Below are 115,343 nucleotides of genomic sequence, written 5' to 3'. Positions count from 1 at the left end.
TTGCTGCCAGTCCAGCCACCAGAAGTTGACGCCTTCCTTGCGCAGCGGGTCGAGCACCAGCTTGAACAGGTTGCTCATGTAGTGCTTGTCGGCCGACTCGAAGGCGATCGGCTTGCCGCCTTTCACGCCCATGGCCTTGGCAAAGGCGCTGTATTGGGCTTCGCGCTTGGACATGCCCGAGGCCGGGTGCAGGTTCAAGGTGGTTTTCAGGTCCTGGCCGTGCAGCCACGTGAGGAACCGGCCCGGGTCGGGGAACAGGCTGCGGTTCCACGTGTATCCGGTCCAGCCGACCAGCTGGCCGAAGGCATCCTGCTTGGCGTACTTGGGGTCCCAGCTAAGACCATCGGTACGGTGCCAGTCCATGTCGATGACCAGTACGTCCAGCGGAATGTGGTAGCGCTCGAAATTGCCGACCAGCTGGCGCAGCTCGCTGTCTGAGTAGTTCCAGTAGCGCGACCACCAGTAGCCGAAGGCAAAGCGTGGCGGCATCGGCTCGCGGCCGGCCACCTTGGCGTAATCGCCCAGCGCCTTCTTGTATTCATGGCCGTAGCCGAAGAAGTAAAGATCCTGGCAGTTGGCGCAGGCGCGTTTCTTGACCCAGCGCCAGGCGCTGTGGTCGAAAAGGAAGCTGTGCGAATCATCGATCAGATGCCAGCCGCCGCGCGAAATCAGACCCTGCCCAAGATCCATGTGCTTGCCGGTCCCAAGCTGCACGTCGCCCTTGAATCGGTCCAGCGTGCGTGCGGTGCCCTTGAGGTTGTCATCCTCGGCCAGGCCCGGGTGCCAGTCGAACGACGGTTTCAGATCCTTGGAGTGGATCTGGAGATTGCCGGCATCGAAACGCCCACTGCCCAGCTTGTAGGCAAGACTCAGCTCGGCGGTGTCGATGTGCAGCGTGCCGTTTTGCGTGGACGTGCTGAACTTGGGCACCGGCTGCTTGCGGTCGACAAACACCTGCGAGGGCGCGTTGACGAAATGGCTGTCGGGCGACCATTCCATGCGGATCAGGCGCGGCGTCAGCACGGTAAAGCGCACATGGCCGCGCTGGATCACGGCGCCGGCGTTGGCGGTGCCGTGCATGGCCGGCGCATCGGCCAGGGCCGTGGCCGGCAGCGCGGCCGGGGCGACCAGCAGCACAGCCGCCAGCCATCGGTGCAGGGTATGTCGAATCACGGTATCCCCTCATGGACATGCAGATAGGAAAAGCCCGCAGGCTCGGCTCACTGTAAACGTTTGCGCCCGGATGACGAAGCGGCGGAAGCTTGAAGCGCCACCGTACGCCGGCGCATGCTCGGGTACACCTCAAGGCGTACCGTGCGTTGATTAGTGGTAGTGGGTGATCAAAGGGACCGATGGCAGGACAAGGAAAGGAGTGGTGTGCTTATGAAGACGGTGCGCAAGTGCAAAAGCCAGGCGCGACGCTCGGGCCTGCAGCGACGGTTCGTGGTCGCCGCGCTGGCGTTGACGCTTGGCCTCAGCGGCGTGGCCAGCGCTTCCAGTGGCAGCTTCGATGCGCAGACCTTTCGTGTCGGCTCCCATGTGCTGAGCGTGGGCGACAGCGTGGCACGCGTGGTGCGCCTGCTCGGCAAGCCGGTCTACAAGGAGCCGATCGAAAACCGCTTCGGTGCGCGGCGTGGCGAGGAATGGCAGTACAGCCTGGGCAATCATGCGCTGACCCTGATCATCGCCAACGGCAAGGTGGTGGCCATGCGCGACCAGTTCGAGGTGCAATGAGCGAACGGCAGCGCACGTGGCCGGACGTGGCCAGATGGGGCGTTTAAACCCTGGCGCCGAGCGCGGCATCCAAGCGTGCGTTGGCCATCCGGCCTCAAGATCGACCCAGGGAGACCCATCATGTTGCGTTCCGCTCTTTGTGCCGCCGCCGTCGCGCTGTTGGCGCTGGCTGGCTTGCGCCCGGCCGCCGCCCACAGCATCAGCTTTCATTCCGGTCAGGCCTGCGACTACCGCATTACCATGGTCGAGCAGCTCAATCGGCTGCACGCGCAGGCGCTCAATCGCATCGATGAAACGCTGGGCCGCGGCCAGTGGCATCGCGACGCCATGGACGGGCTGATCAAGGACACCCTGGGCCAGGCCATTCCGGCGCTGGTCGGCTCGATCACTTCGCAGGCGGTCACGGCCGCGCTCAGCGGCGATCAGGCCGAAGTGGCGCGCCTGAAGGCCCGTGCCGATTCGCTCAAGTCCAGCATTGACCAGCAAGTGGACCAGCGTTCGGACGAACTGGGCCGCCGCGCCCAGGCCATGTGTCCGCATATGGACCATCTGATGGCGCTGCAGCAGGCTTGGCAGTTCCGCGTCGACGGCCAGCAGCGCCTTGAGCTGTTGCAGCCGGCCGATGACGATGACCAGCACAGCGGCAGCCACGACCGGCACGCCGCGCCGTAAGCCCATCTACACGTTCGGCTTACATCGTACGGGGGCGCTGGTGCTAGGCTGGTTGCCCCCGCAACCACCCAACACGTTTGACGATGCTCGCAACCCTTGCCCAGGCCGCGCGAACGGCCGCTCCGCATGCCGCCACCGCCGCGAAACGTCCATTGACTTGGCAGGATTGGCAGGACTGGCCGCATGTACTGATCCACTACGGTATCCGTCTGGGCATTGCACTGCTGCTGCTGCTGATTGGCATCTGGCTGGCCGCGCGAGTCGCCAATGTCGGCCGGCACGCCATGGAGCGCGCCAAGTTGGATGCGACCCTGGTCAGCTTCCTGCGCAACCTGACCTACGGCGTGCTGCTGGCGGTGGTCATCGTGGCCGCCCTGCAATATGCCGGCGTGCCTTCGGCCTCGCTGATCGCTGCGATGGGCGCGGCCGGTTTGGCCATCGGCCTGGCGCTGCAAGGCTCGCTTTCCAATCTGGCCTGGGGCGTGTGGTTGATCGTGTTCCGCCCGTTCCGCGTCGGTGATTTCGTGCAGGTGGGCGGCCAGTTGGGCAGCGTCGAGCGTGTCGACCTGATGCAGACCTGGCTGATCACGCCGGACAATCGCCAGGCCATCGTGCCCAATGCCAAGGTTGGCGGTAACGAGGTGATCAACTTCAACCGCCGCGGCACGCGCCGCTTCGAGCATGTCATTGGCATCGGTTACAGCGACGATATCGGCAAGGCAATGGGCATTATCCGCGACCTTTTCACCGCCGATGAGCGCATCCTCACCGATCCCAAGCCGGGCGTGTGGCTGACTGAACTGGCCGATTCCAGCGTCAACCTGACCGTGCGCGCCTGGACCCGCGTGCCCGATCTGTGGGAAACGCAGACCGCCTTTTTGCGCGCGGTGAAGGAGCGCTTTGACGCCGAAGGCATCAATATTCCGTTCCCGCAGCGCGAGATGAGCGTGCGCTACGTGAACGCGCCACCGGCAGCCATGCCGCCGGCCAATCAGTGACAGAGGATGGCCCGGCCATGACCTTCGACCGATGTGGTGGTTGGGAATGGCAGGGATTACAAAGGTCTATACATCGATAAAACGTGCCGGAACGATCCGGTTCGGATTATGATGGTTCTTTGCCCGCCGTCTGTCGGCGCCGTGCGACGCAGCCCATGACGGGCGCGCGCAGTGCATCCACATTCTTGCAGGAGGACCCATGGCCGAAGCAAAAGAAGCCCGCGTACCGGATATCGGCAACTTTGATGGTGTGCCCGTTATCGAGGTGCTGATCAAGGCCGGTGACACGGTGCAGAAGGACCAGGGTCTGGTCACACTGGAGTCGGACAAGGCCACCATGGAAGTGCCGGCCGCGTTTGCCGGTACCGTGAAGGAAGTGAAGGTGTCCGAGGGTGACGAGGTGGCCGAAGGCCATGTCATCGCCCTGATCGAGCCGTCCGAAGATGGCGATGCCGGCGCTGATGAGGCTGACGCCTCCAGCGACAGCGCCAAGGACAGCGGCGACAAGGCCTCCGACGCCAAGGCAGACAGCCGCCAGGACGAGGAAAAGTCCAAGTCCAAGGACGACGCCGAGGCTTCGCAAAAGGATGATGGCGCCAGCCAGGCCAAGAGCGAGCCGCCGTCCAAGTCCGCTGAGGGCGGCAAGAGCCAAGGCGACAGCGATGCCGGCCAGCCGCGCACGCCGCCGGTGCCGTTCGATGCCTCGGTGGTGATGCCCGAGAACGCGCCTTACGCCAGCCCGGCCGTGCGTGCCTTCGCCCGCGAGCTGGGCGTCGATGTGGCGCAGGTGAAGGGTTCGGGCCGCAAGGGCCGCATCCAGCGCGAAGACGTCTCGGCTTTCGTCAAGCAGGCCATGTCCGCCGGTGGCGCGAGTGCCGCTGCGGCCGCCGGTGGTGGCAACGGTCTGAACCTGCTGCCGTGGCCGAAGGTCGATTTCGCCAAGTTCGGCGAGATCGAGGAAAAGCCGCTCTCGCGCATCAAGAAGATTTCCGGTGCCAACCTGGCCCGCAACTGGGCGATGATTCCGCACGTCACCCAGAATGACGAGGCCGACATCACCGAGCTGGAGTCCTTCCGCAAGCGCCTGGGCGAGGAAAACAAGGACCTCAAGGTCACGCCGCTGGTGTTCCAGATCAAGGCCGTGGTCGCCGCGCTGAAGGCCTTCCCGCAGTTCAATGCCTCGCTGGATGCCTCCGGTGAGAAGCTGGTGCTGAAGAAGTACTTCCACATCGGCATTGCGGTGGATACGCCCGATGGCCTGGTGGTGCCGGTGATCCGCGACGCCGACAAGAAGGGGCTGCTGGACCTGGCCCGCGAGCTGGGTGAAATTTCCAAGAAGGCGCGCGACAAGAAGCTGGGCCCGGCCGACATGAGCGGCGGCTGCTTCTCCATCAGCTCGCTGGGCGGCATTGGCGGTACCGGTTTCACGCCGATCGTCAACGCGCCGGAAGTGGCCATCCTGGGTGTTTCGCGCGCGGCCATGAAGCCGGTGTGGAACGGCAAGGAATTTGCCCCGCGTCTGATGCTGCCGCTGTCGCTGTCCTACGATCACCGCGTGATCGATGGCGCCGACGCCGCGCGCTTTGCCGCGTTCCTGGCCAAGTCGCTCGGCGACATCCGCCGCCTGCTGCTGTAACGCCCGGCCATGGCGTACGCCCCGGCCGAATCGTCGATGATGCTGGGCGCAGCCGCTGCGCCCAGCGCCATCGAGCAGGGCGTGCGTCACTTCAATGGCTGGATGAATCTCACGTTGATCGATGCCGGCGGCATCAAGCTGACGCTGGGCTCGCTGCTGGCGGCGATCATCGTGCTGGTGCTGTTCCTGGTGTTCTCGGCCGCATTGCGCTGGGGACTGCGCCGGTATGTGAGCCGACACGAGGAACACATCAACCGCGCTGCGGCCTACACCATCGAGCAACTGGTGCATTACCTGTTGTTGATCGTCGGTATTCTGGCCGCGCTGGGCACCACCGGCATTCCCATCGCCAAGTTTGCGGTGTTTGCCGGTGCGCTGGGTGTGGGCCTGGGCTTTGGCCTGCAGGCCATTTTCAACAACTTCGTCTCCGGGTTGATCCTGCTGTTCGAGCGCAGCCTGAAGGTGGGCGACTTTGTCGAGCTGGCCTCGGGCGTGCATGGCCATGTGCGTGACATACGCATTCGCGCCACGCGCATCAGCACCAACGACAACATCGACATCCTGGTGCCCAATTCCGAGTTCGTGAACGGGCGCGTGGTCAACTGGACGCTGCGGGAAGTGTCGCGCCGGTTGAAGGTGTCCTTCGGCGTGGCCTACGGCACCGAGAAGGAGCTGGTGAAAAAGGCGGCGTTGGAAGCGGCTCACGAAGTGCCGTTCACGCTGACCCAGGAAGGCCCACGCAAGCCGCAGGTGTGGTTGACCGGCTTTGGCGACTCCTCGCTGGATTTCCAGCTGGTGGTCTGGTTGAACGCCGAAGCCACGCGCCGGCCGGGCGCGGTGACGGCGGCCTACTACTGGGCGCTGCACACGGCGCTGGAAAAATACGGCATCGAGATTCCGTTCCCGCAGCGCGATCTGCACGTGAAAAGCTGGAACCGTCCCGAGGATGCCCAAGCACCGTCGCCTGCCGCGCCGTCGTCGTCGGCAGCGCGCCCAGGCGACATGCACGAGAACGACGCCGCGCGCGATGTGGTGCGCGACATCGCCGAGGAATCGGCACAGCAACCCATTTCCGATAACGACGCGAGCCCCAAGTCGTAACGCTCGCCGCAACACAAAGGATCGTCATCCATGGCCAAGACCATCGAAATCAAGGTTCCCGACATCGGCGGTTTCGACAACGTGCCCGTCATCGAGGTGCTGGTGAGCGCCGGCGACTCGGTGGACAAGGAGCAGAGCCTGATCACCCTGGAATCGGACAAGGCCACCATGGAGGTGCCCAGTTCCGAAGCCGGCACCATCAAGGAGCTGAAGGTCAAGGAAGGTGACGAGGTCTCCGAAGGCAGCGTCATCGCCATTCTGGAAGTGGGCGGCGAAGGCGGCGGCGACAGCGACAGCGATAGCGCCGACAAGGGCAGCGACGACAACGCCAAGGCTAAGGCCAGCGCCGACGACAGCCAGGCGCCGGCCAAGAACGAGGGCGACGGTGCCAAGCCGGCCAAGGGTGCCAACGATGCGTCCAAGTCCAGCGACGGGGCGCCGGCCAAGAGCGCGCCCAAGGGCGCCGACGACACCGGTCGCAAGGCCGATATCGAGTGCGAAGTCGTCGTGCTGGGCTCCGGCCCTGGTGGCTACACCGCCGCCTTCCGCGCCGCCGATCTGGACCTGGATACGGTGCTGGTCGAGCGCTACGCCTCGCTCGGCGGTGTGTGCCTCAACGTCGGCTGCATTCCGTCCAAGGCATTGCTGCATGCGGCCGCCGTGATCGACGAGGCCAAGTCCATGGCCGACCACGGCATCAGCTTCGGCGAGCCCAAGCTGGACCTGGACAAGCTGCGCTCGTTCAAGGACAAGGTGGTTGGCAAGCTCACCGGTGGTCTGGCCGGCATGGCCAAGCAGCGCAAGGTACGCACCGTCACCGGTACCGGTCGCTTCGTCTCGCCGCACGAGATGGAAGTGGAGACCGACGATGGCACCAAGCTGATCCGCTTCAAGAAGGCCATCATCGCCGCCGGCAGCCAGTCGGTGAAGCTGCCGATGTTCCCCTGGGACGACGACCGCATCATGGACTCCACGCGCGCCCTGGAACTCAAGGACGTGCCGAAGAAGATGCTGGTCGTTGGTGGCGGCATCATCGGCCTGGAAATGGCCACCGTGTACGCCGCGCTGGGCAGCGAGGTGACCGTGGTCGAGCTGATGGACCAGCTGATGCCGGGTGCCGACAAGGACCTGGTCAAGCCACTGCAGCAGCGCATCGCCAAGCGCTACAAGGGTATTCACACGCAGACCAAGGTGGTCGAAGCCAAGGCGCAGAAAAACGGCATCAAGGTCACCTTCGAGGGTGATTCGCAGCCGGAAACGTCCATCTACGATCGCGTGCTGGTGTCCATCGGCCGCAGCCCGAACGGCAACAAGATCGGTGCCGACAAGGCCGGCGTCGAGGTGACCGAGCGCGGCTTCATCGCCGTCGATCGCCAGATGCGCACCAATGTCGAGCACATCTTCGCCATCGGTGATCTGGTCGGTCAGCCGATGCTGGCGCACAAGGCCACGCACGAGGCCAAGGTCGCGGCCGAGGTTTGCGCCGGCATGAAGACCCAGTTCAACGCCCGCGTCATCCCGTCGGTGGCCTACACCGATCCGGAGGTGGCATGGGTCGGCGTCACCGAGCGCGAGGCCAAGGAAAAGGGCCTGAAGATCGGCGTTGGCAAGTTCCCGTGGGCCGCCTCCGGGCGCGCCATCGGCATCGATCGCACCGAGGGCTTCACCAAGCTGATCTTCGATGAGGAAACCCATCGTATCGTCGGTGCCGGCATTGTCGGCGTGCACGCCGGTGACCTGATCAGCGAACTGGCCCTGGCCATCGAGATGGGTTGCGAGGCCGGCGACATCGGCCTGACCGTGCACCCGCACCCGACCCTGGGCGAATCGGTGGGCATGGCCGCCGAGGTCTACGAAGGCACCATCACCGACCTCTACATCCCAAAGAAAAACAAGTGATGTAAGTGATTAAAAAGGCCGGAGCCAAGTGCTCCGGCCTTTTGCCATGGAAAGGCCGCTGGCAGGCCGCTGCTGCAGAGAGGGAACAGACATGCATCGCACGTTATCGATTTTCGCCATCGCCACCGTCGGTCTGCTGGCTGTCGGCAGCGCGGGCGCCAAGGACGTTCACGGCTCGAGCTCGGACGACGCCATCACGCAGCAATGTCCGGCCGCCGCCCAGTGGATCGGTGCCTACAAGCAGCGGATGCGGCAGGAGGTCAAGGCGGCCCGATCCATCAAGCCGTCCGATCCGGCTTTGACCAAGGAGTTGGCGCGACGCACCGCGCATGACCAGCACGCACGCAACGCCGAAATCAAAGCGACCTCATCTGCCGCACGCAAGGCGGCCATAGAGCAGATGCTGGCGGTCGACGCCGCCAACCTGGCCTGGTTCAAGCCGCAGGTGCAGGCGCATGGCTTCCCCACCGCTGCGCAGGTCGGCGTGGACGGCATCCAGAACGCCTGGCTGCTGACCCAGCACGCCGATCGCGACCCGGCTTTCCAGGCCAAGGTTCTGTTGCAACTGAAGGGTGATCTGGCCACCGAGCCTTACATGCGCTCCGATTACGCCATGCTTGCCGATCGTTTGCGTCTGGCACAGGGCGAAAAGCAGCTCTATGGCAGCCAGTTCGACATGAAGCACGGGGTGACCACGATGCGACCACTGGCCGATCCGGCTCATCTGGATCAGCGCCGAGCGGCCATGAATCTGATGCCCATCGCGGACTACCGCTGCGTGCTCCACGCCTATTACGCCGCACCGGCAGCGCCGGCTTCAAGTCTGGCCGCTTCCCACACCCGCCGCTAGCCACTAGCCTTGCCCGATGGGTGAGCACACGCTTTTCAATGTCATCGATCTGGCCGGCACCTTTGCCTTTGCCATCAGTGGTGCGCTGGCGGCCCGGCGTGAGGACTTCGACGCCTTCGGCGTGCTGGCCATCGCCTTTGTCACCGCGTGTGGCGGCGGCATCGTGCGCGATCTGTGCATTGGCGCGATTCCGCCGGCAGGGCTTTCTGATTGGCGTTACCTATTTACGGCCGCGGTGGCGGCGGTGCTGGTGATGGTCGCCTATCGGCAGGTGGAGCGACTGACTTATCCGGTGCGTCTGTTCGATGCCATGGGCCTGGGGCTGTTCGCCGTATACGGCGCGCACAAGGCGTTGGTGATGGGGCACAACGCCGAAGTGGCGGTGCTGGTCGGCACGCTGACGGCCGTCGGCGGCGGCGTGGCGCGCGATGTGTTGCTCAATCGCACTGTGGTCATCATGCAGCACGAGATCTATGCCTCGGCCGCCGTGCTTGGCGCGGGGTTAGCGGTGCTGGGCGAGTATCTGGGCTGGGCGCCGGAATGGTCGACCTGGCTGCCGATCGCCGCATGTTTTGGCCTGCGTTACCTGGCACTGCGCCTGCACTGGAACTTGCCCAAGGTGATGGGCGAGCGCGAGCCATAAGCGGCGGAGCGCGTTGGGCTGCATGCTAGAGTCGGACGCGTGATCAGGCGCATGCTGAGGCGCCGCTTGTGGAGTGATCAGTGTCCAAGATGCGATCGATGTCCTGCTGCGTGCTGGGTTGGTGGGCGGCGTGGCCGGCCCTGGCTGCTGCGCCATCTCCGCCATCGTGGCAGCCATACGTGGTGGCGCCGTCGTCGCGACATGTACGGCCGGTGCGGGTGCTCAGTGTTTCCGGCGACGTCACCCATGCTGATGCCCTGCTCGATGGCCATGGTGTGGCCGTGTTCAAGCGCCCGCCGCCGCAGGCTGAATCCCGCTGGCCTCAAGGTACGCGCATCCAGCTGCCAGGACTCAAAGACGCCCGTGGCGCAGAACATCTGATCGACGGTGCGCTTGCCAGCGTCTGGCAGGCGCCCGCTCGTATCGCGGGGTCGACGCCGGCCATCGACCTGGACACGCCCACCGCGCAAACGCTGCATGGCATGACCGTGCGCGCCGCATCGGGTCACGTGCTGGCCGACTTTTCCGTGGACGCCCGCCAGGACGGGGCATGGAAACGGGTGGCGTCGGTCCATGGCAACAAGCAATTGCAGGTGGCGGTAACGTTTCCCCGCGCCGTGACGGCGCGTCGCTGGCGTATCGATGTGCCCGTGGCCAAGAACGCTGATTCGGCGCGCATCAAGCTGGCCGAAATCTGGCCGGGTGCGTTGCACGATGCGCCGCCGCCCAGTGTGGTGCTGGACTTTGGCAAGGTGGTGGTGGGCTATCCACGGCTTCACTTTGCCGCCGGCAGCACGCCCGGCACGGGTTTGCGGCTGGCCTTCTCGGAAACGCGCCAATACCTTGGCGAGCGCTCGGACTTCACGCGCTCGGACAACGGCGATGCCATCGTGCCCGGTACCGATCAGGTGGTGGCAACCACTCAACCGCGCGTATGGGTGGATCGACATGGCTGCACGCACGAGCGCAAGGTGTGCGACGACGGCCTGCATGGCTTTCGCTATCTGCGTATCAGCCTGGACGCGCTGCCCGCCGATGCGCCTTATGCCAAGCCATCGGGAGTGGTTCGACTGCGCGATGTATCACTGGATTTCACCGCCTATCTGGGCCGCCCGGACACCTATGCGGGTTGGTTTGAAAGTTCGGACAAGGCGCTCAACCGCTACTGGTTCGATGCCTCGTATACCAATGAGCTGATTACCGACACCTTCCGTGCTGATGATGTCGAGCCGCGCCAGGCCAATAGCGCCTTTCTGGATGGCAAGCGTGTTTTGCATGATGGCGCCAAGCGTGATCGCGATCCCTATGTGGGCGATGTCGCGGTGTCGGCGCGCACGGCCTATCTGACCCATGGCGCCGCGCTGGGCGATGCCGCGCGGAACGTGCTGTTGGATCTGGCCAAGCATCAACGCGTCGATGGCTGGATCGCGCCGGCCTCGATCCGTCACTACACCTTGCCGTTGTTCGAGTACCCGTTGTGGTGGGTGGTCGCCGACTGGGACAACCTGCGCTACACCGGCGACCTTGCCTTTACCCGCGCGATCTATCCGCATCTGTTGCGGCTGCTTGACGGTTGGTACCCGAAGGTGGCCGACGCGCACGGCCTGCTGCATAAGGGGCTGGATGGCACGTCCGGCTATGGCGATTACGCCTTCCTGCCGCGCACCGGAGAGGTCAGCTACTACAACGCGTTGTACGTGCTGGCCCTGCACGATGCGGTGGCCATGGCGCATGCGCTTGGCCACGACAACGATGCCACGCGCTGGACGGCCCGCGCGCGCCATGTGGCACGTGCGATGAATGCGCGACTGTGGGATGCCAAGGCCGGTGCGTATCTGGATAGTCGTCAGGGGCCGGTGCGCCACGCGCAGGATGGCAACGGATTGGCGGTGGTGGCCGGTGTCGCCAGCCGGTCCCGTGCACGACAAGCGCTGGGTTATCTCGGCACGCATACGGCCTTGCCTTACGGTCATGCCTTCATGGACAACAATACGTTGCTGCCCGATGGCGGCAAGCGTGTCTATGCGTTTACCTCGTACCCTGAAATCCAGGCGCGCTTTCAGGTCGGGATGACAGCGTCGGCCTTGCGCGAAATCCATGCGCTGTATGGCTGGATGGCCCATCACGATCCGGGCACCACCGACTGGGAGGGCATCGGCGCGGGCGGCAGCATGTATGAGGGCGGCTACACCTCGGCCGCGCACGGCTGGTCCACCGGTGTGGTGCCGCTACTGAGCAACGATGTGCTGGGCGTGACGCCGACAGGACCGGGCTTCGCGCGCTGGACCTTGCATCCGCATCCCGGTGATCTCAAATGGGCGCGGGGCAAGGTACCCACGCCGCATGGCCCGATCGCTGTGCATTGGGTGCAAAAAAATGCACGCCTGGAACTTGGCGTCACGGTGCCGAAGGGCACCGTCGCACGCGTGGTGCTGCCGGCAGCGAAAGGCAGCCATGTGGTGATGGACGGCCATACGGCCGAAGCCAGGTGGCGTGGTCATGCTGCGGGTGACAGGGGCGCTTGGGTGCTTGACCGGGTGGTACCCGGAAAACATCGATTTCGCGTCACGGCGCGATAGCCGCGGTGCGCCTCTGGGCGCGCGATAAAAGACGGCATGCGATCAGGGATCTTGATCGCACCGCACCGCCCGTTAGCCGTTGCGAGGTGTTCGCCCGTCATCCCGGCGAAAGCCGGGATCCAGCGTGGTTGTTTTACGACAAGCTCAGTCCACTGGATTGCAGCGTTCGCTGGAATGACGGGTGTGGGTTGGCTTGCCACGACACGAGCGTCCATGGGCATTGGGCCGGGCCGCGTTGCAATCGCCGCGTAGTGGGTCGCCAAACAGTGCGTCTCAGGCGGCCTGCTGGCGTTTCATCCAGTTGATCTGGCCGCCGGCCAGCAGCATGTCGACCTGGCGCGGCGAAAGCTGGTGACGCAGTTCCAGCGCCCCCTGCTTGCCCTTGATCTTTGCTTTCACGTGCGCGCCCTTGCGCAGCGCTTCGTGCAGGCCATCCAGCACCAGTACCGCATCCGGCTCCAGCTTGTCGTAATCGTCGGCGTTGGCGAAGGTCAGTGGAAGTACACCGAAGTTGACCAAGTTCTGCCAGTGGATGCGCGCATAGTCCTTGGCCACTACCGCGCGCAGGCCCAGGTAGCGTGGTGCCAGCGCCGCGTGCTCGCGCGAGGAACCCTGACCGTAGTTCTCGCCGCCGACAATGGCGTGATCGCCGGTCTTCTTGGCACGCTTGACGTAGCCCTCGTCGACCACGTCGTAGACGAACTCGGCAATCTTCGGAATGTTGCTTCGAAACGGCAGCACGCGCGCGCCGGCGGGCATGATCTCGTCGGTGGAGATGTCGTCACCCACCTTAAGAATGATCGGCAGCTCCAGCGCGTCGGGCAGGGCTTCGAAGTCCGGTAGCGAGGCGATGTTCGGCCCTTTCACCAGGCCGATGTTGCGTGCCTCGCCGAGCGGCAGCGGCGCCTCCAGGTTGCGGGTATCGACGATGGGCTGGTCCGGTTCGGCCACGGCCGGGCAGGGAAAGTCGAGCGTGCGCGGGTCGGTGATCACGCCGCTCAGCGCAGAGGCGGTGGCCGTTTCCGGGCTGCACAGGAACACCGCATCTTCCTTGGTGCCGGAGCGGCCGGGGAAGTTGCGCGGTGTGGTGCGCAGGCTGTTGCGGCCACTGGCCGGGGCCTGGCCCATGCCGATGCAGCCATTGCAGCCGGCCTGGTGCAGGCGCGCGCCGGCTTCGATCAGCGCGCTGATGTGGCCATCGCGGATCAACGTGGCCAGGATGCCGCGCGAACTGGGGTTGATGTCGAACGAGACTTGCGCGCTGACACCGCGGTCCTTCACCATCTGCGCGGCCATCGCGTAATCGCGGTAGCCGGGGTTGGCCGAGGAGCCGATATAGGCCTGGTACAACGGCTGGCCGGCGATCTGGCTGACCGGCACCACGTTGCCGGGGCTGGACGGTTTGGCGATCAGCGGTTCGATGGCCGCGAGGTCGATGGTTTCATGCACGTCGTAGTCGGCGCCTTCGTCGGCCAGCAGCTCGCTCCAGTCATCGCCGCGGCCGTGTGCGCTCAGGAAGCGGCGAGTGGCCTCGTCGGACGGAAACACCGTGCAGGTGGCGCCCAGCTCCGCGCCCATGTTGGCGATGACGTGACGGTCCATGGCGCTGAGAGTTTTCAGGCCCGGGCCGTAGTACTCGATGATGCGGCCGACGCCGCCATCGACATCATGCCGGCGCAGCATTTCCAGAATCACGTCCTTGGCCGAGCACCACTGCGGCAATTCGCCGGTGAGCTTCACGCCCCAGATTTTCGGCATCTTGGTATAGAACGGCTCGCCAGCCATGGCCAGCGCTACCTCGATGCCGCCAGCGCCGATCGCCAGCATGCCCATGGAACCGGCCGCCGGCGTATGGCTGTCCGAACCGAGCAGGGTTTTGCCGGGCTTGCCGAAGTGCTGCATGTGCACGGCGTGCGAAACGCCATTGCCGGGGCGCGAGAACCACACGCCGAAGCGCTGGCAGGCGCTCTGCAGAAACAGGTGATCGTCCGGGTTCTTGAAGTCTTCCTGGATCAGGTTGTGGTCCACGTACTGAGCCGAGACTTCCGTTTGCACGCGCTCCAGGCCCATCGCTTCCAGCTCCAGCATCACCAGCGTACCGGTGGCGTCCTGGGTCAGGGTCTGGTCGATCTTCAGCGCGATTTCGCTACCGGGTTCCATCTGGCCGTCAACCAGGTGGGCGTGGATGAGTTTCTGCGCGACGTTCATGGCCATGAACCACCTCCTTGAACTTGGCTTGCGTAGGCAAGGCCGCACCCGCGGTGGTACGGCCGCTTCGCTTGCACCCAAGTGTAGGCGGGGGCGACGTAAGCTGGCCTGACTGGACTGGCGTCAGTGCACCTGCTGCCAGCGCCGGCGCAGACGTTCGGCCAGCGTCGATGCCAGCGCGCAGGTGGCCAGCGCCAGCAGCCAGCGATTGCCGATCGCGGCGGTGACCGGGCTGTGCGCCAGCAGGTGCCATACCCGGGTGTCGATCCCCAGCGTCCAGTCCACCGCCATGCAAAGCAGCGTCAGTCCCAACACGGAGGCTATGCCCAGTTCCAGGGTCGGCAGGCGCGTGTTCTGGCGCGAGCGTCGGGCGCCGACGCGGCTGGCCATCTGCGCGGCGAAGTCCGCACCCAGGCCATCTTCGATCGGCTGGCGCAGCGCCCGCACTACCTGGCGATAGGCCTGGGTATCGCCGTCGTCACATTCGTCCAGCGCCAGCCGTTCGGCGCGCATGGCCGCTTCCTGGCGCTGCCATTCGTGTGGATCGACGGGTGGGGTTTCGGGCCGTTCGGGTGTGCTCATGCGCTCACTCCCAGGGTGGATTCCAGCAGCGCGCGCAACTGGCGGCGACTGCGGAACAGGTGACTCTTGATGGTGCCGGTGGCCAGCCCGGTGATGCGGCTGATTTGGTCGATGCCCAGCTCATCCAGATGATAGAGCGTCAGCACCGTGCGCGGCACGGCGGGTAAGGCTTCGATGGCTCGGTGCAGGGCCTGGCCCGATTGCAGCCGTTCGTAATTGTGGTCGATCAGGGCGGGATCGGGAATCTGCTCCCACGGCGCTTCGTCATCGTCACCCATGGCCACGCCGGGCAGACGCTTTTTCTCCAGGTGGCGCAACGCCAGCGAGTAGGCGATGCGTCCAATCCAGGTTTTCAGTGCCGATTCGCCGCGATACTGATGCAGCTTGCGATGCACGCGCAGGAAGGTTTCCTGGCACAGCTCGCGGGCATCTTCCGGATGGCGCACTATGCGCTCGATGATGTGCCAGCAAAGGCCCTGATGCGCGCGCACCAGCGCCTCGAAGGCGCCGCGGCGGCCTTCGAGCACGGCATCGACCATGGCGCGGTCGTCATTCATGCAGTGGGCATCTTCATACGCACCCATGGATACGGTCGGCGCCGGCGCGGTTGCATCGGCGTCGGCTGCAACCGGCGCGCGGCAGAGCGTATCCATGGAGGCAGATCCCATCATCACGCCAAGGAGCTTGCCATGACCCAGACCCTCGTACCCATTGTGCTGTTTGTGTGCATTGCCTACACCATCAAGGTGGTGGTCGAGGCGCTGTCGCGTCGCCGTCTGCTACAGACCGAGCTTTCCACCGAACTGCTCGAATCACTGGTTCGCAGCGAGGAAACCCAGCGTCGCCACGCGGCCTTGCGCTGGGGCATCGTGTTCACGCTGCTGGCGGTGGCCTTCATCATCATGCAGGTGGCCGGCTGGAACCAGATCAACGCCGGCGTGATTGGCCTGCTGGCCGCCGCGCTGGGCATCGGTCATCTGGTGTTCTACGCGATCGTACGCCGCCTGGAGCATTGATGTGAGGGCGGGCGTTGTTGGCCGTGCGACAAAGGTCGTACTTGCAATTAAATAGCGCGCTATGTAAATTGCGAGCCATGGAAACGACGCCCGCCACCACCGAAGCACTGAACACGCCGCGCCTGGATGCGCAGCTGTGCTTTGCGCTGTATTCGGCATCGTTGGCCATGAACAAGGTGTACCGGCCGTTGCTCAAGCCGCTGGACCTGACCTATCCGCAGTACCTGGTGATGATGGTGTTGTGGGAGCACGGCTCGCTTACCGTGTCGGAAATCGGCCAGCGCCTGTTTCTCGACTCGGCCACGCTGACGCCCTTGCTCAAACGCCTGGAAGCATCCGGCCGTGTGCGCCGGCAGCGTTCACAGGAGGACGAGCGTCAGGTGCAGGTCTCGCTGACCGATGCCGGGCGCGCGCTGGAAGCGAAAGCGGCCGAGGTGCAGCATGGCGTGTTCTGCGCCACGCATTGCTCGGTCGATGAGTTGCGCCATCTCAAGTCGTTGCTGGAACACCTGCGTGGTGATCTGGCCGCGGCCCAGTGATGGCTTTTTTACACGTATATAAGTAGCACGCTATTTAATAGCGTAATTAAACACTCCAACCGAAGGACACACAGCCATGAGTATCGAAAAAGTTTTGTATCGCGCCGAAGCCAAGGCCACCGGTGGCCGCGACGGTCGCGCCGTGACTTCCGATCAGACCCTGGATCTGGCCCTGAGCACGCCGCGCGAGCTGGGCGGCGCCGGTGGTGAGGGCACCAACCCCGAGCAGCTGTTCGCCGCCGGTTACTCGGCATGCTTCATCGGCGCCATGAAGTTTGTCGCCAGCCAGGACAAGAAAGCCTTGCCGGCCGACACCAGCATCACCGGCAAGGTGGGTATCGGCGCCATCCCCACCGGCTTCGGTATTGAGGTGGAGTTGGTGATCCACGTGCCGGGCATGGATCGCGCCGAGGTCGAGGCGCTGGTGCAAAAGGCCCACGTGGTGTGCCCGTACTCCAATGCCACGCGCGGCAATATCGATGTGACGCTGACGGTGGTCTGAGGTTCTAAGCGTGGGTGGGCCGATCGGCTCGCCCACGCAATGACGGCTCGGACCATTGGCTCCAACCGTCGCATCCTGACGCCGTGGCGTTGGGACGAGGTTCGCTGATTTTTTTTAAGCAATTACATAGCGCGCTACTTAATTGCAACCAATCAAATATGCCTAATAGGAGATTCTCATGATCATGCTCAAGCGTTCCCTGCTTGCCGTCGCCTTGATCGCCGCCAGTGCTGGTGCAAGCCATGCCGGTGACGCTCCCGCTCTCAAGCCGGATCGGGTCACCAGCCAGTTTCTGAAGGCGCTCAATGGCAGTGGCGGTGCACCGCTGCAGACGCTGGCGTCGAAGGCTGCTCGCCAGGTGCTGATCAATGCGCAGAAGTCGGTCAAGGTGGACTTGTCCGGCATCACCGTTCAAAACCGCACCATCGAGCAGAATGGCATCCGCGTACCGCTGACCATCGTCAAGCCCGAGCACATGGCGCCTGACGCGCCGGTGTTCATGTTTTTCCACGGTGGTGGCTGGATTCTTGGTGACTTCCAGACGCATGAGCGCATGGTTCGCGATCTGGTGGTCGAGTCCGGCATCCCTGCCGTGTTCGTCAATTACGACCCCTCTCCCGAGTCCCACTATCCGGTCGCCATCAATCAAGCGTACGCTGCCACGCAGTGGGTGGCCGAGCATGGTCGCCAGATCGGCGTGGATGGATCGCGTCTGGCGGTGGTCGGCAACAGCGTGGGCGGCAATATGGCCGCGGTGGTCAGCCTGATGGCGAAAGACCGTCATGGGCCCAAGATCGCCTTTCAGGGGTTGATGTGGCCGGTGACCGACGACAATTTCGACGATCGTTCTTATCTTGACTATTCGGAAGGCCATTTCCTGACCCGCCCGATGATGCAGTGGTTCTGGAACGCCTATACCACCGATCAGGGCGATCGCCGGCAGATTTACGCCTCGCCGTTGAAGGCGTCGCTTCAGCAGCTGAAGGGCCTGCCGCCGGCATTGATTCAGGTGGCGCAGTTTGATGTGCTCACGGACGAAGGGCAGGCCTATGGTCGAAAGCTGGACCTGGCGGGCAACGATGTCGCGGTGGTGCGTTACAACGGCACCATCCATGACTTCGGTTTGCTCAATGCCCTGGCCAACGATGCGCCTACCCGCGCCGCGTTCCGGCAGATGGCCGAGGAGTTGAAGTACCGCTTGGGCAAGTAATGGGCAGTGCGCGCAAGCTGGCTGGGCAGGGTCGTCAGGCATGCCCAGCCAGCGCGTGTCGCCGGCGCCTTAGAACGTGTCGAACAATTGGCCTTGAATGGCCATCTCGCCTTCGTCCATCAGCCCGGCCAGGCCCACCCCGACCAGCCGATAGCGCGTGTGCGCCGGCTCGTTGACGCGCTCACGCAGGGCACCGGCCAGTTCCGCAAGCTCCTGCGCTGAAGAAGGTGGCGTGGCCCGGGTCAGGCTGCGTGTCATGGTCTGGAAATCGGCCGTTTTCAGCTTCAGCACCACGGTGCGAGCAATGCGTCCTTGTTTGGACGTAAGCCCGTTCCAGGCTTTTTCCGCCAGCCTGTGGATATGCGGCGTCAGCGCCTCCAGTGGCAGGTCCTCGGCAAAGGTGTCTTCGGCCGACACCTGCACGCGTTCACGGTGCGGCTCGACCGGGCGTTCATCCACGCCACGCGCCAATTCGTAAATGCGCCGGCCCCAGCGTCCAAAGCGCTGCTCCAGTTCGTCCAGCGACGGGCGTCGCAGCTCGCCCACGGTGCGGATATCCAGCGCTTCCAGCTTGCGCTGCATCACCTTGCCCACACCGGGTACGCGACCCACTGGCAGTTCGCGCAGAAAGTCTTCCACCTGCGAGGGACGCACCACGAAAATGCCATCGGGCTTGCGATGGTCGGAGGCGATCTTGGCCAGAAATTTGTTCGGTGCGACACCGGCCGACGCGGTCAGTTGGGTTTCCTCTCGGATGGCCGCGCGAATTGCTTCTGCGGTCGCGGTGGCCGAGGGCAGGCCGCTGCGCAGTTCGCTGACATCTAGGTAGGCCTCATCCAGCGACAGCGGTTCGATCAACGCGGTGTGGCGCGAGAAGATCTCACGGATCTGCGCCGACACCGCGCGATAGCGGGTGAAATCCGGCGGCACGAAGACCGCTTGCGGACACAAGCGCTCGGCGCGCAGCGCCGGCATCGCCGAGTGGATGCCAAACGGCCGCGCTTCGTAGCTGGCCGCGCACACCACCGAACGCGCGCCGCGCCAGGCCACCACCACCGGCCGCCCGCGCAGGCTGGGGTCATCACGCTGTTCCACCGAGGCGTAGAACGCGTCCATGTCGACATGGATGATCTTGCGGGGCGGGGCGGTCACGGCACTCAAATACGTACAAATGAACGTATCTCCATTCTAGCCGATAAGGCGTCGCCAGCGCGTGCGAAAGGTGGTGGTCAGCGCGGTGAGCATGCTCAAGCAGCCCGCGATCTGGCCGATACATAGGGTGTGAAGATTGCCCGGACGGAGTGCCCGACCATGAACACTTACCACGACATCTCGTCGCGCGAGCGTTTCGAGTACACCCTGCGGCATTTCATCGACACCTTGCAGTTGCTCACCGTGCACCCGGCCGAGCAGGTGCGTTGCAACGGCAACTACAACACCGCCTACGAACTGCTCTGGGATCTGGCCGCCGGGCGCGCCATGATCGACGAGCCGGCATGCTATCTGCCGCCGGACGTGTGCGAGTCCATCGGCCGCCTCACCGGCGACCTGGCGCGCCTGCCGTTCGAGAACCAGGCCGGCCGCCAGGGTGATGCCGAAGAGCGTCTCAGCGCCAACCTCACCGACATGCTGCAGCCGTGTTGGGCGCCCATCCGTGTGCAGGCGCGCGAACTGCTGGACGCACTGACACCGGCCATGCTGATCAACCAGGTGTATTTCGACGCGCATTGAAGCGGTGGCTTTTGCGAGGGCGGGGCATCAGCCATGAAGCATGGTCGGCGCCCCGGGCCTGATTTTGGTACCCCGAACCATGCCAAGTGACCCCATTGGCTCAATGTGGGGACGCGCCCCGTGTTGCCCTAGGACCCGTCGTGACCTGTACCAGGTATACGGCGACGTCTCCTTGTCCGCTGGAAAGCCGCAGCGCCGCCCCATCGGCGACTTCGATGGCCGGATGGTGGTCGCTCGACATCGCGTTGATCAATGTTTGTGTCAGCGCTCGGTGGGGCGACGGTGGTCGCGGTGCCAAAAGCAGACATGCCATCACCACCGCCGCGAGTGCTCCTCCCCATGCCCAGGGCCTGGCCCCTCGCAAATGGCCGGGGCGTTGCTCGTCCAGCCGTTGGCGCAAGCGATCCAGTCCATGGCGAGGGGGTTCCAGGGTTGGCAGCAGATCGTTCAAGTCACCCATGCTGGCGTCCTCCCAATTGGCGGCGTAGGTGATCCATGGCGTGGTGCTTGCGTGAAGCGACCGTGCCTTTCGGAATGCGTAACAGCTCGGCCATCTCGGCGCCGCTCAAGCCGGCAAACTCGGACAGCAGCAGCACTTGCTGTGACAGCATCGGTAGTTGACCGAGCGCACGGCGCAGTTCGTGTGAGGCGTGCTCAGTCTCTGGTGTGCGCTGGTGGTCCAAGTGGTCGGTTTCCTCCATGGGCGCCCAGCGCCAAAGAGCGCTCCAGCGCAGGCGATTGCGCGCCAGATTGAGCGCCGTGGTCCAGACCAGCGCATCCAGGCGTGACGGGTCAATGCGTTCGCGGCGCTTCCAGAGGCGTGCATAGGCTTCATGGATCATGTCCTGACTGTCCTCGGCATGCCAGAGCAGGCGGAAAAGCACGTTATAGAGCGGCTTTTCCAATCGCAGGTAGCTTGCCTCCAATGCGCTCCTTCGCAGTGTCATGCCCTGTCTCAGACACCACTGACAGGGTCGATTCGGATGATCAGCAGTCGCAGCGTGGGGGCTGGGCCCTGACGATCGGCTTCGGCTTTGCTGACTGCAGAGAGACTAAAAGGGCCGGTCTGTTTCAGATAGCCGCTGCGTATACCGGGCGCCTGTGCCAGCACCACATAGTGCCCGGTGCGTAGGTCTACCTGGGTTTCCAGCTGGCTGAGGCCACCGCCGGCGCTGTCTTGGAATTTTATTTTCGCGCTCACCGACTGGCTGTCTTGCGGCTTCAATTGCACCAGGTATTCGTGCTTGCTGCCGGTCTTCGTGTTGGCGAAGTTGCCATCCGGCTGCGCCACCATTGAAACGCTCTCGTCCAGCGCAAAATGCATGGAACCCAGAGAATTGCGTATCGGGCTCAGTGCCTGGGTCAGCGGCTTGAGCGATGCATCATCCTTGCCCTGTCCAGTAAAGCCGTTGACCAGCCAGAAGTGGACCTGCATGGCGGCCGGCTGACGGTCTGACTTTTGCTGGGCCAGGGTATCGAGCGCCTCGCGAATCGAGGTTTGGCTGGCGTGGGGTGCATATACCAGCAGGCGCCCTGGCGCCGGCGATGTTACGCGGTCATGCGGTTCCAGGGTCTGCTCGAGTACGGCGCTGAGGCGTTGTGTCATGGCTGGTGGCACCGAATACATGACCAGGGTGCGCGTGTTGTCGGCATGCGCCGAAGCCTGCGAGTCGGCCGGGTGCTGGCAGGCGGTAAGCAGAACAGTCAGGGCCAGGGCACCACCTAGCGTGCGTAACGTGCGATGCATGAATATTTCCCCATGTCCGCCGGGCAGCGGGCTTCATCAGGGTATACACGCCAGTCGGCAAATGTTTCATGCGCCGGAAAGCGCGTGCGTAGCCCGCGCCGGTACGGGGTGGTGTCGCTTGGTGTACCATTTGCCGGGTACTTGCTCGCCTCGCGCGTTCCGTACGGCCCCTTCGGCCGCTCGCCTCGCTCCCCCTTCTTGCCTTTTCGCCCCGCACTTGGGGTGGCCTTCCCGGGAGCCGACATGCTCGGATATTCGACCCGTCTGATGACCGTGCCCGTGGGTGGGCGCGTGTTTCGTTTGCGCGTGCTGAGCGACAAGCAGCAGTTCTGCGATCCGGATGGTCACTGCGAGCGGCTGGGTATTTCCTCGGCCCAATGGAGCCTTTTTGGCCAGCTGTGGCCTTCCGGGCGGTTGCTGGCCCAAACCATGCATTCGTTCGATATCCAGGGCAAGCGCATTCTGGAACTGGGCTGTGGCATCGGCCTGGCCAGCCTGGTGCTGCACAGCCGTGGTGCTGACGTGGTGGCCTCGGACCTGCATCCGTTGACCGAGCCGTTTCTGGCCTACAACGCCGCACTCAATGAGCTGCCGGCGGTGCATTATCGCCAGCTGCGCTGGGATACGCCGTTGCCGACGCTGGGCCAGTTCGATGTGATCATCGCCAGCGACGTGCTGTACGAAATCGGCCATGCGCAGCTGATTGCCGATGTGGTCAAGCGCCATGCGTTGCCGCACGCGCAGGTGATGCTGACCGATCCGGGCCGAGGCAGCAGCAACCGTTTCAGCCGCATGCTGGCCGCGCAGGGCTTTTCCCTAGCCGAGACGCGCGCGCCGATGGACGATGAGGATGTGGCCCCTTATCGTGGTCGCATGCTGCACTACACACGCCTGGTCCAGGAGAGCGCCGCTTGAGCGATGCCGCCCATTGCGCGCGCTGCGATGCCGTGTGTTGCCGTTTGACGGTGGTGCTGCAGCCGGAAGATGCCATCCCTGAACATCTGACCACGCATCTGGATTCAGGGCTGCATGTGATGGCGCGTGATGACGAGGGCTGGTGTGTGGCCCTGGATGGCGCGCGCATGAACTGCGGCATCTACGAAAGCCGACCGCTGATATGCCGCCGTTTCGTGATGAACGGCCCATACTGCCGGCAGGTGCGTGATGACTACGCCGCTGGCGAGGACCGCAGCATTCCGCTGCGCACCCTGTAAGCCGCCGGCCTGCTCGGTGCGCGTGCCCATCAGGCAGCGCGGCCGGGCAACACCTTACTGATCCAAACCGAGAGACCTCTATTGGCCAAGCCCAACTATTCCTACGAGAAACGTCAACGCGAAATCGCCAAGAAGAAGCAGAAAGAGCAAAAGCAAGCCAAGAAGCGTGCGGCTCGCGAGGAGACGCGCGCCGGGCAGGCGCCGGACGCCGGCCCGCCCGGTGGCCGCGATAGCGATTAGTCGCTGATGTGCCGGTAAGCCGCGGCCCTGATAGGAAGCGGTTTTAAAGGCATAAAAAAAGCCCGGCACAAGGCCGGGCTTTTTTGAAGGCTTTAGGCAAGCCTGATCAGATGACCTGCACCTGATCAGCCTGCAGGCCCTTCTGGCCCTGGGTCACGACGAAGGAGACCTTCTGGCCTTCTTCCAGGCTCTTGAAGCCCTGCGACTGGATGGCGCGGAAATGCACGAACACGTCGTCGCCGCTCTCACGAGCGATGAAGCCAAAGCCCTTGGCGTCGTTGAACCACTTCACGGTACCGGTTTCGGTCTGAGACATTTTTATTGCTCCTTGGAACAAACAGATAAAGAAGCCGCATGGCGGCAGATATGCTGGTTGCAAGGAGGAAGCGGGTACAACGGTGTAGTGGAACTTCAATCTACAGCATCGGGCCACGATTCACGGTGACCCTTGGAACTCAGCAAGGCGAACGTTACGGCTTGTGGTGCAAAACTACAACAGAAATTTTCATAAATTTTTGCTGTACACGGCAAAGTGCATGAATGCACTGCTATTGCGGGCCGCAACGCAGCGCAATCTGAACGCGCAATTTGCCATCGAAAGTGCCTTTTACGTCGTTGGTTGGTGCGTTGTCCCTATGGTGGCTGCCGATAGCGGCGGAGTCGGACGGAGGCCTTGAGGGCGTACAGCCGGCAGGCGGGGTCAGCTGCCAGGCTGCGTTGGCCCCCGTATGCGCGAGGGCCAGCGTGACGCGCTGGCCGTGGGATGTGCGCACTACCTTGACGTCCACCTGGTTGTCGCCGAAGGGAAGCCGTTTAAGGGCCATGTAGGGCCACCCGGCGGGCAGGTGCGGCGCCAGCATGAAGCGATGCGCCGGAGCGTCAGGCCGATAGCCGAACAGCCCGTGCACGCTGGCCAGGATGAATCCGGCCGAGGACCAACTCTGCTCGGGCACCGAGACATCCAGTGGCCGGAAGGTATCGCCCGAGAGCACCTCGTCGATATGGCCCGGTGCGTCGATGTCGGTATCGGCGACCAGCGTTTTCCAGATCTCCAATGCCTTGGCATCGCGCCCGTGATGCCAGAGCGCGGTGGCGAAGCTGGCATTGGCCACCGGCCACACGCTGCCGCTGGCATAGGCGTTGGCGTCGTAGCCGGCATCGTCGGTGGGCAGGCTGCGCAGCCCCCAGGCGCTCAGATAGTCCGGTTTGAGCAGCGCATCGAGCATGCGCAGGCGTTGCGCGTGGCTGAATGCCTCGCTGTCCAGGGCCGCAATCGGCGGTTTGCGCTGTGAAACCGGCTGACCGCCGCGCTGGAACCCCTGGTAGGGAAAGCCGCTGGCTGCATCCCAATAGCGTTGGCCGATGGCCTTTTGCAGCGCCGTTGCGTGTGCCGCCGCGGTGTTGGCCAGCGTCGGGTCGCCATGCGCACGTGCCAGCACCGCGAAGCCGCGCTCGGCATCGAGCATCGACAGCGAGAGGCTGAGCTCATCGTGCATGCTCAGCTGCTCGTTCTGGCCGTGTTTGCCCGGCGGAATGACCGGCAGGCCGGTTTTGGCATCGCGCACCGAGCCCATGTAGTGCCAGGCACCCAGCAGCGAGTGCCAGCTGGTGTCCAGCCATGCCTTGTCGGCGTGGGTGCGCCAGATGTCGGCCGCGTGGCTCAGATAGTCCATCGACGTGTCGACATGCACAAACTGGTAGGGGTAGGCCTTCCAGTCGATCAGGCCGGCACTTTGCGACAGCTCATGCCACATTTGGCCGTTGTGCGGGTCCTGATAGCGACGCAGGAAGGCGTATTCATCGCGCACGCGCTGTGCGTCGCCAACGGCGGAGAGGCCGGCCGCGGCGACCATGCCATCACCACCGAAGAACCAGTCGTATTGGGGGCGGCGCGTGTCGCGCGATGGACCATAGCCGCCGATCAGACCGCAGCCCAGCTGCGGGTTGCACACCCAGGCCTGCTCCAGGGCCACTTCGGCCCAGCGAAACGCGCGGTTGGCGTCGGCATCCGGTGTATCGAGCACCGCCATGGCGGCCAGGCGCGCCTGGTAGGCCTGGCGTGATTGGTTGAGCCAGGTTTGCCAATGTGCACCCAGCGCCTTGTACTGGGCCGGGCCATCATCATGACCGGGCAGGTCCAGACTCATCAGCACCTGGGCCGGATGATGGGCGCTGACCGGCAGCGCCAGCGAGAGCGTGCGGTGGCTGTGCCAGGGCTGGCTGTAGTCGTCCGGCGCGCTGTGGACGCTGGCCTGTGGCGAACCGATAAACGCGCGATAGCGATTGCGCCCTTCGTGCAGCACAAAGGTATGCAGTGAGGCATCCCAGCTGGATGATTGGCCGCCGATGGCGCCGGGCCACATCAGGTTGAGCGATGGCTCGAATGTCACACGCAGCTGCAAGGTGCGCTTGCCCGTGACCTGGTAGCTCATGACGATGCCCGAGCGCTTGCGCGGTACGAACCACTGCTCGGTCAGGGTGAAGTCCTGGCCGCTATAGATGCGCTCGACACTGGCCGGTGTGACTCGGGTTTGCATGGGCAAGTCGTGCAGTGGCAGCCGTGTGCCGTCCTCGCGCAACAGGCTGACGCGGTAGTCGGTCAGCAACTGAAACGGATAAATCCACGCCTCCAGGCCATGCCGCGCGTAGCCCTGAACGATGCCGCGTTGTCCCGGCTGGGCCAGAAACTGACGCGGCCCGGGCGCTTGCTGGGTGAGCGCAGGCACGGTGGGCGCCCCGGCCGATGCCGGCAGGCTGGCCATGGCCAGGAAGGTGCAGAAAGTGGCCGTCAGTGATCGCAACATCGTCAATGTCATTTTGGCTGTATGGATGGCTAAAAAAGTGGCGGACGCTACCCTCTAGTGCGCGCCGCCGTTGCAGAGTCGATGCCTAGTGAAGCACGACGCTAACCGATTGATCGGCACCCAGCGTGGGCAGATCAATGCGTGCCGTGTGCGTGGCGTCATCCCAGGTCCAGTGCGTGAAGGGCGCGCCATCGACCTGTACCGCCTGTGGACGCGTGATGGCATGAATGCGCACACTGAAATCGCGCTGCGCGGGTTGGCCCTGGTAATGGCCTTGCGCGGCGCCGATGGTCAAGGTGTGGGTGCCAGTGTGGTCACTGCGGTAGTCGAGAGCGGTGGTGGCATGCTCGCCCTTGGTGTAAGCCATGCTCTTGCCATCATCCTGATACAGCGTGAAGTGGCCGCTGCCGTCACCATAGGCATTGATGACCATGCGTGAGGTGTGGTTGCCAGGCGGTGTGTGCATATCGCGCTCGGGCACAATGCCGCCGGCGCGCACGTACACCGCAATGGCATCGTCGGCCACGCTCACATGCTGGGTGCGACCACCGTGCAGCGTGGCGCCGGTGAAGTAGTCGATCCATTCACCGGGCGGCAGATAAACATCGCGCGAACGGCCGGCACTGACCATGGGCGCGACCAGCAGGTTGGCGCCGAAGTAATACTCATGCGGGTGCGTATAGGCCGCGTCCAGGGTGGGATGGCTCAAGTACAGCGGGCGCAGCAACGGCATGGCCTGGGTGTGGGCCTGCCATGCATAGCTGTACAGATACGGCATCAGCGCATGGCGCAGGCGGAAATATTTCTTCACCAGCGCCATTCCTTTGGCGCCGTAGTTCCACGGCAGGCGCGTGTTGCCTTCCAGCGGATTTTCATGCGCCGCGTGCAGGCGCAGGATCGGGCTGAAGGTGCCGAACTCGACCCAGCGTGCGTACATCTGGAATGGGATGTTGGCGCCGTGAAAACCGCCGATGTCGTGACTGACGTACGGCACCAGCACATTGCCGGCACGCGCCGTGAAGGCCACCTCGTAGGCCAGCACCGGCCACTGGGAATAGGTGTCGCCGGTGAAGTAGCCCGGATAGCGCTCGCTGCCCCAGCCGCCGTAGCGGCCCAGGATGAAGCCGCGCTCACCGGTGGCCTGGGCGGTGAAGTCATAGAACACCTTGTTGGTCCACAGTTGCGGGTCCAGACCGCGCATGTGGGCCGCGCCGCTGCCACCGTCGACCCACCAGGCATCCACGCCCTGGCGCATCAGAGGCGCGTGCAGGTCGTCCATGAACACCTGGGCCTGGTGCTTGTCGGCCAGGTTGAAGGTGATCGCCTGCGCCGGCTTGATGTCGCGCAAGGCCAGCGGGCCACGCGCAATGCCCGAGCCGCGTGCCCCGGCGCTCACCTTGAGCGCGATTTCCACCGGCTGGCCGGGCTTCACGTAGGGGCGCACGTCGGCATAGGTCAGCGTGCGCGGCCACCAGGTATGGCTGTGGCGTACCGGGTTGCCGTTGATATACAGGCTGTAATCGCCGCCGACATCGCCCAAGTACAGGTAAAGATGCTTGGGTAGGTCGGCGGGCAAAGTGACGCGGCGGCGGTACCAGGCGATGCCGGTATAGTCGGGCAGGCCTTGATGTTCCCAGTCGCTATCGGTGCGCAGGCTGCGCCAGTGGCTGTCGTCGATGCCGGTGTCGAACCAGCCGCGCTGCATGCCCACCTGGTGCGGATCGGTGCGGAATTTCCAGGGACCGGCCAGCGAGATATCCACGCCTGGCTTGGCCGGTGCTGCGCGGCCCAGATCGGCAAGCACTTGCGGGGCGTGGCTGTCGCTGTAGGAGAGGATGCTCTCCGGGCTGTTGGCGTAGCCGGGGTGATCGTTCAACACCAGCTTGATGTCACGCTGGTGCAGCCACTGGATGAATCGATCCGGATGCGGTACCAGCGGGCTCCAGTCGTAGCCGCCCTGCCACCCGTAGTTGTGCCAGGCAAAATCCAGCGTCATCGCATCGACCGGTATGCCGTGCCCGGTGAGGCGTGTGATGTCGCTTTCCAGCTTGTGGCTGTTGTAGTGCTTTTGCTGCGCCTGGCGGGCCATCCAGGTGCCCGGGAAGTACTCGAAGTTGAAATCGGTCAGCCAGTTGCCCAGCACCCAGCGTGGCACCATGGGAATGGCGCCGCACAGCTTGGCGTATTCGGCCAGCACATCGCGGTAGTTGTCGGTATAGGTAAACAGGTACCAGTCCTGCTGGCCCGTATTTTTACGCGGTGAAATCCACTGTGTGTCCGCTTGCCACAGCGGCGTATCGCTGTCGTCGATCAGCGCGTAGCCGCTGCGGCTGAGCAGGCCGGGCTGGGCTTTGTGCAGCAGGATATCGATGCCCGGGATGATGTCGTGCGCGGGGCTGCCGGTGGCAATATCGGGCGCTTGAAGGTTTTGTTTGGCGATGTTGTCCAGCGAATAGGTGACGCCACCCAGGTTGCGGTGGTCGACCTGTCCGGGTTGCCAGGTGTGCGGTGCATCCGGCGCAGGCTTGGCCCAGGCCACTTTCAGGTTCTTGGCATCAAAGGCGCCGGTGCCGCTGTGATAACGCAGCGTCAGCTTGCCGGTGTCGATCACCAGCCAGCCATCCTTGTGCGTGGTTTTCACCGGCACATCAGCCCAGTCGCGCTGGATGACCACGGCCGTGTGCACATCGACAAAGTGGCCGTCCGGCGCGTACTCCATGCGCACCAGCGATGGGGTCAGCAATTCAAAGCGGGCGTGGCCATCGGTGACGGTGGTGGTGGCGTGCGCTGCCGGCAGCAGCGCAGCGCCCAGACAGGCCGCCAGAAGGTGTCGGCGCAGACGCCGGCGGGATGTGCGATGAGTGGGCATGCAAGGTTCCTTGGCCGGTGGGCGGTCAACAGCGGAAAAAGGGGGCCGCGCCCCCACCGGGTCGGGATACCGGCAGGGCGCGGCCGTGTACCGGCGGGCGGGCAGGGGCCCGTGTGCCGGCGCAAGGCAGGACGGTCAGCGTGCGTGTTGCATGCCGTCCCAAAGACAGCACCGTAAGGCCGGGAGAGGGAGTGGGACTTACGGTGCTGCGGGCGCGCATCAGTGCGCGTTCCCGGTGTCGCCGGTGGCTGGCGTGCGTGTCAGCACGACCTTGCCGGCGGCGTTGCGCTGAATGTGGATGGTGATGCGTTGGCCGCCGATGGCGATGCGACGCAGCGTCAGCCCGTTCCAGCCTGGCGGCAGCACGGGCGGGTAGGCCTGCACGATGCCGCCATCTTCGATGCGAAGGCCGCTCAGGCCGTACATCACGCTTTGCACGAAGCCGGCCGAAGTCGCCAGGATGTAGCCGGCGTTGTTGCTGGCCGTTTCGCTGCGCACATTGAATGGCGCCTTGAGATAGCCCTTGAGGTTGGCCTGCAGCCAGTGCCCGGCGGTACGCGCATCGCCCAGTTCGGCGGCGCCGACGGTGAGCATCGCGGTCATCATTTCGTTGGGCGGTACCGGCGAGGCGTGAATGGCTTTCAGCTGCGCGGCAAAATCGTTGCGGCGCACCGTGGGCGACATGGCCAGGTCCAGATTGGGATACATCAGCCAGGCCAGGGTCGCGCCCATCCAGGTGTCCTTGTCGTGGGGCGTGTCCGGGTCGAAGTTGTAGTGACGTTGCTCGGCCTTGGAGAAGGGAATCACCAGATGCTTGGCGATGCGCGACCACTGCGGGTCGGGCGTGGCGCCCACCACGGCCGCCGCCTTCACCGCGATGCGCAGTGCCTTGCGCGCGGCGGCGTTGGTGAAGGTGTCGTTGGGAACGTCGTTGTAGTCCTCGTCGGGCGAGGTGACATGCAGAATCTGGTAGCGCCCGGTGGCTTTGTCCTCGCTGACGCGGCTGGCCCAGAAGCGTGCCACGTTGGCGATCACCGGCCAGCCGACGGTTTTCAGCCAGTGTTTGTCACCGGTGGCCAGGTAGTACTGCCACTGCGCGATGGCGACATCGGCGTCCAGGTGCACTTCGCGCACCATCTGCCAGGCAAAGTGCGGGGTCTGGTCGCTGCCGGTCTGCGGATCGGCCTCCCACGGGTACATGGTGCCGCGATAGCCGTAGCGCTTGGCCAGCGCCTTGGCCGGCCCCATGGTGCGATGGCGGAACATCACAATCGGCTTGGCGCGATCGGGGTGCAGCAAAAGCAGGGCCGGGAACACCCACGAATCGGAATCCCAGAACGCGTGTCCGGCGTAATTGGGCGTCAGCGCACAGGCGCCCATCGGCCAGGCTGTGCCGGTGGTGCTGTTGGCTAGCAGGTAGTAAAGGTCCGAATGCAGTGCCTTCTGCACCTTGGCATCGCCGTCAACGATGATGTCGGTTTGCCACAGCTTGGCCCAGGCCGCGCGATGGGCTTGCAGCAATGCATCAAAGCCGCGCGTGCGTGCCTGGCGGGCCAATGCGAGGTCGGCCTTGGCATCGCCGCCCCAGCCTTTGCGTGACAGGGCGACAAACTTGTCAAAGTGATAGGTGTGGCCTTTTTGCACATGTACGGTCAGGTCCAGCGATAGCCGGTACGGCCCTTTGTGCAGCGATGCCTTCAGTGGCTTCATGCCGGCCGGCAAGGCTACGGTCGCCGCCTGCGCCATGCTCAGTCCGTTTTGTGCCTGGCCGTTGAGCCATAGAGACAATGCGTTTGCGTCGCCGTCATCGTTCACGATGCGCGTGAAGCCTGCGTACCACACCGGTGCGCGGTCGGGTGTCGGCGCCGGCTTGTCGTTGAGGTTCTGGCCACTGGCGATGACCGCGTCGGTCATCTTGGCAAAGCTCATGGTGGCGATGGGAAACCGTGGCTGGTGCTCGCTCCACAGCCGCAACGGAAAGCGCAGCTGCACATCGCCGGTGAACTGCGGCGTCAGGGTCAGGCGGGTCACGCCGATGTGGTGATCGGCCTGGCTAACAAAGCTGGTGACGTGCACCTGCGTGGCGCGGCCGGCGTAATCAAAGCGATAGCGCGTATCGAGCACGGCGGCATGCATGTCCAGCGTCTGCGCGTAGTGCTGGAAGATGCGGCCATTCAACTTCACCTGGTTCAGCCAGCCCTTGCCGGCGTTGTAGTCGACCTCGCTCCAGCCGGGAATGGCCGCCGGGCGCGCGATGTCGCCCTGGGTGTAGTCCATGAAGGCGACCATGTAACCACGCGCCGGGCCGGTGCCGCGCGGGGTGGTCATGGTCGAGAAGTAGCCGTTGGCCAGGTACGAGGGAAAGTAGTGGCCAAGGTCGGAAGCATGCGCGGTGAAGCGGAAGCTCTCAGCCGCTGCTGTCGCAGACGATGCTGGCGCGTTGGCTGCATTGGCGCCGGCACAGGCCAGCAGCAACAGCGCGAACGCGAGTGCGGGGCGTTTCATGGGCACTCCGTAAAGTCATGCACCCTCAACGGACACGCACAGGCGGTCCCCTTTCCAGCGGCGCAAGGCAAAGCGGGCACGGCACCTCCATGTGCTGGGCCTTGGGCCTGTCCGCACCTTGAGCCATACCGGTGCGGACAGGTGTCTGAGCTAGATCAGGAGCGTGAGCGGCAGCATCGACGCAGGCGTTGACGCGTGCCTTTTGTTACCGCTCACGCTCCCCGGCGCCGGTCAGAACTCGTACTTGACCTGGAAGTTGACCTCACGGCCCTCGATGGAACGGGCCAGGATCACGCCACCGCCGCTGGCAAAGCCGAACAGGCGCGAGTTGCCCTCGGTGATGCCGATCTGGTTGGTCAGGTTGGTGCCGCGCAGGGTGTAGGTCCAGTGCGTGCCGACGTTGGCCAGAATGCCGGCGCTGACGTCGTAGTAGTTGCCCAGCGGCTGCTGCTCGATCAGGTCGCCGTAGCGATCGCCGACATGCTCGTAAGTGGCCCAGAACTTGATGTCACCCCAGGCGGCCGGGATGTGATATGCCGGCGTGATGCGGTACTGGAACTTGGGCTGACGCTGCAGCTGCATGCCGGTGATGCTGTCGCAGGCGGTGCCGCCGGACTGGGTCTGGTAGGACACGCAGCCCTTGTAGTTGGTGTAGTGGCCGTCCATGTAATCGCCGGTCAGCGCGATCGAGAAGTTGTCGGTCGGACGGATGGTCGCCTGGAAGTTCACGCCCTTGGTGGCCGAGCCGTAGGTGAAGCTCTGCTGGCCGTTGTCGGTGGTGATGGTGTATGGCACGCCATAGAACAGGCGGCGGTAGGCGGCCACGTCCACGTACAGGTACTTGTTCTGGTACTTGTAGCCCACTTCCATGTTGTGGATCTTCTGAACCGGCGTGGTCGGCAGGCCGCGCAGGTCGTCGAAGGCCGGGAAGTGGATGCCGTCATTGACGCGCGCATAGGCGCTGGAATGGTCGTTGAAGGTGTAGTTGGCACCAATGGTCCAGGACGGTGCGGACTTGGAGTAGTTGAGCTTGGTGGTGTCGCCGGTCAGGTACGAGGCATTGTTGTTGTAGAGCGTGTTGGGGTTGTTGTCCAGGTCACCCGAGGCATTGTTGGTCAGGGTGCCGTTGGCCGATTGGTGCTCGACACGCACGCCGGCGTCGAACAACCAGTTGTCGAGCTTCCACGAATCGGTGACGAAGAACGCGGTGTTGGTGGCGTTCCAGTCCTCATGCAGTGCGAAAGAGGAGCCGCTGGTGAAGCCCTGCGGATCGGTCAGCGCGTAAGTGGTGGCGCCGTCGCTCAGGTTGACCACGATCGGATTCGGGTTGTTCTTGGCCTGCAGCAGCATGTTGTTGCCCAGGAACCAGGTGTCCTTGGCCGAATACACCGCGGTGTAGTTGCCGAAGGTCAGCGTGTTGCCGTCGAACAACTCCTTGCTCAGGTGTACTTCGTTGCTGAACGAGCGGATGTTCTTGTTGACGTACCACAGGCCCTGCGTGGTCACGTTCTCGTTCATGTCGGCCGGCTTGCCGTTGGTATAGGTGGCGCTGGCAGTCAGGTCGGTCGGCAGGCCGTCGGCCGCTTCCTTGCCGGCGATGAAATCGGCCAGCGAGGTCGGGTTCTGACCGGTGGAGAAGAACGAACGGGTGTCCATGTTGCCGCCGGTGAAATTGAACTTGTCGTTCAACGACCAACCGCTGCCGAAGTCCAGGTCCAGGTTGCCGCCAATCATGTGGATGTCGGCACCGCGACCATCGGCCAGGTCCACGCCCACGCCGCCGGGTGTGCAGCCGGCGGTGGCGCACGGTGTGGTGGCGATGGTCTCGTAGCGGTCGGCATTGGAGCCGAAGGTGCCGGTCAGCGGGCTGAAGCCGGGGTAGTTGTCGAACTGGCCCTTGCTCGGATTGAGAATGGGCGTGTCAGTGACGAACTGGTTCTTGTCGTGCAGGGCGCGGGCATAGAACATCACCGAGCCGTTGTCCAGGTCATGCGCCAGCGTGGCGGTGAGCTGGCCGCCCTTGTCGGCGGAGAACTGCGGGTCGCGTACGCCGTCGGACTTGCGCCAGAAGCCGCCGATGCTGCCATACCAGTTATGGCCCAGCGGAAAGCCATAGAAGCCGTCCAGACGCTGCATGCCTTCCGAGCCGACGGTCAGGCCGATGTCTCCGGACGGCACATCGGTGCCCTGCTTGAGGATGAAGTTGGCGGTCAGGCCGGGCTGGCCGTTGCCGTAGAGCACGGCCGGGCCACCCTGCACGGTTTCGACGCGGTCGATGGTGTCATCGAGGCGGAACATCGAGGAGTTGGCCAGGAACGACAGCGTGGAGGCCGGGTAGATCGGCGAGCCGTTCATCTGCACGGTGACGAACGGCGCATCGCCGCCGCCGGGGAAGCCGGCCACTTCGATGTTGGCACCGGTCTGGCCACCGGATGATTCCGGGAACACGCCCGGCGACATCTTCAGCAGGTCGGCGGTGCTGACCGGATTCTTCTCCTTGATCTCGGCATAGCTGGCGGTGGTGATGGAGTAGCTGGCGTCGATCTTGCGAAGACCGAGCGCGGCGGCATTGCCGGTAATCACCACCTGGTTGAGGCTTTGCGGATTGGAAGCACTGGAGCCGGCCTGGGCCTGCTTCTTGGCCGGCGTCTGGGTGGCGGTATCCTGGGCCATCACCGTGCCGGACATCAGCACGGCGGCGATGGCCGCAGCCAGGGTGACGCGGGTAAAGCGCGAAGTGCGGTTCATGTTGTCTCCTCCCCTACGAAAAACGGGTATCTGGGTTGTTCTGCTTGTTATGGGTTCAACTGCAACAGCCGGCCGCGCCGACCTGATCACGCCGCTTTGAGCATGCTCAGGTCGAACGAGGCCAGATCGGGTACCACGGCATCGGCGTCGTGCAGCACCTCCGGCTTGCCAACGCCCAGTGACGCCATGCCGGCGGCACGGATGGCGGCGATCCCTGCCACCGCGTCCTCCACGCCCAGGCAGGCGTCGGGATGCACCCCGAGGCCGGCCGCGGCGGTCAGGAAAATTTCCGGATCGGGTTTGGAGCGGGCGATGCGACCGGCATCGACCACGTAGTCGAACTGCTGGGCGATGCCCAAACGCTCCAGTAGCAGCGGCGCGTTGCGGCTGGCCGAGGCCAGACCCACGCGCAGGCCGGCCTGACGCACCTTCGAGAGCGCATCGGCGGCGCCGGGCAGCAGGTGTTGCGGGCCGAACTGGGCAATGCGTTCGACGTAGTAGCGGTTCTTGCGCTCGGCCAGTTCGGCCTTTTCGTCGCTGCTGAAAGCGCGTGGCGCACGTTCCAGAATGATTTCCAGCGAAGTGGCGCGGTCGACGCCCTTCAGGCGCTCGCCCACCGCGGCATCGAACGGCACGCCGATTTCGCCGGCCAGCCGTTCCCACGCCTGCATGTGGATCGGCGCGGTGTCGGCCAGGACGCCGTCCAGGTCGAAGATCACCGCCTTGAAGTCGGTATCCTGGCGGCGCGCGGCGGCCGGTAGCGGGCGCACGGTGTCGCTGCCGGGGCGCACCTCGATGTGTTCGCCATCGTGATGCAGCCACAGCGGCTGGGCGCCATCGGTGTGGTAGTGCACCTGGCTGGCATCGACACGCACCTTCAGGCGCTGGCCGTGCCAGACGATGCCAAAGTGATAGCCGTTCCAGGCCTTGGGCAGCACGGGGCGCAGATGCAACTGCCCGCTGGCGATGCGCATGCCACCAAAGCCCCAGGCCAGGCCCAGCCAGCTGCCGGCCATGGCGGCCATGTGCGCGCCGTGATCGGCATTGCCGTGGCGATCGTCCAGATCCACGCGCAGCGTGTCCTGGAAGTAGTGCCAGGCCTTGTCCGGGTAGCCCACTTCCGAGGCCATGATGCCGAAGGTCGATGGCGACAGCGTCGAGTCGTGCACGGTGACGCCTTCGTAGTAATCGAAGTTGCGCCGCTTGGCCGCCAGCGACACGGTCTCGCCACGAATCAGCAGCGCCAGCAGCGCGTCGGCCTGCTTGCAGACCTGGTGGCGATACAGCGTCAGCGGGTGACAGTTAAGCAGCAGCGGACGTTTGCCGGCGCCGCCCAGCGGGCCGGGCCAGCGTGGCTTGTCCAGAAAACTGTCGTCCTGCGGAAAGATGCCAAGGCGCGCATCTTCCTCCAGGTACATGGCCTCGGCGGCGGCCTTCCAGGCGGCCAGCTCGGTTTCCTCCAACGCCAGGCGCGTGCGCAGGGCCTGGTAGTCATCCGGACGTTTCTTGCGCATCGCCTCGGCGACGGCAACCGCGTCGCGAAGATGCGCCTGCGCCATGCGATTGGTGTAATGATTGTTGTTGACCAGCGCGGTGTATTCGTCCGGTCCGGTGACTTCGTGGATGCAGAAAGCACCGCCGCGGCGGGCATTGAAGTGGCCCACCTGCATCCACACGCGCGCCATCTCCAGCAGCATTTCGGCGCCGTGGCTGTACATGAAGTCGGTGTCGCCGCTGACATCCACATAAAGGCGGATGGCGTAGGCCACCGCGGCGTTGATGTGATATTGCGCCGAGCCGCTGGGGTAGTACGCCGAGCACTCGTCGCCACTGATGGTGCGCCAGGCGTACAGCGCGCCGGTGGGGTGATTCATTTCGCGGGCGTGGGCGCGGGCGCGGTCCAGCGTGCGGTGGCGGTAGACCAGCATATCGCGCGCCAGCTGCGGTTCGGTCAGCGCCAGCACCGGCAGCGCGAAGACCTCGGCATCCCAGAAATAATGGCCTTCGTAGCCTTCGCCGGTCAGGCCCTTGGCGGCCATCGAGCCATCACCGTGGCGCACGACCGACTGGTAGACGTGGAACAGATTGAAGCGCAGCGACTGCTCGGTCAGCGCATCGCCGTCGATGCCCAGCTCGGCGCGCTGCCAGAACCGGGCAAAGTGCGCCGCTTGCGCCTGGGCCTGCGAGGCGTAGCCGGCCGGCACGGCCTGATCGAGTACGTCGCCGGCCCGTTCCAGCAACTGGCGGGTGTCCCCGGCAAAGCCCGGTTCGCTCCAGGCATAGGCGACAAATTTTTCCAGCGTGACGCTCTGGCCGGGGGCCAGCGTGCCTTCGAAAACCTGACCGGCGCGGTGCTCGCTGTAATGGGTGTCGGCCAGTGTCAGCGTCTCGCCGTGCAGGCGGTGCTGCTGCGCGCAGGCCATGGCCACTTCGCTGTGGCGGGTGCGCTGCAGCATCCAGGCGCGGTCGGCATCGACGCCACGGCCGATGATGTCCAGGCCACCGTGCACGCGCACGCCGATGCGCGGGTCGGCGCCCTGTTCCTTGGCGGTGTGGTCGCCGGCCAGCTGCGAGTCGAGCCGGATCGGGCCGCTGTAGTCCACCGAATGCACGGTGTAGCGAAGGCACATCAGCCCCGGCACCTGCATCGAGACCAGGCGCTCACTGTCGATGCGCAGGGTATGGCCTTGCGGCGAGCGCCACTCAAGCGCGCGCTTCAGGCAGCCATGGCGCATGTCCAGGCGACGCTCGAAATGCAGCCACTCGCCGTGCTCCAGGTCTACCGCGTGCTCGCCCAGGCGCAGGCCGATGCCGGTGCCGTCGACCACCGGCAGGCGTGTGTCGGTGGTGCGCGCAAAGCCCGGAAAGCGTTCGTGATAGTCAATCGCCGAGCGTTCCCACACGCCGCTCAGGAAGCTGCCCTGGGTGGCGCTGGGGTATTCCTCCAGGCCGCCGCGCACACCCAGCGAGCCGTTGGACAATGCGAACAGCGTTTCCTCGAACGCGGGGCGCTGGATGCGTCCCCCGCCGCGGCTGACGTGCCAAGGATCAAGCGGCGTGGTGGTGGAAGGAAGGGGCGATTGATCGGTCACAGCGCAGGTTCCAGACAGGGAAGCCAGACCCGATCACTCGTGGCGGGCAGGCGGGAACCATAGCTATTGGGCATGTATGTCCCCCTTCCTGGCCGCTCGCTGCATCTTCTGAATGGATGTCGTCGGGCGTGGCAAGTGTGTTGATGTGCGGAAGCTAAGCAGCATTGATATCGATGTCAAGATATCGATATCAATTATTCCTTGATGGCATGAATAAAAATTCTGTACAGCGCTGTCATGCGCCACGTCGAGTGGCTGCGTGGACGTTGCCGCCGTGCCTGCGCGACACTAACGGTCCGCACCGATGCGTGACGCTGTGCCTGGGGGCTCGCGCCATGCCCGGTGGTTTTGCGAGAGTGCATCTGCGTGAGCAAGCGAAGCATCCAGCCGTCTGGCGGCAACCTGACCATGGCCGATCTGGCACGCATTGCCGGGGTCTCCAAGATCACCGTCTCGCGCGCGCTCAGCGACAGCCCGCTGGTCAACGAAAAAACCCGCGAGCGCGTGCGCGAGATCGCCCGTCAGCACGGCTACAAGCTCAATGTCAGCGCGCGCAACCTGCGTTTGCGGCGCAGCCAGACCGTGGCGGTCATTGTGGAGATGAAGCCCTCGGCCGATCGCGCCATGTGGCATCCGTATCCATTGATCCTTTTGGGCGGCATCTCGCAGGAACTGACTTCGGCCGGCTACAGCGTGGTGCTGACCACGCGTGGCTCCAAGGCACCGGCGGCGCAGGCGGCCGATGGCATGATCCTGCTCGGCCAGGGCGCGCGCGAGGATGCCGTGCACCAGTTCGACCGTTGGCACATGCCGATGGTGGTGTGGGGCGCGCCGGGCGAGAACGAGGCGCACATCACCGTGGGCAGCGACAACCGGCGCGGTGGCGCCGCCGCGGCCGAGCGTTTCCTGGCCATGAGGCGGCATCGGCCATTGTTTCTGGGCAACCCCGATTACCCGGAGCTGCGTGAGCGCCTGGCCGGTTTCAGTGATGCACTGGGCCGTCATGGCATCGAGCCGCAGGTGTTGGTATTGGGCGCGTTTTCCCCCGATGCCGGCTACGAGGCGGTGCGCAAGCTGTTATCCAAGCGGGTGCGCTTTGACGCCATTTTCGCCGGCAGCGACCTGCTGGCCATGGGCGCGGTGCGGGCGTTGATCGAGGCCGGCCGCCGCGTGCCGGAAGATGTCTCGGTCATCGGCTACGACGACGTGCCGATGGCCGCGCAGTTCATCCCGCCGCTGTCGACGGTCAGTCAGAACTGGCAGGAAGGCGGCGAGCTGCTGGCGCGCAAGGTGTTGGCGCTGATCGAGGGCCAGCCGGCGCAATCGGAAATGCTGCCCAGCACGCTGGTGGTACGCGCCACCTAGTGGGCGCGCTCAGGCGCCGAAGGCCGCACCCTCCAGGTGATCGGCCACTTCGTACAGGCGCACCAGCGGCTCCATGTCCAGCAGGTAGCGATCTTCCTGGTCCGAATACACCGCGCGCTCGGGGTCGGAGCCGGCCCAGTCGCGCATCGCCTGATCCGATTCCCACACCGTGATCAACTGGAACTCGCACTGCTCGCCCTGCTCGCGGCGCAGCAGAAACGCCTGTTTCAGGCCCCGCTGCCGCCGTAGCGGCGGCAGGGCAGCGGTCTGCAGATGCTCGAAATAGGCCTGGGCCTGATCGTTTCGGGTAATGCCGCGCCAGATCCGCGCAATCATGCCGGGTTCCTCGAAAGCCGTTGTGCGTCACTGGCAGCCTAGCACCGTGCGCGGGCTACCGCGCACACCGGCGTCGCACCGCGCAGGCGGCCAGGCCCAGCAGGCACGAGGCCAGCGCCAGCAGCAGCGGCCAGTGGAAGCTGTGCAGGCGTTCGGCCAGCGTGCCGGCCAGCAGTGGCCCGGCAATCTGCCCGGCGCTGAAACCGGCCGTAAGCACCGCGATCAGCCGCGCCGGATCGTGCGGATGCAGGCGCCGCGCCTCGTCCATCACCAGCAGCACCACCGGCATGCTGACGATGCCGCAGCAAAGCGTGCCGAGAATGAAGCCGGTCAGCGTGGGCAGCGCAAGACAAAGCCCGATGCCGATGCCCAGTGACAGGCAGCAAGCGGCCAGCGCCAGGCGGCGGCTGAAGTGCCGCGGCAGCATGGCCACGATGACCACGCCCAGCATCGCCGCGCTGCCGTAGAGCGGCCAGAACCACTCGCGCAGTGCCGGCAGGTGCAGGTCGCGCCCGGCGATCACCGGCAGGAAGGTGGCCGGAATGATGTAGCCAAAGCCCAGCAGGCTGTAGGTGGCCACCAGCGACCAGGCCGGACCCGAAGCGGGCAGGGCTCGCGCGTGGTGGGCGGCATGCGCCTGTGGCGGGCGTGCCAGCACGCGCCAGATCAGCGCGCTGGCCAGCAGCGCCAGCACACCAAAGCCGACCCAGCCCTGGCGCGCGCTCATGCCCAGCGGGCGCAGCAGCGCCACCAGCACACCGCTGAGCGCGATACCGACGCCCGGACCGGCGAAGACAATGGCTTCGCGCCGCGGTGTCGGCTCGCGCATGCGCGACAGGCCAAAGGCAATGCCATGGATCACCAGCGCCGCCGAGGCAATGCCGCCGATCAGACGCAGCGCCAGCCACACGCCAAGATGGCTGGAAAAACCCACCGCCAGCGTCGCCAGCGAGGCCAGCAGCAGACCGCCGCGCAAAGTGCGCCGCGCGTCCAGTTTCCAGATTGAGCAGCCCAGCGCACCGATCAGGTAGCCCAGATTGTTGGTCGAGGCCATCCAGCCGCCGGCGGAAAGGCTCAAGCCCAGATCGTCGTGCATCAGTGGCAGCAGCGGGGTGAAGATGAAACGGCCGATGCCCAGCGCGACCAGCAGCACGGTCATGGCGCTGAAGGCGATGGCAAGATCGTGGCGCATCAGGCAGTTCCAGTGGTGGGGAAGTGGCTCATGCTACGCGCGACAAAATTTCGATTAAAATGAATTTTTCGAAGCCAATCGTTCGATATTTCCGATATGGATCTGCGCGAGCTGGAAACCTTTCGTGCCGTGGTGGAAGCCGGCGGCGTGGCGCGTGCGGCGCAACGGCTGCATCGTGCGCAATCGAGCGTGACCGCGCGCCTGCGTCAGCTGGAAGCCTCGCTGGGCGTGGCACTGTTCCGTCGCGAAGGCCGGCGCCTGGCGCTGACGCCGGCCGGTGACGCCCTGGTCGATTATGCCGGCCGCATGCTCGAGCTGGCTGACGAGACGCGCCAGGCCGTGCGCCGTGACGGCGTTTGCGGTCGCGTGCGCCTTGGCACCATGGAAAGCACCGCTGCCAGCCGCTTGCCGCGACCGCTGGCGTCGTTTCATGGCGCGCACCCGCGCGTGGCCGTGGAACTTCAAACCGCGCCCTCGCGCGATCTGCTCAGCCGCTTGCAAGCCGGCGAGCTGGACCTGATCGTGGCCGGCGACGATGTCGACCGCAGCCAGTTTGTGGCCACGCCGCTGTATCGCGAAACCCTGGTGCTTGTCGCCGCGGCGGGCGCCGAGGCCCATACGTTTCCGCAGGCGCTGGCTGGCGGCACGCTGCTGGTGTTTCGTGGTCAGGGCTGCGCCTATCGCCGGCGCCTGGATGCCTGGCTGGCGCATCGGCGCATCGTGCCGGGGCGCACGCTGGAATATGCCTCGTACCATGCCATCCTCGCCTCGGCGGCGGCTGGCGTCGGTGTCTGTCTGGTGCCGCAGTCGGTGCTGGACATCTACCCGCAGCGCGATGCCTTGAGCGTGCACGCGCTGCCGGCGCGCTTTGCCCGCCTGCCGACGCTGCTGATCCGCCGCCGCGACCAGCACAGGGTGGCCGTGGCGCAGCTGGCCGAACACCTGCGCCGTGATGCGCGTTCGGCCTCGCCGCAGCAGGCCGCCGCATGAAGGTGCTGGTGTTTGGCGGCAGCGGGCAGATCGGACAATTCCTGTTGCCGCGACTGGTGGCGGCCGGCAATGAGGTGCATGCGGTCAGTCGCCAGCCGCGAGAAGGTTCGGGCGTGCAATGGCATCGCGGTGCGCTGCCGGAGGTGGCCCTGCCGGAGTCTTTGGCCTTCGACGCCATCATCTGCGCCGGGCCGCTGACATCGTTCGTCGACTGGCTGGCACGAACAACCTTGCCGGGCACACCGCGCATCGTTGCGATGTCCTCGATGAGCGTGATCAGCAAGCAGGCCTCGCCCGATCCGGCCGAGCGGCGCATGGTCACTGCGATGGCCGAGGCCGAGCGGCAGTTGGCGAGCCTGTGTCAGGCGTGCGATCGCGGCTGGATGCTGCTGCGCTGCACGCTGGTGTATGGCGCCGGGCGCGATGCCAGCCTGACGCCGATCGCGCGCCGGGCGATGCGCTGGCGCGTGTTTCCGCTGCCACAGGGGCGCGGGCAGCGCCAGCCGGTACACGCCGATGATCTGGCGCAGGCCTTGATTGCCGGTGCGCGGCTGGAGCCTGCGCCGGATCGCATCGTGCAGCTGGGCGGCGGCGAGCGCCTGAGCTCGGCGCAGATGTTTGCCCGCGCGCGTCGCGGCTTGCCGTTGTGGACCCTGCCGCTGCCGATTCCACATGGAGCCTTGGGTCTGCTGGCGCGCGCGCTGCCTGGGCGTGCCGCCATGCTTGGACGCCTGGATAGCGATTTGGTGGTCGACAATGCGCTGGCCGAGCAGCTGTTGAAGATCCGGCCGCGCGCCTTTGCGCCGCGCTGGCCCGCCGACGCCGACTAGCGCGAGTACAGCACCAGTGTCAGCAGCAGCGGCACGATGGCGGCTGCCGCGCCCATGCAGGCGTGGCTCAGCGCCAGGCGATGCCGGCTGACCGGCACCAGCCGCCAGATCAACAACGCGCCCAGCAGCAGATCGGCCAGCAGCGCGCCGCGCACCCAGGGCGAGGCCCAGGGGTGATGCGGGTCGATCTGTCCCTTGCCGGCGATGATGACTGCGGCCAAGGCCAGCACGCCGGCACCCAGCGTCCACAGCAGGGCGGCGTAATAGGCGCGGTTGAACAGGATTTGCCCGCCACTGGCCCAGCGCAGCACGCCCCATGCAATCAATGCCGGCAGCACTGCCAGCACGCTGGCGGCGAGCACGAAATACACCGCCGAGGCGCCAAGCGTGAGCCAGGTATGCACGTTGCCTACCAGGCCACGCCGAAGCGACGCAGCGCCTTGCCCATCAGCCAGGCCGGTCCGATCAGCAGATATTGCAGGTCGGTGAAGAACGAGGGCCGCCGGCCTTCAATGGCATGGCCGACAAACTGGCCGACCCACGCGGCGACAAACAAGGCGGCCGCCAGCCACAGCAGGCCGTGCGCGCCCAGGGCCAGATAGGCGAAGTGCGCAATGATGCCCATGACGATGAAGGCCCCGGCCATGCCAAAGGCGATGGGCCGCGAAAGGCGCGTGTAGAACAGGTACGCCAGGAACATGGCGACAAAGGCCCAGAATCCGGCGCGGCCAAAATCGGCCGGAATCGGCGCTGTCCACAAAGCGGCCACCACGCACCAGGTGATCACCGGCACGCACACCCAGTGCAGGGCGCGGTTGGCGGGGTGTTGGTGATCGGCGCTGTAGGCGCCAAACCAGTCGTGGACCGATCGCATGGGCAGGCAAAGGTGTGGACGGAAACTGCCGATCAATTTACGCCGCACGCACGTCCACGCAAAGCTGCGCCGCCGCATCGGACGGCGCAGCGTGCGAAGTGTCGTTCAGTCCAGCTCGATGCCGGCCAGGCGCTTGAGCGCTTCGGCGTACTTGGCCGCGGTACCGGCGATCACTTCGGCCGGCACCTTGGGGCCCGGCGCGGTCTTGTTCCAGTCCAGCGTTTCCAGATAATCGCGCACAAACTGCTTGTCGAAGCTGGGCGGGCTGGTGCCGACCTTGTACTCGTCTTCCGGCCAGAAGCGCGAGGAATCGGGCGTGAGCATCTCGTCCATGACGTAGAGCTTGCCGTCTTCGTCGGTGCCGAACTCCAGCTTGGTGTCGGCGATGATGATGCCGCGATCGGCCGCGTAATCGGCTGCGTAGCGGTAGATCGCCAAGGTCGCTTCGCGCACCTGTTCGGCCAGTTCGCCGCCGACCTTTTCCACCATCTGGTCGAAACCGATGTTCTCGTCGTGGTCGCCGGTGGCGGCCTTGGTCGAGGGCGTGAAGATGGGCTCGGGCAGCTGCTCGGCCTGGCGCAGGTGATCACGCAGCGCGATGCCGCACACCGCGCCGGTGGCCTGGTAGTCCTTCCAGCCCGAGCCGATCAGATAGCCGCGGGCAATGGCCTCCACCGGCACCGGCTTCAGGCGTTTGGTGACCACCGAGCGCTTCTCGTACAGCCTAAGATCCGCACCGGCCGGCAGCACCTCGGACACCGGCGTGCCGGTCAGGTGGTTGGGCACGATGTGCGCGGTCTTGGCGAACCAGAAGTTGGAGATCTGCGTGAGCATCTCGCCCTTGCCGGGAATCGGATCGGGCAAGATGACGTCGAACGCCGACAGGCGATCGGAGGCCACGATCAGCAGACGGCCACCGGGCAGGTCGTACACATCGCGAACCTTGCCGCGATAGCTGGGGGTCAGACCGGGCAGGTCCGATTGGCTGAGACAGGTGGGCACAGGCAAACATTCCGTGGGGGACGATCAGCCCCCATTGTAACGGTTGCGCCGGGCGGCCGCGGCCGTCTACGGCAATTCACCCATGCCCTGATAGAATTTGCTTAGTTCGCTGCCGGTTTTCAGACATCATCCGATGACACGCATTTACCTTGTGGCCGCCGCGCTGCTGGCCTTCAGTGCGCCCGTGTGGGCGACCTTGCCTGCCAAGCCGCCCCAGCTGGGCCTGTGTGCCGCCTGTCATGGCGAGCACGGCCAGGCGCGCGTGCCCGGCGCGCCCAACCTGGCGGCACAGAAGTACGATTACCTGATGCATGCGCTCAAACAGTACAAGAACGGTCAGCGCGACGTACCGGTGATGCGCGCGGCGATCGGCCCGATGAGCCAGGCGCAGCTTGAGGCGCTGGCGCGTTGGTATGCCGCGCAACCGGGCGCCGCGGCTCAGGAGACACCATGATTGGTGCGCTGATTGGCGCCCTGCTGGGCCTGTTTCTTCTGCACAACCCGGTCGGTCTGTTGATCGGCGGCGCCATCGGCTACCTGTTCGATGGCAGCCGGCGCCTGACGCATCGCCAGCATCAGAATTCCGGGCAGTACATCGGCCCGCTGTTCGCTGTGCTGGGCGCGGTGGCCAAGGCCGACGGCCGTGTCTCGGAGGCGGAAATCGCCGTGGCCGAGCGCCTGATGGGGCGCATGGGCCTGAACACTGAGCAGCGCCGTCACGCCATTTCCAGCTTCAACACCGGCAAGCAGAGTGGATTCTCGCCGGAGCAGGCCATCGCGCAACTGCGGCTGTGGTGCGGCGGGCGCCGCGATCATGCCTTCCCGATCCTGGACGTGGTGGTCGAAACGGTGCTGGCCGAGGGCGCTTCGGAGGGCAAGCTTTCACTGCTTCGCCAGTTGGCGCGCGCACTCAACGTCAGCGAAATGGAGCTGATGGCGATGATGGCGATGAAGGGCTACGCCTGGAATCCCGGCGCCGGCGGCCGCAGGTATCAGCCCGGTGGCGGCGGCCAGCGCTACACGCCGCCGATGCGCACGCAAGGGCCGGACCCCTACGCGGTGCTGGGCATTGAGCGCAATGCCGACGAACGCGCCATCAAACGCGCCTATCGCAAGCAGATTTCCGAGCACCATCCGGACCGCTTGGGCGATCTGCCTGAGGACTTGCGCCGTCGCGCCGAGCAGCGCGCCAGCGAGATCAATGCCGCATACGAGCGCATCAAGGCCGAGCGCGGCCTGCGCTGAGCGATTCATCCAACCCCTTTACGCCGCACGCGGAGAGCACCATGGCCAAGCAATCGTCGATTATCGCCCCGTCCATTCTCTCGGCCGATTTCGCCCGCCTGGGCCAGGATACGGCCGACGTGCTGGCCGCCGGCGGCGACTGGGTGCATTTCGACGTGATGGACAACCATTACGTGCCCAATCTGACCATGGGGCCGATGGTGCTCAAGGCGCTGCGCGAGTTCGGTATCGACGCGCCCATCGACGTGCACCTGATGGTCAAGCCGGTCGATCGCATCATCCCCGACTTTGCCAAGGCCGGCGCCAGCCGCATCAGTTTCCATCCGGAAGCCAGCGAGCATGTCGACCGCACCATCCAGATCATCCACGAGCATGGCTGCAAGGCCGGCCTGGTGTTCAATCCGGCCACGCCGCTTAACTGGCTCGATCACCTGATGGATCGCATCGATCTGGTGCTGATCATGTCGGTGAACCCGGGTTTCGGCGGCCAGAGCTTCATTCCCACCGCGCTGGACAAGATTGCCCAGGTGCGCCAGCGCATCGACGCCAGCGGGCGTGACATTCGTCTGGAGGTCGATGGCGGCGTCAAGGCCGACAACATCGGCGACATCGCCGGCGCGGGCGCCGACACCTTCGTTGCCGGTTCCGCCATCTTCGGTGCAGACGATTACGCTGCCGAAATCACACGCATGCGTGCTGCCATCGACAGCTGATGCGCCGCAGCATGGTGCGGTCCGGACGGCCCGTGTGCATGCGTGTGCAAGGCGGGGGCACCAGGGCGGACTTTCTTCGCGCTTTCGCTGTAACTCACCGTGGCGGATGCGTTTTACCACTCCGAAAGTGTGTCGAAGCGGCGGCTGCTGGTTGATCTTCGACTCAGTGGCGAGGGCGCGTGAAGTTGACACAAGTCGTGCGCGCCAGTGCTGCATTGCGCTATGTTTCGGGGGTGGCCGTTGTTGGCGCTTTCCCCATCCCCGGATCGAAGTCCATGTCCCACGCCATCACTTCACGTGTTCCGCGCTATGCCTTTGGCGATGAACTGGCCAGTAGCGTCGTCCACGGTATCGGTATTTTGCTGTCCATCAGCGGCCTGGCCGTATTGGTGGCCTTTGCCGCGCTGTACGGTGATGCGCGCGCGGTGGTCGCCAGCGCCGTGTTCGGCAGCACGCTGATCCTTTGCTACACCGCGTCCACGCTGTATCACGCCATTCCCGGCGAGATGCCCAAGCGCGTGTTGCGCACGCTCGATCACATTGCCATTTTCCTGCTGATAGCCGGCACCTACACGCCGTTCACCCTGCTGGCACTGCCCGGCGTCTGGGGCTGGAGTCTGTTCGGCCTGATCTGGGCGTTGGCCATCGCCGGAAGTGCCGCCGAGCTGGGCTGGCTCAAGCAATACCGCAAGCTGGCGGTGGTGATGTACGTGGCCATGGGCTGGGTGGCGCTGATTGCGCTGGAGCCCTTGAGCCGCCACCTGGAAATGGGTGGACTGGTGCTGCTGCTGGCGGGCGGTGTTACCTACACGCTGGGTGTGCCGTTCTATCTGTGCCGGCGCTTGCCGTTCCACCACACGCTGTGGCATCTGTTTGTGCTCGGCGGCAGCGTGCTGCACTTTTTCGCCGTGCTGCTGTACGTGCTGCCGGACGGCCCTGCCTGACCGCGGAGCGCTCAGAACAGCCAGGCGCCGCCGAAAATGCCCAGCATCACGAACGAGGCGATGATCTTGGTCAGCGTGCCCAGCAACAGGCCAACCCAGGTACTGACGCCGACGTGAGCTGAGCGCAATACGCTGGATCCCGAGCACAGCTCGCCGGCCAGTGCGCCCAGGAACGGGCCGAAGATCAGGCCGGGCAGGCCAAAGAACAGGCCGATCACCGTGCCCAGCGCCGAGCCCCACAGCGCGGCCGGTTGTGCGCCCACGCGCTTGGCGCCGATGACGCCGGCCAGAAAGTCCACCAGCAGTGCCAGCGCGCCAACCACGGCGATGACCGCCAGCCAGCCGCCGCCGACGTGCTGATAGCCATCCACCCACGCCGCCAGCCACAGGCCGCCGAACAGGATCGGAATGCCGGGCAGTGCCGGCAGGATGGCGCCGGCAAGTCCCGCCAGCACCAGCAGCACCGACAACACGTACAGGCCGACGTCCAGCGCGTTCATGCTCAGCCTCCGTCGGCCTCGGCCACGTCCTGCTCATGACCCCCGAAGGCGGGACGGTAGCGATCCTTGAGCAACGGAAGAAGGTCTTGATTGCTGATGTGCACCGACTGCGGGCCGGCGGCATAGGCGGCCACCTGGTGCGGCGGGAAGATGATGGTCAGGCCGCGCGCGGTGCGGCCACGGCCGTCGATGGTGAACACATCAAAATTGGCCGCGTGCGCCCGCGTGCCGCGGTCCAGGCGGCGATCATGGCCGCTGGTGTGGCCGTGCAGGCGCTGGTAGAGCCGGCGGCGCGCGATGGTGGCAATCTGCTTCAGACCCTTTTTCGGATCGGCCAGCAGGTCATCCAGGGTAATCAGCTGATGCTTGCTGGTGTCCTCGGTAAAGCTCACCGTCAGCGGCTTGCCATGTGGGCCACCGAGATAGCGGTCGCCCTGACCGAGCACGCTGACAAAGTCCGGCGTGCGCCCACGCAGCGAGAAATTCAGGCTCAACTCACGCGGATAGTCGCCGGTCAATGGCGGCAGGTCACTCTTTTGCATGTGCTGCACAAACGCGTCGCGGTGTTTTTCACCGTACTCGCGCATGGCCTTGGCCAGGGTGGCATCGTGCCGCGGCAGACGCGGATAGCGTACGGTGACCGCGTAGCGATCGGTGCGCATCTGCTCGACGTGCGGGCCGGCGGGCTTCTTCTTCGCCGCCTTGGCCTGGCTGGGGGCGGCGCTGCTAGCGGCCGCAGCCGGAGTCTTGCCGGCATCGTCGTGTTCGCCTGAGCCACAGGCGCACAACAGCGCGGCGGCAGCGACTACACTGGTGAATCGGACAACACGAGCCAGCATGAACAACCTCCCGGACAACACAAACCCCGTCAGTGTAACGGAGGCGGCCGCGTCGGCGCAGGCTGACGGCGAGCGTTTGCTGAAGGCCGATGAGTTGGGCCGCATCGAATGTTGCCGGCGTGACGGTGTGCTGGTGATCCGCCGGGACATTGCCGCGGCACGCTGGTGGGCGCGCGGCTTTGCCCGCCGCGCCGCACGCCGCGAAAGGCGCGCACTGGAACGTCTGACCGGTCTGGCGGGTGTACCGCAGCTGGTGGCCTGGCGGCGCAACGAGCTGCTGCGAAGCTACCTGCCGGGCCAGCCGATGCAGCAGGCCAAGCCGCGTGACCGGGCCTATTTTCGCGACGCGCATCGCCTGCTTTCGCGCCTGCATCGTCGCGGCGTGCTGCACAACGATCTGGCCAAGGAGCCCAACTGGATGGTGCTGGCCGATGGCTCGCCGGGCCTGGTCGACTTTCAGCTGGCCTGGGTGCCGCGCCGCCGCGGTGCGCTGTTCCGACTGCTGGCACGCGAGGACTTGCGGCACCTGCTCAAGCACAAGCGCACCTATTGCCCGCAATGGCTGACCGCGCGTGAGAAAGCCATTCTGGCCACGCCGGCGGCCCACGCCCGGGTCTGGCGGGCCACCTTCAAGCGCGCCTACAAGCTGATCGCACGGCGCATCTTCGGCTATTGGGACAACGAAGGGCGTGGCCGGGTACGTGATCAGAGTGAGAAGTGAGAAGTGAGAGGCCGCGCCAACGTCGCTATCTGCTCTCTCCCACTCCTCACTCCTGGTTCCTCACTTCCCGCTCTTGAGTCCCTACTGCAATCGCACCGAGGGCCGCACCCAGCGGCTCATGCGGTCGATCAGCCACAGCAGGCCACCCTTCCAGAAGCCGTGCAGGCGGGCCTGGTGGCTGCGGTAGAGCATCACATGGCTGAACTGCGCAATGCGACCGCGAATGAAACCGCCCTTGAAGAAGCCAAAGCGGCCCAGCGTGCCGAAGGCGGTGTAGTCGCCCAGCGAGACCAGCGCGCCGAAGTGGTGATAGGTAAACGGCTTTAACTGACTTTTGCCGGCCAGCCAGTCCGGCAGTTGGCTGGCCAGGTGCTGGGCCTGCTGGTGGGCCGCCTGCGCGGTGGGGCCGAGCGGGCTGTCGCTGTCTTCGGGGAAGAACGCCGCGCAGTCGCCCAGCGCGAAGATGTGTTCGTCGCGCGTGGTCTGCAGGGTGGCGGTCACTTTCAGCCGCTGTTGCTTGTCGGCTACTTCCAGATCGTCCAACTGGCACACTTCATCGGGCGCCTTGACGCCGGCGGCCCAGACTTTCAGTGAGGCCTCGACCGGCGCATCGTCCTTGAGCTCGAAGCCTTGCTCGGTGGCTTTTTGCACCATGGCATCGGTGCGCACTTGAACGCCCAGATCCTGCAACTGGCGTCGCACGCGGCCGGAGACGCTCTCCGGGAACGCCGGCAGGATGCGCGGCCCGGCTTCCAGCAGGCGGATGCGCGTCTGCTGGCGCAGGTGTTCGGCGCCGTAGCCGCCCAGGTTGTCCACCAATTGCACCAGCGAAGCGGCCAGTTCCACGCCGGTGGCGCCACCGCCGACGATGGCCACATCAATGGCTTGGCCTGATTCCAGTGAGCGCAGGATGTGCGTGCGCAGATCGTGATTGAACTGCTCGGCCTCGGCCTGGCTATCGATGTGGTGGCAGTGGTCGGCCACGCCCTCGATGCCAAAGTCGTCGGCGACCGAGCCGATGGCCAGCACCAGCACGTCGTAGTCGAGCTTGCGGGCCGAAAGGATGGTTTGGCCTTGGGCATCTTGCAGCGGCGCCACTTCGATCTGGCGTGCGCTGCGGTCCAGGCGTCGCAGTTTGCCGGGGCAAAAATGAAAGCCGTGATGGGCCGCATGCGCCACGAAGGGCACCCGGCGCAGATAGCCATCGCGCGTGCCAGCAGCGATGGAGTGCAACATCGGCTTCCACAGGTGGCCGGCTTCGCGGTCGACCAGGGTGATGTTGGCCTTGCCCTTGCTGCCCAGGGTGCGACCCAGCCAGGTGGCCAGTTCCATGCCGGCGACGCCGCCGCCGACGATGACGATTCGCTTGCTGTCGTGCTCGTTCATCGGTTGCTCCCGTCGGTGCGTGCACCTTCGGGAGCGTCTGGCCCGCCCGGGCTTACTTCTCCACGAAGGCGCGTTCGATCACATAGTCGCCCGGCTGGCGTGTACGCGGCGAGATGACGAAGCCGCGACCGTCCAGCAGTGCACAGGTGTCTTCCAGCATCGACGGACTGCCGCAGATCATGGCGCGGTCCTCGGCCGGGTCCAGCGGCGGCAGGCCGGTGGTCTCGCCGAATGCGCCGTCGACCAGCGCATCGGTGATGCGGCCCTGGTTGCGAAACGGCTCGCGGGTCACGCTGGGGTAGTAGAGCAACTGCTTTTGCACCATCTCGCCCAGGTACTCGTGCTGCGGCAGTTCGCGCTGGATGTAGTCGGCGTAGGCCAGGTCGTTGACGTGACGCACGCCATGGCAGACCACGATGGTCTCGAAGCGCTCGTACACGTCCGGGTCGCGGATGATGCTCATGAAGGGTGCCAGGCCGGTGCCGGTGCCCAGCAGGTACAGGCGCTTGCCGGGTTTCAGGTCACCCAGCACCAGCGTGCCGGTGGGCTTGCGCGAGACAATGACCTCGTCGCCCACCTTCAGGTGCTGCAGGCGCGAGGTCAACGGGCCATCGGGCACCTTGATGGAGAAGAACTCCAGGTGCTCCTCGTAATGCGCGCTGGCAATGGAATAGGCGCGCATCAGCGGACGGCCGTCCACCGGCAGGCCGATCATGACGAAATGGCCGCTCTCGAAACGGAAGCCCGGATCGCGCGTGGTCTTGAAGCTGAACAGCGAATCGTTCCAGTGGTGCACGTCGATGACGCGCTCCGTGGCCATGGCGACCATAGTGACCTCTGTGGTTGAAGCGAAATTCAAAGCGGCGCCCAAGTTGCCACGACGACCGTTGACGGCCCGTCCAGACGTGACGCGCAGGCGGACTCTGGCGGGCTGCGTGTACCATGGCGCCCATTCGATGACCGATGTGCGCTCTTTAAAGATTCACGATGTCCGCAGCTTCCCACCACAGCACGCCGCAATCGGCGGCCGCCGCATTCGACACGACCCGGAAGGCTGGGGGCGCCGACGGCCCCTGGCGTCTGAGCGTGGCGCCGATGATGGACTGGACCGACCGGCATTGCCGGTACTTCCATCGACTGCTCACGCCGCATGCCCGATTGTACACCGAGATGGTCACCTCCGCGGCGCTGGTGCACGGCAGTCGCCTGCATCTGCTCGAGCACAGTCAGCAGGAGCACCCGGTTGCCTTGCAGCTGGGCGGCAGTGATCCGGCGGAACTGGCACGCGCGGCCCGCTTCGGCGAGCAAGCCGGCTATGACGAGATCAACCTCAATGTCGGTTGCCCGTCCGATCGCGTGCAGTCCGGACGATTTGGCGCCTGCCTGATGCGCGAGCCGGCCTTGGTGGCGCAATGCATGCAGGCGATGGCCGCCGCCGTGGCGGTGCCGGTGACGGTGAAGTGCCGCATCGGTGTGGATGACCAGGACGCCTACGCCGACTTGCAGCACTTCACCGAAACCATGCTTGAAGCCGGTGTGCGCGTTCTCACCGTGCATGCGCGCAAGGCCTGGTTGAAGGGCTTGAGCCCCAAGGAAAACCGAGACATTCCGCCACTCGACTACGAGCGCGTGTACCGTCTGAAGCGTGAATTTCCGGAGCTGGTCATCGCCATCAACGGCGGCATCACCACGGTTGATCAGGTGCGCGAGCATCTGGCCCATGTCGATGGCGTGATGCTGGGCCGCGCCGCCTATCACAACCCGTATCTGCTGGCCGAAATCGAGCAGGCGCTGTGGGGCACGCCGCTGCCTACGCGCGCCGAAGTGCTTGAGCACATGCGTGGTTATGTCGAGGCCGAGCGCGCGCGCGATGTGCACCTTCGCCACATCACCCGGCACTTGTTGGGGCTGTTTCTGGGGCAGCCGGGCGGGCGCCGTTTCCGCCGAGTGTTGTCCGAAGGCGCGCACCTGGCCAATGCCGATTGGTCGCTGCTGGAAGAGGCGCTTTCGCAGACCCGGCCGCGTGCGGCCTGAAAGGGTTTTGACGTTTCCTCCACGGTTTGGTTCAGCAGCAATTAAATGCTCGCTGGCATGATGAATGAATGCTGTTGAGTTCTGAACGATTCCCTCGCCTGCACACTGTCCGCGCCCGAGTTGTGCCGGCCACGGTGATGACATGCCTGCTGCTGGCAGGCATGGCGTTCGCGCATCAGGCTCGTGGCAAGGTAACCAAACCGCACCAGCGCATGACGCTGGAACAGGCTGTGGCCAAGGTGCAGAGCGATACAGGTGGCAAGGTACTTGCCGCCGACACGCAGCGCCGAGGTCGAACCATTGAATATCGCATCAAGGTATTGACGCCCAACGGTCACGTGCGCGTGGTGCCGGTGCGAACCGAGGCCCGATGGGCCAAGAATGACAAGGAGAAACGTTGATGCGCATCCTTTTGGTGGAGGACGAGGCGCCGTTGCGGGAAACCCTGGCTGCCCGCCTGAAGCGTGACGGTTTTGCCGTTGACGCCGCCTCCGATGGCGAGGAAGGCTTGTACCTGGGACGTGAGGTTCCATTCGACCTGGCCATTATCGATCTGGGCCTGCCCAAGATGTCGGGCATGGAACTGGTCAAGGCGTTGCGTGAAGAGGGTCAGCGTTATCCCATCCTCATCCTGACCGCGCGTTCAAGCTGGCAGGACAAGGTCGAGGGCCTCAAGCACGGTGCCGACGACTACATGGTCAAACCGTTCCATGTCGAGGAACTGCTGGCGCGCATCAACGCGCTGGTGCGACGTGCCAGCGGCTGGTCCAAGCCGGTGCTGGCCTGCGGTCCAATCAAGTTGGATACCACCGCGCAGACGGTATCGGTGGACGAGCGGCCGGTCGACCTGACCAGCTACGAGTACAAAGTGCTCGAATACCTGATGCTGCACGCGGGGGAACTGGTCTCCAAGGCCGACCTCACCGAGCACATCTACCAGCAGGATTTCGATCGCGACTCGAACGTGCTCGAGGTGTTCATCGGCCGCTTGCGTCGCAAGCTGGACCCGGAGAGCTCACTCAAGCCCATCGAGACCGTACGTGGGCGTGGCTACCGCTTTGCCATCCCGCGGACCGAGACCGAGGAAGACGAGACGGCCTGATGCAGCCGGCCTCGCCTGTCACACCACGGGGTGCTGGCAGGTCCTGGTGGCCGGAAGGTGCGGTAAGGTGCCTTCCGGCACACGCAAGACGATGTGCCACCTGTGACACCATGTCGCCGCACCGGATTCCGGTCGCGGCGTCATGCCTTGTGCGCTCACCGTTGCACGGAACGTCATGAAAGTCCGTCGTCCCCTGTCTCTTACAGCTCGATCCACGCTGGCCACCATCCTGGTGTTGGTGGCTTTTCTGGGCCTTACCGGGTTCTCGCTGGAGCGTGCCTATCAGGAAAGTGCGCTCAGTGCCTTGCAGGATCGCCTGCAAAGCTATGTCTATGCATACCTGGCCAGCACCGATGTCGGACGTGGCGGTCGTGTGCTTTGGCCGGATTCTTCCCCGCATTCGGATTTTCTGCGGCCCGGTTCGGGCCTGTACGCGATTATCGATTCGGATAATGGCGCGCACTGGGAATCGCCCTCGGCAGTCGGGCGCGACCTGCCGTTCCAGACCCGGCTCGATCCCAACCAGAGTGTGTTTACCGGCCCCATCGATACCAGTGTTGGTCCGGTCTACATCTACAGCCTGGGCGTGGCCTACGATGCGCCGGATGGGCAGTCGGTGCATCTGACTTTCAATGTGGCGCAGACGCAGACCCAGTTCCTGCACCAGTTGCAGGTGTACCGGCGCACGCTGTTCATATGGCTGGCGGCGCTTGGCGTTGTGCTGGTGCTGCTGCAATTGCTGCTGTTGCGCTGGAGCCTGTCGCCACTGCGGCGTGTATCGGTGGACCTGGCCGGCATCGAGCGTGGCGAGCGCGAGCGTCTGGAGGGGCGCTATCCGGTCGAGCTGGTGGGCCTGACGCGCAGTCTCAATGATTTCATCGAAAGCGAGCGCGAGCACATGGCGCGCTATCGCAATACGCTGGCGGATCTGGCGCACAGCCTGAAAACCCCGCTGGCGGTGGTGCGTTCGCGCCTGGACATGGGCGATGCCGATGCTGGCCTGCGCAACGACATCACCGACCAGGTGCGACGCATGGACGAGATCGTCGCCTATCAGCTCTCGCGGGCAGCAACTTCCGGTGGCCCCACCTTCGCCGCGCCGATTCTGGTTGGCGCGCACGCCGAGGACCTGGTGCGCAGCCTGGAGAAGGTGCATGCGGCCAAGGGCGTGCTTTGCGAGTTTGATATTGACGAAGAAGCCAACTTCTACGGCGAGCGTGGCGACTTGCTTGAACTACTGGGCAACCTGTTGGAGAACGCCTTCAAGTGGGCGCGCCATCGCGTGATGCTGCGCGTGCATGTGATCGAGCCCAGCGGGCATGCGCGTCGTGCCGGCATGTTGCTGGCGGTGGAGGACGATGGCCCCGGTATTCCTTCCGAAAAGATAGAGCACGTGCTGCAGCGTGGCGTTCGCGGTGACGAGCGGGTACAGGGGCATGGCATTGGCCTGGCCATCGTGCAGGACATCGTGCGCGCCTATCGCGCCTCGCTGGTGGTGGAGGCGTCCGAGGAGCTGGGCGGTTCGCGCTTCCTGGTGCGTTTCGAGGCCAGTTGATCTCGGGTGGAGGCTGCGACCAGATGGACAACCGGCCTGACGCCGGTGATCCATGGCGTCCATGTGGATTCTCGCGGATCGCTGGCGTAGCCCAAGTATGCGATGGCGTTTACAGCGGGGCGGGGGATGGCCCGTAGTAGCCGTGCAGCAGCTCGGCCACGCCGGGTTCATGCTGGCGCAGCCGGTGCGGCGCGGAAAAGTGCAGTTCGCTGACGACGGCAAAAAATTCCTGCGGATTCTCGGCCGCGTAAGGGTCGATATGCGTGGGCTGTCCGGCGCGCACCAGCGTGGCCAGTCGATCGTAGGCGTGCTGGAAGGTTTCGATCCAGCGCTTGCGCGAGACTTGCCGGGGTAGCAGCGGCACACCGTCGGTGCCACCGTCGAGCATGTCCAGCTTGTGTGCCATTTCATGCACGACCACGTTGTAGCCGTCCCATGGATGGGCCAGATCGTGCTCGATGTCGGCCCAGGAGAGGATCAGCGGCCCACGCTCCCAGGCCTCGCCGATCAGCACGTCGTCCGACTCGGTGATCACGCCGCCGGCCAGATGGCGCTGACGACGCACCTTGAAACGACCAGGGTAGACAATGACGTCACTCCAGCCGCGTAGCGCGCGTTCGCCCAGCATCAATAGCGGCACGCAGGCCTGCACGGCGATAAGCATGCGCTGGTGGTCATTGATATCGAAACTGCCCGCGCCATGTAGGTGCTTGTGGGCCAGAAAATATCCGGCAATGGTGCGCAGGCGCTCGCGGTGAGGCGCGCTCATGGCGTGTGCCAACGGTACCTGCGCACAAGCCTGCTGCCAGGTGGCAGGATCAATGCGTTGCGGATGCCTGCCGCGAAGGCGATCGAGCCAGCTCATCGTCTGGCGCAGCGCTCAGGTGCAGTGGCAGGGTGACGGCCGAGGCAGCGAGCCAAGTGCTTACTGGATGGAGCCGGGAAGAAACGATTGCCAGCCAAGCCTGGACGAGGACGAGTGGCCGCCGCCGCCATGATTGTTGCTGTTGTCGGGCACTGAGCTGCGGTCGTTGCTGGTCGCACTGGCTTCGGAGCTATCGGTACCGCTGTTGCTGCTGGTACTGACGGGGCGATCGCTCAGGCTGTCCGAGCGCGAGCTGCCCAGCATGGCGCCGGAACTGACACTGCTGTTGTCGGTGCCATTGCCGCTCAGGGTGGTGGTCCCGGTGCTGCTGGTAACGCCGGAAAGCAGGCTGTCCGCTGCCGAGGCCCACTGCTGGCCCAGCACGGAATCGGCCGCACGGGCCCCCGGAATCACGCCGAGAAAGGCCACGCATGCCACGGAAATTGTCAGCGTTTTCAAGGCTGTCCACCCCTCTCAGCGGAACCTCAATGGTTGATACTGGCACAAGGCGCGTGGCGTTTCCACTTTTTCTACACAAACGCAAGTGCATATGCCGCGATTGCGGGCAACAGTTACACTTTGCCAATGCGCAGTCTTTTTTTGATGGATCGGCCCGCCAGAAAGGCGCCGTGCAGCGGTCCAACATGGCCCGATGACGGTGGCCAATAATGCATCCTCGCGATCTGCTTGAAGCGCTGGCCGAAGGCCAGGCGCACTCGGGAGCGGCGCTGGCCGATCATCTGCACGTCACGCGCGCCGCGGTCTGGAAGCAGATCGAGGCGCTGCGCCAGCGCGGCCTTCCGGTCGATGCCCAGGCCGGCGCCGGTTATCGCCTGCCGTGGCCGGTGCAGCTGCTGGATCAGCACGCCTTGCGCGAGCGGTTGGCAGATCTGTCGCTGGGTGCGCTGGAGGTGCATTGGGAACTTGATTCCACCTCCAGCGAGTTGCAGCGGCGTGACGATGTGGCCGACCTTTCCTTTGTACTGGCCGAAATGCAGAGCGCCGGGCGGGGCCGTCGCGGTCGGCACTGGCTATCGCCGCCAGCGCTGAATATCTATGTGTCGTGCCTGAAGCGTTTCGACCTGGGGTTCGCGCAGCTTTCCGGGCTGTCGCTTGCGGTGGGCGTGGCGCTGATGCGCACGCTTTCGGCGCTGGGCATCGCGGGAGTCGGCCTGAAGTGGCCCAACGATGTGCTGGCCGGCCCGGCCAAGCTGGCTGGGGTGCTGGTGGAGCTGTCCGGCGAGTTTCAGGGGCCGTGCGAGGCGGTAATCGGCATCGGTCTGAATGTGCGCCTGCCCGAGGCGTTGCGCGCGCAGGCCGGGCAGCCGGTGACCGATCTGGCCACTTTGTGCGGTGGTCAGGCGCCGGATCGAAATCAGGTGGCGGCCACGTTGATTCGCACGCTGGCCGAAACGCTGCGCCAGTTCGAGCGCGAGGGCTTTGCCGCCTTCATCGATGCCTACAACGCCGCCGATGTGCTGCGCGGGCGCGAGCTGACCTTGAGCGGTCCGCAACACCAGTTCCATGGCACCGGTGCCGGCGTGGATGCGCGCGGCGCGCTGCGGGTTCTGACGGCCGATGGCGAGTTGGCCGTGGACAGTGGCGAAGTATCGGTGCGCATGGCATGAGGTTGCTGGTCGATCTGGGCAATACGCGCTTGAAGTGGGCCTTCGACGACGGTTCGGGCGCGCTGGATGTGGCCGCGGCGGCCTGGTCGCAGGCCGACTATTTGCGTCCACTGCAGGAAGCCTTGCGCCAGGCGCCGGCGCTGTCGGCGGTGTGGTTGGCGTCGGTGGTGGACCACGAGCGCGAGGTGCAAGTGGCCTCCGCCGTGCAGGCTGCCGCTGTCCTGCACTGGGTGCGCACGCCGGCGCAGGGCGCGGGCGTGATCAATGCCTACGCACAGCCGCAGCGGCTAGGTGTCGATCGTTTCCTGGGAATGGTCGCGGCGCGTGCCGCTCACGCCGCGCCTTGCGTGCTGGTCGGATGTGGCACCGCGCTGACGCTGGATGCACTGTCCGGCGAGGGGCTGCATCTGGGTGGCTTGATTGCGCCGGGGCCGCGGCTGATGCAGCAATCGGTGCTGGGCGCCACGGCGCAGGTCCGACCCGCTGACGAGGGTGCCGTGGTCGATGCCGCCGACAACACCGCCGATGGCCTGGTCTCCGGCTGCTGGCATGCGGCGGCGGCCTTGGTGGAACGCTTTTATCTGCGCATGCAGCCGCGCCTGGGCGAGCAGGCCCGCTTGTGGCTGGGCGGCGGTGACGCGCAGGCGCTTGCGGCACTGATCGAACGCCCCGTGCAGTTGCATCACCATGCCGTGCTGCACGGTCTTCGCGCCTGGGCCGATGCGCAGGGATGAGCATGGCTGGCGCCGGTCGCCGCGCCCGTTACAATCGGGCGCGGGTGAGCGCGCCGCAGGGCGCGCCGGGGTGAGGTGATGCTGGTCCGTCTGCTGTTTCTGCTGCTGATTGCCTTGAACGTGGGGGTGGCCGCGTGGCTCACCTTTGGTCCCACGCAGCATCATCAGGTGCCCGCCACCGCGCCCGGTGTTCCGGAGCTGCAGTTGCTTTCCGAAGCACCGCCCGAGCCGGCCGATCAGGCCCCGGCGCCGCCGGTCAGCGTCGACAATCCCGCGGCCGATACATCGGTGGCCACTTCGGTGGCGAAGGCGACTGCGAGTTCGCCATCAACGGCTGCACCGGCCGCGCCCGGCACTCCCGCGCCGACCGCGTCGGCGCCGCAATGTCTGCGCATCGGCCCGTTCGATACCCAGGCCGATACCCGGCAGTTGCTGAGCGAGCTGAGCGGCGTGCAGCGTTCGCGCACGCAGCAGAGCCAGGCCGATCAGTTCACCGGCTGGTGGGTGTACCTGCCCGCGTTTCCCTCGCGTGAGCAGGCGCTGGTCGAGGCGCGACAGCTGGCGGCCAAGGGCGTGCACGATTACTACGTGGTGACCGCCGGTGATCGCCTGAATACGGTGTCGCTGGGGTTGTTCCACGACAAGGACAATGCCATCCACCGTCGTGATCGCATCATCGCACTGGGCTTCAAGCCGCTGATGAAGGCGCGCACCGAAACCCTGCCGCAGTTCTGGCTGGATGTGGTCTTCAAGCCCGGCGCCACGCTTGATTGGAAGGCCCACGTCGGTGATCCGGATGTGCAGGCCAAACCGCTACCCTGTTTCTAGACGCTGCCAAGGCCTCGCCGGCCTGCTAGAATCACGCCCCTCGCCGCTTTAGCTCAGCTGGTAGAGCAACCGCCTTGTAAGCGGTAGGTCGTCCGTTCGAATCGGACAAGCGGCACCATTCTCCTTGAACTGGCAGTGCGCCGGCGGTTACGCCGATGATGCGACGCCTTGGCCGTTCAACGCACGTGCGTAGTGCCGCGGTGACTTCCCGGTAGCACGTTTGAAGGCGTGGCTGAACGCGCTTTCCGAGCCGTAACCCAGTTGCTGCGCCAGTTGCGCCACGCTGGCGTTTTCTTCATCCAGGGCGCGCGCGGCCAGTTGCATCCGCCACGCCGTGAGATAGGCCAGCGGCGTCTGACCGGCCACCTCGCGGAACAGGGCCGCAAACCGGGTGCGTGACATGGCGCAACGCTGCGCCAGTTCCTGCAGTCGCCATGGATGCTGTGGTGCTTCATGCATGCCGCGAAGCGCGGGTGCCAAACGTGCATCGGTGGCGGCACGCAACCAGCCGGCCGGCAGCGTGCCACCCGCCGCCAAGTGCGCGCGCAGGACCTGCACAAACAGCAGATGGGCCAATTGCGAGCGCGCCAATCCGGCGCCGGGCAGGGCTTCGTGCTCATGCACCAATTGATCGAGCACCCAGCTCAGCGCGGTTGCCTGTGGCAAGTTGGTGCGGCTTTGCACATGGATGTACGGCGGCAGGGCTTCGCTCAGCAGGTGCCCATATGTTGATGCCAGACGCACATGTCCGCCCAGGAACATCTGCTCCTGTTCGGTTTTGCTGCCGACGTGGACGATGGCGCCGGGGCGTCCGGCGAATGCTTCGCGCGCGGGCGTCGGGTGCTCGGTGGCATGGTTGCCGACGATGAAACCTCGCGGCGCGGCCAGCAAAACCACGTCGCCGCTGGCCAGGTGCAGGGGTTGCGGATCGTCGTCGAAATGAAAGCAGCAGCTGCCGCGGATGGCGACGAAGAACTTCACCTTGTCAGGTGCCGGAAAGCGCATCGCCCACTGGCCGCCGGTGCTGAATCCGCCGGACACCACCGATTCAATCTGCGCCAGGCGCAAGAGGTGCGAGAGTGGGTCATCGTGCATATTGGTACGAATTCTCATGAATGGCGGATTCACACGCATTCATCGTACCGCGTTTGCATCTTAGGCTGGCCACTTCCCAACCCAGGAGTGAGCCATGAAGACGACACAAACGCCCATTCACAGCGGCTTTGGCGCGGCAAGCACGGCGCGTGAGGTGCTGGCCGGCGTGGATTTGCACGGCAAGCATGCCATCGTGACCGGCGGTTACTCGGGCATTGGTGTGGAGACGGTGCGAGCCTTGACCCGGGCCGGTGCCCGCGTGGTGGTGCCGGCGCGCGATCTGGACAAGGCGCGGCGCAACCTGCATGGCATCGATGTCGATATCGTGCCCATGGATCTGGCCGATCCGGCGTCCATCGATGCCTTCGCCGAGCAGTATCTGTCCCGCGATGTACCGCTGCACATCCTTATCAACAGTGCCGGCATCATGGCCTGCCCACTTACCCGAGATGCACGCGGCTACGAGCTGCAATTTGCCACCAACCATCTGGGGCACTTCCAGCTGACGGCGAGACTTTGGCCGGCGCTCAAGCGGGCAGGCGAAAGTGGCGGTGCCCGCGTGGTGGCGCTGTCGTCATTGGGGCATCGCTATGCGGCAGTGGATCTGGATGACCCTCATTTCAATCAGCGCGCTTACGACCCTTGGCTGGCCTACGGTCAGTCCAAGACGGCCAACGCCTTGTTTGCCGTAGGACTGGATGCCCGTGGCAGGGCGCACGGCGTGCGCGCGTTCTCGGTGCATCCGGGCGGCATCATCACCGATCTTGCGCGCTACATGAGCGAGGATGAACTCAAGAAAATCGGCGCTCTGGATGAAAACGGTCAACCGGTGACCGACCTCGATCGTGGCTACAAGAATGTGCAGCAGGGCGCAGCCACCAGTGTCTGGGCTGCCACCAGTCCGCAGCTGCAGGGCAAGGGCGGTGTGTACTGCGAGAACTGCGATATCGCCCAGCTGGTGGGTGATCTGCATGAGATCGAGCGCGGCGACGCCAATCGCTCGGTGGGGGTTTGTCGCTGGGCCACCGATGCAAAGGCTGCAGAGGGGCTTTGGGTCTTGAGTGAGGCCCAGACCGGCGCCGATCTGTAGCGCGCGTTGTCATCTGCGTGACCGCGACGGGTCGGCTACAATGGCCGACCCGCCGGGGCGACGGTGGCATGCTTGTCTGTCTCGGGACGGCAGGAGGCCGTTCGGCCGTGAAGGCCGCTTATCGATCACCGGGCCGCGCCGATGTGCGGCCTTTTTCAAGTTGCGGAGGGCGTGATGATCAAGCGCGCGATGTGGACGATGGCGCTGTTGCTGGGCGCCGGTGCGGTGCCCGTCTGGGCCGCTCAGGGGCCGATGCGGCCGGCACGACTGGTGCAGCTGCAAAAGGCGCATCAGGCGCCGCTGCTGGTCGATGTGCGCACGCCGCACGAATACCGTGAAGGGCATATCGCCGGCGCGCTGAATGTGCCGGTCAGTCAGGTGGCGGCGCGCTACGGTGCGCTGCACGCCCGCCGCGATCAGCCGATCATCGTTTATTGTCACAGCGGTCGACGTGCGGCGCGCGCCAAGGCCACGCTTGATCGCCTTGGCTTCACCCATGTGCGCCTTCTCAAGGGCAGCATGATGGGCTGGCGTGCGCGGCAGCTGCCCGTGGTGCACGAGTCCGCGCACTGAGGTAGATCCGTTTCGGGCCTTGCCGGTGTGCTGCGTGTGCGCCGCGCCGGCGTTCGGCCTTTGATTTTTGCAACGTGTTTTCGAACAAAGCTAGGTGTTTCATGCGACAGCATCCCCCGATTTCCCTGATTGGCGTTCCCACCGATATCGGCGCCGGCCATCGCGGCGCGTCGATGGGCCCGGAAGCGCTGCGCGTGGCCGGTATCGACAAGGCCCTGCGCGGGCGTGGCATGGAGGTGGTCGATCGCGGCAACCTGACCGGTCCGCTCAATCCGTGGCTGCCGCCGGAAGAAGGCTATCGCCACCTGGATGGCGTGGTGGCCTGGAACAAGGCACTGATGGATGCCACCTATGCCGAGCTTTCGCAGGGGCATTTCCCGATCATGCTCGGTGGTGACCATTGCCTGGCGATCGGCTCGATCACCGCCGTGGCGCGCCACTGCCGCGAGCAGGGCAAGAAGCTGCGCGTGCTGTGGCTGGACGCGCATGCCGACTTCAACACCAACCAGCTGACGCCCTCGGGCAATGTGCACGGCATGCCGGTGGCCTGCCTGTGTGGCTTTGGTCCCGAGCCGTTGACCCACCTGGGTTCGCACGTGCCGGCGATCGAGCCGACCTCGGTGCGCCAGATCGGTATCCGCTCGGTGGACGATGGCGAGAAGAAGTTCGTCCACGAGCAGGGACTGGGCATCTACGACATGCGCTACATCGACGAGCACGGCATGAAGAAGGCCGTCGAGGCGGCGCTGGCCGACATGGACGAGGACACGCACCTGCATGTCAGCTTCGATGTGGATTTTCTCGACCCGACCATCGCGCCGGGCGTGGGCACCACCGTGCGCGGTGGCCCCAATTATCGCGAGGCGCAGCTGTGCATGGAGCTGATCTGCGACTCGGGCCGCATGGCCTCGCTGGATATCGTCGAGCTCAATCCGGCCTACGACAAGCGCAACCGCACCGCACGTCTGGCCGTGGATCTGGTCGAAAGCCTGTTCGGCAAGTCCACGCTGGTGCGCTGAGGCGAGCCCACGCGACACCGCGCCGCGCAGGCTCGTTCCGGCGGGCCGCGCGGCGATGGCGTAAACTCACCGTTTTGATCACGCCACGCCACGCATGAACACGCGAGTCCTTACCGGTATCACCACCACCGGCACCCCGCATCTTGGCAACTACGTCGGCGCCATTCGCCCGGCGGTGCACGAGAGTACGCAGGAGGGCGTGGACGCGTTCTTCTTCATGGCCGACTACCATGCGCTGATCAAGTGCGATGATCCGGCCCGTGTGCAGCGCTCGCGCCTGGAGATCGCCGCCACCTGGCTGGCCGCCGGCCTGGACCCTGCGCGCACCACCTTCTATCAGCAGTCGGATATTCCGGAAATTCCGGAGCTTACCTGGCTTTTGACCTGCGTCACCGCCAAGGGCCTGCTCAATCGCGCGCATGCCTACAAGGCGGCGGTGGACAAGAACACCGAGTCCGGTGAAGACGCCGATGCCGGCATCACCGCCGGGCTTTACATGTACCCGGTGCTGATGGCTGCGGACATTCTGGCCTTCAACGCCAACAAGGTACCGGTGGGCCGCGATCAGGTGCAGCACATCGAAATGGCGCGCGACATCGCGCAGCGCTTCAATCATCTTTACGATGGTGATTTCTTCACCCTGCCCGAAGCCCATGTCGAGGCCCACGTGGCCACGCTGCCGGGTCTGGACGGGCGCAAGATGTCCAAGAGCTACGACAACACCATCCCGCTGTTCGAGGGTGGCCCCAAGCGCATGCGCGAGGCCATTTCGCGCATCGTCACCGACTCGCGCGAGCCGGGCGAGCCGAAGCAGGCCGAGGGCACGGCGCTGTTTACCATCTACCAGGCGTTTGCCTCGGCCGATGAAGGCGCGGCCTTTGCCGATGCGCTCAAGGGCGGCATGGCCTGGGGTGAGGCCAAGAAGCAGCTGTTCGAGCGCCTGGAGCGCGATGTGGCGCCAATGCGCGAGCATTACGACGCGCTGATGGCGCGTCCGGACGAGATCGCCGACGTGCTGCGTGATGGTGCCAAGAAGGCGCGCGCCCAGGCCACGCCGCTGCTGGAACGTCTGCGCGAGGCGGTGGGCCTGGGCCAGGCCAAGCCGGCGCCGGTGAAGAAAGCGAAGAAGAAGGCGGCCAAGCGTGCGCGCTTTGTCAGCTTCCGCGAGGCCGATGGCAAATTTCACTTCCGCTTTGTCGATGCCGATGGCGCCGAGCTGGCGCTGTCGCGTGGCTTTGATGATCCGAAGGCCGCCGGCATGGCCACGCGCGCGTTGATGGGTGCCGAGGCCATCGTGCAGGCACGCGACAAGGTGTTTGTGCTCAGTGTCGGCGACGATGTGCTGGCCGAAAGCCCCGCCTATGCCGATCCGGCCGCACGCGACGATGCCATGGCGCGGGCGCGCCAAGCGCTGGCATCGCTGGCCGACGCCGACTGATGCGCTTCCTCGGGCTGTTTCTGATGGCCCCCTGTCTGATCATCATGGCGGTGCTGTACGGGCTGTTTCCCCGTCATCTGCCCAAGCACGCGCGGCGCCGCTTGTTCGATAGCGCTGTGATCGTGTTGTCGCTGGCAGCCGCCGTGGTGTGTGATATGTGGGGTTACCAGAGCAGCGCGCACGCCGTGGCGGGCATGGCCGGTTCGCGTCCGGGCGACATGTGGCCGCAGGTGATGTCGGCGCTGTACGCCTATGCCGGTTTTACCGTGGTGCTGTTGTCTGCCGTGCCGCTGCGCGCGCGGCTTTGGCCCAAGCCGCGCTGACCGCCTTCGCGCACGTTCAGTCCCGGCGATTGACGTGTGCGCCATGCAGGCCGTCGGCTCGGTGCACGATGCAAAAGCGATGGCCGGTCGGCGCCTGCATCACTCACCAGCGCCCTTGCACCTGCTGGATGCGTGTCGCGCCGAGCGCTTCCAGGCGCGCCGCTTCGGCTTCCAGATCATCGGTTTCAAGATCCAGGTGCACGCGGCTGTCGTGGTCGACCCGTTGCAGCGGTACGCGCAGCGCGTCCGGTGGCGTGTCGAGCACCGCATAGCGCGTATCGGCATTGCCAGCGTTGGTTATGCCATGGCCCAACGCACGACTCCGGCGTGCGGCGGCCTGTTCAAGGTCGGCGCCGTGGCAATCGATCACCAGGTGACACTGGCGGCTGTGGTGCATGCGGCATTCCGTGGGAAAGCGAGACGTGTCTCGAGTATGGCGACTACCGCTGAAGCGGCCGACAATGCCAAAAAAAGGGCGCCCCGCAGGGCGCCCTTTTTTCATATTGCATGAGCTGACGGTGCCGATCAGTTGGGCTGCGACATGTCGTCGATCAGCGCCTTCAGGAAGCGCGCGGCCTCGCCGCCGGTGGCGGCGCGGTGATCGAAGGTCAGCGACAGCGGCATGCGGCGATGGGTTTCGACGCCACCCATCACCGCGACCACATCGTGGCTCAGCTTGCCGGCACCGATGATGGCGACCGTCGGCGGCACCACCACCGGCGTGGCGTAGCGGCCGGCGAACATGCCGAAGTTGGACAGGCTGATGGTGTAGCCGGACAGCTCCGAGGACGGGATCGAGCGGTCCTCGACCTGCGTGCGCAGGCGCTTGATGGCCGAACGCACGCCGGCGCCGTCGAGCATGTCGGCATTGCGCAGCGCCGGCACGAACAGGCCGTCCTCGGTGTCCACGGCAATGCCGATGTCCACGTGCGGATGCATGGTGCGGGTCAGGTTGTCGCCGTCGAACCAGGCGTTGAGCGCCGGCACCGCCTTGCAGGCGGCACAGATCGCGCGCACCAGTCGGGCGGTGATGTCCTGCTTGCCGATCCAGGCATGCAGGTCGGCGTCGTCGACGATGGTGGTCGGCACCACGTTGGCATGCGCATCGGCCATCACGCGTGCCATGTTGCGACGCACGCCCTTGAGCTGCTCGGGCTGACCCAGCACGGCGTCGCTGGCCGGCGGGCGCGTGCGCATCGGCTTGCCCGACTGCGAGGTGGTGCTGCGCTGCGGCGCGGCAGCCGGCGCCGCAGCGGCGCTCTGCTGCGACACGGCCGAGGCGCGGGCCGGCGCGGCACCCAGCGGGGCGCTGCCGTCGGCGGCGGCCTGCTTGACGTCTTTCAGCGTGATCACGCCCTCGGCGCCGCTGGCGCGTACCTTGGACAGATCCACCTTGAGCTTGCGGGCCAGCGCGCGCACGGCCGGCACGGCTTTCACGCCACCGGCGCTGGAGACCTGCTCCACATGCACGGTGTCGCCAGCGGACATGGCGCCGACCACGGTGCCGGCATCCTCGCGATCGCCTTCGCCGGACTCGATCTCGCCGCCCTCATCAGAAGCGGTGACGATCTTTTTCGGCTCGTCCTTTTTCTTTTTCGGGCCGTGGTGGTGGCCGGTATCCTGCGAATCGGCGCGCTGCTTGGCATTGGGATCGGGCTCGAAGTCGGCCAGTGGCGAACCGGTTTCGATGACGTCGCCTTCAGCGCCGTGCAGCTTGACCACCTTGCCGGTATAGGGCGAGGGCACGTCGACCACGGCCTTGGCCGTCTCCATCGACGCCAGCGGCGCGTCGAGCTTGATGTCGTCGCCTTCCTTCACGTGCCACTCGACGATGGTGGCGTCGGGCAGGCCCTCGCCAAGGTCGGGCAGGTTGAATGTCTTGATATCAGCCATGGCTTTTATCCGGGAATGGAGAATGGGTAACGGGGAGCCGCAGCGGGGCGCGTCGGCCCGCGGCGGCTCCCGGCAAGGAACTCAGCTTACCGCCAGCGTCTTGTGCACGGCGGCGCTGATGCGCTCGACGCTGGGCAGGTACTTCATTTCCTGGCGGAACAGCGGAATGTGCGTGTCGTAACCGGTGACGCGCTGCACCGGCGCCAGCAGGTCGTACAGGCATTCCTCGGCCAGACGCGCAGCGATTTCGGCACCGAAGCCGGCGGTCTTGGGTGCCTCGTGCACGATCACGCAGCGGCCGGTCTTGGACACCGACTCGGCGATGGTGTCAAAGTCCAGCGGCGTCAGGGTGGCCACGTCGATGACTTCGGCGCTGATGCCTTCCTCGGCCAGTGCGTCGGCCGTTTCCAGACACTCCTTCACCTGCGCGCCCCAGGTCACCAGGGTCACGTCGGTGCCATCGCGCAGCACGAAGCACACGTCCAGCGGCAGCGCTTCGCCGTCGTCGGGCACTTCTTCCTTGTACTGGCGATAGATGCGCTTGGGCTCGAAGAACATCACCGGGTCCGGATCGCGGATCGCGGCCAGCAGCAGGCCGTAGGCGCGTGCCGGCGAGGACGGCATGACCACGCGCAGGCCCGGGATGTTGGTGAACAGGTGTTCGTTGGCTTCCGAGTGATGCTCGGGCGCGCGGATGCCGCCGCCCCAGGGCGCGCGGAACACCGCCGGCACCGTCAGGCGGCCGCGGGTGCGGTTGCGCAGGCGGGCGGCGTGGCAGGCAATCTGCTCCATCATCGGGTAGATGAAGCCTTCGAACTGGGCCTCGGCCACCGGCTTCATGCCCTGCGCGGCCATGCCTACGGTGACGCCGGCGATGGTGGTTTCGTCCAGCGGCGTGTCGAGCACGCGCAGTTCGCCGAACTTCTTCTGCAGGCCCTGCGTGGCGCGGAACACGCCGCCGTTGACGCCCACGTCCTCGCCCAGCACGACGACGCTTTGGTCGTGCTGCATCTCGTACGCCAGCGCCTGGGTCACTGCTTCAATAAGGGTGATCTGTGCCATGTGTTGCTACTCCTGGAACCTTACTGGCGGTCGAGTTCGATGGCCTGCTCGCGCTGGCGCGCCAGGTCTTCGGGCATCTCGGCGAAGGTGTAGTCGAAGATCGCCGAGGTCGGTTGCGCCTTGTTTTCCAGATAGGCGTTGACCTCGTTGTCCATCCACTCGTCGCACTCGGCCTTCCAGGCTTCTTCCTTTTCCTCGTTCCACACGCCCTTGGCTTCCAGCCAGGCACGCAGGCGCACCACCGGGTCCTTGGTCCAGGCGTCCTTGACCTCGTCCTCGCCGCGGTAGCGGCGCGCGTCGTCGGCGGTGGTGTGATCGCCCAGGCGATAGGTGACCGCCTCGATCACGCTGGGGCCTTCGCCGTTGCGGGCGCGCTCCAGGGCATCACCCATGGCCTTGCGCACGGCGATGATGTCGTTGCCGTCGACCTGGATGGTCGGGATGCCGGCGGCGATACCCTTCTGCGCCAGCGTTTCGGCGCCGGTCTGGATATGGCGCGGCACGGAGATCGCCCACTGGTTGTTGACGATCACCGCCACCAGCGGCAGCTTCTGCGCGCCGGCGATGTTGATGGCGCCGTAGAAATCGCCCTTGGAGGAGCCGCCGTCGCCGATGGTGCACACGGCCACGCGCTTTTCCTCGCGGATCTTGAAGGCCAGCGCCGAGCCGGCCGCGTGCAGGCACTGCGTGGCAATCGGCACCGACCACGGAAAATCGTGACGTGCCGGCTCGTTCTGGTAATCGTTGCCGCGCTCGTCGCCGCCCCAGTAGGTGTAGACCTCGCGCGGTTGCACGCCGCGATACAGCTGTGCGCCGTATTCGCGGTAGCTCGGCGCCAGCACGTCCTCGGCGGCCATCGCCGAACCGATGCCGACGTGAGCCGCTTCATGACCCAGGCACGAGGCGTAGGTGCCCAGCTTGCCGGTGCGCTGCAGCGCCACCGACTTGGCATCGAATACGCGCGTGGACACCATCAGCTTGTACAGCTCGACCATGTGCTCGGTGTCTTCGGCGAAGGCCGGCAGGTCGTCACGCACCTGTTTGCCCTCGGGATCGAGGTACTGCAGGTATTGGATTTCGAAAGTGGCGGCGATGGACACGAGATCCTCCCGAAGGTGAGGTGGAGAAAGATGGAAGCCGTCGCTGGCGTGGGCCGCATACCAGACCATGGCCGCGCGGCATCCGTTCCCCGTCCAGGGAGCGAAGCTGCGCAGGCCGTGCCTGAGATGCAGGCGCCGCAAAGCGCCTATTGTCTCACGCCGGGCGGCATCCGGGGCCGCGAGCGGCTGAATACGTGCAGCGCAGGCCCTTCCAGCGGGGCCGACACGCCGCGATGTCCGCGGATGGGCCGCCCTTGATAACAACAGGGCATATGGCAAGGCAAGGTACAGCGCAGCAAAGCCTTGCGGCCGGAATGGCCCTCGCAGTTGCTATGCTTGGCGCCTTTCCACGCGCGTTTTTGCCAAGTGCCATGAGTGAATCGAACCAGCGTGAACTGGAGCAGGGCATCGAGCGCGACCTCGAAGGCCGCCTCACCTATGCCGGTTATCTGCGCCTGGACCTGTTGCTGAATGCGCAGCGCCCGTTGTCCGAGCCGGCCTATCACGATGAGATGCTGTTCATCGTGCAGCATCAGGTTTCCGAGCTGTGGCTGAAGCTGATCCTGCACGAGCTGGATGCGGCGATGGCGCATATCGATGCCGATGCCATGGACGCGGCCTTGAAGATCCTGGCGCGGGTCAAGCAGATCCAGCGTCAGCTGTTTGAGCAGTGGGCGGTGCTGGAGACGCTGACGCCGCACGAATATCTGCAGTTTCGCGATCGGCTGGGGCCGTCCTCGGGTTTCCAGTCGGCGCAGTACCGTCAGGTGGAATTTGCGCTGGGCAACAAGAGCGCGCAAATGCTGGAGGTGTTCGCGCACGATCCACAAGCCCATGCAGCGCTGGCGGCACGCCTGGACGCGCCGGGCCTGTATGACCGCGCGCTGGCCTGGCTGGCGCGACGCGGCCATGCGGTGCCGGCCTCGCGCCTTGAGCGCGACTGGCGCCAGGCCTACTGTGCCGACGAGGCGCTGCTGCCGGTGTTCAAGGCCATCTACGAGGATCCGGCCACCTACTGGCAGGAGTACCACCTGTGCGAAACGCTGGTGGATATCGAGGAGCACTTCCAGCTGTGGCGTTTTCGCCACATGAAGACGGTCGAGCGCATCATCGGCCATCGTCGTGGCACCGGTGGCTCGTCCGGCGTGGGTTTTCTCAAGCAGGCGCTGGAGCTGCGTTTCTTCCCGGAATTGCTGGACGTGCGCACCGAATTGGGTCGTTGATCGAGCGCGCCGGGATTGACGCCCCCGGCGCGGGCAGGTACATCTGCACGTTCTTTTCGTAAGTTCATGCGAATGACGCAAGCTTCTGCGTCGCATGGATCAGGGGACGTTCTTACCGCATGACCAGCCACGATCAGGCGCCCGCCGCGCCGCAGTTTCCGCAGACCATGGGCCATCCACGACCGTTGTGGATGCTGTTCATGACCGAATTCTGGGAGCGCTTTGCCTTCTACGGCATGCGCTGGGCGCTGACGCTGTACATCGTGGCGCAGTTCTGGAACGGCGATGAGGCCGGCCAAGCCTCGGCCAGCCGTACCTACGGCGCCTATCTGGCGCTGGTTTATGCCACCGCGGTATTTGGCGGCTACGTCGCCGACAAGATCATCGGCTATCAGCGCTCGATCCTGCTGGGTGCGGTGGTGATGGCGGCGGGGCTTTTCGCGATCATGCTGCCGTACCACTCGGTGTTCGTCTTCGGGCTGTCGATGGTCATCGTCGGCAACGGCCTGTTCAAGCCCAACATTTCCTCGATGGTGGGCCAGCTCTATGCCACCGGCGATTCGCGCCGCGACCGTGGCTTCACGCTTTTCTATATGGGCATCAACGCCGGCGCGCTGATTGCGCCGATCCTGACCAGCATACTGGCCGACAAGGTGTTTGGCAGCGACAGCCACCACAACTACCACGTGGTGTTCGCCGCCTCGGGCATCGGCATGCTGATCAGCCTGGTGTGGTTCTGGATCGGCCGGCGCATGCTGGGCGATATCGGTCGGCCGCTCAGCGCCGAGATGGCCGATCCCAAGCGCCTGCTTTACGTCATCATCGGTGTGGCGGTGGCCGTGCCGCTGGTCTATCTGTTGATGGACGGCGCCGGCGCGGTGGTGATCCAATGGCTGCTGATGGCGCTTTTCCTGGGCGTGGCGGTGATGCTGGTGGTCGAGGCGGTGCGCAACGGCCGCGTGCAGATCCACCGCGTGATCGCCATGCTGATCATCTTCGCCTTCAATGTGCTGTTCTGGATGTTCTTCGAGCAGGCGGGCAGCTCATTCAACTTCCTGGCGCAGAACATCGTCGATCGCAACCTGGGCGGCTGGCAGTTCCCGGTGGGCTGGTTCCAGTCGGTGAACCCGGTGGCCATTGTCGCGCTGGCGCCGCTGATTGCCGCGGCCTGGGCGTGGCTGGACGGGCGCGGCGCCGAGCCGTCGATTCCGCGCAAGTTCGGCCTGGGCCTGATCGGCAACGCGCTGGGCTTTGCCGTGCTGATGTTTGCGCTGTCTTCGCTGGTCGATGCCAGCGGCATGATTCCGCTGTGGACGCTGGTGCTGTGTTACGTGCTGCAGACCGCCGGCGAGCTTTGCCTGTCACCGATCGGGCTTTCCATGGTCACCAAGCTGGCGCCGATGCGCCTGGTCGGCCTGGCCATGGGCGGCTGGTTCCTGTCCACGGCCATTGGCAACAACCTGGCGGGCCTGTTCGCCGGCCACGTCAGCGGCGAGGGCGGGCTGACGGTGGCCTCGGCACTGTCCGGCTACACCATGGGTTTCTGGATTCTGGCCGGCGGCGGCGTGCTGTTGTTCTTGCTGGCACCGCTGATCAATCGCCTGATGCACGGCATCAAGTAAGTCCGGCGAGGGTTTTGCGTCCGACGCGGGTGCGTGAGCGGATGGTGGTGTGGGGACTATCGACCCGCCCGACCGCGTCGGACGCGATTTATCAGGCTTGCGGTGGTGTCGCGCTCTCGATCAGCGCAGGTGCGCATTATTCCTCGTCGGGATAGCGGCTGATCAGCCGAAGCTCGGCCAGAAAGCGCGAAATCACCTGACGCAGGCTCATCGGGCGTTCGCCGCGGGCGCGGTTTTCGGCGCCGACGGCGTACAGGTATTTCCAGTGCTCGAGCAGGCCGGCGTAGGTCTCGGCAATGCTGGTGCGCGGGTCCCAGATATGGGTGGGTTCGCCACCGGCACCGTTGTACTCGACGATGGAAAATTCTTCGCCGCGCTTGAGCGCTTCCAGCGTGGTGTAGCGCACGTCGAAGCGACCGATGAAGAAGCCGGGGACTTCCTGCGCGATGGTATCGAAGGCTTTTTCCATGGCCGGGGTGATGTGCTGGCTGCCGTTCTCGAAGGCCGCGCCACGCACATGGTTGCCCACGGTGACCAGGCGAAAGCGCTCGCCCGGCGCCAGCACGTCATCCAGATGCTCGCGATTTCGCTTGAAGTAGACCTTGGCAAAGGCGCGTGCGCGGTCATCTTGCACAATCAGTTCGCGCAGGGTCGAGCGGCCGTCGCCGACCATTTCCGGAAAGTGCTTGATGGTCAGCGCCAGAATCTTGCCGTGTGCCTGCGAGGGCATGCGCAGATAGAACACCGCCACTTCGCCCGGTCCGGCCGCATAGCGCTGCATCAGCAGCTTGATGCCCGCCGGGAAGCGCGCCAGATGCTTGGCCAGCTCGGCCTCGTTGTGCACCAGCTTGACGCCGAAGCCGCGTCGGCCGATATCGGGCTTGACGATAAACGGGAAACTGAGCCCCACCTCGACCATGGCTTGCCGGGCCCGTGCCATTGCATCGGCGCCGGCCTCGATGGCCACGTAGGCCGGCAGATGGCGCCGTCCCAGCGGGCCCATCAGCTCGAAGAGTTCCGCCTTGGACTCGTTGGAAAGCCCGCTGCCGTCGATGCCTGGATTGGCGATGGTGGGCAGGGTCAGGCCGCGGTAGCGCACCATCAGGTACAGGCAGTAGGGAATATGCAGCGCGTAGATGACAAACTGGGGCGCCCTCTCCATGATGGAGACGGTCCGCGGGGCGGACGTGGTTCCCGGGCGCCGGGCAAACCGGCCGATCATGCGAGGATGCTCCCGTGCAGACGGCCAGCCAAGCCGGTCGTCGAGTCGATGTGCGGCCGTTGCCGGCACGTTGGAATGGTATGGCGGTAGCGAGGTAAGACGTGTTCGAGCATGTGGCTGGGTCGTTGGGTGAGGGGGTGGCGTCAGGCCTGCCCGATCTGTTGCACTGGTTGCGTTCGGTGCCATCGCAGGCGCCCTGGCTGATGGCGCTGGCCATCATTGCCGGAACGCTGATCCACGAGGACATGACCACGGTGGTGACCGGCATGCTGGTGGCTGATGGCGTGGTGGCCACTGCCGTGGCGCTGCCGGCGCTGTATGTGGGTATTGTGGTGGGTGATGCCGGGCTTTACGGGTTGGGACGGCTGATCGCGCTCAATCGCATTTCGCAGCGCGTGCGCCACGCCAAGCGTTTCGCCGCGCTGAAAGTATGGCTGGACGAGCGCCTGGTGGCCGGCGTGTTCGTGGTGCGCTTCATGCCCGGCTTGCGCCTGCCGGCGTATACCACCTATGGATTCTTCGCCATGCCGTTGCGTCGCTTCATGGGCGCGGTGGTGGTGGCGGCGGCGATCTGGACCACGGGCCTTTTCTATCTGTCGCTCAAATTCGCCGACGTGACCCAGCACTGGCTTGGCCTGCTGCGCTGGCCGGTGCTGATCGTGGCCGCCTGGGCGCCATTGCTGCTGGTGCGCCACCTGGTCAAGCGCCGGCTGCCGGACACCGAGGCGCCCGCGGCCGATGCGGAGGTTCAGGGCAGCGAAGCCGAGCCGGGCCAGCGGCCCGACATTCACTGACCGGCCACCTTGACCGATGGCGGCGCCAGCGCCGCAAGCGCGTCACGCACCGTGCTGACAATGTAGTCCAGGTGGCGCTGCTGCAGCGTGGACGAAAGGCGCATGTCGCAGACGTTCTGCAGCGAGCGCCGCGTCTGCGGCAGCTCGGGAATGGCCTTGCCCAGGTAACGCCAGTTGTAGAACGCGCGGGCATTGTTGGGGTCGGCAAATCCCGACAGCGGCAACCCGGCGTCGCGCGCCTGGGCGATGAAAGCCTGCATCTGCTCGGTGCTCAGCTGCGGCACGCGAAACTGCAGCGAATCGGGGATGCGCGTCTCGGCCGCATAAGCCCTTGGCAGTTCCAGGCCCAGTGCGGACAGATGCTGTTCCAGATAGGCGTACATCTGCCGGTATCGATGCCCGCGCTCATCAAGCAGGGCCAGTTGTGGCCGCGCCACGGCAGCGGTCAGGTTGTTCATGCGCACGTTGTGCGCCGGCAGCTGTCCGGCGTAGCGCTCGAACAGCGCACTGTCGGCATTGAAGTGCTTGCGATAGTTGGTTTCGTAGGCGCCGGACAGGTAGATCGCCTTGACGATGATCTGCTCATCGTCGGTGGTCAGCATGCCGCCTTCGCCGGCGTTGATGATCTTGTTGGACTGGAACGAGAAGCAGCCGACCCGGCCAAACGTGCCCACGGCCTGATCGTGCCAGCGCGCGCCCAGCGCATGCGCGGCGTCTTCCACCACTTTCACGCCACGGGCCTGACACAGGCGCATGATGGTGTCCATCTCGCAAATGTGGCCGCGCATGTGTGACAGCAGCAGCACCGGCGTGTCGTCGCCGATCTTGCGCTCCAGATCTTCCAGGTCAATGCGGTAGTCGTCGGTGCATTCGACGAACACCGGCTCGGCGCCGAGCACGACGATGGCGCTGGGTACGGCAGTGAAGGTGAAGCCCGGCACCAATACGCGGGTGCCTGCCTCGACACCGCAGGCCAGCAGGGCCAGTTCGATGGCCTGGGTGCACGAGCTCACGCCCAGCGCGTGCCGGACGCCCAGGTAGTCGGCGAAGTCGCGCTCCAGCAGGGCGACTTCACAGTCCTCGGGGCGCTTGCCGCCATAGCGGAACAGCTTGCCCGAGCGCATGATGTCCATGGCGCGTTGCATGCCCGCCTCGGGCACCGGTTCAAGTCGCGTGAAATCGTCGGCCGAGATGCCCTCGTTGGCGGCATCGATATTGGTGATGGTCATGGCGTTCCTGGGACGTGTGCGCTCGGTCTGCGAGAATCTGCAGCCCATGGATGCCCCAAGCTTAATGCGTGAGGCATTAGCCTGTCCTTAGCCCGATCGCAAGGATCGGTGCGACTGGGGGCTGTTTACGGCCGCGGGGACAGGGCCGCGGGGTCCGGATAGCCGATGTCATGTGTCGCTCGCAGCTGACGCGGGCGCTTCGTCGCTGGATGATGGGTCAGGGCGGCGCTCAAGGGTGCCCTGTTCCAGCGTGCAAAGGATGCGTTCCAGCCACTGGCGCTCGTCGTGGTCGAGCCGTTCCAGCAGTTGCGCCTCGTGGGCACGGGCGATCGGGGCCACCGCGTCATGCACCTTCCAGCCCTCCTCGCTGAGACGCAGCACCGAGCGGCGGCGGTCATTGTGATGGGTGGCCCGGTCCACACGGCCGGCTTCGACCAGTCGCGACAGCGCGCGGCTGACGGCGACCTTGTCCATCGCGGTGCGCTCGGCCACCTGCTTGGCCGACAGCGCCTCGTAGCGGCCCAGTACGGCCATCACGCGCCACTCGGTCATCGACAGCTCGAAGCGCTGCTGATAGTCGCGGGCGATGGCGCCGCTGACGGTGTTCGACAGGATCGACAACCGGTACGGCAGGAAATGCTCCAGTGCCAGCGGGGCGTGCTCGGCGGCAGCGGGTGCCGGTGATCCGGCGGGGCGTGATGCGGGTCGGGGCATGCTGCGGTGCCTCTTGCAAATGGTTACATATGAAACTATAACGGTCGTCCTCGCCGCGCAAGCGGTGGCTCATTGCACGCACTATCCGGAGGAAAACCCCATGAATGCACAGCCTAATCTTGGCATGCAGGTGACCACGTTCGAAAACCCGATGGGCGTGGATGGCTTTGAATTCGTCGAATTTGCCGCACCCGATCCCAAGCTGTTGCACGACCTGTTCCCGCGCTTGGGGTTTACCGCGGTGGCCCGGCACAAGACCAAGCAGGTGACACTGTATCGCCAGGGCGACTGCAACTTCCTGGTCAATGAGCAGCCCGATTCCTTCGCCGCCGATTTCGCCAAGGCGCACGGTCCCTGTGCCAGCGGTTTTGCGATCCGCTTCAACAAGGGCGCCGATCAGGTGCTGGCCACGGCCAAGTCCAACGGTGCGGAGGAAATCGACCACAAGGCCGATACCCGTGCCATCGATGTGCCGGTGATCAAGGGCATCGGCGACTGCATGCTGTACCTGGTGGACACCTATGGCGACAAGGGCGAAGTGTACGAGGACCAGTTCGAGTGGATCGAGGGCGTGGACCGTCATCCGAAGGGCTTCGGTCTGACCTTCATCGATCACCTGACCCACAACCTGTTCTTCGGCAACATGGCCAAGTGGGCCGACTACTACGAGCGCCTGTTCAACTTCCGCGAGATCAAGTACTTCGACATCAAGGGTGCCAAGACGGGCCTGAAGTCCAAGGCCATGACCGCGCCGGACGGCATCGTGCGCATCCCGCTGAACGAGTCCAACGATCCCAAGAGCCAGATCAACGAGTATCTGGACGAGTACAAGGGCGAGGGCATCCAGCATATCGCCTGCTTCACCGACAACATCTATGAGACGGTCGAGGCCATGCGCGCGTCCGGCATGGAATTCCTGGATACGCCGGACACCTATTTCGAGGTGGTCGACCAGCGCATCCCGGGCCACGGTGAGGATGTGCCGCGTCTGGCCAGGAACAAGATCCTGATCGACGCCGACATGGACACCAAGAAGAAGCTGCTGCTGCAGATCTTCACGCAGAACTGCATTGGTCCGATCTTCTTCGAGATCATCCAGCGCAAGGGCAACGAGGGTTTCGGCGAGGGCAACTTCCAGGCCCTGTTCGAGTCCATCGAGCGCGACCAGATGAAGCGCGGCTTCCTTTAAGCGGACCTCAGTGGAGCCGGGCCGGTGGCGTCACCTGCCACCGGCCCGCGGTAGGTTTCACAGCGCGTGATGCATGCCGCTGAAGATGGCCGAGCCGATACCCAGGACGAACACCATCAGCACGAGCGCGAAGCTGATCACGATGAGGATGCCCTGGATGACAAAGTACGTGCGCAGCTTGCCCAGCGCCATGCGCATCGAGGCTTCGTCGCCGGACATCTGTGCCCGTTCGAGTGCACCGCCGCTCTGCCAAAGCAGTACGCCCATCCAGATGGGCAGCCAGGCCACCAACAGTCCAAGGCCGAACGTGCTCAGCACGCTCAAAGCGGCGCCGACGATGGTGATAATGCCCAGAAACTTGATCCATCCCTTGCCGCTGGCCAAGGGCGTGACGAGGTCGCGCACGAGTGCGCTCCGATCTTCGGTCATGTGGTGCTCTCCATGAGATTTGATTGATGCTGGATTCCCCAATTCAGCATCGCCGGAAAGACTATGCTGGCCAGCCAGGCGGCGCAACGAAGAGGTATGGAGGATTGGCATGAACGAGACGTCCATCAGATACCAGAGCGGCTTCGGCAACGAATTTGCCACCGAGGCCGTGGCCGGCACGCTGCCGGTGGGTCAGAACTCGCCGCAGCGCGTGGCGCACGGGCTCTACGCCGAGCAGCTTTCCGGCACCGCATTCACCGCGCCACGCAGCGAGAACCGTCGCAGCTGGCTGTATCGCATCCGCCCGGCGGCGGTGCACGGCATGTTCGAGGCCTATGCGCAGCCGCGTCTGAGCGGCGAGTTCGCGCACGGCCCCGTGTCGCCCGATCAACTGCGCTGGGATCCGCTGCCGATGCCCGAGGCGCCGACCGATTTCGTCGACGGTCTTTACAGCATGGGCGGCAATGGCAGCGCCGATGAGCAGTCCGGTGTCGGCATACACATGTACGCCGCCAACCGTTCCATGGACGGGCGTTATTTCTATGACGCCGATGGCGAGTTGTTGATCGTGCCGCAGTCGGGCCGGCTGCGCCTGCATACCGAGCTGGGTGTGCTGGAGCTCGAGCCGGAGGAAATTGCCGTCATGCCGCGTGGCGTGCGTTTTCGCGTCGAGCTGCCCGATGGCCAGGCGCGTGGCTACGTGGCCGAGAACTTTGGCGCGCAGCTGCGCCTGCCCGATCTTGGTCCCATCGGCGCCAACAGCCTGGCGCTGCCGCGCGATTTCCTCAGCCCAGTGGCGGCCTACGAGGACATCGAAGGTGATTTTGAGCTGATCGCGCGTTTTGGCGGGCATCTGTGGCGCGCCGCCATCGATCATTCGCCGCTGGATGTGGTCGCCTGGCACGGCAATTACGCGCCGTACAAATACGACCTGCGCCGCTTCAACACCATCGGTTCGATCAGTGTGGATCATCCCGATCCTTCCATTTTCACCGTGCTGACCTCGCCCAGCGACACGCCGGGCACGGCGAACATGGATTTTGTGATCTTCCCACCGCGCTGGCTGGTGGCCGAGCATACTTTCCGCCCGCCGTATTTCCACCGCAACGTGGCCAGCGAGTTCATGGGATTGATTGTGGGCGAATACGATGCCAAGGAGGCGCGCAGCGGCGGCTTCGTGCCCGGTGGCGCCAGCCTGCACAACTGCATGAGCGGCCACGGCCCGGACGCGGCCACCTTCGAGAAGGCCTCGGCCGCCGAGCTGTCGAAGGCCGATCACCTGACCGGTACCATGGCTTTCATGTTCGAGACCCGCCGGGTGATCCGGCCTTGCGCCCAGGCGCTTGGCGCCGCGCATCGCCAGACCGGCTACACCGAATGCTGGGCCGATCTGAAAAAGCATTTCCAGGCGCCGTGAGCGCCGCGACTGCTGTGAGCGGTCGTTCCATTCACGCCGGCGCGCCTGATCAGGGCGCGCCCCAAGCACAAGCCCCAAGGAGCTGTGACGCATGAAACTGGGTTCCCTCAAGCAAGGCGGCCGTGACGGTACGCTGATCGTGGTCAGCCGTGATCTGGCCCGCGCCGTGAAAGCCACCGACATCGCGCCGACGCTGCAGGCGGCGCTGGATGACTGGGCCAACGTGGCGCCGCGCCTCAATGCACTGTTCGAGGACCTGCAGGCCAGCCGCGCCGCTGGTGCCTTCGCGCTGGATGTGGAAGTGCTGGCCGCGCCGCTGCCGCGTGCCTACGAATTTGTCGACGGCTCGGCCTACCTGCCGCACGTCGAGCGCGTGCGCAAGGCGCGTGGTGCCGAGGTGCCGGAAACCTTCTACTCCGATCCGCTGATGTACCAGGCCACCAGTGCTGGCTTCCTGGGGCCGCGCGACACCGTCATCGTGCCCAGCGAGGACTACGGTATCGACCTGGAAGCGGAGGTGGTGGTGGTCACCGATGATGTGCCGATGGCCGTGGACGCCCGTCAGGCCGCCGAACACATCCAGCTGATCGGTCTGGTCAACGATGTCAGCCTGCGTGGTCTGATCCCGGGCGAGCTGGCCAAGGGCTTCGGTTTCCTGCAGTCCAAGCCGCGCTCGGCGCTGTCGCCGGTGTTCGTGACCCCGGACGAACTGGATGGGCACTGGAAGAACGCCAAACTGAATCTGCCGATGCGGACCTGGATCAATGGCCAGTGGTTCGGCGAGGCCGAATGTGGCGTGGACATGCAGTTCAGCTTCGCACAGCTGGTGGCTCATGCCGCCAAGACGCGTCCGCTGACGGCCGGCACCATTGTCGGTTCCGGCACCATCGCCAACCAGGACACCTCCAAGGGCGCCTCTTGCCTGGCCGAGCAGCGCACCGTGGAAAAGCTGCGCGACGGCGAGCCGGCGACGCCTTTCCTGAAGTTTGGTGACCGCGTGCGTATCGAGATCACCGACCAGGACGGGCGCAGCATTTTCGGCGCCATCGAACAGTCCATCGCCGGCGCGTCGTAGATCGAAAGCAGGCATGCTGCTCCGGCTCTTCATTCGGGTGCTCGTCGAGGACCGTTAGTGGACGCGACGAGCCCGCATGGACGGCTCTCGAGGCGCGCAGGCCTGGGTGACAAGGCAGTTTCGGCCCGTACCCAGCAGTCGAATACGTGCGCATCGACCGAGGCTGGTGGCGGGCTGGATGGGTCTTGATTGGAATCAAGGCGGATCGTCAGCCTGGTGGCCACACTGGCTGCATGACGAGCGTGCTGTTCGATTCGGCGCTGATGGCCCGCTATGGTACAAGCGGGCCGCGCTACATTAGCTATCCGACGACACTTCATTTCCACGCTGGCTTCAGTGAAGTCGATCTGCGTACGGCGGTGAGTGCCTCAAACGAGGAGCTCATCCCACGGGACCTGTCGCTGTATGTGCACGTCCCGTATTGCTTCAATCGGTGGTTCCAGTGTCGTTGTCGGCAGGCCGTGGGCACCAAGGGCGGCCACGAGGCAGATCGCTATCTCGCGTATCTGGCTCGCGAGGTGGCGTTGACGGCGTCGCTGTTCGACCGTGATCGGAAGGTGGTGCAGTTGCGCTTCGGCGGCGGCACGCCGAATTTTCTCGACACCGAGCGGATGCGTGCCCTGATGCGCACGTTGGACGACGGCTTCAGTCTGAGTCGTGGCCCGGAGCGTGAGTTTGCTGTCGAAATCGATCCGGAATTCGCCAGTGTCGAGCAGGTGGCCGCGCTGGCCGAATTGGGCCTCAATCGCATGTCGCTGGGCATCCAGGATTTCGATCCGCGGATGCGGGAGGCGGTCAATCGTGTGCATAGCGTGGAGCGAGTGCGCGAACTGATGCAGACGGGACGCAGCCATGGGGTCGACTCGATCAGCGTCGATGTGATTTACGGCCTGCCACATCAGAGCGTGGATGGCTTTTCTCGCACTCTGGAACAGGTCGTCGAACTGGCGCCTGACCGTATCGCGGCCTATAGCCATACGCATTCGCCGCAATCGCTCCAGGCCCGGTGGCACGTGCCCACAGCGAAACTGCCGGACGCGCCCATCAAGTCGGCCATGTTCGGCCGCATGCTGGAGATGTTCACCGCCGCAGGCTACGTCTATCTCGGCATGGAACAGTTTGTCCGCGCTGAAGACGAGCTTGCCCGCGCCCAGCGCGCCGGAACCTTGCAGCGCAATGTCCAGGGCTACTCTACGCATGGCGATGGCGACATCGTTGGATTGGGTGTGAGCGCCATCGGTCGCATCGGCGACAGCTACAGCCAGAACCTGGGCGACCTGCCAGGTTATTACGCTGCGCTGGATGCCGGACACCTGCCGGTGGCTAGGGGGTTTCAGCTGAGCGATGACGACCTGATTCGCCGCGAGCTGATCGGCCAGCTGGTATGTCATGGCCGGGTGAACAAGAGCGAATTTTCCGATCGTCACCGGCTGTTGTTCGATGTGTATTTCGCTGCCGACCTGCGGCGCTTGGCGCCACTTGTCGAGGACGATCTGGTGCGCATGGATGGTCAGGTTCTTGAAGTCACCCCGCGCGGGCGCCTGTTGGTCCGCCACGTCGCGATGTGTTTCGATGCCTACCTGCATGATGGTCCGTCGCGCACCGGTTCCTCGCGCGCCAGCTGACTCGGACCGCGCTGGAGTCTGTTCCCGCGAATCGGCATACTTGATGCCGACTTGATTTGCGACCGTATCGGCACGACGCCATGGATACCGATCTTCCGGCCGGCAAGCTGCCCGAGCCGCCCAGTCCGATCGCCAACGATGGCGATGCGGTGCGGTTCTGCCGTACGTGTGCTTTTTCCAGTGCCTGTATCTCCGCCGGCTACCACAAGCCTCAGCTGGCCGAGCTGCACTGCCTGGTCGAGCATGTGGGCCCGTTCCACGCTGGCGACCATGTGTTCCGCACCGGTGATCCTTTTCAGGCCATCTACGCGGTGCGTGGCGGCATGGTCAAGACCGTGCTGTTCAACGACGAGGGCGAGGAACAGGTGCTGGGTTTCTACCTGCCTGGCGAAGTGGTGGGGCTCAATGCCATCTATCCCGAGCGCTTTCCCTGCGACGCGGTGGCGCTGGATACCACCTATTTCTGCCGCTTCTCGTTTCCGGCCATGAGCGCCCTGGCCACGCGCATGCCAACGCTGCAGCATCATTTATTTCGTCTGCTCAGCAAGGAGCTAGGGGCGGCCTCACTGATGGCCGGGGATCATTCCTCCGATGAGAGGCTGGCGGCGTTTTTGGTGGATCTGGCCGAGCGCTATGCAGCGCGAGGATTCTCCGGTACCCGTTTCCGTCTGAGCATGTCACGCGGTGACATCGCCAATTACCTGCGATTGGCGGCCGAAACCGTCAGCCGGGTACTGGGGCGGTTTCGCCAGCAGGGCCTGATCCGCGTCGAGGGTCGGGAAGTGGAGCTGCTCGATTCAGTGCAGTTGCGCCATATCGGTCATACCCTGCTGCCTGATTGAAGTGTCAGGCGCCTTGGCGCACCCACCCATTGCCGCACCTGCACGCAGGAAGAGGCCCGCCAGCGCGGGCCTCTTGGGTTTGCCAATATCTTTCAGATTTCGCTGGCCGCCACTTCGCCGGCCGGCAACGCGGCCTCGCGGCGAGTCCTGAAACCGGCCAGCAACTTGGCCGCGAAGTCCCAGGCCATGACCAGCGCACCGAGGGCGAACACGATGTCGCCGGGCATACGCATCCACTGCCAGAAGGAGGTGGTGTCGTAGAACTTCAGGCTGCGGGCCCAGGCGTAGCCGTGGGTGTAGACCGCTTCCAGCTGCGGCCAGCCGATGGGGAAGAAGTTCATCACTATCCACATCACCAGGCCGGCGTTGTACAGCCAGAAGGCCCAGATGCCCGCCCTGTCGCTCCATGTCCGCGCCCCGGTGAGGTAGCGCAGCACCATGTACACCAGGCCGATGGCCAGCAGGCCGAAGGCGCCGAACATCGAGGTGTGCGCGTGGTTCAGGGTCAGGAACGTGCCGTGCTCGTAGTAGTTGACCAGTGGTGCGTTCAGCGTACCGCCGCCGAACACGCCGGCGCCGACGAAGTTCCAGAATGCCGAGCCCAGGATGTAAAGATAGGCCAGACGGTATGGGAAATCGCCCTTGGCGCGGACGTGACGGTGCTGCTCGATGGCCTCCAGCACCAGCAGGAACAGCGGCAGGACCTCAATGAACGAGAACATGCTGCCCACGCCGATCCACAGGCCCGGCTCGCCGGCCCAGTACATGTGATGCCCGGTGCCCAGCACGCCGCCGATGAAGATCAGGATCCACTCGAACAGCACCGCGCGCTCGACCATCTGCCGCGAGACCAGCCCCAGCGCCATCAGGAAGTAGCCGGTGACCGCGGCGGTGAACAGCTCGAAGGCCAGCTCCACCCACAGGTGCACCACCCACCAGCGCCAGAAGTCGGTGATCGAGAATGAAGGGTTGGGCGTGGCCAGCGGGATCATGCCGCATACGTACAGCACTGCCACGCTGAGCGTGCTGAACCACAGCAGGTGTTCGATGCGGAACAGTCCGTACAGTGAGCGGCCGCCCTGGCGGAACAGTGACTTGAGCGTTGGCCAGAAGGCGCGCAGCAGCACCGCGCACCATACCGCCAGACCGATGAAGAACAGGATCTGCCAGAAGCGCCCCAGTTCCAGGTAGGACAACCCTTGGTTGCCGAACCAGAACCAGCCTTTGTCGACCAGGCCCATGATGCCCAGGTAGTCGCCGAGCAGGGCGCCGCCAACGATCACTACCAGCACCCAGAAGATCAGGTCGACCAGGAACTTCTGGCCCTTCGGCTCACGCCCGCCGATCAGTGGTGCCAGGAACAGCCCCGCGGCGATCCAGCTCACGCCGATCCACACGATCGGTGCCTGCAGGTGCACGCTGCGCAGAAAGGCGAAAGGCAGCCACTTGTCCACCTCGATGCCGTAGAAGCTGGCGCGTTCGGTGTAGTAATGGGCCATGATCGAGCCGGCCAGGATCTGCACCAGGAACACGCCGGCCACCACCAGGAAGTACTTCCACAGTGCCTTCTGGCTTGGCGTCGGGTTGTGGAAGCCGGACAGCGCCGGCTCGAACGTCTCGTTCGCCGCCTTCGGCTCGATGAACATGCGGAACACCATCAGCACCGCGCCGATGGCCAGGAACACCATCAGGAACGAGGCCCAGGTCCAGGTGAAGGTGGACTTGGTCGGATGGTTGCCGACCAGCGGTTCGGACGGCCAGTTGCTGGTCCACGAGTAGTTCTTGCCGGGACGCCGAGCGACGGTGGTCAGCGACGAGTACAGCAGGAAGCTGGCGGTCTGCTGCGCCTGAGTGGCGTCCAGCGAACGCGCGCCGGTGTAGCCCTTGCTGAAGTCGTCTCGGCGCAGCGAGGTGCCGATGCGCCCGCGCAGGGTCGTGATGGCCTTGGCCACCGCCTCCGGCAGCACCACCGTGCCGCGGCTCAGGTCGATGCCCTGCAGGTCCTTGCGCATCGTTCGCGTGATGCCCGACTGCCGGTCCGCGTCCAGTGCCTGGAATGGTGCGCCGTAGCGGGCCAGGGCCAGATTGTTGCGTGTTTCGTGGGCCAGCTGGACCAGGTATTCGGCAGTGTAGTCCTCGCCGAAGTACGACCCCATGCCGTACAGGCTGCCGTAGTCCATCAGGTCGGCCTTCTGGAAGCCCGACTTGCCGGCCACGATGTCGGCACGTGTCATGACGGTGCCGCCACCGGCCGACACCATCTGCTGCGGCAGGGGCGCGGCCTGCTGGTAGGTGCTTCGGGTGGCGAAGACCATGCCGATCCAGCAAGCCGCGGTGGTTATGAGCAGGACCCATATCAGGACCTTGCTGATGCGGTCCTGCGGGCCGGTGCGACCCGCAGGGAGTGTTGTTGCGTTCATGCTGCCTTCCTGTCTGCGATGGGAGACGCCGACATGCTAGGCAGCCGCGGGCGGACACCGGCTGATCTATGTCAGCCGCTCGCCATATGGCGGGTTGTCGCGACGGCCGGACGGAGCCGCGTGCGCCTGACACAGGTCAGGACGCGTGGCCGACGCATCGGGCACCATGCCGACAACAACGAAGAGCCCGACCATGCGCGATACGACCTCTCCCGATACGTTGGCAGGCACACTGGCTGCACGACTGGCGGTACCGGCCGCCGCGCCTCACCGACTGCTGTTTCTGGGTGGTGCCATCGCGGTACTGCTGAGCATGACCTGGTGGACCGCCGAGTTGGCGGCAGGCCGCCTCGGTTGGAGGCTGCCGCAGCCGACCATCCCGCCCGGCTGGGCGCACGCCATGCTGGCGCAGTACGGCATGCTGCCGTTCTTCATCTTCGGCTTCCTGTTGACGGTATTCCCGCGATGGCTGGGCCAGCCGGCTTTACCGCGGCGGCGCTACCTTGGTGTGTTCGGCTTGCAGATGGGCGGCTATCTGCTGGCCCACGCCGGCCTGCTGGGGCGCCCGCACCTGCTGCAGGCCGGGTTCACGCTGATGCTGGCCGCGGCGGCGCTGGTGTGGCTGACCCTGGCCGGCGTGCTGCGCCGCTCGGGCCGGCGCGACCGACATGCGCTGTCGAGCCTGCTGGCATTGGGCGGTGAATGCTTCGGTCTGGCCGCATTCGATGCCTATCTGGTCGGGGCGTCGCCCTGGTGGGCGTTGCTGGCGATCCAGGCCGGCACGTTCGGTTACCTGCTTCCGGTGTACCTGACGGTATGTCACCGCATGATCCCGTTCTTCAGCGCCAACGTGGTCGCCGGCTACCGCGTGGTGCGTCCGGACTGGACGTTGCTTCTGCTGTGGCCGCTGCTGCTGGCGCACCTGATGCTGGCGTTCGCGCATGCCTTCGCCTGGCTGTGGCTGGCCGACCTGCCGCTGGCCGTATTGCTGGGGGCGCTCGCGCTGGCCTGGCAGCCGTGGAAGGCGATGCGACCGGGACTGCTCGCTGCGCTGCACATCGCCTTTGCCTGGGCACCTGTCGCATTCGTGCTGTACACGCTGCAGAGCGTGGTGCTGTTGGCCGGCGGGTCGTTCTTGCTGGGTCGCGCGCCGTTGCATGCGCTGGCGATCGGCTTCTTCGGCTCGATGCTGCTGGCGATGGTGACGCGGGTCACCCAGGGCCATTCGGGGCGTCCGTTACGCATGGGGGCGGTGGCTTGGTTCGGCTTCGCCGTGCTGCAGGGCGTGGCCGTGGCGCGTATCGTCGCTGCGGTGTCGACCGACCACCACAGCAGCTGGCTGTTGCTGGCCGTCTCGGGCTGGCTGTTGGCATTCCTGCCCTGGGTACTACGTTCGGCGTGGATCTACCTGACGCCGCGCGTCGACGGTTGCGAGGGCTGATATGGCCGCCTTTTTCCCGCAAATACTTTGGTTGCACATTGGCTGCGTGATCGCCTCGGGCAGCCTGTTCTTCACGCGCGGCACAATGATGCTGGCCGGCTCGCCCATGGCCAACCATCGCGCGTGGCGCTACCTGTCCTATGTCATCGACACCATGCTGCTGGTCGCGGCGCTGCTGCTGGTCTGGATCATTCATCAGTACCCATTCGTGCAGGCGTGGCTGACGGTGAAAGTGGTGATGCTGGTGATCTACATCGTGCTGGGCGTGTTCGCGCTGCGTCGCGGACGCACGCGTGCACAGCGCGCGGTGTTCTTCGTGGCCGCGATAGCGGTGTTCCTGTTTATCGTCAGCGTCGCACGTACGCAGTCGCCGCTGGGGTTCCTGGGGGCCTGGTTCTGATCAAGGGCTGCGGCCGATGTTGCAAGGATAGGGACACTTGGGGCGGATGCTTGCGCTTGGCGTCGAATGCAGTGATCGGGAGCGATACATGACGTGCTCTCGCGTCGTTCGTCCATCATGTGCGCGCGGGAACAAGGTCCGCAAATCTGCGGCAGCCTGTCGCAGGCGAGTCGTGGTTGATCGTCGTCAATTGCCGCTCCTGCCTGCGCGCCACACTGCACGCATGGCTACCGTACTCACACCCCGCTTCGATCCGGAACTGATCACGCGCTACGACGTGCCCGGTCCGCGTTACACCAGCTACCCGACGGCGCCGCATTTTGGCCCGACCTTCGGTGAACACCCATTGGTGGAGGCCGCGCAGCGCTCCAATCATGCGCGGCCGGCGCGTCCGCTGTCGCTGTACGTGCATGTGCCGTTCTGCGCCAGTCCGTGCTTTTACTGCGGCTGCAACCGCATCATCACCCGCGATACCAGCCGCGCCGACCGCTACCTGGCTTATCTGGATATCGAGGCCAGTCTGCTGGGGCCACTGTTTGACGAATCGCGTCCGGTGCGCCAGTTGCATCTGGGTGGCGGCACGCCGAACTTCCTGGATATCCAGCGCATGGGCGTGCTGATGGGCAGCCTGCGCGAGTACTTCAGCTTTGCCGGGGATGGCGAGCATGAGTTCGGCATCGAGGTCGATCCACGCTTTGCCGACGCCGACTACATTCGCGGTCTGGCCGCGCTGGGCTTCAACCGCCTGTCGCTGGGCGTGCAGGATCTGGATCCGGGCGTGCAGAAGGCGGTCAATCGCGTGCACGATGTCGACACCGTGCGCGGCCTGATGCAGGCGGCGCGTGAGGCCGGCTTCCGCTCGATCAGCATGGACCTGATCTATGGCCTGCCACAGCAGGACGTGGCGCGTTTTTCGCACACGCTGGAGCAGGTGATCGAGCTGGCGCCCGACCGCATTGCCACCTACAGCTACGCGCATCTGCCCTCGCTGTTCAAGGCGCAACGCCGCCTGGAGCGCTCCGAGTTGCCCGATGCCGCGACCAAGCTGGCACTGTTCGGCCGCACGCTGGAGCTTCTGACCACCGCCGGCTACCAGTACGTGGGCATGGATCACTTTGCGCTCAGCGACGACGACCTGGTGCGAGCGCAGCGCGAAGGCACCCTGCAACGCAACTTCCAGGGTTATTCCACCTGCGGGGACTGCGACATCGTGGGTCTGGGCGTCAGCGCCATCGGTCGCATCGATGACACATACAGCCAGAACCATCGTGACCTCAAGGACTATACGGCCGCGCTCGACCACGGCCATCTGCCGGTGGCGCGTGGTCACCGGCTGGACGCGGACGACCTGATCCGGCGCGACGCCATCGGCGAACTGATGTGCTACGACCGTCTGGACATGGCTGCCTTCGGCGCTCGTCACCACATCGACTTTGCCAGCTACTTCGCCCACGCCATCGAGCGTCTGTCACCGCTGCAACGCGATGGTCTGGTGACGATCGATCATGGCTGCATCGAGGTCACCCCGCGCGGACGTCTGCTGCTGCGTCACGTGGCGATGTGCTTTGACGCCTACCTGCACGGCGAAGACGTGCCGCAGCGCTACTCACGCGCTATCTGAGCCCAGCTATGAAACCTGCGCTATGTACCCAGGCCGTTTGTGGCCGGGGAAACTCAAGTTTTGGGTAAGGAGCTCTGTGCGCTCGGCATATGCTTTGGTCGCTCGCCGTCGTATCCTGGCCCCGTCGCGTCCTTACGGGTACGCCCGTTTCCCGGATGCGCCGATGTGAAGCGATTCTGTGCTCGCATAGCGACGTGACTTGGGTGGGGATGGTGCTGCTAGCTCGGTTGCTGGTTGGTGGCACGCCACACCAAATGTCACCGCGCTAAGGCGAGCATCACGTTCTTCCCTCGGCCCCGCATATGGTGTGTTTCCTCACGCCTGGTCGGTGGTGTTGCTTTGTGCCCTGTGCTCAAGGGCTGCATGGCGCTGGCCGCCATAAGGCTTGCTATTCCCAGGGTGGCAAGGGGGTGCGCCAAAGCCGCGCTTGCGGACATGCGGCCCCGGTTGGCCACTAAGCCGAGAAGGAGTTTGCGTGGGGCAACGTAACTTCCTTTAATCCACATCCCTGCGAGCCGTCCGGAGACTTAGCGCTTTCGCGCGCCTCACATTGAGCGCATCTCCCGCTCGGGCGTCGAATCGATCACCTTGTTCACCATTAGACGTACAATAAGATTGTTGGTTGACTGCGCAGTCATTAAGGGCGCATACTGCATCCATTCCCACGTGGAATTGCGTTGATGCTTGGTAGGGATGTAAGCGGCGGTGAGCCGCTCGGTGCCAGGAGGTATCGATGCTTTACCCAGCGCGGCGAGAAATCATCAGAAAAGCAGACATTTCCATCAGTTCCGGGGAGGAAACTCGATGACTTGTGACACCGTTCGTGTAAGTGCTGACTCGTGCTCGCTTACGGCATCAGTGATCGCGCTGCTGATCGTCCGTTGGGATAACCGGGTGGATGTTCCTTCAAGTCGAAGCCAGGCTTTCATGGAGGTAAGCCCATGAGCTTCCATGCAAAGCACATGCGTACCCGCCCAGTCTTCCGCATCCAGATCAACTCCCTGGCCGCACTGCTGGCGATCTGCCTTGGTGTATCGACTGGCACACTGCACGCACAAACAGCGACGGGAGGGCTCTCCGGCTACATAGCCACTTCCGATAAGAATGTCATCGTCACTATCCACAACCTGGACACCGGCAAGAATCTACAGCGCAAGCCGAATGACAATGGCCAATACATACTGGGCTCGCTTTCGCCTGGTGAGTATGTGGTCACAGCCCACGCCAACGGGCACGCACTGGGCAAGAAACGCGTTGTCCAGGTCGTAGCGGGGTCGACCACCCGAGTGCCAGAGATTGGCGCGACAGCGTTGGCGGCGGTCAGTGTGAGCGCACAGTCGGTAAACGCTGGCTTCATCAATCCAATTGACGTCACGACACCCCAGCTCAGCACCATCGTGTCCGCCCAGCTCACCAATGAGTTATCTCAGACACGGTCCGCGAAAAGTGTCGCCAACAGTTTCCTTTCGCAAGTATCGACAGTGGGAAGCGGGTATCCGCGGTTCAACGGTGCCTCGGGCGGGGAAAACAGGTATTACGTCAACGGATTCGACACGACGCGAGGAAAGACCGGCATCGATCTCACCGGCATACCCGGCGAAGCCATGGCCAGTGAACAGATCATCGGCGACTCGGCTTCCGCCCGGTATTCCAATGCGATGGGCGGTTCGATGGCACAAACGGTGAAGCAGGGCAGCAACAAGTTCAAGGCCGGCTACGACGTCTACTACACACCGGGCTCGTCGAAGCTGCTGCGGCCTCATGGACGCAATTACCGATATCCGGACGGCAGTTACTACACTTTCAACAATGGCCATGCCGGTGCGAGCACCAACCAGTTCCTGTGGGCCTCCGGCGCCCTCGTGAAGGACAAGTTGTTTTTCTATGTGCTGCTGAACGACACGCCACCTTCCAAGAGCCGCTCGGTCGATACGTCCGGAAGCACGCAGACGGTGAGTTCCGGTCGGGAGAAGCGCCCGCTGGTCAATCTCACCTGGAACATCACCGGCAACCAGGTGCTGGACGTACTCGACACGGAAAATTTCCAGCGCGGCTTCAGCACCGCCTACTCTCTATCGAAGAAATACGATACCTCCGACAAGACCTTCAAAAGCTGGAGCGACTCCTATTACAAGGAGAAGGTGCTTATCGGCAACTATCACTGGTATATCAACGATGACATGACGCTGACATTGATGGGTGGACGCCTGTCGAACGGCAGCGGAGGTCGCACCAACGCCGAGGGGCTGGGTGGACCCTTCGCCCGCCAATACAGTCTCGATGATCGCTCATCGGAAGTCATCAGCGCCAATCCTTCCTCCAGCTCGCTGATTCCTTCCACCTATTACGAACTGGGGTATCGCGGCGACTTCGAGTGGACCCCGGGCAATCATAAGATTTCGTTCGGACTGGAAAAATACACGATCGGCTTCAGCAACCTGGCGATCAACGGTGCCAACGGCGAATACCACTATCACGAATACTCTTCGACGACCACGCTTCCCAACGGCGCGGTGGTGCCGGCCTACACGCCATTCGTGGACTCGCAGTACAGCCGCTCCGGCGGTAACTTCTACAGCGTGAATCGCGGCGCTTTTCTGCAGGATTACTGGCAGGTCGCCAGGAATGTGGTGCTGTACATGGGCGTACGCCGCGACCAGACGATCGGCCATGAAATCAACGGCGACACGTATCTCGACTTGTTGACGACCACGCCGCGTATCGGCCTTGCCTGGGACATGTTCGGCGACGGTTCGACCAAGCTCGGATTCAACGCCGGACAGTACACCATTCCGCTGCCTGCGGGCCTAGACAGTTCGGTGGGTGGGGATACCGTGGCCACCACCGATTATTACGCCTACTCGGGCATGAATCCCGATGGGAGCCCGAGGATAATCTCGAAATACGGATCCACGGTTACCACGGGAAGCGGAAAGCCGACCGCTGCCCAGACCATTGCATCCAGGAATATAAGGAACACTTATCAGAACAACTTCACCGTCTACATACAGCATCGCTTCAGTCGCGTATGGCAGGGCACCGTGCAGGCGAAATACGACGTGCTGAAGCGGATCGTTGAGGACACCTGCGATCTCGGTGAGGACAGCCCTGCATATCGTTATCTACGGTCGCAGGGCTATGCGGACCCGAAAATAAGCAACTCCTGCGTGCTGTACAACCCCGGATCGGATCTCGTGCTCACCAATGATTTCAACGGCGACGGCTCCATGGAGACTGTGAAAATACCGTCGTCGGTCTACAGGATGCCCCACGTCAAGCGAAAGAATTACCAGCTCATCGGCACGCTGACCCACGCCTACTCGCAAAGCGAACCCTATTTCCTGAATGTGAGTTACACCTGGTCGCATATCTATGGCAACGATCCCGGCGTGATCGATGCGCTGCACGGACAGGATAACGAAAACGCCACGCACAACTTCGATTACCCGCAACTTGAAATCGGCGCCACGGGGAACCTAGATTCGGATGCCAAGAACTCCCTGAAGATTAATGGTTATTACAAGTTCGCGGGTAGCGGCGTGCGTTTGGGAGGCAATCTCGATTTCTACACCGGTATTCCGCGGAACTGCAACAGTTACTATCCGAACACCGAGCAGACGGCTTCGGGACGAGCAGTGCAGACATATGCCAACGCCACGTGGTTCTGCTTCGACAAGGTGACGCCAAGAGGTTCCATCGGAAGACTTCCCAACTATCTGGATGTCGGATTTTTCATCGGCTGGACCATCCGCCTCGGTAGCAACAAGCTCGACATGTCCGTGAACGTGGACAATCCATTCAATTGGCAGCGGGTGACCTCCACCAATCACGACTGGAACACGGGACAGACGGGAAGCGGTTCCTACAACAATCTGAATCCATCCTACGACTATCCCTCTTTTCAGGGCGCGCGTTCGGCGAGGTTTACCCTTCGCTACACCTGGGAATGAGGCCGAGCGTCCCGGTCCCGGCAAAGCATTCGTGCGCGCAAGTGCGTTCGGACCTGCATCGATTCATCGAGTCCGGTCAATTTCGAACCGGACACGTCACGGACGACACGTCACGGACGAGCGGTCCTTCCGCTAGGCTTGCGGCATGCGGTTCACATCAATGGCGGTCCACCCACAGATTTGCAATCACGTCTTTCATTAAAGGGCTTTCCATGAACATATCCGAGAAACATGCTCCCCGGCTCAAGCGTCTCGTCCATGGTGTCGGTCTGTACGGAGCTGCAGCGGGGTTGTGCCTCGTTCTCTGGAGCGCTGCGAGCGCGGCACTCGCCATGGGTGCGAGTTCTGGCTCCGGCGGCGCTTCGGTCGAGGTCGATGCCGGTTCGGGTCGTTACGTCATCAGCAAGGACCAGCCGGATCTGCGTTTCGTCGGCAGCGTCGGCGCGCCGCTGACCGACGTGCGTCGCGGCGACGGGCAGGATGCCATCGGCCGCTACCGCGAGACGTCTTTCGCGTGGACGCATGATGGCCGTTATCTTGGCTCCATCCGTGCCTATGAAGGATCGCCGGTGGTGCTGTTCACCGTGCAGGCCGTGGGCAAGGCACGGGCTGCCGACATGCGCTTTCCGGATTTCAGCCGGATGCCCGGTGCGATGCATCACTACAGTTTCCGCGACAGTGTGTTTTCGCCGCCAGTGTTCGGCAAGTTGCCCCAGACTTCGACGCCATGGCTGTTCTTCGACGGTAAAGATGACGCCTATGTGGTGTCGCCGGCTAGTCAGTTCATCGTCTCGAAGATGTTCGGCGACGGTGAGAAGAGCATGGCGGTGGGCCTCAATCCCGAGCTCCATCAATTGCCGGCGCATTTCAAGCACAAGGCCATCCTGGTGATGGGCCATGGCATCGGTCGGACGTGGAAGCAGTGGGGACAGGCACTGGTCAGGCTGCACCACAAGCAGGTGCCGTCCAATCATGCCGACGACATCCTCAAGTACTACGGCTACTGGACCGACAACGGCGCTGATTACTACTACAACTACGATACCGAGAAGGGCTATGCCGGTACCCTGGAGGCGATACCGGGTGAATACGCCAGGCATGGCTTCAAGCTCGGCTATATGCAACTGGACAGTTGGTGGTACAAGAAGTCGATCTACGGTGTGGACGGCAAGCCCAATGCCGGACACAAGAACCGACGGCTTTCCACCAAGGGAACCTGGAATCGCTACGGTGGACTGATGGAATACCGGGCCGATCCGCTGGTATTCGCGCATGGGGTGGCGCCGTTCCAGAAGCAGCTGGGATTGCCGTTGGTAACCCATAACCGCTGGATCGATCCGCGCAGTCCGTATCACAAGAAGTATCAGGTCACGGGCTATGCCGCGACGGGCATGAAGTTCTGGAGGGACATGGCCGACTACCTGCATGATTCGGGTATCGTCGACTATGAGCAGGACTGGCTCAACTTCATCTACAGCAAGACGCCGCGTATGGCCAGCGACGTCTCGGTGGGCAACGATTTTGCCGACCATATGGCCGCTGCCACTAAGGCCCGCCACATTGACATGCAGTACTGCATGGCCACGCCGCGCTTTTTCTTGCAGGGAGCCAAGTATTCCAACCTGACCACGATCCGAACCTCGGATGACCGTTTCGAGCCGAAGAAGTGGCGGCACTTTATCTACACCTCGCAGCTGGCCCATGCGCTGGGCATCTGGCCGTGGAGCGACGTGTTCAAGAGCCACGAGACCGGCAACATGATTGTCTCGGTGCTGTCAGCGGGACCAGTGGGCACGGGCGATGCACTTGGGCGCGAGGACATGGCCAATATCGACAAGGCGGCGCGTCCCGACGGTGTACTGGTCAAGCCGGATGTGCCGTTAATGCCACTCGATTCCGATTACCTGCATGCCGCCGAACATGAGGATGCGCCGATGCTGGCGGCGACCTATACACAGCATGGGTCAATCCGTACCAGTTACGTATTCGCTTTTGCCCCGGGTAAGGACACCGGGCGGCAGTTCCACTTCAAGCCGTCCACGCTTGGACAGCAGGGGCAGGTCGTAATCTATGATCCACTGACACATGCAAGCCGTGAATTGGCTGCCGGCGACGCTTTCAGCTCGACGCTGAAGCATGGCCAATATGCCTATACGTATTACATCGTCGCGCCCGTCCAAGCCAATGGCATTGCCTTCCTGGGTGATGCCGGCAAGATCGCCTCGACTGGCAAGACGCGTATCAAGAGCATGCATGCCTCGAGCCGCAGCCTGACAGTGGAGGTGGGCTTCGGGAAGAGCGATCACGACGTCATCCTGTCAGGCCATTACCAGAAGTCGATCAAGGCCAGCCGCGGGCAGCTGAAGCTGGATTCGGATACGCACATGTTTACGTTGCGCTTGCGGGCACCTTCAAGTGCTGGCACGCAGACCGTGACATTCACCCAGACCTGATCCGAGAGTTCGCGAAAATTGCGGACCGATTATCGGGCAAGGGGAAGGGGAAACATCCAGTTTGCGTGTGACGCCTTCGCAGCGCGCAGGTGACGACTCCGGACGCAGAACCCAGAACCGGGGGAGTCTCCTGCCGTGGCGCAACGTGCTTGTTCTATCCAAGCCGTGTGCAAGCTATCGGCGCTTACCGGGAGACATCGATGAATATGCTCAACATCACGCCTATTCGTGGTGAAAGAAAACCAGGCACAGCGGCGGTATTTGTCGGGATCGTCGGTGCGCTGGCCGGACTGATGTTCGGTTTGGACATTGGGGTGATCTCAGGCGCGCTGTCATTTGTACAGCACGAATTTCATGCCACTGACGCCACCCTTGAGTGGGTGGTCAGCAGCATGATGGGAGGCGCCGCGATGGGTGCGGTGATTGCCAGCCGCCTGTCGGCCAGACTCGGGCGCAAACGCTCGTTGATGCTTGGTTCGATCGTGTTCGTGCTTGCGTCGTTGCTATGCGCTGCCGCCTGGTCGGTAGCCGTGCTGATCATGGCACGCGCCATTCTCGGTGTGGCCATTGGCATTCTCACCTTCACGGCGCCGCTCTATTTAGCGGAAATTGCCTCCGAACGTCGGCGTGGTGCACTGGTGTCCTCGTATCAGCTCATGGTGGCAACAGGCGTCTTTCTCGCATTCCTGTCCGACACCGCCTTCAGCTATGGCGGGCACTGGCGCTGGATGCTGGGCGTGATTGCTATTCCCGGCACGTTGTTCCTGCTGGGACTCAGTGTACTGCCGGATAGTCCGCGCTGGTTGATGATGCGTGGCCACAACGAGGAGGCCGAGGCGGTGTTGACCCATCTTCGTGGCGATGCAGACAAGGCCCGTGACGAGGCCGCGGAAATTCGTGAGCAGCTGCGCATTCCGCAGCGCGGTTGGCACATGTTCCTGGAGAACCGCAACTTCCGGCGCTCGGTGGGGCTGGGCATGCTGTTGCAGGTGATGCAGCAGTTCACGGGTCTCAACGTAGTGATGTATTACGCGCCCCGCATCTTTGAGGACATGGGTTATCACAATGGCGCGCAGTTCTGGTTTACCGCCGCGGTAGGCCTTACCAACGTGATCGCTACGCTCATTGCCATCGCGCTGGTGGATCGCTGGGGCCGTAAGCCGATTCTGTATTTGGGATTTCTGGTGATGTCGGTGGGCTTGGCCGCCGTCGGCGCCATGATGCATCTAGGTATTCAGGGCCACGACAAGCAGTTGTTCACCGTTGCGATGCTGTTGATGTTCATCGTCGGTTTCGGCATGTCAGCCGGCCCGCTGATCTGGATCCTGTGTTCGGAGGTCCAACCCATCAAGGGACGTGACTTTGGCATCGGCTGCTCCACGGTCACCAACTGGGTTGCCAACATGCTGGTGGGCTTGACCTTCCTGAGCCTGCTCAGTGGCATCGGTCATGCTCAGACCTTCTGGCTGTATGGCGCATTGAACGTATTGTTCATTTTGCTGACGGTGCTGTTTGTTCCAGAAACCAAGAACGTCACTCTCGAGCATATTGAACGCCGGCTCATGGCCGGCAAGCCCTTACGCAGCATTGGTCAGTAAACGACGCGCCTCGCGTGCGTCGACATGCCGTTGCGGCGGCGTCGATCCATGTAGCTCATACAAATGAGACCCTTGGTGAAAATCGAACTATCCGAAGATCGTCTGTTTCCTGTCGATGCAGGTACCCGCAAGATTGCGCGCTCGCTTTATGAGCGCGTGGCCGATCTTCCCATCATCTCGCCGCATGGGCATGTCAGCCCCGTGCTGTTGCTGGATGACAGGCCTTTTGCCGATCCGGCCGAATTGTTTATCCGTCACGATCATTACGTGACACGAGTGATGCACTCGATGGGCGTCGACTTTAGCCGGCTGGGTATCCCGGATCGCCGGGGGGGCGATGAACCGGCCTCGCCGCGCGAGGCATGGAAAACGTTCTGCGAGCACTGGCATGCTTATGCCGGCACCGCCTCGGGCTACTGGCTGACGGATGTCTTCGTACGCCTTTTTGGTATCGATGAGGCACCGTGCGCCGACAATGCCGATATGCTTTTCGACACCATCCAGCAGGCCTTGCAGCAGACATCGTTCCGGCCGCGTGCCCTGTTCGATCGTTTCAACATAGAGGTGTTGGCAACCACGGACGATCCACTCGATACGCTAATCCCGCATCGCGCCTTGGCCCAGGATCAGAGCTTCAAGGGACGGGTGATACCTACCTTTCGCCCGGATGCCTATCTGGACCCGATGGCGGAGGGATGGCGCGAGCGGGTCTTCGCTCTGCTTGATGCGTCCGATGCGACAGGTACCGATTACCTGGCCTATATCGACGCCCTGGAAGTGCAGCGTCAGCGTTTCATCGAGATGGGTGCGGTCTCCGCTGACCACGGCGTCAGGCAACCGTTGACGGTTGAGATGGGACGTATGGAAGCCGCGGCACTATTCGATGCAGGGATGAAGGGCAAGCTGGATAAAAAGGATGCCGTTCGGTTTGCTGGCCATATGCTGATGGAGATGGCACGCATGAGCGTGCAGGATGGATTGGTAATGACCATCCATCCGGGTGTTTATCGCAATCATCACAATGAGACCCTCGAACATTATGGCCGTGACATGGGACATGACATTCCCGTGCGCACGCGTTTTGCGCAATCGCTGCGCCCTCTGCTGGAGCGCTATGGCACTGCCGCGGGTTTCCATCTGGTCCTGTTCACCGTTGATGAGACCAACTTCTCGCGCGAAATTGCACCGCTTGCAGGGTGTTATCCCAGCGTTTACATTGGCGCGCCATGGTGGTTCCTGGATGCGCCCGACGCGGTGCAACGCTTTCGTTCGGCAGTGACCGAGACGGCGGGTTTCTACAAAAGCTCGGGCTTCATCGATGATACCCGTGCCTTCCTGTCCATCCCGGCAAGGCATGACATGTCCCGCCGACTGGATGCATCGTTCCTTGCCCGCCTAGTCGGCGAGGGGCGGTTGCCCAGGGCCATGGCCGAGCGCGTCATGATCGATTTGGTTGACACCATGCCGCGCAAGGTGTTCAAGCTTTGAATGGCGGCGGCGATTCGAATCTGCCCAGACTGGGACGAGCTGCGCTTGCTGGCAGGGGGCGGCGGGTGCCGAGCCCTCCGGCGCGGATCGTGCACATGGGACTGGGAGCCTTTCATCGCGCACATCAAGTCTGGTACACCGACACGTGTTCGCAGGCCTGGGGCATCGCTGCGTTTACCGGACGCCGGCCTGTGGTCGCGCAGCGTCTTTCGGCACAGGATGGACTCTACACGCTTGTCGAGCGCGGCCCTGAGGGTGATAGCGCCCGCATCATTACCAGTCTGGTCGAAGCGGCTGACGGTGCGGACATGACCAGGTTCGGCAGCTTGTTAGCGTCTTCGCAAACGGCTGTGGTGACATTGACGGTGACTGAGGCCGGCTATCACCTCACACCCGATGGCTCGCTTGATATGCATAGCCCGGCCATACAGGCCGATTTGGCGGCACTGCGGTCGGATGTCGCGGAACCAAGGACCGCGCCTGGCCGGCTGGTGCTGGGTATGCGCCAACGCATGCGACATGGGGGCGGCCCCCTGGCTGTCGTGCCTTGTGACAATCTGCCTGACAACGGACGCCATGTTGCAAAGGCGTTGGCGACGCTGGGTGACAGCGTGGATCAGGGGTTGGGTCGATGGATTGAGCAACAGGTATCGTGCGTTTCGACATCGGTCGACCGCATCACCCCCTCCATTAGCGACAAAGAGAAGGTACGGCTTGGTGCCATGCATGGTTGGCGCGATACGGCGGTTGTGGTCACCGAGCCGTTCCATGACTGGGTGCTGTGTGGTCAGTTTCCCGCGGGGCGCCCGCCATGGGAGTTTGCCGGCGCCCGCTTCGTAGACGATATCGGACCCTTCGAGCGGCGCAAGCTTTGGTTGCTCAATGGTGCGCACAGCTTGCTGGCCTGCGCCGGTCCACTGCTTGGTCACGATACCGTGGCGCAAGCTATCAGCGATCCGCATCTGCGAGGTTTGGTGCAGGCTTTCTGGGGCGAGGCCTCACGACACTTGCCCGCCGACGCAGTGAATACAACCGGTTATTGTGGCGCGCTGATCCAGCGATTCTCGAATGAACGCATCTGTCACGCGTTGGATCAGATCGGCAGGGATAGCCTGACCAAGTTGCAGGTGCGTGTGGTTCCGGTAGCCGAGGCCGAGCGCGCCATTGGTCGTGAGGCGGGCGCTTGCGCGCGAGTCATAGCTTGCTGGATAGCTCTGTGGTGCCGGCGAATGGCGTCACCTGATGCACGTGAAGCGGCGATTCGTGCGGCAATGGCCACACCAGGCGATGCGGTGTCGGCGCTGATTGACCTTGTGAGTCCGCACCTGGCCCGTGATGCCGCATTCACCCATCAAGTGCGGCAGGTCCTTGCCCTCCTTCCTTCCGTTTCGGGTTTCCGCTCATGATCATTGATCGCGCCGAAGTCATCGTCACCAGCCCTGATCGCAATTTTGTCACCCTGAAGTTGACCACTGAAGAAGGACTCAGCGGTTTGGGCGATGCCACGCTCAACGGTCGTGAGCTGGCGGTGGTGAGTTACCTCAGAGACCATGTCGTGCCGATATTGGTCGGGCGTGATGGAAGCTGCATCGAAGATACTTGGCAGTTCCTGTATCGAGGTGCGTACTGGCGCCGGGGACCAATCACGATGGCAGCCATCGCCGCCGTCGATATGGCATTGTGGGACATCAAGGGCAAGGCCGCCGGTATGCCTGTATATCAGTTACTCGGTGGTGCCTCGCGACGCGGCTTGCTGGCCTATGGCCATGCGTCGGGCAAGTCACAGGAAGAATTGTTCGACTCCATACGGGCGCACCTTGAAAAGGGCTATCACGCCATTCGCGTGCAGACCGGCGTGCCGGGTCTGAAAGCCATCTACGGTATTGCTTCCAATGCCACAAATGTGGTTGGCCAGCGTTATGACCATGAACCGGCACAGCGCGGGGCCTATCCCCGTGAGGAAGACTGGGATACCCGAGCCTATCTTCGCCATCTGCCGGGTGTGTTCGAGGCTGTGCGCAACGAGTTTGGGCCGGAACTCCCATTGCTGCATGATGGCCATCACCGCATGACGCCAATTCAGGCGGCCAAGCTGGGCAAAGCCCTGGAACCTTACGACCTGTTTTGGCTGGAGGACTGTACTCCCGCGGAAAACCAGGAGGCCCTGCGCCTGGTACGCCAGCACACGACCATTCCGCTGGCCATTGGTGAGATCTTCAATACGGTTTGGGACTATCAGCAGATCATCCGCGAGCAACTGATCGACTACGTGCGTAGTGCCGTGACCCATACCGGAGGTATTTCGCATCTGAAGAAGGTGCTTGAATTCGCCGCGCAGTACCAGATTAAGTCCGGCATGCACGGTCCTACGGATATTTCACCGGTGGGCATGGCCGCCGCCATGCACTTGGGGCTTGCGATCCACAATTTCGGCATTCAGGAATACATGCAGCACAGCGAGAACGCCCATCGAGTATTCCAGCAATCGTTCACATGGCGAGACGGCATGCTACATCCTGGCGACAAGCCGGGCCTCGGTGTTGAACTGGATCGTGATGAGGCCGGCAAGTACCCGTATCAGCGGGCCTATCTTCCATATAATCGTTTGGCGGATGGGACGATTCATGACTGGTGAAAACAGCGCCATTGAATGCAGCTGTCCTCGTGCTGCGCCCATGTTGTTGGCACTCTAGGCCACGATGCTGTCTGTCGATTCACGTTTGCATAGTGTGTAAGGCACGGTCCTCATGTGTCCTTCACCGCCTTCAAGTGTGTTGAGCAACTGGTCGGCAGCAATTCTCCCCATATCCCGATTGGGCTGACGTACCGTGGTCAGTGGGGGCCAGACCTGTTCGGCCATCGGGGAATCGTCAAAGCCGCACACGGATATGTCATTGGGCACCATCAGACCATGGTGAGCAGCTTCCCACATCACACCAGTAGCCATTTCATCGTTCGCCGCAAAAATGGCAGTAGGGCGCTTGCGAGAAGCAAATAGGGTGCGTGCGGCCATGACGCCTGATGAGAAAGTGAATTGCCCCTGCACGACAAGGGACGTGTGATAGCGTATTCCGGCCAGGCGGAGCCCCTCCCGATATCCGTCCAGTCGCCATTTGGCTGCGCTGTGTGACATGCGCCCGGTAACGTGTGCAATACGGCGATGTCCGAGCTCGACAAGGTACGAGGTGATCTCACATGCCGCGGCGCTCTCGTCCATAGTTACGCCGATGTTTTCTGCCGGGTCATGCGGCAGGACACACGAGAACGGAATGCCTCGGTCTTTCAGAGTGCGCAGCAGCTCACCGCATTCAGTAAGCGGAGGCGTGAGGATCAGGCCGTCAGGGCGACGCTTGTGCACCAGAGACATGGTCCGCTCGGCGATGTCGGGAGCATTGGAATCCAGTGGCTTGACCATCATGCCGAAGTTGCGCGGCTCGCAGGCATCAAGGACGCCGGTAAGCGTTTCCATGACGTAGCTCTGGGATGGATTGTCATAAAGCAAGGCCACCAGAAAAGAGCGATTCGAGGCCAGGCTTCGTGCTGAAAGGTTGGGGTGGTACTGCAACGACTGAACGGCGGCCAATACCTTTTCACGGGTCTTGGCGCGCACATTGGGCTCATTGTTGAGAACGCGCGAGACGGTCTTTTGCGATACGCCGGCTACCCGCGCCACATCGTCTTGTGCCACATCGCCTATTCGTATCCGCATCGGTCGTCGTCCTTCACCAAAAGTCGGGTGGACTGCCGTTTAGAGCGCCTTGCAGTGTGGGTCTTTGCGAGGCGCCATGGGCCGTCCAAGCGCCTGATCATTCTAACATCCGACATATGCGGATGACGGGCAGATGGGGTGCGCAACCTGCCTGAAGGAAGACTTCAGACGATGTGCGAGTCCAGGCTGTCGGCCTTGCCGTCCCAGGGCTGGAAGTAGCTGCGTGAGCGCTTGACGGCGTGGTCGGGCCCGCGTCGGGTCATTTTCAGCGCCGCCTTGCCCTCCAGCCACAGCGAGGTGAGGTTGACGATGCGCTCCTCGCGACACAGCAGGCCGTGATCGGCGACGTTCGAGAAGGCGGCCAGGGTCACGCCCTTGATGGCTGCGCTGCGCAGCGGCACGCGGCCATCACCGGAGGTGTCGCCCTGGGCATGGGCAAAATCGAACCAGTTCGGATTGCGCGTGTTGCGGGTCTGTACCGGCAGCGTTTGCAGCGTGGGATGGCCGGTGCCGCACAGCACCAGCACCTTGTCCGAGGCCTTGGCCATGGCGGCATCGCTGAGCAACGGCGCGCGGCTTTGACCGGGGTACCTTGCTCCGCCCCCGCCCACGAAGGCGCCGGCGTTGCGCAGGAAGGCGTCGCTAAATTCCGGCGCCTGGCGCACGTTGGCCTGCCAGTTGTCCGGGTCGAACAGGTCCAGCGGCCGGCCGTCCTCATCCACCGCGGCGTCCTCCCACGAGGGCGTCATCTGGTAGACCGAGGGGAAGGTGCGTGCCAGTCGGCGGTGATCTTCATCGGAGCCGAACAGGCCATCCTTTTCGCCCACCACCAGCGCATACGGCGCCCCCAGTGAGCCGCGAAAGGGCGGCGCGACAAAGACAATACGGCCGATGCCTTCAAACGGACTTTTTTCATTGGCCAAGCCCAGCGCAGAGCGCAGCAATAGGCCGCCCATGGAGTGTGTAACGAACGACAGTGTGCCGGTGCGGCCGGCGGCCTGTTCGCGGCCACGGATCACCTGCATGTGGCGCACCAGACGCTCGGCGCAATGCTCCATCGGCTTGCGCCAGTCGTAGGTGTGCACGTAGACCGGTTCGGGGGCCTTCCAGTGCCGCAGCTTGTCGAGCATGGCGCCGTAGGCATAGCGGATCACGCGGCTGGGGCGCATCCAGTGGCCATCGACCGCGTCGTATTCGCCTTCGGTCAGGGCCATGTCCATCGGGTTTTCGACGATGTCGCCGATGGTCATGTCCTCCAGGCTCCAGCGGTGCGGCCAGCTCAGCGGATAGGTATCGACAAGCTCCGAGCCTTTGATGCCGGGCAGGAAAATGATGGCCATGGCGCGCGGATCCGTGTGGCGATGGGGGAGCGCCAGCCTAGCGCATGTAGGGTGCAGGTCCAGTGAGCGGGCAAAGAAAAACCCGCACGCGTGACAGCGTGCGGGTTTTCCAAGGGTGAAGCTCGCGACGCTGGCGCCACGGATGCTCGATGAGGCGCGCTTTACGCGGCGGCCATCAGCGCCTTGGCCATGTCCAGCATGCGGTTGGAGAAGCCCCACTCGTTGTCGTACCAGGACAGCACCTTGACCATGGTGCCGCCCATCACGCGCGTTTGCGTGGCGTCATAGGTGGAAGAGGCGGGATTGTGGTTGAAGTCGACCGACACCAGCGGTTTGGTGTTGACGTCCAGGATGCCCTTCAACGGGCCGTGGGCGGCCTCGTTGATGGCCGCGTCGATCTCTTCCTTGCTGGTTTCGCGCGAGGCGACGAAGGTCAGGTCGACCACCGATACGTTGATGGTCGGCACGCGCATGGCAAAGCCGTCCAGCCTGCCATTGAGCTCGGGCAGCACCAGGCCGACGGCGGCGGCGGCGCCGGTCTTGGTCGGGATCTGGCTGTGCGTGGCCGAACGGGCGCGACGCAGATCCTTGTGATAGACGTCGGTCAGCACCTGGTCGTTGGTGTAGGAATGGATGGTGGTCATCAGGCCGTGCACGATGCCGATCTTCTCGTGCAGCACCTTGGCCAGCGGCGCCAGGCAATTGGTGGTGCAGCTGGCGTTGGAGATGACCTCATCGGAGGCCTTGATCTGGTCGTGGTTGACGCCGTAGACGAAGGTGCCGTCGACGTCCTTGCCGCCCGGCGCGGAAATGATCACCTTCTTGGCGCCACCGGCGATGTGTGCCTTGGCCTTTTCCTTGGTGGTGAACAGGCCGGTGCACTCGGCGACCACGTCCACGCCCAGCTCGCCCCAGGGCAGCTTGGACGGATCGCGCTCGGCCAGCACCTTGATGCGATCGCCATTGACGACCAGGTCGCCGCCTTCGACGCTGACTTCGCCCGGGAACTTGCCATGGGCGGTGTCGTACTGGGTCAGGTGGGCGTTGGTCTCGGCGTCGCCCAGGTCATTGATGGCGACGATCTGGAATTCGTCGGTGCGGCCGGATTCGTACAGCGCGCGCAGAATGTTGCGACCGATGCGGCCGTAGCCGTTGATGGCGACCTTGATGGGCATGAGACAGCGTCCTCCAGTTCGATGACGGGTAGGGCGGCCGCACGACGGAACGCGGCCACCAAAGACACTATGTTAGCTCGATCTGTGCGCATGCTCATCCCGATCGGGCATAAGTGCCAAACGCATTCAGGCGCCAAGCAGCTGGCGTACCGCCGGCTCCATCTGCTGCAGACTGGCGCCACGGCCGATTTCAATGGCCTGGCATGTGTCGGCACCGTCGACCCAGGCTGACTTCAAGGCCAGCAGTGCGGCGGCGCGCTGACCATCGGCGCAATGCATCAGCACGGGGCGGCGGATATGGCGGGCCAGGGTAGCCGCCAGTACGTGGGCGGCCCAGTGTGTCAGCCCCGAGGAGCCCGACACGGGAAGCTGCACATAGTCCATGCCCAGCGAGTGGACCACGGCCTGTTCATCCCATCCGGTGGGCAATTCCTCATCCGGGCACAGATTGATGACGCACCCACCGCCGTTGGCGGCAAAGATGCTCAGCGTGGCCGGGTCGGGCTGACCGGCGCAGGTGACGAGGCCTTCACGGGTCGTGGAGAAATGACTGGAAAGGGCAGGCATGACTTGGCTCCGAGAATGTCGGGTAGTTTAGTCAAATCTAAATTAGAGAATGCTTAATTTTCCCGCTCGCGTTTCGGGATCAGTGCGTCAGCATGCCGATGTGCTTATGGGGACCATGCGATCGGCGAGCCCCTAGAAGCTGTGGCCGGGCGCCGGCTGGCAGAAGTTTTCGTAGAGCACGCTAATGATTTGCCGCGCTGGCCCATCGGCCAGCTCATACCAGATGGTCTGGGCCTCGCGCCGGGTGTGCACCAGGCCTTCCTCGCGCAGCCGGGCCAGGTGTTGGGACAGGGCCGACTGGCTTAGCGCGGGTATGCGCTCGTTGAGCTGGCTGACGGACAGCTCCTGTCCATAAAGAAGACATAACAGGCGCAATCGCTGTGGGTTGCCAATGGCCTTGAGAAGGCGCGCTGCCTCGGCCGTTTTTTCCTGCATGGCGTGGTCGATGTCGGACGGAAGCTGCACGTAAGTGGGCTCGTTGCTTGACCGGTGTGGTGACTGTGGCCCGGCCATCATGTCACGTTTGATTTATTAGTCAACGCTAATTTAGAATATGCGCATGTCATAACGTGACTGGTTCCGGGGCGCCGAGGCGGGCTCCGGTGGCGTGGGTCGGAGGAGGCACGGTCATGAGTCATGTCGTTGTTCTTGGCGCGGGTCTGGGTGGTGCCGCGGCCGCGTACGAGCTTCGTGCGCGTCTGGGTCGCGAGCATCGTGTCACGTTGGTGGGGGCCGGGCCGCATTTCAGCTTTACACCCTCCAATCCCTGGGTGGCGATCGGCAAGCGTGAGCCGGCAGACATCCAGGTCGATCTGACCGATCCGATGCAGCGCCACCGCATCGATTTCGTGCCGGTGGCCGCCAGCAAGGTGGTGCCGTCGGAGAATCATCTGCTGCTGGTGGACGGCCAGCGGCTGGACTATGATTATCTGGTAATCGCCACTGGTCCGCGTCTGGCCTTCGATGAGGTGCCGGGTCTGGGGCCGGAGTCCGGCTTCACGCAGTCGATCTGTACCACCGGACACGCCGAGCGCGCCTGGCACACGTATCAGGATGAATTCCTCAAGGCGCCAGGACCCGTCGTGGTCGGCGCCGTGCAGGGCGCCAGTTGCTTTGGTCCGGCCTACGAGTTCGTGATGATCGTTGATGCCGATTTACGGCGGCGGCGTATCCGCGATCAGGTGCCCATCACCTATGTCACGCCTGAGCCGTATGTTGGTCACATGGGGCTTGGCGGGGTGGGTGACTCCAAGGGCTTGATGGAGTCGGAGCTGCGCAAGCGCGACATCAAGTGGATCTGCAACGCCAAGGTCTCGCAGATCAGCGCTGACAGCATGGCCGTGACGGAAGTCGACGCTGGTGGCCAGACGGTGCGCGAACACGCGCTGGCCTTCAGCTACGCCATGTTGCTGCCGGCCTTCACCGGTGTCGAGGCGGTGCGTGGGGTGGAGGGCCTGGTCAATCCACGTGGCTTCGTGTTGATCGATCCGCAGCAACGCAATCCGACCTATCACAACGTCTACGCGGCGGGCGTGTGTGTGGCCATCCCGCCGGTCGAGCCCACTCCCGTGCCCACGGGGGCGCCGAAGACCGGATTCATGATCGAGTCGATGGTCACCGCCATTGCCGACAACATCTGTGCGGAACTGGAAGGCCGCCAGCCGCAGGCGCGTGCCACCTGGAATGCCATTTGCCTCGCCGACATGGGCGATACCGGTGCCGCGTTCGTGGCGCTGCCGCAGATACCGCCACGCAACGTCACCTGGGCCCGGGTCGGCAAATGGGTGCACCTGGCCAAGGTGGCCTTCGAGAAGTACTACCTGCGCAAGGTGCGCAGCGGCAATACCGAACCGGTTTACGAGAAATACGTATTGAAGGCGCTGGGCATCCTGCGCCTGAAATAGTCCCTGGCTGGCAACGGCCCGTGCATGAAGTGGTGGAGATACATCGATGAACATCGACCGTTTCGTTCTTGGATTTGCCGGCACCATGGTGCTGATCAGTGTGCTGCTGGCCTATCTGGTGTCGCCGTGGTGGCTGTGGCTGGCCGTGTTTGTGGGGGCCAATTTGTTGCAGTCCTCGTTTACGGGCTTCTGTCCGCTGGCGCGCATCCTGCGCCGGCTGGGCATGCATCCAGGCTGTGCCTTTCCAGGATGAGTGGGCAGGTGGCCTGCATGTGCTCCCTGCTCTTCGCGTGACCAAGTCAAGGATTTTTCATGAACCGTATCGTGCGAACCGCTCTGGCCGCGTGCGCGCTGTCGAGTCTGGTGGCCTGTTCCAAGCATCCGGCGGCGTCTGGTGGCGAGGCGGCAGCGCCCCATCTGCCCACGCTCACCGTGGTGGCCGAGCACGCCAGCCGCGAGCAGACCTGGGATGGCGTGGTCGAGGCGGTCAACCATGTCACCATGACGGCGCAGACCAACGCACGCGTACTCGAGCTGCCGCATGATGTGGGCGATACGGTGAAGGCGGGCGATGTGCTGGTGCGCTTCACCGATATCGAGCAAAAATCGGCCCATTCGGCGGCACAGGCGCAAATTGCCTCGGCGCGGGCCTCTTACGTCAACGCCCAGGCGCACTACCAGCGCATTGCCGCCATCTACGACAAGCACCTGGTTTCCAAATCCGACCTGGACCAGGCGCTGAGTGCGCGCAACGCGGCCCTTGCAGCGCTGCGCGCGGCCGAGGCCAACTCGCGCGAGGTCGGCCAGCGGGTCGACTACACCGTGGTGCGCGCGCCATTCGATGGCGTCGTCACGCACCGTTACGTGCACGTCGGTGAGGCGGTGCAGGCCGGTCCCCCCTCGCCGCAGAAGCTGATCGGGCTGGAGTCGTTGAAAAACCTGCGTGTCACGGTGCCGATTCCGCAAAGCGCCATGTCCGCCATCGAGCGCAACCACACGGCCCAGGTGCTGCTGGACGGACGTCCCGGTCAGCGCGTCAGCGTCGATCGTATGGTGCTGGTGCCTTATGCCGACCCGCAGACACATACCTTCGATGTGCGGCTGGATCTATCAGGCGAGCACGCAGGCCTTTATCCGGGCATGACCGTCAAGGTGGCCTTCGCCGTGGGCAGCACGCAGCGCTTGCTGGTTCCCGCCTCGGTGCTATGGCACCAGGGTGAGGTTCGTGCGGTATACGTGCTTGAGGGTGACACCGTGTTGCTGCGTCAGGTACGCACCGGCGAGCACTATGGCGACCACGTCGAAGTGCTCTCGGGACTGCACGCCGGGGACAAGGTGGTGACCGATCCGGCGGCGGCCATGCATTGGCTGGCCACTCGCCATGCGGATGCCAGCTCATGAGTGGCAAGCTGGGCTTTGCCGGACGCATCGCGCGCGCTTTCCAGGCCTCGCCGCTGACGCCGATCCTGGCCATCGCCGCGCTGTTGCTGGGCCTGACCGCGGCGCTGATCACGCCACGCGAGGAGGAGCCGCAGATCGACGTGACCATGGCCAACGTCATGGTGCCGTTTCCCGGTGCCGACGTGCACGATGTGGAAAACCTGGTCACCTATCCACTGGAGAAGAAGCTTTCCGAGCTTGAGGGTATCAAGCACGTGTATTCGGTGAGTCGGCCCGGCATGGCCATGATCACCGTGGAGTTCAAGGTCGGCGTGCCGCGGCAGACCGCCATCGTGCGTCTGTACAACCAGGTGTTCCAGAACCGTGACTTCGTGCCGCAGGGACTGGGTGTGGGGCAGCCGCTGATCCGGCCGATGGGCATCGACGATGTGCCGGTGATGGGACTGACGCTGTGGAGTGACGATACCCAGCGCAGTCCGACACAACTGGCCGAAGTGGCACACTCGCTGGAAACCGTGCTCAAGCGCATCAAGGGCACGCGTGATGTGTACACCATTGGCGCGCCGGAGCGGGCCGTGGTGGTTGAGCTGGAGCCGGCCAAGCTGGCCGCCTACGGCCTGTCGATGGGCGATCTCTCCAGCGCGCTGAAGGCGGCCAATCTGGTGACCCAGGCCGGCGATCGGGTCAGTGGCGACCGTGACATACCGGTCACCGCCGGCACCTTCCTGGCCGACGCGCAGCAGGTCCGCCAGCTGGTGATCGGTCTGAAGAACGGGCAGCCGGTATTCCTCTCCGACGTGGCCCGTGTCCACCGTGGGGCGGATCTGCCGTCCCGTTACGTCTGGTATGGCACACCGAAGGGCAAGGGTGGCCCGGCCACGGGCCAGGCGCCAGCGGTCACCATCGCCATCGCCAAGAAGTCCGGTACCAACGCGGCCGACATCACCTCGGCCGTCGAACAGCGCCTGAAAACCCTGCGTGGGCAGATCATTCCCAGCGACGTGCATGTCGCGATTACACGCGATTATGGCAAGAGCGCCACGGACAAGGCCGATGGTCTGCTGCTGCATCTGCTGCTGGCGACGCTGTCGGTGGTCCTGCTGGTGATCTTCGCGCTGGGTTGGCGCGAGGGGCTGGTGGTGGGCACTGCGGTCATCATCACGCTGATGCTGACCCTGTTCGCCTCGTGGGCGATGGGTTTCACCATCAACCGCGTGTCGCTGTTCGCGCTGATCTTTTCCATCGGCATTCTGGTCGACGATGCCATCGTGGTGGTGGAGAACATCCACCGGCACATGGCGCTGGGTGGTCGCAGCTTGCGCAAGGCCATTCCCGAAGCGGTGTCGGAAGTGGGCGGCCCGACCATCCTGGCCACGTTCACGGTGATTGCGGCGCTGCTGCCCATGGCGTTTGTGTCCGGCCTGATGGGGCCTTACATGCGGCCGATCCCGATCAATGCATCGGCCGGCATGCTGCTGTCGCTGGCGGTGGCGCTGGTGGTGACACCCTGGCTGGCGTTGCGTCTGCTGCGCCACGACCGAGGTTCTGGCCACGATAAGGGGCGCAGTGACCAGTCCAATCAGGATGCCGTCTCCAGCCACGCCGGTCCGGCGCCCGGCAGCCGCCTGCATCGGGTGTTCCAGAAGGTCATGCGGCCGTTTGTCGAGGGCGACAAGTCCGTACGCCGTCGACGTCTGCTGTTCGCTGCCATGGGTGCCCTGGTGCTGGGTGCGGCGGGGTTGGTGGTGGTCAAGGCGGTGATTCTGAAAATGCTGCCGTTCGACAACAAGTCCGAGTTTCAGGTGGTGGTCGACATGCCCGAAGGCACCACCCTGGAAACCACCAATGCCTTGCTGGAGAAACTCTCACGGGTCGTGGCCAGGGTGCCCGAGGTGAAGGCTTGGCAAGGCTATGCCGGCACGGCCTCGCCGATCACCTTCAACGGCCTGGTGCGCCAGTATTACCTGCGCTCGGGGCCCGACGTGGGTGACCTTCAGGTGGAACTGGTGAGCAAGCATGATCGTTCGCGGCAAAGTCACGCCATTGCGCTGGCGGTGCGGCCACAGCTGCAGAAAATTGCCGCGCAATACGGCGCTTCGCTGAAGGTGGTCGAGGTACCACCAGGGCCGCCGGTGCTGGCCCCGATCGTGGCCGAGATCTACGGCCCGGATTACGCCACGGTCCGAAATATCGCCAACGGCGTGGAGAAGGATTTCCGGGCCAACAAGGACATCGTGGATGTCGACACCAGCGTGGAGGCCAACTCGCCGCGCGATGTGGTGGTGGTGGATCGCGAGCGGGCCGCGCAGTTGGGTTTGAGTCAGGCCAGCATTGCGCAGGCGCTGCGCACTGCGCTGTCGGGCGACGATGCCACTTACCTGATGGATGGTCATGCGCGCTACGCGGTGCCGGTGAGGTTGCGGCTGTCGGCCGCCGATCAGGCCTCGCTCAGCCAGCTGCTGGCGCTGCGCGTGCGTGCGCAAAGTGGCAAGCTGGTGCCGCTGTCGGAGGTGGTGTCGGTGCATCCGGCCAACTGGGAAAAGGCCATCTACCACAAGGATCTGCTGCCTTATGCCTACGTCACCGGCGACGATGCCGGTGCCACCGACAGCCCGCTTTACGGCATGTTCGCGCTGGTCGGCAAGCTCGATCACGACAAGGTGGACGGGCACAAGCTGGCGCAGTCGTTCATCGAGCAGCCGGCCAATACCAGCCAGTACGCGGTCAAGTGGGACGGCGAATGGCAGATCACCTACGAGACCTTCCGTGACATGGGGCTGGCCTATTCGGTGGGCTTGATCCTGATTTACCTGCTGGTGGTGGGCCAGTTCAAAAGCTATGTGGTGCCGCTGATCATCATGGCGCCGATCCCGCTGACGGTGATCGGCGTGATGCCGGGCCACGCCTTGCTGGGCGCGCAGTACACCGCCACCTCGATGATCGGCATGATCGCGCTGGCCGGCATCATCGTGCGCAACTCGATCTTGCTGATCGACTTCATCAACCAGGCGGTGGCCGCGGGGCGGCCGTTGCGCGAGGCAGTGATCGAAGCTGCCGCGGTGCGTGCCAAGCCGATCGTGTTGACCGCGGTGGCGGCCATGCTCGGCGGCTTTTTCATCCTGGATGATCCGATCTTTCAGGGCCTGGCGGTATCGCTGATCTTCGGCATCCTGGTATCGACGGTGCTTACCCTGCTGGTGATTCCCCTGCTTTACTACGCATGGCTGAACCGGCGTGGCGAGGCGTCGGCCTTGCCGGGTGCGTCCACCGAGGAGTCATCCCGTGAGTGAGTTACCGGACATACAGCGTTTCAGGCTATCGCTGAGCCAGTTGCAGGACTACCGATTCGAGGTGCGTTTCAATGACACTTCGGCGGCCAGCCTCGTCACCGACGAGCCGCCGCCGCTGGGCGAGGGAGTCGGCCCCAATCCGTCGCGGCTGCTGGCTGCGGCGGTGGCCAACTGTCTGGCCGCCAGCCTGCTGTTCGCCACGCGCAAGTTCCACGACGACCCAGGCATGCTGGATGCGCAAGTGGAAGTTGAGCTGAGTCGCAACGAACAGCGGCGCTGGCGCATCACCCACATCGATGTGCATCTGGCCATGGAGCAGGAGGCCTCGCAAATGGCGCATCTGCAAAAGGCGCTGGCGCAGTTCGAGGATTTTTGCGTGGTCACGCAAAGCGTGCGTCAGGGCATCGCCATCGATGTGCACGTCAACGATGCCAAGGGGGCTGTTCTGCGCTGACTGGTGTAAAAGGGATGTCGCATGGCTATGGCATACTCGCGCGTTTGAATATTCGCCATCCCGAGTAGCCAACCCATGCGCCGTCTGCCCCGGTTTTTGCTTGTTCCCGTCATCGCCCTTGCCTTCGCCGCGCCTGCCATGGCGTGGGGGCCGGAAGGTCATGCCATGATTGCCGACATAGCCCAGGCCCACCTGGACCCGGCCGCGGCCGCCCAGGTGCGCAAGCTGCTGGCACTGGAGGGCGATACGCACCTGGATCAGGTTTCCTCCTGGGCCGACGCCATCCGTCGCGACCAGCCGCAGACCGGACCCTGGCATTACGTGGACATCCCGCTGGCTGACCGCCACTATCACGCTGCCCGCGACTGCAAGGACAGTGATTGCGTGGTCGCGCGCATTCCCTATTTCGCGCACATTCTGGCCGATCGCTCGGCCAGCCCCGCCCGACGTCTGGAAGCGCTCAAATGGGTGGTGCACCTGGTCGGTGACATCCATCAGCCGTTGCACGCCGAGGATGATCACGACAAGGGCGGCAACGATGTGAAGCTGGACTACTTCGGTCGTCACACCAACCTGCACCGCATGTGGGACAGTGCCGTGATCGAGCATGCGCTCCACGTGCACGTCAATCGCGACTACACCTTCGATCACCAGGTGATGCGCGATCGCGCCCGCAAGCTGGATGCCGATATCACGCCGGCCGAGCGCCTCAAGTGGGCGCCCCAATCCCGTGATCTGCACAAGGATGCGGTGCGCTGGGCCGATGGCTCGCACGCGCTGGCGCGCGGTGTCGCCTACGCCGATCTGCCGCCGGCCTCCAAGCGCACGCACGGCTGGTCCAAGCGCTATCAGGCCGAGGCCTGGCCGGTAATCAAGCAACGCCTGCAGAAGGCCGGCGTGCGTCTGGCCGCGGTGCTGAACCAGACGCTCGGGTAATGGTCCGACCTTGAGGTGGTGTACCGTACGGAACACCACCATGAGACGGCCATGGGATCGCTACCATGCATAATCTGAATGGCTGCCATACCCTCGTGCTTGTGCTAATTTTTGCCGATGACTGATACACAACTTCGCCGCACCAAGATCCTCGCCACCCTCGGCCCCGCCACCGATGCTCCCGGCATGCTGGTCAGCATTCTGGAAAGCGGTGTCGATGTGGTACGCCTGAACCTTTCCCACGGCACGCCCGACGATCATCGCGAGCGCGCCGCCGCCGTGCGCGCTGCCGCCGAAAAGGTTGGGCGCGAGGTCGGCATCCTGGCCGATCTGCAGGGTCCGAAGATCCGTATCGAGAAATTTGCCGACGGTCCCGTGCAGCTGCAGGCTGGCGCCTCGTTCACGCTGGACTGCCGCGATGATGCGCCGGATGGTGACCAGACACGCGTGGGCTGCAGCTACCTGGGCCTGCCCAACGACGTCGAGCCGGGTGACATCCTGCTGCTGGACGATGGTCTGGTCGCGCTGGAAGTGGAAAAGGTCGAGGCACCGCAGATTCACTGCAAGGTGTCCGTGCCGGGCAAGTTGTCCAACCGCAAGGGCCTGAACCGCCAGGGCGGCGGCCTCAGCGTCGATGCACTGTCTGACAAGGACAAGGCCGATATCAAGCTGGCCGCCGAACTGGGCGCCGACTTCTTGGCCGTGTCGTTCGTGCGCACCGCGCAGGACATGCACAACGCGCGCCGCCTGCTGCGCGAGGCCGGTGGCGAGGCCGCGCTGGTCTCCAAGATCGAGCGTGCCGACGCCATTCCGGTGCTGGGCGAGATCATCGACGCATCCGACGTGGTGATGGTGGCGCGCGGCGATCTGGGCGTGGAAATCGGCGATGCCGAGCTGCCCGGCCTGCAGAAGAAGATCATCCGTGAATCGCTGCAGCGCAACCGCGCGGTGATCACCGCCACGCAGATGCTGCAGTCGATGGTCGAGGCGCCGATCCCGACCCGTGCCGAGGTACTGGACGTGGCCAATGCGGTCATCGACGGTACCGACACCGTGATGCTGTCGCAGGAAACCGCGGCCGGCGCGCACCCGGATACCGCAGTGCAGGCCATGCGCCGTATCTGCCTGGGCGCCGAGCGCCAGTTCGAGCCGCACGATGAGCTGACTGCCACCGCGCATCAGCTGGACCGCGCCGATCAGGCCATCGCCCTGGCCACCATGTTCCTGGCCGGTCGCCTGAAGCCGCGCGCGATCATCTCGCTGACCGAGTCCGGCGCTACCGCGCAGTGGCTGTCGCGCTATCGCTTCTCGGTGCCGATCTATGCGCTCTCGCCCAGTGCTTCGGCGCGCCGTCGCATGCTGCTGCTGCGTGACGTGCGTCCGGTGGCCTTCCAGCACGACACCACCGACCCGGTGCAATCGGCGCGCGCCGCCGTGCAGCACCTGTTCGAGCTGGGCAAGCTGGCCGAAGGCGATCGCGTGCTGCTCACCCACGGCGACAACATCGGTCGCTTCGGTGGCACCAACACCTTGAAGCTGCTGCAGGTCGGGGCCGACGGCATCGCCGACAGCCTGCGTCACCTGTAAGTCGCAGCGCAAAGTCACTGCGCCTGCCTTGTGCAGGCGTGGTGTGCGCCATCCGTGAGTGAGAATAGTAGACTTGGGGCAAACCCGGTCCGACCACGGAGGCCCCATCATGAAACGTTTTTCTTTCGGCGCATTGTCCGCCCTGGCTCTGGCCGTCGGCCTGAGCGCGCCCGCTCTGGCGCAGACCACCACCGTGGCCCCCGACAAGGTGGCCAACTACTGGGAGCTGACCGGCTCGTCATGGGACGCGATGGTGCCCAACTTCGGTCAGAACATCGACAAGCCAGGCTGCGTGGCGGTGACCTACACCATCGGCGCCGACGGCGTGCCCCGCAATGTGCGCGCAGCCAAGGTTGTGCCCAAGGGCGATCTGGGCAAGGTGGCCGTGAGCCTGGTCAAGAATTTCCGCTACCAGGCCAGTGACAGCAACAGTGCCGGCGTGCCGGTGCACACCTATTACGTGGTGCCGTTCAACGTGAAGACGCTGTCCAAGCCGCAGCGCGAGAAGGTGGTGGCGCAGTGTCATCTGCCGGGTTTCGACGGCTGATCGCGCCTGGCGGCATGTGGTGGTCGGTTTCTGTCGCGCCCTGACCTATAATCGGCCGCCTTCCCGCCACGTGTGTGCGCGTAGATGCAGGCGTGCCCGGCGTCGGCGGACTGCGGTTTTCGCATCCGACCCACGGAGTTGTCATGAGCATCGAAGATCTTGAAAGCATCGCCCAGGCGATGGTGGCCCCCGGCAAGGGCATCATTGCCATCGATGAGTCGACCACGACCATTGCCAAGCGATTCAAGGCAGTCGGTATCGAGAACACCGAAGAGCATCGTCGCGCCTACCGCGAGATGCTGCTGACCAGCCCGAAGCTCTCCGAGCATATCTCCGGCGCCATCCTGTACGACGAGACCCTGCGCCAGTCGGCCGCCGATGGTCGTTCCCTTGTGCAGGTGATGAACGATGCGGGCATCATTCCGGGCATCAAGGTGGACAAGGGCGCCCACCCGTTGGCCGGGTGCCCGGGCGAGAAGGTCACCGAAGGGCTGGATGGCCTGCGTGCGCGCCTGGACGAGTACGTGCGCATGGGCGCCAAGTTCGCCAAATGGCGCGCCGTGATTGCCATCACCGAGACCACGCCCAGTTCCACCTGCATCGAGGCCAACTGTCATGCCCTGGCGCGCTACGCGGCGCTGTGCCAGGAAGCGGGTCTGGTGCCGATGGTCGAACCCGAAGTCCTGATGGACGGCGACCACGATCTTGACGTGTGCTACGAAGTGACCGAAGCCACATTGCGCAGTCTGTTCGGCGCGCTGTACGAGCACAACGTGATGCTGGAAGGCGCCATCCTGAAGGCATCGATGGTGGTTTCCGGTGCCGGTTGCCCGGAGCAGGCCGACGTCGACGATGTCGCCGATGCCACCGTGCGCTGCCTCAAGGCGACGGTGCCGGCGCTGTTGCCGGGAATCGTGTTCCTGTCCGGCGGCCAGAGCGACGAACGTGCCACCGCTCATCTGAATGCCATGAACCGGCTCGGCCCGCATCCGTGGCCGCTGTCGTTCTCTTATGGCCGCGCCATGCAGCAGGCGGCGCTCAAGCTCTGGGCCGACGACATGAAGGGCAATTATGCCGCCGCCCAGGCCACCGTGGCAGAGCGTGCACGCGACAACGGTCGCGCGGCCCTGGGCCAGTGGGAAGGCAGCTGAGCGCGGGTAGTTGCTCGCCATGGCAAGTAAAAAAAGGCGCCCCACGTGAACTGACCCTATAAAGTTGGACAGTTGAAGCGGCTAAGCCACCAAGGGCTGGGTTCTGTACTGCACAGGACTCAGCCCTTTCAGTTT

Annotated in this window: 102 protein-coding genes and 1 tRNA gene (1 of these 103 running past the window's edge); 64 read left to right on the top strand and 39 right to left on the bottom strand. The window is 64.2% G+C overall.

The window, feature by feature from the left end; all coding sequences use genetic code 11:
- Positions 1–1,173: the 5' end (the start) of a glycoside hydrolase family 31 protein gene (locus HBF24_RS14755; protein ID WP_167174449.1), read on the bottom strand. Its footprint begins 1,479 nt before the window's first position; only the first 1,173 of its 2,652 coding nucleotides appear in the window; the start codon lies at positions 1,171–1,173; its stop codon lies beyond the left edge, outside the window.
- A 210-nt stretch (positions 1,174–1,383) separates the two neighbouring features.
- Here HBF24_RS14755 and HBF24_RS14750 point away from each other — a divergent pair, with 210 nt between their 5' ends.
- The 9 genes from HBF24_RS14750 (at position 1,384) to HBF24_RS14710 (ending at position 12,112) form a co-directional block, all read left to right on the top strand.
- The gene (locus HBF24_RS14750; RefSeq protein ID WP_240922596.1) at positions 1,384–1,734 is read left to right on the top strand and encodes a DUF2845 domain-containing protein; all 351 of its coding nucleotides are present in this window, start codon (positions 1,384–1,386) and stop codon (positions 1,732–1,734) included.
- 120 nt (positions 1,735–1,854) lie between these two features.
- Entirely contained in the window at positions 1,855–2,406 is a 552-nt protein-coding gene (locus tag HBF24_RS14745) for a DUF2884 family protein (RefSeq protein WP_167174446.1), read from the top strand.
- Between the two features lie 83 nt (positions 2,407–2,489).
- Entirely contained in the window at positions 2,490–3,404 is a 915-nt protein-coding gene (locus tag HBF24_RS14740; protein ID WP_167174443.1) for a mechanosensitive ion channel domain-containing protein, read from the top strand.
- Between the two features lie 199 nt (positions 3,405–3,603).
- Complete coding sequence (locus HBF24_RS14735) at positions 3,604–5,040, top strand: dihydrolipoyllysine-residue acetyltransferase (RefSeq protein WP_167174440.1); 1,437 nt, start codon at positions 3,604–3,606, stop codon at positions 5,038–5,040.
- Positions 5,041–5,049: 9 nt separating this feature from the next.
- Entirely contained in the window at positions 5,050–6,141 is a 1,092-nt protein-coding gene (locus HBF24_RS14730) for a mechanosensitive ion channel domain-containing protein (RefSeq protein WP_240922594.1), read from the top strand.
- Positions 6,142–6,171: 30 nt separating this feature from the next.
- Positions 6,172–8,040, top strand: coding sequence for a dihydrolipoyl dehydrogenase (gene lpdA / locus HBF24_RS14725; RefSeq protein ID WP_167174437.1), 1,869 nt, complete (start codon positions 6,172–6,174; stop codon positions 8,038–8,040).
- 91 nt (positions 8,041–8,131) lie between these two features.
- Positions 8,132–8,890: a DUF6624 domain-containing protein gene (locus HBF24_RS14720; RefSeq protein WP_167174434.1), complete on the top strand. Its 759-nt coding sequence runs from the start codon at positions 8,132–8,134 to the stop codon at positions 8,888–8,890.
- Between the two features lie 16 nt (positions 8,891–8,906).
- Positions 8,907–9,533: a trimeric intracellular cation channel family protein gene (locus HBF24_RS14715; protein WP_167174431.1), complete on the top strand. Its 627-nt coding sequence runs from the start codon at positions 8,907–8,909 to the stop codon at positions 9,531–9,533.
- Between the two features lie 89 nt (positions 9,534–9,622).
- Positions 9,623–12,112, top strand: coding sequence for an alpha-L-rhamnosidase C-terminal domain-containing protein (locus tag HBF24_RS14710; RefSeq protein ID WP_240922609.1), 2,490 nt, complete (start codon positions 9,623–9,625; stop codon positions 12,110–12,112).
- Between the two features lie 273 nt (positions 12,113–12,385).
- Here the strand turns inward: HBF24_RS14710 and HBF24_RS14705 are convergent, their stop codons facing one another.
- The 3 genes from HBF24_RS14705 to HBF24_RS14695 form a co-directional block, all read right to left on the bottom strand.
- The gene (locus HBF24_RS14705; protein ID WP_167174423.1) at positions 12,386–14,326 is read right to left on the bottom strand and encodes an aconitate hydratase; all 1,941 of its coding nucleotides are present in this window, start codon (positions 14,324–14,326) and stop codon (positions 12,386–12,388) included.
- 117 nt (positions 14,327–14,443) lie between these two features.
- Positions 14,444–14,902, bottom strand: coding sequence for a hypothetical protein (locus tag HBF24_RS14700; RefSeq protein WP_167174420.1), 459 nt, complete (start codon positions 14,900–14,902; stop codon positions 14,444–14,446).
- Complete coding sequence (locus tag HBF24_RS14695) at positions 14,899–15,459, bottom strand: sigma-70 family RNA polymerase sigma factor (RefSeq protein ID WP_167174418.1); 561 nt, start codon at positions 15,457–15,459, stop codon at positions 14,899–14,901. The genes HBF24_RS14700 and HBF24_RS14695 overlap by 4 nt, the downstream gene beginning before the upstream one ends.
- Positions 15,460–15,591: 132 nt before the next feature.
- Here HBF24_RS14695 and HBF24_RS14690 point away from each other — a divergent pair, with 132 nt between their 5' ends.
- The 4 genes from HBF24_RS14690 to HBF24_RS14675 all read left to right on the top strand — a co-directional run bounded on the left by HBF24_RS14690 (position 15,592) and on the right by HBF24_RS14675 (position 18,169).
- Positions 15,592–15,918: a DUF6249 domain-containing protein gene (locus HBF24_RS14690; RefSeq protein ID WP_167174416.1), complete on the top strand. Its 327-nt coding sequence runs from the start codon at positions 15,592–15,594 to the stop codon at positions 15,916–15,918.
- A gap of 77 nt (positions 15,919–15,995) precedes the next feature.
- Positions 15,996–16,457, top strand: a complete 462-nt coding sequence (locus HBF24_RS14685; RefSeq protein ID WP_167174414.1) for a MarR family transcriptional regulator — start codon at positions 15,996–15,998, stop codon at positions 16,455–16,457.
- 76 nt (positions 16,458–16,533) lie between these two features.
- Positions 16,534–16,959, top strand: coding sequence for an organic hydroperoxide resistance protein (locus tag HBF24_RS14680; RefSeq protein WP_167174412.1), 426 nt, complete (start codon positions 16,534–16,536; stop codon positions 16,957–16,959).
- A 184-nt stretch (positions 16,960–17,143) separates the two neighbouring features.
- The gene (locus HBF24_RS14675; protein ID WP_206064361.1) at positions 17,144–18,169 is read left to right on the top strand and encodes an alpha/beta hydrolase; all 1,026 of its coding nucleotides are present in this window, start codon (positions 17,144–17,146) and stop codon (positions 18,167–18,169) included.
- 69 nt (positions 18,170–18,238) lie between these two features.
- On the opposite strand, the gene dinB is transcribed toward HBF24_RS14675, so the two are convergent.
- Positions 18,239–19,321, bottom strand: coding sequence for a DNA polymerase IV (gene dinB / locus HBF24_RS14670; RefSeq protein WP_167174408.1), 1,083 nt, complete (start codon positions 19,319–19,321; stop codon positions 18,239–18,241).
- A 159-nt stretch (positions 19,322–19,480) separates the two neighbouring features.
- Here dinB and HBF24_RS14665 point away from each other — a divergent pair, with 159 nt between their 5' ends.
- On the top strand, positions 19,481–19,900 hold the full coding sequence (locus tag HBF24_RS14665) for a hypothetical protein (RefSeq protein WP_167174406.1): 420 nt from the start codon (positions 19,481–19,483) through the stop codon (positions 19,898–19,900).
- Between the two features lie 452 nt (positions 19,901–20,352).
- On the opposite strand, the gene HBF24_RS14660 is transcribed toward HBF24_RS14665, so the two are convergent.
- A complete protein-coding gene (locus HBF24_RS14660) occupies positions 20,353–20,847 on the bottom strand; it encodes an RNA polymerase sigma factor (protein ID WP_167174404.1) in 495 nt (164 codons plus the stop codon).
- An 8-nt stretch (positions 20,848–20,855) separates the two neighbouring features.
- On the bottom strand, positions 20,856–21,647 hold the full coding sequence (locus HBF24_RS14655) for a hypothetical protein (RefSeq protein ID WP_167174402.1): 792 nt from the start codon (positions 21,645–21,647) through the stop codon (positions 20,856–20,858).
- Positions 21,648–21,890: 243 nt separating this feature from the next.
- On the opposite strand from HBF24_RS14655, the gene HBF24_RS14650 reads away from it, so the two are divergent.
- The 3 genes from HBF24_RS14650 to HBF24_RS14640 all read left to right on the top strand — a co-directional run bounded on the left by HBF24_RS14650 (position 21,891) and on the right by HBF24_RS14640 (position 23,101).
- Complete coding sequence (locus tag HBF24_RS14650; RefSeq protein WP_167174401.1) at positions 21,891–22,562, top strand: methyltransferase domain-containing protein; 672 nt, start codon at positions 21,891–21,893, stop codon at positions 22,560–22,562.
- Positions 22,559–22,861 (top strand): YkgJ family cysteine cluster protein, encoded by a 303-nt coding sequence (locus tag HBF24_RS14645; protein WP_167174400.1) that lies wholly within the window; start codon positions 22,559–22,561, stop codon positions 22,859–22,861. The genes HBF24_RS14650 and HBF24_RS14645 overlap by 4 nt, the downstream gene beginning before the upstream one ends.
- 81 nt (positions 22,862–22,942) lie before the next feature.
- Positions 22,943–23,101, top strand: a complete 159-nt coding sequence (locus HBF24_RS14640; RefSeq protein WP_167174399.1) for a hypothetical protein — start codon at positions 22,943–22,945, stop codon at positions 23,099–23,101.
- Positions 23,102–23,207: 106 nt separating this feature from the next.
- Here the strand turns inward: HBF24_RS14640 and HBF24_RS14635 are convergent, their stop codons facing one another.
- The 6 genes from HBF24_RS14635 to pgmB form a co-directional block, all read right to left on the bottom strand.
- A complete protein-coding gene (locus HBF24_RS14635) occupies positions 23,208–23,417 on the bottom strand; it encodes a cold-shock protein (RefSeq protein ID WP_167174398.1) in 210 nt (69 codons plus the stop codon).
- A gap of 232 nt (positions 23,418–23,649) precedes the next feature.
- Positions 23,650–25,905 (bottom strand): hypothetical protein, encoded by a 2,256-nt coding sequence (locus HBF24_RS14630; protein ID WP_167174397.1) that lies wholly within the window; start codon positions 25,903–25,905, stop codon positions 23,650–23,652.
- An 85-nt stretch (positions 25,906–25,990) separates the two neighbouring features.
- Positions 25,991–28,774, bottom strand: a complete 2,784-nt coding sequence (locus HBF24_RS14625) for a TIM-barrel domain-containing protein (RefSeq protein ID WP_167174396.1) — start codon at positions 28,772–28,774, stop codon at positions 25,991–25,993.
- A gap of 219 nt (positions 28,775–28,993) precedes the next feature.
- Entirely contained in the window at positions 28,994–31,279 is a 2,286-nt protein-coding gene (locus HBF24_RS14620; protein ID WP_167174394.1) for a glycoside hydrolase family 65 protein, read from the bottom strand.
- Positions 31,280–31,510: 231 nt separating this feature from the next.
- Positions 31,511–34,027, bottom strand: a complete 2,517-nt coding sequence (locus tag HBF24_RS14615; RefSeq protein WP_167174391.1) for a TonB-dependent receptor — start codon at positions 34,025–34,027, stop codon at positions 31,511–31,513.
- Between the two features lie 86 nt (positions 34,028–34,113).
- Positions 34,114–37,119, bottom strand: a complete 3,006-nt coding sequence (gene pgmB / locus HBF24_RS14610) for a beta-phosphoglucomutase (protein WP_167174388.1) — start codon at positions 37,117–37,119, stop codon at positions 34,114–34,116.
- A gap of 366 nt (positions 37,120–37,485) precedes the next feature.
- Between pgmB and HBF24_RS14605 the strand changes: the two genes are divergently transcribed.
- Complete coding sequence (locus HBF24_RS14605) at positions 37,486–38,484, top strand: LacI family DNA-binding transcriptional regulator (protein ID WP_343162776.1); 999 nt, start codon at positions 37,486–37,488, stop codon at positions 38,482–38,484.
- A gap of 9 nt (positions 38,485–38,493) precedes the next feature.
- Here the strand turns inward: HBF24_RS14605 and HBF24_RS14600 are convergent, their stop codons facing one another.
- Together HBF24_RS14600 and HBF24_RS14595 are read right to left on the bottom strand one after the other, a co-directional pair.
- Positions 38,494–38,820 carry an antibiotic biosynthesis monooxygenase gene (locus HBF24_RS14600; protein WP_167174385.1) on the bottom strand — a complete coding sequence of 109 codons (327 nt, stop codon included), beginning with the start codon at positions 38,818–38,820 and terminating at the stop codon, positions 38,494–38,496.
- 55 nt (positions 38,821–38,875) lie between these two features.
- Positions 38,876–40,012 (bottom strand): YbfB/YjiJ family MFS transporter, encoded by a 1,137-nt coding sequence (locus HBF24_RS14595; RefSeq protein ID WP_167174382.1) that lies wholly within the window; start codon positions 40,010–40,012, stop codon positions 38,876–38,878.
- 96 nt (positions 40,013–40,108) lie between these two features.
- On the opposite strand from HBF24_RS14595, the gene HBF24_RS14590 reads away from it, so the two are divergent.
- Positions 40,109–41,002 (top strand): LysR substrate-binding domain-containing protein, encoded by an 894-nt coding sequence (locus tag HBF24_RS14590; RefSeq protein WP_167174379.1) that lies wholly within the window; start codon positions 40,109–40,111, stop codon positions 41,000–41,002.
- A complete protein-coding gene (locus tag HBF24_RS14585; protein WP_167174376.1) occupies positions 40,999–41,832 on the top strand; it encodes an NAD-dependent epimerase/dehydratase family protein in 834 nt (277 codons plus the stop codon). Before HBF24_RS14590 ends, HBF24_RS14585 begins: the two co-directional genes overlap by 4 nt.
- Here the strand turns inward: HBF24_RS14585 and HBF24_RS14580 are convergent.
- The 3 genes from HBF24_RS14580 to HBF24_RS14570 form a co-directional block, all read right to left on the bottom strand.
- A complete protein-coding gene (locus tag HBF24_RS14580; protein ID WP_167174373.1) occupies positions 41,829–42,236 on the bottom strand; it encodes a hypothetical protein in 408 nt (135 codons plus the stop codon). The two genes, HBF24_RS14585 and HBF24_RS14580, sit on opposite strands and share 4 nt — an antisense overlap.
- Positions 42,237–42,241: 5 nt before the next feature.
- Positions 42,242–42,706 carry an Mpo1-like protein gene (locus tag HBF24_RS14575; RefSeq protein ID WP_167174370.1) on the bottom strand — a complete coding sequence of 155 codons (465 nt, stop codon included), beginning with the start codon at positions 42,704–42,706 and terminating at the stop codon, positions 42,242–42,244.
- 105 nt (positions 42,707–42,811) lie between these two features.
- Positions 42,812–43,714 (bottom strand): phosphoribosylaminoimidazolesuccinocarboxamide synthase, encoded by a 903-nt coding sequence (locus HBF24_RS14570; protein ID WP_206064360.1) that lies wholly within the window; start codon positions 43,712–43,714, stop codon positions 42,812–42,814.
- A 127-nt stretch (positions 43,715–43,841) separates the two neighbouring features.
- Here HBF24_RS14570 and HBF24_RS14565 point away from each other — a divergent pair, with 127 nt between their 5' ends.
- The 4 genes from HBF24_RS14565 (at position 43,842) to HBF24_RS14550 (ending at position 46,610) form a co-directional block, all read left to right on the top strand.
- Positions 43,842–44,162 carry a c-type cytochrome gene (locus HBF24_RS14565; protein ID WP_167174364.1) on the top strand — a complete coding sequence of 107 codons (321 nt, stop codon included), beginning with the start codon at positions 43,842–43,844 and terminating at the stop codon, positions 44,160–44,162.
- Entirely contained in the window at positions 44,159–44,953 is a 795-nt protein-coding gene (gene djlA, locus HBF24_RS14560; protein ID WP_167174360.1) for a co-chaperone DjlA, read from the top strand. Before HBF24_RS14565 ends, djlA begins: the two co-directional genes overlap by 4 nt.
- 41 nt (positions 44,954–44,994) lie before the next feature.
- Positions 44,995–45,666, top strand: coding sequence for a ribulose-phosphate 3-epimerase (rpe, locus tag HBF24_RS14555; protein WP_167174355.1), 672 nt, complete (start codon positions 44,995–44,997; stop codon positions 45,664–45,666).
- A 275-nt stretch (positions 45,667–45,941) separates the two neighbouring features.
- Positions 45,942–46,610 (top strand): hemolysin III family protein, encoded by a 669-nt coding sequence (locus HBF24_RS14550; RefSeq protein ID WP_167174352.1) that lies wholly within the window; start codon positions 45,942–45,944, stop codon positions 46,608–46,610.
- An 11-nt stretch (positions 46,611–46,621) separates the two neighbouring features.
- Here the strand turns inward: HBF24_RS14550 and HBF24_RS14545 are convergent, their stop codons facing one another.
- The gene (locus tag HBF24_RS14545; protein ID WP_167174631.1) at positions 46,622–47,101 is read right to left on the bottom strand and encodes a DUF456 domain-containing protein; all 480 of its coding nucleotides are present in this window, start codon (positions 47,099–47,101) and stop codon (positions 46,622–46,624) included.
- Between the two features lie 11 nt (positions 47,102–47,112).
- Positions 47,113–47,949, bottom strand: coding sequence for an RsiV family protein (locus tag HBF24_RS14540; RefSeq protein ID WP_167174349.1), 837 nt, complete (start codon positions 47,947–47,949; stop codon positions 47,113–47,115).
- Here HBF24_RS14540 and HBF24_RS14535 point away from each other — a divergent pair.
- Positions 47,948–48,670 carry an RIO1 family regulatory kinase/ATPase gene (locus HBF24_RS14535; protein ID WP_240922593.1) on the top strand — a complete coding sequence of 241 codons (723 nt, stop codon included), beginning with the start codon at positions 47,948–47,950 and terminating at the stop codon, positions 48,668–48,670. The genes HBF24_RS14540 and HBF24_RS14535 overlap by 2 nt on opposite strands.
- An 81-nt stretch (positions 48,671–48,751) precedes the next feature.
- Here the strand turns inward: HBF24_RS14535 and HBF24_RS14530 are convergent, their stop codons facing one another.
- A complete protein-coding gene (locus HBF24_RS14530; protein ID WP_167174345.1) occupies positions 48,752–50,056 on the bottom strand; it encodes an NAD(P)/FAD-dependent oxidoreductase in 1,305 nt (434 codons plus the stop codon).
- Positions 50,057–50,108: 52 nt separating this feature from the next.
- Complete coding sequence (locus HBF24_RS14525) at positions 50,109–50,885, bottom strand: ferredoxin--NADP reductase (protein ID WP_167174342.1); 777 nt, start codon at positions 50,883–50,885, stop codon at positions 50,109–50,111.
- Between the two features lie 158 nt (positions 50,886–51,043).
- Between HBF24_RS14525 and dusA the strand changes: the two genes are divergently transcribed.
- The 4 genes from dusA to HBF24_RS14505 all read left to right on the top strand — a co-directional run bounded on the left by dusA (position 51,044) and on the right by HBF24_RS14505 (position 54,747).
- Positions 51,044–52,090, top strand: a complete 1,047-nt coding sequence (gene dusA, locus HBF24_RS14520) for a tRNA dihydrouridine(20/20a) synthase DusA (protein WP_167174339.1) — start codon at positions 51,044–51,046, stop codon at positions 52,088–52,090.
- Between the two features lie 74 nt (positions 52,091–52,164).
- Entirely contained in the window at positions 52,165–52,491 is a 327-nt protein-coding gene (locus HBF24_RS17220; RefSeq protein WP_206064359.1) for a hypothetical protein, read from the top strand.
- Positions 52,491–53,192, top strand: coding sequence for a response regulator transcription factor (locus HBF24_RS14510; RefSeq protein ID WP_167174336.1), 702 nt, complete (start codon positions 52,491–52,493; stop codon positions 53,190–53,192). Before HBF24_RS17220 ends, HBF24_RS14510 begins: the two co-directional genes overlap by 1 nt.
- 175 nt (positions 53,193–53,367) lie before the next feature.
- Positions 53,368–54,747: an ATP-binding protein gene (locus HBF24_RS14505; RefSeq protein WP_167174333.1), complete on the top strand. Its 1,380-nt coding sequence runs from the start codon at positions 53,368–53,370 to the stop codon at positions 54,745–54,747.
- A gap of 109 nt (positions 54,748–54,856) precedes the next feature.
- Here the strand turns inward: HBF24_RS14505 and HBF24_RS14500 are convergent, their stop codons facing one another.
- Both HBF24_RS14500 and HBF24_RS14495 read right to left on the bottom strand, forming a co-directional pair.
- Complete coding sequence (locus HBF24_RS14500; protein WP_167174330.1) at positions 54,857–55,612, bottom strand: M90 family metallopeptidase; 756 nt, start codon at positions 55,610–55,612, stop codon at positions 54,857–54,859.
- A 60-nt stretch (positions 55,613–55,672) separates the two neighbouring features.
- Positions 55,673–56,071: a hypothetical protein gene (locus tag HBF24_RS14495; RefSeq protein ID WP_167174327.1), complete on the bottom strand. Its 399-nt coding sequence runs from the start codon at positions 56,069–56,071 to the stop codon at positions 55,673–55,675.
- A 209-nt stretch (positions 56,072–56,280) separates the two neighbouring features.
- Between HBF24_RS14495 and HBF24_RS14490 the strand changes: the two genes are divergently transcribed.
- From HBF24_RS14490 to HBF24_RS14475, 4 genes are all read left to right on the top strand, one after another.
- Positions 56,281–57,240, top strand: a complete 960-nt coding sequence (locus HBF24_RS14490; RefSeq protein ID WP_167174324.1) for a biotin--[acetyl-CoA-carboxylase] ligase — start codon at positions 56,281–56,283, stop codon at positions 57,238–57,240.
- Positions 57,237–57,974, top strand: coding sequence for a type III pantothenate kinase (locus HBF24_RS14485; protein ID WP_167174321.1), 738 nt, complete (start codon positions 57,237–57,239; stop codon positions 57,972–57,974). Before HBF24_RS14490 ends, HBF24_RS14485 begins: the two co-directional genes overlap by 4 nt.
- Before the next feature lie 78 nt (positions 57,975–58,052).
- Positions 58,053–58,802 carry an SPOR domain-containing protein gene (locus HBF24_RS14480; protein ID WP_167174318.1) on the top strand — a complete coding sequence of 250 codons (750 nt, stop codon included), beginning with the start codon at positions 58,053–58,055 and terminating at the stop codon, positions 58,800–58,802.
- 42 nt (positions 58,803–58,844) lie between these two features.
- Positions 58,845–58,920, top strand: a tRNA-Thr gene (locus tag HBF24_RS14475).
- A 29-nt stretch (positions 58,921–58,949) separates the two neighbouring features.
- Here HBF24_RS14475 and HBF24_RS14470 read toward each other — a convergent pair.
- Positions 58,950–59,915 carry an AraC family transcriptional regulator gene (locus tag HBF24_RS14470; RefSeq protein ID WP_206064358.1) on the bottom strand — a complete coding sequence of 322 codons (966 nt, stop codon included), beginning with the start codon at positions 59,913–59,915 and terminating at the stop codon, positions 58,950–58,952.
- 76 nt (positions 59,916–59,991) lie between these two features.
- Between HBF24_RS14470 and HBF24_RS14465 the strand changes: the two genes are divergently transcribed.
- The 5 genes from HBF24_RS14465 to HBF24_RS14445 all read left to right on the top strand — a co-directional run bounded on the left by HBF24_RS14465 (position 59,992) and on the right by HBF24_RS14445 (position 64,340).
- Positions 59,992–60,987: an oxidoreductase gene (locus tag HBF24_RS14465; RefSeq protein ID WP_167174314.1), complete on the top strand. Its 996-nt coding sequence runs from the start codon at positions 59,992–59,994 to the stop codon at positions 60,985–60,987.
- A 174-nt stretch (positions 60,988–61,161) separates the two neighbouring features.
- On the top strand, positions 61,162–61,560 hold the full coding sequence (locus HBF24_RS14460; RefSeq protein WP_167174311.1) for a rhodanese-like domain-containing protein: 399 nt from the start codon (positions 61,162–61,164) through the stop codon (positions 61,558–61,560).
- A 101-nt stretch (positions 61,561–61,661) separates the two neighbouring features.
- A complete protein-coding gene (rocF, locus tag HBF24_RS14455) occupies positions 61,662–62,579 on the top strand; it encodes an arginase (RefSeq protein ID WP_167174308.1) in 918 nt (305 codons plus the stop codon).
- A 94-nt stretch (positions 62,580–62,673) separates the two neighbouring features.
- The gene (locus HBF24_RS14450; RefSeq protein ID WP_167174305.1) at positions 62,674–64,017 is read left to right on the top strand and encodes a tryptophan--tRNA ligase; all 1,344 of its coding nucleotides are present in this window, start codon (positions 62,674–62,676) and stop codon (positions 64,015–64,017) included.
- Between the two features lie 23 nt (positions 64,018–64,040).
- Positions 64,041–64,340 (top strand): hypothetical protein, encoded by a 300-nt coding sequence (locus HBF24_RS14445; RefSeq protein ID WP_167174302.1) that lies wholly within the window; start codon positions 64,041–64,043, stop codon positions 64,338–64,340.
- Between the two features lie 103 nt (positions 64,341–64,443).
- Here HBF24_RS14445 and HBF24_RS14440 read toward each other — a convergent pair whose 3' ends face one another.
- The 4 genes from HBF24_RS14440 to pdhA form a co-directional block, all read right to left on the bottom strand.
- Positions 64,444–64,737, bottom strand: a complete 294-nt coding sequence (locus HBF24_RS14440) for a VOC family protein (RefSeq protein WP_167174299.1) — start codon at positions 64,735–64,737, stop codon at positions 64,444–64,446.
- A 128-nt stretch (positions 64,738–64,865) separates the two neighbouring features.
- Positions 64,866–66,233 (bottom strand): dihydrolipoamide acetyltransferase family protein, encoded by a 1,368-nt coding sequence (locus tag HBF24_RS14435; RefSeq protein WP_167174297.1) that lies wholly within the window; start codon positions 66,231–66,233, stop codon positions 64,866–64,868.
- 81 nt (positions 66,234–66,314) lie between these two features.
- Complete coding sequence (locus HBF24_RS14430; protein WP_167174294.1) at positions 66,315–67,295, bottom strand: alpha-ketoacid dehydrogenase subunit beta; 981 nt, start codon at positions 67,293–67,295, stop codon at positions 66,315–66,317.
- A 20-nt stretch (positions 67,296–67,315) separates the two neighbouring features.
- On the bottom strand, positions 67,316–68,395 hold the full coding sequence (gene pdhA / locus HBF24_RS14425) for a pyruvate dehydrogenase (acetyl-transferring) E1 component subunit alpha (protein ID WP_167174291.1): 1,080 nt from the start codon (positions 68,393–68,395) through the stop codon (positions 67,316–67,318).
- A gap of 371 nt (positions 68,396–68,766) precedes the next feature.
- Here pdhA and HBF24_RS14420 point away from each other — a divergent pair, with 371 nt between their 5' ends.
- Both HBF24_RS14420 and HBF24_RS14415 read left to right on the top strand, forming a co-directional pair.
- A complete protein-coding gene (locus HBF24_RS14420) occupies positions 68,767–69,618 on the top strand; it encodes a tryptophan 2,3-dioxygenase family protein (RefSeq protein WP_167174288.1) in 852 nt (283 codons plus the stop codon).
- Between the two features lie 119 nt (positions 69,619–69,737).
- Positions 69,738–71,240: a peptide MFS transporter gene (locus HBF24_RS14415; protein WP_167174285.1), complete on the top strand. Its 1,503-nt coding sequence runs from the start codon at positions 69,738–69,740 to the stop codon at positions 71,238–71,240.
- 136 nt (positions 71,241–71,376) lie between these two features.
- Here the strand turns inward: HBF24_RS14415 and HBF24_RS14410 are convergent, their stop codons facing one another.
- Positions 71,377–72,402 carry a D-alanine--D-alanine ligase gene (locus HBF24_RS14410; RefSeq protein WP_167174282.1) on the bottom strand — a complete coding sequence of 342 codons (1,026 nt, stop codon included), beginning with the start codon at positions 72,400–72,402 and terminating at the stop codon, positions 71,377–71,379.
- Between the two features lie 161 nt (positions 72,403–72,563).
- On the opposite strand from HBF24_RS14410, the gene HBF24_RS14405 reads away from it, so the two are divergent.
- Positions 72,564–73,256 carry a VTT domain-containing protein gene (locus tag HBF24_RS14405; protein ID WP_167174279.1) on the top strand — a complete coding sequence of 231 codons (693 nt, stop codon included), beginning with the start codon at positions 72,564–72,566 and terminating at the stop codon, positions 73,254–73,256.
- Here the strand turns inward: HBF24_RS14405 and HBF24_RS14400 are convergent.
- Entirely contained in the window at positions 73,250–74,485 is a 1,236-nt protein-coding gene (locus tag HBF24_RS14400) for an aminotransferase class I/II-fold pyridoxal phosphate-dependent enzyme (protein ID WP_167174275.1), read from the bottom strand. The two genes, HBF24_RS14405 and HBF24_RS14400, sit on opposite strands and share 7 nt — an antisense overlap.
- 168 nt (positions 74,486–74,653) lie before the next feature.
- Positions 74,654–75,199, bottom strand: coding sequence for a MarR family transcriptional regulator (locus tag HBF24_RS14395; RefSeq protein ID WP_167174272.1), 546 nt, complete (start codon positions 75,197–75,199; stop codon positions 74,654–74,656).
- 100 nt (positions 75,200–75,299) lie between these two features.
- On the opposite strand from HBF24_RS14395, the gene hppD reads away from it, so the two are divergent.
- Complete coding sequence (gene hppD, locus HBF24_RS14390; protein ID WP_167174269.1) at positions 75,300–76,388, top strand: 4-hydroxyphenylpyruvate dioxygenase; 1,089 nt, start codon at positions 75,300–75,302, stop codon at positions 76,386–76,388.
- 57 nt (positions 76,389–76,445) lie between these two features.
- Here hppD and HBF24_RS14385 read toward each other — a convergent pair whose 3' ends face one another.
- Positions 76,446–76,943 (bottom strand): DUF5362 domain-containing protein, encoded by a 498-nt coding sequence (locus HBF24_RS14385; protein WP_240922592.1) that lies wholly within the window; start codon positions 76,941–76,943, stop codon positions 76,446–76,448.
- Here HBF24_RS14385 and hmgA point away from each other — a divergent pair.
- From hmgA to HBF24_RS14365, 4 genes are all read left to right on the top strand, one after another.
- Positions 76,927–78,234 (top strand): homogentisate 1,2-dioxygenase, encoded by a 1,308-nt coding sequence (gene hmgA, locus HBF24_RS14380; protein ID WP_167174264.1) that lies wholly within the window; start codon positions 76,927–76,929, stop codon positions 78,232–78,234. The genes HBF24_RS14385 and hmgA overlap by 17 nt on opposite strands.
- Before the next feature lie 91 nt (positions 78,235–78,325).
- Positions 78,326–79,309 carry a fumarylacetoacetate hydrolase family protein gene (locus HBF24_RS14375; protein ID WP_167174261.1) on the top strand — a complete coding sequence of 328 codons (984 nt, stop codon included), beginning with the start codon at positions 78,326–78,328 and terminating at the stop codon, positions 79,307–79,309.
- Between the two features lie 146 nt (positions 79,310–79,455).
- Positions 79,456–80,934, top strand: a complete 1,479-nt coding sequence (hemN, locus tag HBF24_RS14370) for an oxygen-independent coproporphyrinogen III oxidase (protein WP_343162775.1) — start codon at positions 79,456–79,458, stop codon at positions 80,932–80,934.
- Between the two features lie 80 nt (positions 80,935–81,014).
- Positions 81,015–81,776, top strand: coding sequence for a helix-turn-helix domain-containing protein (locus tag HBF24_RS14365; RefSeq protein WP_167174258.1), 762 nt, complete (start codon positions 81,015–81,017; stop codon positions 81,774–81,776).
- Positions 81,777–81,868: 92 nt separating this feature from the next.
- Here the strand turns inward: HBF24_RS14365 and HBF24_RS14360 are convergent, their stop codons facing one another.
- Complete coding sequence (locus HBF24_RS14360; RefSeq protein ID WP_240922591.1) at positions 81,869–84,091, bottom strand: cbb3-type cytochrome c oxidase subunit I; 2,223 nt, start codon at positions 84,089–84,091, stop codon at positions 81,869–81,871.
- Between the two features lie 298 nt (positions 84,092–84,389).
- Here HBF24_RS14360 and HBF24_RS14355 point away from each other — a divergent pair, with 298 nt between their 5' ends.
- The 9 genes from HBF24_RS14355 to manD all read left to right on the top strand — a co-directional run bounded on the left by HBF24_RS14355 (position 84,390) and on the right by manD (position 99,782).
- Positions 84,390–85,637: an NnrS family protein gene (locus tag HBF24_RS14355; RefSeq protein WP_167174252.1), complete on the top strand. Its 1,248-nt coding sequence runs from the start codon at positions 84,390–84,392 to the stop codon at positions 85,635–85,637.
- A gap of 1 nt (position 85,638) precedes the next feature.
- Positions 85,639–86,037 (top strand): SirB2 family protein, encoded by a 399-nt coding sequence (locus HBF24_RS14350; RefSeq protein WP_167174249.1) that lies wholly within the window; start codon positions 85,639–85,641, stop codon positions 86,035–86,037.
- A gap of 223 nt (positions 86,038–86,260) precedes the next feature.
- Positions 86,261–87,658: an oxygen-independent coproporphyrinogen III oxidase gene (gene hemN / locus HBF24_RS14345; RefSeq protein WP_167174246.1), complete on the top strand. Its 1,398-nt coding sequence runs from the start codon at positions 86,261–86,263 to the stop codon at positions 87,656–87,658.
- A gap of 941 nt (positions 87,659–88,599) precedes the next feature.
- The gene (locus tag HBF24_RS14340; RefSeq protein WP_167174242.1) at positions 88,600–91,608 is read left to right on the top strand and encodes a TonB-dependent receptor; all 3,009 of its coding nucleotides are present in this window, start codon (positions 88,600–88,602) and stop codon (positions 91,606–91,608) included.
- A 332-nt stretch (positions 91,609–91,940) separates the two neighbouring features.
- Positions 91,941–94,061, top strand: coding sequence for a hypothetical protein (locus tag HBF24_RS14335; RefSeq protein ID WP_167174239.1), 2,121 nt, complete (start codon positions 91,941–91,943; stop codon positions 94,059–94,061).
- A 149-nt stretch (positions 94,062–94,210) separates the two neighbouring features.
- A complete protein-coding gene (locus HBF24_RS14330) occupies positions 94,211–95,659 on the top strand; it encodes a sugar porter family MFS transporter (protein ID WP_277344554.1) in 1,449 nt (482 codons plus the stop codon).
- A 75-nt stretch (positions 95,660–95,734) separates the two neighbouring features.
- Entirely contained in the window at positions 95,735–97,147 is a 1,413-nt protein-coding gene (gene uxaC, locus HBF24_RS14325) for a glucuronate isomerase (RefSeq protein ID WP_206064356.1), read from the top strand.
- Between the two features lie 95 nt (positions 97,148–97,242).
- Positions 97,243–98,553, top strand: a complete 1,311-nt coding sequence (locus HBF24_RS14320) for a mannitol dehydrogenase family protein (protein WP_167174232.1) — start codon at positions 97,243–97,245, stop codon at positions 98,551–98,553.
- Positions 98,550–99,782 (top strand): D-mannonate dehydratase ManD, encoded by a 1,233-nt coding sequence (gene manD, locus HBF24_RS14315; RefSeq protein ID WP_167174229.1) that lies wholly within the window; start codon positions 98,550–98,552, stop codon positions 99,780–99,782. Before HBF24_RS14320 ends, manD begins: the two co-directional genes overlap by 4 nt.
- Before the next feature lie 54 nt (positions 99,783–99,836).
- Here manD and HBF24_RS14310 read toward each other — a convergent pair whose 3' ends face one another.
- The 5 genes from HBF24_RS14310 to HBF24_RS14290 all read right to left on the bottom strand — a co-directional run bounded on the left by HBF24_RS14310 (position 99,837) and on the right by HBF24_RS14290 (position 104,373).
- A complete protein-coding gene (locus HBF24_RS14310) occupies positions 99,837–100,835 on the bottom strand; it encodes a LacI family DNA-binding transcriptional regulator (protein ID WP_343162774.1) in 999 nt (332 codons plus the stop codon).
- A 185-nt stretch (positions 100,836–101,020) separates the two neighbouring features.
- Complete coding sequence (locus tag HBF24_RS14305) at positions 101,021–102,196, bottom strand: hypothetical protein (RefSeq protein WP_167174223.1); 1,176 nt, start codon at positions 102,194–102,196, stop codon at positions 101,021–101,023.
- A 161-nt stretch (positions 102,197–102,357) separates the two neighbouring features.
- The gene (gene gap, locus HBF24_RS14300; RefSeq protein WP_167174220.1) at positions 102,358–103,371 is read right to left on the bottom strand and encodes a type I glyceraldehyde-3-phosphate dehydrogenase; all 1,014 of its coding nucleotides are present in this window, start codon (positions 103,369–103,371) and stop codon (positions 102,358–102,360) included.
- Positions 103,372–103,497: 126 nt separating this feature from the next.
- Positions 103,498–103,938 carry a sulfur transferase domain-containing protein gene (locus tag HBF24_RS14295; protein WP_167174217.1) on the bottom strand — a complete coding sequence of 147 codons (441 nt, stop codon included), beginning with the start codon at positions 103,936–103,938 and terminating at the stop codon, positions 103,498–103,500.
- 132 nt (positions 103,939–104,070) lie between these two features.
- Positions 104,071–104,373 carry a metalloregulator ArsR/SmtB family transcription factor gene (locus HBF24_RS14290; protein ID WP_167174613.1) on the bottom strand — a complete coding sequence of 101 codons (303 nt, stop codon included), beginning with the start codon at positions 104,371–104,373 and terminating at the stop codon, positions 104,071–104,073.
- A gap of 194 nt (positions 104,374–104,567) precedes the next feature.
- On the opposite strand from HBF24_RS14290, the gene HBF24_RS14285 reads away from it, so the two are divergent.
- From HBF24_RS14285 to HBF24_RS14245, 9 genes are all read left to right on the top strand, one after another.
- Entirely contained in the window at positions 104,568–105,842 is a 1,275-nt protein-coding gene (locus HBF24_RS14285; protein WP_167174214.1) for an FAD-dependent oxidoreductase, read from the top strand.
- A gap of 46 nt (positions 105,843–105,888) precedes the next feature.
- Complete coding sequence (locus tag HBF24_RS14280; protein ID WP_167174211.1) at positions 105,889–106,095, top strand: DUF2892 domain-containing protein; 207 nt, start codon at positions 105,889–105,891, stop codon at positions 106,093–106,095.
- Between the two features lie 59 nt (positions 106,096–106,154).
- A complete protein-coding gene (locus HBF24_RS14275; RefSeq protein ID WP_167174208.1) occupies positions 106,155–107,243 on the top strand; it encodes an efflux RND transporter periplasmic adaptor subunit in 1,089 nt (362 codons plus the stop codon).
- On the top strand, positions 107,240–110,533 hold the full coding sequence (locus tag HBF24_RS14270) for an efflux RND transporter permease subunit (RefSeq protein WP_167174205.1): 3,294 nt from the start codon (positions 107,240–107,242) through the stop codon (positions 110,531–110,533). Before HBF24_RS14275 ends, HBF24_RS14270 begins: the two co-directional genes overlap by 4 nt.
- The gene (locus tag HBF24_RS14265) at positions 110,526–110,987 is read left to right on the top strand and encodes an OsmC family protein (RefSeq protein WP_167174202.1); all 462 of its coding nucleotides are present in this window, start codon (positions 110,526–110,528) and stop codon (positions 110,985–110,987) included. Before HBF24_RS14270 ends, HBF24_RS14265 begins: the two co-directional genes overlap by 8 nt.
- A gap of 75 nt (positions 110,988–111,062) precedes the next feature.
- Positions 111,063–111,923, top strand: a complete 861-nt coding sequence (locus HBF24_RS14260; protein ID WP_167174199.1) for a S1/P1 nuclease — start codon at positions 111,063–111,065, stop codon at positions 111,921–111,923.
- Between the two features lie 117 nt (positions 111,924–112,040).
- On the top strand, positions 112,041–113,510 hold the full coding sequence (gene pyk, locus HBF24_RS14255; protein WP_167174196.1) for a pyruvate kinase: 1,470 nt from the start codon (positions 112,041–112,043) through the stop codon (positions 113,508–113,510).
- A gap of 109 nt (positions 113,511–113,619) precedes the next feature.
- Positions 113,620–114,057: an energy transducer TonB gene (locus HBF24_RS14250; protein WP_167174193.1), complete on the top strand. Its 438-nt coding sequence runs from the start codon at positions 113,620–113,622 to the stop codon at positions 114,055–114,057.
- A 143-nt stretch (positions 114,058–114,200) separates the two neighbouring features.
- Positions 114,201–115,208, top strand: coding sequence for a class I fructose-bisphosphate aldolase (locus HBF24_RS14245; protein WP_167174190.1), 1,008 nt, complete (start codon positions 114,201–114,203; stop codon positions 115,206–115,208).
- The last annotated feature ends 135 nt before the right edge of the window (positions 115,209–115,343 follow it).

This window comes from Oleiagrimonas sp. C23AA (assembly GCF_011759385.1).
In the GTDB taxonomy this organism is placed as follows: domain Bacteria; phylum Pseudomonadota; class Gammaproteobacteria; order Xanthomonadales; family Rhodanobacteraceae; genus Oleiagrimonas.
This window is presented reverse-complemented; position numbering and strand designations above follow the sequence as displayed.

Coding starts and splice junctions, on each gene's coding strand:
- HBF24_RS14750 (WP_240922596.1), top strand. CDS start 1,384: ATGAAGACGGTGCGCAAGTGCAAAAGCCAGGCGCGACGCTCGGGCCTG.
- HBF24_RS14745 (WP_167174446.1), top strand. CDS start 1,855: ATGTTGCGTTCCGCTCTTTGTGCCGCCGCCGTCGCGCTGTTGGCGCTG.
- HBF24_RS14740 (WP_167174443.1), top strand. CDS start 2,490: ATGCTCGCAACCCTTGCCCAGGCCGCGCGAACGGCCGCTCCGCATGCC.
- HBF24_RS14735 (WP_167174440.1), top strand. CDS start 3,604: ATGGCCGAAGCAAAAGAAGCCCGCGTACCGGATATCGGCAACTTTGAT.
- HBF24_RS14730 (WP_240922594.1), top strand. CDS start 5,050: ATGGCGTACGCCCCGGCCGAATCGTCGATGATGCTGGGCGCAGCCGCT.
- lpdA (WP_167174437.1), top strand. CDS start 6,172: ATGGCCAAGACCATCGAAATCAAGGTTCCCGACATCGGCGGTTTCGAC.
- HBF24_RS14720 (WP_167174434.1), top strand. CDS start 8,132: ATGCATCGCACGTTATCGATTTTCGCCATCGCCACCGTCGGTCTGCTG.
- HBF24_RS14715 (WP_167174431.1), top strand. CDS start 8,907: ATGGGTGAGCACACGCTTTTCAATGTCATCGATCTGGCCGGCACCTTT.
- HBF24_RS14710 (WP_240922609.1), top strand. CDS start 9,623: ATGCGATCGATGTCCTGCTGCGTGCTGGGTTGGTGGGCGGCGTGGCCG.
- HBF24_RS14705 (WP_167174423.1), bottom strand. CDS start 14,326: ATGGCCATGAACGTCGCGCAGAAACTCATCCACGCCCACCTGGTTGAC.
- HBF24_RS14700 (WP_167174420.1), bottom strand. CDS start 14,902: ATGAGCACACCCGAACGGCCCGAAACCCCACCCGTCGATCCACACGAA.
- HBF24_RS14695 (WP_167174418.1), bottom strand. CDS start 15,459: ATGAATGACGACCGCGCCATGGTCGATGCCGTGCTCGAAGGCCGCCGC.
- HBF24_RS14690 (WP_167174416.1), top strand. CDS start 15,592: ATGACCCAGACCCTCGTACCCATTGTGCTGTTTGTGTGCATTGCCTAC.
- HBF24_RS14685 (WP_167174414.1), top strand. CDS start 15,996: ATGGAAACGACGCCCGCCACCACCGAAGCACTGAACACGCCGCGCCTG.
- HBF24_RS14680 (WP_167174412.1), top strand. CDS start 16,534: ATGAGTATCGAAAAAGTTTTGTATCGCGCCGAAGCCAAGGCCACCGGT.
- HBF24_RS14675 (WP_206064361.1), top strand. CDS start 17,144: ATGCTCAAGCGTTCCCTGCTTGCCGTCGCCTTGATCGCCGCCAGTGCT.
- HBF24_RS14665 (WP_167174406.1), top strand. CDS start 19,481: ATGAACACTTACCACGACATCTCGTCGCGCGAGCGTTTCGAGTACACC.
- HBF24_RS14660 (WP_167174404.1), bottom strand. CDS start 20,847: ATGACACTGCGAAGGAGCGCATTGGAGGCAAGCTACCTGCGATTGGAA.
- HBF24_RS14655 (WP_167174402.1), bottom strand. CDS start 21,647: ATGCATCGCACGTTACGCACGCTAGGTGGTGCCCTGGCCCTGACTGTT.
- HBF24_RS14650 (WP_167174401.1), top strand. CDS start 21,891: ATGCTCGGATATTCGACCCGTCTGATGACCGTGCCCGTGGGTGGGCGC.
- HBF24_RS14635 (WP_167174398.1), bottom strand. CDS start 23,417: ATGTCTCAGACCGAAACCGGTACCGTGAAGTGGTTCAACGACGCCAAG.
- HBF24_RS14630 (WP_167174397.1), bottom strand. CDS start 25,905: ATGTTGCGATCACTGACGGCCACTTTCTGCACCTTCCTGGCCATGGCC.
- HBF24_RS14625 (WP_167174396.1), bottom strand. CDS start 28,774: ATGCCCACTCATCGCACATCCCGCCGGCGTCTGCGCCGACACCTTCTG.
- HBF24_RS14620 (WP_167174394.1), bottom strand. CDS start 31,279: ATGAAACGCCCCGCACTCGCGTTCGCGCTGTTGCTGCTGGCCTGTGCC.
- HBF24_RS14615 (WP_167174391.1), bottom strand. CDS start 34,027: ATGAACCGCACTTCGCGCTTTACCCGCGTCACCCTGGCTGCGGCCATC.
- HBF24_RS14600 (WP_167174385.1), bottom strand. CDS start 38,820: ATGATTGCGCGGATCTGGCGCGGCATTACCCGAAACGATCAGGCCCAG.
- HBF24_RS14595 (WP_167174382.1), bottom strand. CDS start 40,012: ATGCGCCACGATCTTGCCATCGCCTTCAGCGCCATGACCGTGCTGCTG.
- HBF24_RS14590 (WP_167174379.1), top strand. CDS start 40,109: ATGGATCTGCGCGAGCTGGAAACCTTTCGTGCCGTGGTGGAAGCCGGC.
- HBF24_RS14585 (WP_167174376.1), top strand. CDS start 40,999: ATGAAGGTGCTGGTGTTTGGCGGCAGCGGGCAGATCGGACAATTCCTG.
- HBF24_RS14575 (WP_167174370.1), bottom strand. CDS start 42,706: ATGCGATCGGTCCACGACTGGTTTGGCGCCTACAGCGCCGATCACCAA.
- HBF24_RS14565 (WP_167174364.1), top strand. CDS start 43,842: ATGACACGCATTTACCTTGTGGCCGCCGCGCTGCTGGCCTTCAGTGCG.
- djlA (WP_167174360.1), top strand. CDS start 44,159: ATGATTGGTGCGCTGATTGGCGCCCTGCTGGGCCTGTTTCTTCTGCAC.
- rpe (WP_167174355.1), top strand. CDS start 44,995: ATGGCCAAGCAATCGTCGATTATCGCCCCGTCCATTCTCTCGGCCGAT.
- HBF24_RS14550 (WP_167174352.1), top strand. CDS start 45,942: ATGTCCCACGCCATCACTTCACGTGTTCCGCGCTATGCCTTTGGCGAT.
- HBF24_RS14535 (WP_240922593.1), top strand. CDS start 47,948: ATGAACAACCTCCCGGACAACACAAACCCCGTCAGTGTAACGGAGGCG.
- HBF24_RS14540 (WP_167174349.1), bottom strand. CDS start 47,949: ATGCTGGCTCGTGTTGTCCGATTCACCAGTGTAGTCGCTGCCGCCGCG.
- HBF24_RS14530 (WP_167174345.1), bottom strand. CDS start 50,056: ATGAACGAGCACGACAGCAAGCGAATCGTCATCGTCGGCGGCGGCGTC.
- HBF24_RS14525 (WP_167174342.1), bottom strand. CDS start 50,885: ATGGTCGCCATGGCCACGGAGCGCGTCATCGACGTGCACCACTGGAAC.
- dusA (WP_167174339.1), top strand. CDS start 51,044: ATGTCCGCAGCTTCCCACCACAGCACGCCGCAATCGGCGGCCGCCGCA.
- HBF24_RS14510 (WP_167174336.1), top strand. CDS start 52,491: ATGCGCATCCTTTTGGTGGAGGACGAGGCGCCGTTGCGGGAAACCCTG.
- HBF24_RS14505 (WP_167174333.1), top strand. CDS start 53,368: ATGAAAGTCCGTCGTCCCCTGTCTCTTACAGCTCGATCCACGCTGGCC.
- HBF24_RS14500 (WP_167174330.1), bottom strand. CDS start 55,612: ATGAGCTGGCTCGATCGCCTTCGCGGCAGGCATCCGCAACGCATTGAT.
- HBF24_RS14490 (WP_167174324.1), top strand. CDS start 56,281: ATGCATCCTCGCGATCTGCTTGAAGCGCTGGCCGAAGGCCAGGCGCAC.
- HBF24_RS14485 (WP_167174321.1), top strand. CDS start 57,237: ATGAGGTTGCTGGTCGATCTGGGCAATACGCGCTTGAAGTGGGCCTTC.
- HBF24_RS14480 (WP_167174318.1), top strand. CDS start 58,053: ATGCTGGTCCGTCTGCTGTTTCTGCTGCTGATTGCCTTGAACGTGGGG.
- HBF24_RS14470 (WP_206064358.1), bottom strand. CDS start 59,915: ATGAGAATTCGTACCAATATGCACGATGACCCACTCTCGCACCTCTTG.
- HBF24_RS14465 (WP_167174314.1), top strand. CDS start 59,992: ATGAAGACGACACAAACGCCCATTCACAGCGGCTTTGGCGCGGCAAGC.
- HBF24_RS14460 (WP_167174311.1), top strand. CDS start 61,162: ATGATCAAGCGCGCGATGTGGACGATGGCGCTGTTGCTGGGCGCCGGT.
- rocF (WP_167174308.1), top strand. CDS start 61,662: ATGCGACAGCATCCCCCGATTTCCCTGATTGGCGTTCCCACCGATATC.
- HBF24_RS14450 (WP_167174305.1), top strand. CDS start 62,674: ATGAACACGCGAGTCCTTACCGGTATCACCACCACCGGCACCCCGCAT.
- HBF24_RS14445 (WP_167174302.1), top strand. CDS start 64,041: ATGGCCCCCTGTCTGATCATCATGGCGGTGCTGTACGGGCTGTTTCCC.
- HBF24_RS14440 (WP_167174299.1), bottom strand. CDS start 64,737: ATGCACCACAGCCGCCAGTGTCACCTGGTGATCGATTGCCACGGCGCC.
- HBF24_RS14435 (WP_167174297.1), bottom strand. CDS start 66,233: ATGGCTGATATCAAGACATTCAACCTGCCCGACCTTGGCGAGGGCCTG.
- HBF24_RS14430 (WP_167174294.1), bottom strand. CDS start 67,295: ATGGCACAGATCACCCTTATTGAAGCAGTGACCCAGGCGCTGGCGTAC.
- HBF24_RS14420 (WP_167174288.1), top strand. CDS start 68,767: ATGAGTGAATCGAACCAGCGTGAACTGGAGCAGGGCATCGAGCGCGAC.
- HBF24_RS14415 (WP_167174285.1), top strand. CDS start 69,738: ATGACCAGCCACGATCAGGCGCCCGCCGCGCCGCAGTTTCCGCAGACC.
- HBF24_RS14410 (WP_167174282.1), bottom strand. CDS start 72,402: ATGGAGAGGGCGCCCCAGTTTGTCATCTACGCGCTGCATATTCCCTAC.
- HBF24_RS14400 (WP_167174275.1), bottom strand. CDS start 74,485: ATGACCATCACCAATATCGATGCCGCCAACGAGGGCATCTCGGCCGAC.
- HBF24_RS14395 (WP_167174272.1), bottom strand. CDS start 75,199: ATGCCCCGACCCGCATCACGCCCCGCCGGATCACCGGCACCCGCTGCC.
- hppD (WP_167174269.1), top strand. CDS start 75,300: ATGAATGCACAGCCTAATCTTGGCATGCAGGTGACCACGTTCGAAAAC.
- hmgA (WP_167174264.1), top strand. CDS start 76,927: ATGAACGAGACGTCCATCAGATACCAGAGCGGCTTCGGCAACGAATTT.
- HBF24_RS14385 (WP_240922592.1), bottom strand. CDS start 76,943: ATGGACGTCTCGTTCATGCCAATCCTCCATACCTCTTCGTTGCGCCGC.
- HBF24_RS14375 (WP_167174261.1), top strand. CDS start 78,326: ATGAAACTGGGTTCCCTCAAGCAAGGCGGCCGTGACGGTACGCTGATC.
- HBF24_RS14365 (WP_167174258.1), top strand. CDS start 81,015: ATGGATACCGATCTTCCGGCCGGCAAGCTGCCCGAGCCGCCCAGTCCG.
- HBF24_RS14360 (WP_240922591.1), bottom strand. CDS start 84,091: ATGGTCTTCGCCACCCGAAGCACCTACCAGCAGGCCGCGCCCCTGCCG.
- HBF24_RS14355 (WP_167174252.1), top strand. CDS start 84,390: ATGCGCGATACGACCTCTCCCGATACGTTGGCAGGCACACTGGCTGCA.
- HBF24_RS14350 (WP_167174249.1), top strand. CDS start 85,639: ATGGCCGCCTTTTTCCCGCAAATACTTTGGTTGCACATTGGCTGCGTG.
- hemN (WP_167174246.1), top strand. CDS start 86,261: ATGGCTACCGTACTCACACCCCGCTTCGATCCGGAACTGATCACGCGC.
- HBF24_RS14340 (WP_167174242.1), top strand. CDS start 88,600: ATGAGCTTCCATGCAAAGCACATGCGTACCCGCCCAGTCTTCCGCATC.
- HBF24_RS14335 (WP_167174239.1), top strand. CDS start 91,941: ATGGGTGCGAGTTCTGGCTCCGGCGGCGCTTCGGTCGAGGTCGATGCC.
- HBF24_RS14320 (WP_167174232.1), top strand. CDS start 97,243: ATGGGACTGGGAGCCTTTCATCGCGCACATCAAGTCTGGTACACCGAC.
- manD (WP_167174229.1), top strand. CDS start 98,550: ATGATCATTGATCGCGCCGAAGTCATCGTCACCAGCCCTGATCGCAAT.
- HBF24_RS14305 (WP_167174223.1), bottom strand. CDS start 102,196: ATGGCCATCATTTTCCTGCCCGGCATCAAAGGCTCGGAGCTTGTCGAT.
- gap (WP_167174220.1), bottom strand. CDS start 103,371: ATGCCCATCAAGGTCGCCATCAACGGCTACGGCCGCATCGGTCGCAAC.
- HBF24_RS14295 (WP_167174217.1), bottom strand. CDS start 103,938: ATGCCTGCCCTTTCCAGTCATTTCTCCACGACCCGTGAAGGCCTCGTC.
- HBF24_RS14290 (WP_167174613.1), bottom strand. CDS start 104,373: ATGCAGGAAAAAACGGCCGAGGCAGCGCGCCTTCTCAAGGCCATTGGC.
- HBF24_RS14285 (WP_167174214.1), top strand. CDS start 104,568: ATGAGTCATGTCGTTGTTCTTGGCGCGGGTCTGGGTGGTGCCGCGGCC.
- HBF24_RS14280 (WP_167174211.1), top strand. CDS start 105,889: ATGAACATCGACCGTTTCGTTCTTGGATTTGCCGGCACCATGGTGCTG.
- HBF24_RS14275 (WP_167174208.1), top strand. CDS start 106,155: ATGAACCGTATCGTGCGAACCGCTCTGGCCGCGTGCGCGCTGTCGAGT.
- HBF24_RS14270 (WP_167174205.1), top strand. CDS start 107,240: ATGAGTGGCAAGCTGGGCTTTGCCGGACGCATCGCGCGCGCTTTCCAG.
- HBF24_RS14260 (WP_167174199.1), top strand. CDS start 111,063: ATGCGCCGTCTGCCCCGGTTTTTGCTTGTTCCCGTCATCGCCCTTGCC.
- pyk (WP_167174196.1), top strand. CDS start 112,041: ATGACTGATACACAACTTCGCCGCACCAAGATCCTCGCCACCCTCGGC.
- HBF24_RS14250 (WP_167174193.1), top strand. CDS start 113,620: ATGAAACGTTTTTCTTTCGGCGCATTGTCCGCCCTGGCTCTGGCCGTC.
- HBF24_RS14245 (WP_167174190.1), top strand. CDS start 114,201: ATGAGCATCGAAGATCTTGAAAGCATCGCCCAGGCGATGGTGGCCCCC.